The sequence below is a fragment of the Lacisediminihabitans sp. FW035 genome (assembly GCF_054880895.1).
Genome location: NZ_CM142187.1, coordinates 790267 through 901786, shown reverse-complemented (window position 1 = coordinate 901786; position 111520 = coordinate 790267). Strand labels below are relative to the sequence as shown.

113 protein-coding genes and 1 tRNA gene (1 of these 114 cut by a window edge) are annotated in these 111520 nt (G+C 62.9%); 61 read left to right on the top strand and 53 right to left on the bottom strand.

Annotated elements, in window-relative coordinates:
• The 4 genes in view from ACVXZ4_RS04405 to ACVXZ4_RS04390 are tightly spaced (at most 39 nt apart) and all read left to right on the top strand, a layout consistent with a single transcriptional unit that may run on beyond the window.
• A protein-coding gene (locus ACVXZ4_RS04405) for a hypothetical protein (protein ID WP_461797020.1) crosses the window boundary here: on the top strand, positions 1 to 428 show its 3' portion. It extends 343 nt beyond the left edge of the window; 428 of the gene's 771 nt are visible here — the last part of the coding sequence; the start codon falls outside the window, past its left edge; its stop codon occupies positions 426 to 428.
• A gap of 39 nt (positions 429 to 467) precedes the next feature.
• On the top strand, positions 468 to 1061 hold the full coding sequence (locus tag ACVXZ4_RS04400) for a sulfite oxidase-like oxidoreductase (protein ID WP_461797019.1): 594 nt from the start codon (positions 468 to 470) through the stop codon (positions 1059 to 1061).
• Positions 1062 to 1068: 7 nt separating this feature from the next.
• Positions 1069 to 1824: a ferredoxin reductase gene (locus ACVXZ4_RS04395; RefSeq protein WP_461797018.1), complete on the top strand. Its 756-nt coding sequence runs from the start codon at positions 1069 to 1071 to the stop codon at positions 1822 to 1824.
• Positions 1824 to 2081: a DUF6510 family protein gene (locus tag ACVXZ4_RS04390; RefSeq protein ID WP_461797017.1), complete on the top strand. Its 258-nt coding sequence runs from the start codon at positions 1824 to 1826 to the stop codon at positions 2079 to 2081. Before ACVXZ4_RS04395 ends, ACVXZ4_RS04390 begins: the two co-directional genes overlap by 1 nt.
• Positions 2082 to 2781: 700 nt before the next feature.
• Here ACVXZ4_RS04390 and ACVXZ4_RS04385 read toward each other — a convergent pair.
• From ACVXZ4_RS04385 to ACVXZ4_RS04355, 7 genes are all read right to left on the bottom strand, one after another.
• On the bottom strand, positions 2782 to 3420 hold the full coding sequence (locus tag ACVXZ4_RS04385; protein ID WP_461797016.1) for a DUF998 domain-containing protein: 639 nt from the start codon (positions 3418 to 3420) through the stop codon (positions 2782 to 2784).
• A 134-nt stretch (positions 3421 to 3554) separates the two neighbouring features.
• Positions 3555 to 4580 carry a ketol-acid reductoisomerase gene (gene ilvC / locus ACVXZ4_RS04380; RefSeq protein ID WP_461797015.1) on the bottom strand — a complete coding sequence of 342 codons (1026 nt, stop codon included), beginning with the start codon at positions 4578 to 4580 and terminating at the stop codon, positions 3555 to 3557.
• A gap of 56 nt (positions 4581 to 4636) precedes the next feature.
• Positions 4637 to 5143 (bottom strand): acetolactate synthase small subunit, encoded by a 507-nt coding sequence (gene ilvN, locus ACVXZ4_RS04375; RefSeq protein WP_461797014.1) that lies wholly within the window; start codon positions 5141 to 5143, stop codon positions 4637 to 4639.
• 4 nt (positions 5144 to 5147) lie between these two features.
• The gene (locus tag ACVXZ4_RS04370; protein WP_461797013.1) at positions 5148 to 6947 is read right to left on the bottom strand and encodes an acetolactate synthase large subunit; all 1800 of its coding nucleotides are present in this window, start codon (positions 6945 to 6947) and stop codon (positions 5148 to 5150) included.
• A gap of 60 nt (positions 6948 to 7007) precedes the next feature.
• Positions 7008 to 8705 carry a dihydroxy-acid dehydratase gene (ilvD, locus tag ACVXZ4_RS04365; RefSeq protein WP_461797012.1) on the bottom strand — a complete coding sequence of 566 codons (1698 nt, stop codon included), beginning with the start codon at positions 8703 to 8705 and terminating at the stop codon, positions 7008 to 7010.
• A 174-nt stretch (positions 8706 to 8879) separates the two neighbouring features.
• Complete coding sequence (gene otsB / locus ACVXZ4_RS04360; protein ID WP_461797011.1) at positions 8880 to 9695, bottom strand: trehalose-phosphatase; 816 nt, start codon at positions 9693 to 9695, stop codon at positions 8880 to 8882.
• A complete protein-coding gene (locus tag ACVXZ4_RS04355; RefSeq protein ID WP_461797921.1) occupies positions 9695 to 11182 on the bottom strand; it encodes an alpha,alpha-trehalose-phosphate synthase (UDP-forming) in 1488 nt (495 codons plus the stop codon). Before ACVXZ4_RS04355 ends, otsB begins: the two co-directional genes overlap by 1 nt.
• Before the next feature lie 47 nt (positions 11183 to 11229).
• Here ACVXZ4_RS04355 and ACVXZ4_RS04350 point away from each other — a divergent pair, with 47 nt between their 5' ends.
• Positions 11230 to 12198 carry a magnesium transporter CorA family protein gene (locus tag ACVXZ4_RS04350; protein WP_461797010.1) on the top strand — a complete coding sequence of 323 codons (969 nt, stop codon included), beginning with the start codon at positions 11230 to 11232 and terminating at the stop codon, positions 12196 to 12198.
• A gap of 30 nt (positions 12199 to 12228) precedes the next feature.
• Here the strand turns inward: ACVXZ4_RS04350 and ACVXZ4_RS04345 are convergent, their stop codons facing one another.
• On the bottom strand, positions 12229 to 13386 hold the full coding sequence (locus ACVXZ4_RS04345; RefSeq protein WP_461797009.1) for an SLC13 family permease: 1158 nt from the start codon (positions 13384 to 13386) through the stop codon (positions 12229 to 12231).
• Between the two features lie 104 nt (positions 13387 to 13490).
• Between ACVXZ4_RS04345 and ACVXZ4_RS04340 the strand changes: the two genes are divergently transcribed.
• Positions 13491 to 13685 carry a hypothetical protein gene (locus ACVXZ4_RS04340; RefSeq protein WP_461797008.1) on the top strand — a complete coding sequence of 65 codons (195 nt, stop codon included), beginning with the start codon at positions 13491 to 13493 and terminating at the stop codon, positions 13683 to 13685.
• A gap of 2 nt (positions 13686 to 13687) precedes the next feature.
• On the top strand, positions 13688 to 14341 hold the full coding sequence (locus ACVXZ4_RS04335) for a hypothetical protein (protein WP_461797007.1): 654 nt from the start codon (positions 13688 to 13690) through the stop codon (positions 14339 to 14341).
• Positions 14342 to 14514: 173 nt separating this feature from the next.
• Here the strand turns inward: ACVXZ4_RS04335 and ACVXZ4_RS04330 are convergent, their stop codons facing one another.
• From ACVXZ4_RS04330 to ACVXZ4_RS04310, 5 genes are all read right to left on the bottom strand, one after another.
• Positions 14515 to 15273: a FadR/GntR family transcriptional regulator gene (locus ACVXZ4_RS04330; RefSeq protein ID WP_461797006.1), complete on the bottom strand. Its 759-nt coding sequence runs from the start codon at positions 15271 to 15273 to the stop codon at positions 14515 to 14517.
• 2 nt (positions 15274 to 15275) lie between these two features.
• A complete protein-coding gene (locus ACVXZ4_RS04325) occupies positions 15276 to 16064 on the bottom strand; it encodes a 3-oxoacyl-ACP reductase (RefSeq protein ID WP_461797005.1) in 789 nt (262 codons plus the stop codon).
• Positions 16065 to 16176: 112 nt separating this feature from the next.
• A complete protein-coding gene (locus ACVXZ4_RS04320) occupies positions 16177 to 17538 on the bottom strand; it encodes an aldehyde dehydrogenase family protein (protein ID WP_461797004.1) in 1362 nt (453 codons plus the stop codon).
• The gene (locus ACVXZ4_RS04315) at positions 17535 to 18257 is read right to left on the bottom strand and encodes a gamma-glutamyl-gamma-aminobutyrate hydrolase family protein (RefSeq protein ID WP_461797920.1); all 723 of its coding nucleotides are present in this window, start codon (positions 18255 to 18257) and stop codon (positions 17535 to 17537) included. Before ACVXZ4_RS04315 ends, ACVXZ4_RS04320 begins: the two co-directional genes overlap by 4 nt.
• Before the next feature lie 169 nt (positions 18258 to 18426).
• A complete protein-coding gene (locus ACVXZ4_RS04310) occupies positions 18427 to 19794 on the bottom strand; it encodes a glutamine synthetase family protein (protein WP_461797003.1) in 1368 nt (455 codons plus the stop codon).
• A 192-nt stretch (positions 19795 to 19986) separates the two neighbouring features.
• Between ACVXZ4_RS04310 and ACVXZ4_RS04305 the strand changes: the two genes are divergently transcribed.
• Both ACVXZ4_RS04305 and ACVXZ4_RS04300 read left to right on the top strand, forming a co-directional pair.
• Positions 19987 to 21513 carry an amino acid permease gene (locus ACVXZ4_RS04305; protein WP_461797002.1) on the top strand — a complete coding sequence of 509 codons (1527 nt, stop codon included), beginning with the start codon at positions 19987 to 19989 and terminating at the stop codon, positions 21511 to 21513.
• A 132-nt stretch (positions 21514 to 21645) separates the two neighbouring features.
• Positions 21646 to 22074 (top strand): hypothetical protein, encoded by a 429-nt coding sequence (locus ACVXZ4_RS04300; RefSeq protein WP_461797001.1) that lies wholly within the window; start codon positions 21646 to 21648, stop codon positions 22072 to 22074.
• A 466-nt stretch (positions 22075 to 22540) separates the two neighbouring features.
• Here the strand turns inward: ACVXZ4_RS04300 and ACVXZ4_RS04295 are convergent, their stop codons facing one another.
• Positions 22541 to 22741 carry a hypothetical protein gene (locus tag ACVXZ4_RS04295; protein ID WP_461797000.1) on the bottom strand — a complete coding sequence of 67 codons (201 nt, stop codon included), beginning with the start codon at positions 22739 to 22741 and terminating at the stop codon, positions 22541 to 22543.
• A 194-nt stretch (positions 22742 to 22935) separates the two neighbouring features.
• On the opposite strand from ACVXZ4_RS04295, the gene ACVXZ4_RS04290 reads away from it, so the two are divergent.
• Together ACVXZ4_RS04290 and ACVXZ4_RS04285 are read left to right on the top strand one after the other, a co-directional pair.
• On the top strand, positions 22936 to 23214 hold the full coding sequence (locus tag ACVXZ4_RS04290) for a hypothetical protein (RefSeq protein ID WP_461796999.1): 279 nt from the start codon (positions 22936 to 22938) through the stop codon (positions 23212 to 23214).
• Positions 23215 to 23283: 69 nt separating this feature from the next.
• Positions 23284 to 24780 (top strand): SPFH domain-containing protein, encoded by a 1497-nt coding sequence (locus ACVXZ4_RS04285; protein ID WP_461796998.1) that lies wholly within the window; start codon positions 23284 to 23286, stop codon positions 24778 to 24780.
• Positions 24781 to 24807: 27 nt separating this feature from the next.
• On the opposite strand, the gene ACVXZ4_RS04280 is transcribed toward ACVXZ4_RS04285, so the two are convergent.
• The 3 genes from ACVXZ4_RS04280 to ACVXZ4_RS04270 form a co-directional block, all read right to left on the bottom strand.
• The gene (locus ACVXZ4_RS04280; RefSeq protein ID WP_461796997.1) at positions 24808 to 25659 is read right to left on the bottom strand and encodes a sulfurtransferase; all 852 of its coding nucleotides are present in this window, start codon (positions 25657 to 25659) and stop codon (positions 24808 to 24810) included.
• A 200-nt stretch (positions 25660 to 25859) separates the two neighbouring features.
• Positions 25860 to 26459, bottom strand: coding sequence for a hypothetical protein (locus tag ACVXZ4_RS04275; protein WP_461796996.1), 600 nt, complete (start codon positions 26457 to 26459; stop codon positions 25860 to 25862).
• 163 nt (positions 26460 to 26622) lie between these two features.
• Positions 26623 to 27105: a hypothetical protein gene (locus ACVXZ4_RS04270; RefSeq protein WP_461796995.1), complete on the bottom strand. Its 483-nt coding sequence runs from the start codon at positions 27103 to 27105 to the stop codon at positions 26623 to 26625.
• A 371-nt stretch (positions 27106 to 27476) separates the two neighbouring features.
• Here ACVXZ4_RS04270 and ACVXZ4_RS04265 point away from each other — a divergent pair, with 371 nt between their 5' ends.
• The 7 genes from ACVXZ4_RS04265 to ACVXZ4_RS04235 all read left to right on the top strand — a co-directional run bounded on the left by ACVXZ4_RS04265 (position 27477) and on the right by ACVXZ4_RS04235 (position 32916).
• A complete protein-coding gene (locus ACVXZ4_RS04265) occupies positions 27477 to 28202 on the top strand; it encodes a DUF2637 domain-containing protein (protein ID WP_461796994.1) in 726 nt (241 codons plus the stop codon).
• 318 nt (positions 28203 to 28520) lie between these two features.
• Positions 28521 to 29186, top strand: coding sequence for a hypothetical protein (locus ACVXZ4_RS04260; RefSeq protein ID WP_461796993.1), 666 nt, complete (start codon positions 28521 to 28523; stop codon positions 29184 to 29186).
• A 225-nt stretch (positions 29187 to 29411) separates the two neighbouring features.
• The gene (locus ACVXZ4_RS04255; protein WP_461796992.1) at positions 29412 to 29843 is read left to right on the top strand and encodes a hypothetical protein; all 432 of its coding nucleotides are present in this window, start codon (positions 29412 to 29414) and stop codon (positions 29841 to 29843) included.
• 41 nt (positions 29844 to 29884) lie between these two features.
• The gene (locus tag ACVXZ4_RS04250) at positions 29885 to 30184 is read left to right on the top strand and encodes a hypothetical protein (protein WP_461796991.1); all 300 of its coding nucleotides are present in this window, start codon (positions 29885 to 29887) and stop codon (positions 30182 to 30184) included.
• Positions 30181 to 30519, top strand: coding sequence for a hypothetical protein (locus ACVXZ4_RS04245; protein ID WP_461796990.1), 339 nt, complete (start codon positions 30181 to 30183; stop codon positions 30517 to 30519). Before ACVXZ4_RS04250 ends, ACVXZ4_RS04245 begins: the two co-directional genes overlap by 4 nt.
• A gap of 107 nt (positions 30520 to 30626) precedes the next feature.
• Positions 30627 to 31466, top strand: a complete 840-nt coding sequence (locus ACVXZ4_RS04240; protein ID WP_461796989.1) for a DNA adenine methylase — start codon at positions 30627 to 30629, stop codon at positions 31464 to 31466.
• A 145-nt stretch (positions 31467 to 31611) separates the two neighbouring features.
• On the top strand, positions 31612 to 32916 hold the full coding sequence (locus ACVXZ4_RS04235; RefSeq protein ID WP_461796988.1) for a hypothetical protein: 1305 nt from the start codon (positions 31612 to 31614) through the stop codon (positions 32914 to 32916).
• Between the two features lie 442 nt (positions 32917 to 33358).
• Here the strand turns inward: ACVXZ4_RS04235 and ACVXZ4_RS04230 are convergent, their stop codons facing one another.
• Both ACVXZ4_RS04230 and ACVXZ4_RS04225 read right to left on the bottom strand, forming a co-directional pair.
• Positions 33359 to 33838 carry a hypothetical protein gene (locus ACVXZ4_RS04230; RefSeq protein ID WP_461796987.1) on the bottom strand — a complete coding sequence of 160 codons (480 nt, stop codon included), beginning with the start codon at positions 33836 to 33838 and terminating at the stop codon, positions 33359 to 33361.
• Between the two features lie 20 nt (positions 33839 to 33858).
• Positions 33859 to 34260, bottom strand: coding sequence for a DUF2958 domain-containing protein (locus ACVXZ4_RS04225; RefSeq protein ID WP_461796986.1), 402 nt, complete (start codon positions 34258 to 34260; stop codon positions 33859 to 33861).
• 121 nt (positions 34261 to 34381) lie between these two features.
• Between ACVXZ4_RS04225 and ACVXZ4_RS04220 the strand changes: the two genes are divergently transcribed.
• The 4 genes from ACVXZ4_RS04220 to ACVXZ4_RS04205 all read left to right on the top strand — a co-directional run bounded on the left by ACVXZ4_RS04220 (position 34382) and on the right by ACVXZ4_RS04205 (position 41541).
• Positions 34382 to 35995: a hypothetical protein gene (locus ACVXZ4_RS04220; protein ID WP_461796985.1), complete on the top strand. Its 1614-nt coding sequence runs from the start codon at positions 34382 to 34384 to the stop codon at positions 35993 to 35995.
• A gap of 312 nt (positions 35996 to 36307) precedes the next feature.
• Positions 36308 to 37075: an SOS response-associated peptidase gene (locus ACVXZ4_RS04215; protein ID WP_461796984.1), complete on the top strand. Its 768-nt coding sequence runs from the start codon at positions 36308 to 36310 to the stop codon at positions 37073 to 37075.
• A 168-nt stretch (positions 37076 to 37243) separates the two neighbouring features.
• On the top strand, positions 37244 to 39196 hold the full coding sequence (locus ACVXZ4_RS04210) for a site-specific DNA-methyltransferase (protein WP_461796983.1): 1953 nt from the start codon (positions 37244 to 37246) through the stop codon (positions 39194 to 39196).
• Entirely contained in the window at positions 39193 to 41541 is a 2349-nt protein-coding gene (locus ACVXZ4_RS04205) for a DEAD/DEAH box helicase (RefSeq protein WP_461796982.1), read from the top strand. Before ACVXZ4_RS04210 ends, ACVXZ4_RS04205 begins: the two co-directional genes overlap by 4 nt.
• Here the strand turns inward: ACVXZ4_RS04205 and ACVXZ4_RS04200 are convergent.
• The gene (locus ACVXZ4_RS04200) at positions 41538 to 42668 is read right to left on the bottom strand and encodes a hypothetical protein (protein WP_461796981.1); all 1131 of its coding nucleotides are present in this window, start codon (positions 42666 to 42668) and stop codon (positions 41538 to 41540) included. The two genes, ACVXZ4_RS04205 and ACVXZ4_RS04200, sit on opposite strands and share 4 nt — an antisense overlap.
• A gap of 876 nt (positions 42669 to 43544) precedes the next feature.
• Here ACVXZ4_RS04200 and ACVXZ4_RS04195 point away from each other — a divergent pair.
• The 6 genes from ACVXZ4_RS04195 (at position 43545) to ACVXZ4_RS04170 (ending at position 47577) form a co-directional block, all read left to right on the top strand.
• Complete coding sequence (locus ACVXZ4_RS04195; RefSeq protein WP_461796980.1) at positions 43545 to 45023, top strand: hypothetical protein; 1479 nt, start codon at positions 43545 to 43547, stop codon at positions 45021 to 45023.
• A gap of 264 nt (positions 45024 to 45287) precedes the next feature.
• On the top strand, positions 45288 to 45770 hold the full coding sequence (locus tag ACVXZ4_RS04190) for a hypothetical protein (RefSeq protein WP_461796979.1): 483 nt from the start codon (positions 45288 to 45290) through the stop codon (positions 45768 to 45770).
• Positions 45771 to 45973: 203 nt separating this feature from the next.
• Positions 45974 to 46639, top strand: a complete 666-nt coding sequence (locus ACVXZ4_RS04185) for a hypothetical protein (RefSeq protein ID WP_461796978.1) — start codon at positions 45974 to 45976, stop codon at positions 46637 to 46639.
• A 12-nt stretch (positions 46640 to 46651) separates the two neighbouring features.
• Positions 46652 to 46936 (top strand): hypothetical protein, encoded by a 285-nt coding sequence (locus tag ACVXZ4_RS04180; RefSeq protein WP_461796977.1) that lies wholly within the window; start codon positions 46652 to 46654, stop codon positions 46934 to 46936.
• 156 nt (positions 46937 to 47092) lie between these two features.
• Complete coding sequence (locus ACVXZ4_RS04175) at positions 47093 to 47353, top strand: hypothetical protein (RefSeq protein ID WP_461796976.1); 261 nt, start codon at positions 47093 to 47095, stop codon at positions 47351 to 47353.
• Complete coding sequence (locus ACVXZ4_RS04170) at positions 47350 to 47577, top strand: hypothetical protein (RefSeq protein ID WP_461796975.1); 228 nt, start codon at positions 47350 to 47352, stop codon at positions 47575 to 47577. The genes ACVXZ4_RS04175 and ACVXZ4_RS04170 overlap by 4 nt, the downstream gene beginning before the upstream one ends.
• A gap of 297 nt (positions 47578 to 47874) precedes the next feature.
• On the opposite strand, the gene ACVXZ4_RS04165 is transcribed toward ACVXZ4_RS04170, so the two are convergent.
• Together ACVXZ4_RS04165 and ACVXZ4_RS04160 are read right to left on the bottom strand one after the other, a co-directional pair.
• Positions 47875 to 48210, bottom strand: coding sequence for a hypothetical protein (locus tag ACVXZ4_RS04165; RefSeq protein ID WP_461796974.1), 336 nt, complete (start codon positions 48208 to 48210; stop codon positions 47875 to 47877).
• An 85-nt stretch (positions 48211 to 48295) separates the two neighbouring features.
• Complete coding sequence (locus tag ACVXZ4_RS04160) at positions 48296 to 49027, bottom strand: HNH endonuclease (protein ID WP_461796973.1); 732 nt, start codon at positions 49025 to 49027, stop codon at positions 48296 to 48298.
• Positions 49028 to 49143: 116 nt separating this feature from the next.
• Between ACVXZ4_RS04160 and ACVXZ4_RS04155 the strand changes: the two genes are divergently transcribed.
• Positions 49144 to 49653 carry a hypothetical protein gene (locus ACVXZ4_RS04155; RefSeq protein WP_461796972.1) on the top strand — a complete coding sequence of 170 codons (510 nt, stop codon included), beginning with the start codon at positions 49144 to 49146 and terminating at the stop codon, positions 49651 to 49653.
• A 53-nt stretch (positions 49654 to 49706) separates the two neighbouring features.
• Entirely contained in the window at positions 49707 to 50090 is a 384-nt protein-coding gene (locus tag ACVXZ4_RS04150) for a hypothetical protein (RefSeq protein ID WP_461796971.1), read from the top strand.
• 55 nt (positions 50091 to 50145) lie between these two features.
• Here the strand turns inward: ACVXZ4_RS04150 and ACVXZ4_RS04145 are convergent, their stop codons facing one another.
• Positions 50146 to 50877 carry a hypothetical protein gene (locus ACVXZ4_RS04145; RefSeq protein WP_461796970.1) on the bottom strand — a complete coding sequence of 244 codons (732 nt, stop codon included), beginning with the start codon at positions 50875 to 50877 and terminating at the stop codon, positions 50146 to 50148.
• A 299-nt stretch (positions 50878 to 51176) separates the two neighbouring features.
• On the opposite strand from ACVXZ4_RS04145, the gene ACVXZ4_RS04140 reads away from it, so the two are divergent.
• The 14 genes from ACVXZ4_RS04140 to ACVXZ4_RS04075 all read left to right on the top strand — a co-directional run bounded on the left by ACVXZ4_RS04140 (position 51177) and on the right by ACVXZ4_RS04075 (position 64790).
• Positions 51177 to 51824: a hypothetical protein gene (locus ACVXZ4_RS04140; RefSeq protein WP_461796969.1), complete on the top strand. Its 648-nt coding sequence runs from the start codon at positions 51177 to 51179 to the stop codon at positions 51822 to 51824.
• 856 nt (positions 51825 to 52680) lie between these two features.
• The gene (locus ACVXZ4_RS04135; RefSeq protein WP_461796968.1) at positions 52681 to 54234 is read left to right on the top strand and encodes a replication initiation protein; all 1554 of its coding nucleotides are present in this window, start codon (positions 52681 to 52683) and stop codon (positions 54232 to 54234) included.
• Between the two features lie 368 nt (positions 54235 to 54602).
• Entirely contained in the window at positions 54603 to 54767 is a 165-nt protein-coding gene (locus ACVXZ4_RS04130; protein WP_461796967.1) for a hypothetical protein, read from the top strand.
• On the top strand, positions 54767 to 55009 hold the full coding sequence (locus ACVXZ4_RS04125; protein ID WP_461796966.1) for a hypothetical protein: 243 nt from the start codon (positions 54767 to 54769) through the stop codon (positions 55007 to 55009). The genes ACVXZ4_RS04130 and ACVXZ4_RS04125 overlap by 1 nt, the downstream gene beginning before the upstream one ends.
• Complete coding sequence (locus ACVXZ4_RS04120; RefSeq protein WP_461796965.1) at positions 55009 to 55341, top strand: hypothetical protein; 333 nt, start codon at positions 55009 to 55011, stop codon at positions 55339 to 55341. Before ACVXZ4_RS04125 ends, ACVXZ4_RS04120 begins: the two co-directional genes overlap by 1 nt.
• Complete coding sequence (locus ACVXZ4_RS04115; protein ID WP_461796964.1) at positions 55338 to 55700, top strand: hypothetical protein; 363 nt, start codon at positions 55338 to 55340, stop codon at positions 55698 to 55700. The genes ACVXZ4_RS04120 and ACVXZ4_RS04115 overlap by 4 nt, the downstream gene beginning before the upstream one ends.
• On the top strand, positions 55697 to 55822 hold the full coding sequence (locus tag ACVXZ4_RS04110; RefSeq protein WP_461796963.1) for a hypothetical protein: 126 nt from the start codon (positions 55697 to 55699) through the stop codon (positions 55820 to 55822). The genes ACVXZ4_RS04115 and ACVXZ4_RS04110 overlap by 4 nt, the downstream gene beginning before the upstream one ends.
• Positions 55819 to 56607 carry a hypothetical protein gene (locus tag ACVXZ4_RS04105; protein WP_461796962.1) on the top strand — a complete coding sequence of 263 codons (789 nt, stop codon included), beginning with the start codon at positions 55819 to 55821 and terminating at the stop codon, positions 56605 to 56607. The genes ACVXZ4_RS04110 and ACVXZ4_RS04105 overlap by 4 nt, the downstream gene beginning before the upstream one ends.
• The gene (locus ACVXZ4_RS04100) at positions 56607 to 58652 is read left to right on the top strand and encodes an FtsK/SpoIIIE domain-containing protein (RefSeq protein WP_461796961.1); all 2046 of its coding nucleotides are present in this window, start codon (positions 56607 to 56609) and stop codon (positions 58650 to 58652) included. The genes ACVXZ4_RS04105 and ACVXZ4_RS04100 overlap by 1 nt, the downstream gene beginning before the upstream one ends.
• The gene (locus ACVXZ4_RS04095; protein WP_461796960.1) at positions 58649 to 59269 is read left to right on the top strand and encodes a hypothetical protein; all 621 of its coding nucleotides are present in this window, start codon (positions 58649 to 58651) and stop codon (positions 59267 to 59269) included. The genes ACVXZ4_RS04100 and ACVXZ4_RS04095 overlap by 4 nt, the downstream gene beginning before the upstream one ends.
• The gene (locus ACVXZ4_RS04090; protein WP_461796959.1) at positions 59269 to 60201 is read left to right on the top strand and encodes a hypothetical protein; all 933 of its coding nucleotides are present in this window, start codon (positions 59269 to 59271) and stop codon (positions 60199 to 60201) included. The genes ACVXZ4_RS04095 and ACVXZ4_RS04090 overlap by 1 nt, the downstream gene beginning before the upstream one ends.
• A gap of 128 nt (positions 60202 to 60329) precedes the next feature.
• Entirely contained in the window at positions 60330 to 61448 is a 1119-nt protein-coding gene (locus ACVXZ4_RS04085) for a hypothetical protein (protein ID WP_461796958.1), read from the top strand.
• A gap of 11 nt (positions 61449 to 61459) precedes the next feature.
• Complete coding sequence (locus ACVXZ4_RS04080; RefSeq protein WP_461796957.1) at positions 61460 to 62194, top strand: hypothetical protein; 735 nt, start codon at positions 61460 to 61462, stop codon at positions 62192 to 62194.
• A 55-nt stretch (positions 62195 to 62249) separates the two neighbouring features.
• Positions 62250 to 64790, top strand: coding sequence for a hypothetical protein (locus ACVXZ4_RS04075; protein WP_461796956.1), 2541 nt, complete (start codon positions 62250 to 62252; stop codon positions 64788 to 64790).
• Between the two features lie 60 nt (positions 64791 to 64850).
• Here ACVXZ4_RS04075 and ACVXZ4_RS04070 read toward each other — a convergent pair whose 3' ends face one another.
• Both ACVXZ4_RS04070 and ACVXZ4_RS04065 read right to left on the bottom strand, forming a co-directional pair.
• A complete protein-coding gene (locus ACVXZ4_RS04070) occupies positions 64851 to 65498 on the bottom strand; it encodes a hypothetical protein (RefSeq protein ID WP_461796955.1) in 648 nt (215 codons plus the stop codon).
• Positions 65499 to 65560: 62 nt separating this feature from the next.
• Positions 65561 to 66235, bottom strand: coding sequence for a recombinase family protein (locus ACVXZ4_RS04065; protein ID WP_461796954.1), 675 nt, complete (start codon positions 66233 to 66235; stop codon positions 65561 to 65563).
• A gap of 154 nt (positions 66236 to 66389) precedes the next feature.
• Between ACVXZ4_RS04065 and ACVXZ4_RS04060 the strand changes: the two genes are divergently transcribed.
• Positions 66390 to 67016: a hypothetical protein gene (locus tag ACVXZ4_RS04060; RefSeq protein ID WP_461796953.1), complete on the top strand. Its 627-nt coding sequence runs from the start codon at positions 66390 to 66392 to the stop codon at positions 67014 to 67016.
• Here the strand turns inward: ACVXZ4_RS04060 and ACVXZ4_RS04055 are convergent.
• From ACVXZ4_RS04055 to ACVXZ4_RS04045, 3 genes are all read right to left on the bottom strand, one after another.
• Positions 67013 to 67582 carry a hypothetical protein gene (locus tag ACVXZ4_RS04055; RefSeq protein ID WP_461796952.1) on the bottom strand — a complete coding sequence of 190 codons (570 nt, stop codon included), beginning with the start codon at positions 67580 to 67582 and terminating at the stop codon, positions 67013 to 67015. The genes ACVXZ4_RS04060 and ACVXZ4_RS04055 overlap by 4 nt on opposite strands.
• A gap of 93 nt (positions 67583 to 67675) precedes the next feature.
• Positions 67676 to 68218, bottom strand: a complete 543-nt coding sequence (locus ACVXZ4_RS04050; protein WP_461796951.1) for a hypothetical protein — start codon at positions 68216 to 68218, stop codon at positions 67676 to 67678.
• Positions 68215 to 68625 carry a hypothetical protein gene (locus tag ACVXZ4_RS04045; RefSeq protein WP_461796950.1) on the bottom strand — a complete coding sequence of 137 codons (411 nt, stop codon included), beginning with the start codon at positions 68623 to 68625 and terminating at the stop codon, positions 68215 to 68217. Before ACVXZ4_RS04045 ends, ACVXZ4_RS04050 begins: the two co-directional genes overlap by 4 nt.
• A gap of 178 nt (positions 68626 to 68803) precedes the next feature.
• Between ACVXZ4_RS04045 and ACVXZ4_RS04040 the strand changes: the two genes are divergently transcribed.
• Complete coding sequence (locus ACVXZ4_RS04040; protein ID WP_461796949.1) at positions 68804 to 70153, top strand: hypothetical protein; 1350 nt, start codon at positions 68804 to 68806, stop codon at positions 70151 to 70153.
• A gap of 66 nt (positions 70154 to 70219) precedes the next feature.
• On the opposite strand, the gene ACVXZ4_RS04035 is transcribed toward ACVXZ4_RS04040, so the two are convergent.
• Positions 70220 to 70738, bottom strand: a complete 519-nt coding sequence (locus ACVXZ4_RS04035; RefSeq protein WP_461796948.1) for a helix-turn-helix domain-containing protein — start codon at positions 70736 to 70738, stop codon at positions 70220 to 70222.
• Between the two features lie 176 nt (positions 70739 to 70914).
• Here ACVXZ4_RS04035 and ACVXZ4_RS04030 point away from each other — a divergent pair, with 176 nt between their 5' ends.
• Positions 70915 to 71154 carry a helix-turn-helix transcriptional regulator gene (locus tag ACVXZ4_RS04030; RefSeq protein ID WP_461796947.1) on the top strand — a complete coding sequence of 80 codons (240 nt, stop codon included), beginning with the start codon at positions 70915 to 70917 and terminating at the stop codon, positions 71152 to 71154.
• Positions 71155 to 71278: 124 nt separating this feature from the next.
• On the top strand, positions 71279 to 72550 hold the full coding sequence (locus tag ACVXZ4_RS04025) for a tyrosine-type recombinase/integrase (RefSeq protein ID WP_461796946.1): 1272 nt from the start codon (positions 71279 to 71281) through the stop codon (positions 72548 to 72550).
• An 89-nt stretch (positions 72551 to 72639) separates the two neighbouring features.
• Here the strand turns inward: ACVXZ4_RS04025 and ACVXZ4_RS04020 are convergent.
• Positions 72640 to 72712 (bottom strand) — tRNA-Lys (locus tag ACVXZ4_RS04020).
• Between the two features lie 134 nt (positions 72713 to 72846).
• Between ACVXZ4_RS04020 and bcp the strand changes: the two genes are divergently transcribed.
• Positions 72847 to 73326 (top strand): thioredoxin-dependent thiol peroxidase, encoded by a 480-nt coding sequence (gene bcp / locus ACVXZ4_RS04015; protein ID WP_461796945.1) that lies wholly within the window; start codon positions 72847 to 72849, stop codon positions 73324 to 73326.
• 20 nt (positions 73327 to 73346) lie between these two features.
• Here the strand turns inward: bcp and ACVXZ4_RS04010 are convergent, their stop codons facing one another.
• Positions 73347 to 73763 carry a hypothetical protein gene (locus tag ACVXZ4_RS04010; protein ID WP_461796944.1) on the bottom strand — a complete coding sequence of 139 codons (417 nt, stop codon included), beginning with the start codon at positions 73761 to 73763 and terminating at the stop codon, positions 73347 to 73349.
• A 185-nt stretch (positions 73764 to 73948) separates the two neighbouring features.
• On the opposite strand from ACVXZ4_RS04010, the gene ACVXZ4_RS04005 reads away from it, so the two are divergent.
• The gene (locus tag ACVXZ4_RS04005; RefSeq protein ID WP_147784762.1) at positions 73949 to 74197 is read left to right on the top strand and encodes a WhiB family transcriptional regulator; all 249 of its coding nucleotides are present in this window, start codon (positions 73949 to 73951) and stop codon (positions 74195 to 74197) included.
• Positions 74198 to 74341: 144 nt separating this feature from the next.
• On the opposite strand, the gene ACVXZ4_RS04000 is transcribed toward ACVXZ4_RS04005, so the two are convergent.
• Both ACVXZ4_RS04000 and ACVXZ4_RS03995 read right to left on the bottom strand, forming a co-directional pair.
• Positions 74342 to 75832: a sensor histidine kinase gene (locus ACVXZ4_RS04000; protein WP_461796943.1), complete on the bottom strand. Its 1491-nt coding sequence runs from the start codon at positions 75830 to 75832 to the stop codon at positions 74342 to 74344.
• 37 nt (positions 75833 to 75869) lie between these two features.
• Positions 75870 to 76802: a hypothetical protein gene (locus ACVXZ4_RS03995; RefSeq protein ID WP_461796942.1), complete on the bottom strand. Its 933-nt coding sequence runs from the start codon at positions 76800 to 76802 to the stop codon at positions 75870 to 75872.
• 119 nt (positions 76803 to 76921) lie between these two features.
• On the opposite strand from ACVXZ4_RS03995, the gene ACVXZ4_RS03990 reads away from it, so the two are divergent.
• A complete protein-coding gene (locus ACVXZ4_RS03990) occupies positions 76922 to 77401 on the top strand; it encodes a hypothetical protein (protein WP_461796941.1) in 480 nt (159 codons plus the stop codon).
• Between the two features lie 61 nt (positions 77402 to 77462).
• Here ACVXZ4_RS03990 and ACVXZ4_RS03985 read toward each other — a convergent pair whose 3' ends face one another.
• The gene (locus ACVXZ4_RS03985) at positions 77463 to 78689 is read right to left on the bottom strand and encodes an AAA family ATPase (RefSeq protein WP_461796940.1); all 1227 of its coding nucleotides are present in this window, start codon (positions 78687 to 78689) and stop codon (positions 77463 to 77465) included.
• A gap of 3 nt (positions 78690 to 78692) precedes the next feature.
• Positions 78693 to 79397 (bottom strand): hypothetical protein, encoded by a 705-nt coding sequence (locus ACVXZ4_RS03980; RefSeq protein ID WP_461796939.1) that lies wholly within the window; start codon positions 79395 to 79397, stop codon positions 78693 to 78695.
• A 123-nt stretch (positions 79398 to 79520) separates the two neighbouring features.
• Between ACVXZ4_RS03980 and ACVXZ4_RS03975 the strand changes: the two genes are divergently transcribed.
• Positions 79521 to 79829 carry a helix-turn-helix domain-containing protein gene (locus ACVXZ4_RS03975; RefSeq protein WP_461796938.1) on the top strand — a complete coding sequence of 103 codons (309 nt, stop codon included), beginning with the start codon at positions 79521 to 79523 and terminating at the stop codon, positions 79827 to 79829.
• Between the two features lie 214 nt (positions 79830 to 80043).
• On the opposite strand, the gene ACVXZ4_RS03970 is transcribed toward ACVXZ4_RS03975, so the two are convergent.
• A complete protein-coding gene (locus tag ACVXZ4_RS03970) occupies positions 80044 to 80637 on the bottom strand; it encodes a hypothetical protein (protein WP_461796937.1) in 594 nt (197 codons plus the stop codon).
• Between the two features lie 154 nt (positions 80638 to 80791).
• Here ACVXZ4_RS03970 and ACVXZ4_RS03965 point away from each other — a divergent pair, with 154 nt between their 5' ends.
• Positions 80792 to 81259, top strand: coding sequence for an Rv3235 family protein (locus tag ACVXZ4_RS03965; RefSeq protein WP_461796936.1), 468 nt, complete (start codon positions 80792 to 80794; stop codon positions 81257 to 81259).
• Here the strand turns inward: ACVXZ4_RS03965 and ACVXZ4_RS03960 are convergent, their stop codons facing one another.
• From ACVXZ4_RS03960 to mtrA, 7 genes are all read right to left on the bottom strand, one after another.
• On the bottom strand, positions 81260 to 81883 hold the full coding sequence (locus ACVXZ4_RS03960) for a protoporphyrinogen oxidase (protein ID WP_461796935.1): 624 nt from the start codon (positions 81881 to 81883) through the stop codon (positions 81260 to 81262). It abuts the gene before it with no gap.
• 76 nt (positions 81884 to 81959) lie between these two features.
• Entirely contained in the window at positions 81960 to 84776 is a 2817-nt protein-coding gene (gene secA / locus ACVXZ4_RS03955) for a preprotein translocase subunit SecA (RefSeq protein WP_461796934.1), read from the bottom strand.
• 197 nt (positions 84777 to 84973) lie between these two features.
• On the bottom strand, positions 84974 to 85669 hold the full coding sequence (gene hpf, locus ACVXZ4_RS03950; RefSeq protein WP_461796933.1) for a ribosome hibernation-promoting factor, HPF/YfiA family: 696 nt from the start codon (positions 85667 to 85669) through the stop codon (positions 84974 to 84976).
• 123 nt (positions 85670 to 85792) lie between these two features.
• Entirely contained in the window at positions 85793 to 86509 is a 717-nt protein-coding gene (locus tag ACVXZ4_RS03945; RefSeq protein WP_461796932.1) for a ComF family protein, read from the bottom strand.
• Positions 86510 to 86733: 224 nt separating this feature from the next.
• Complete coding sequence (locus tag ACVXZ4_RS03940; RefSeq protein WP_461796931.1) at positions 86734 to 88419, bottom strand: LpqB family beta-propeller domain-containing protein; 1686 nt, start codon at positions 88417 to 88419, stop codon at positions 86734 to 86736.
• Complete coding sequence (gene mtrB / locus ACVXZ4_RS03935) at positions 88412 to 90019, bottom strand: MtrAB system histidine kinase MtrB (protein ID WP_461796930.1); 1608 nt, start codon at positions 90017 to 90019, stop codon at positions 88412 to 88414. The genes ACVXZ4_RS03940 and mtrB overlap by 8 nt, the downstream gene beginning before the upstream one ends.
• A gap of 31 nt (positions 90020 to 90050) precedes the next feature.
• Positions 90051 to 90731, bottom strand: a complete 681-nt coding sequence (gene mtrA, locus ACVXZ4_RS03930; protein WP_461796929.1) for an MtrAB system response regulator MtrA — start codon at positions 90729 to 90731, stop codon at positions 90051 to 90053.
• Between the two features lie 167 nt (positions 90732 to 90898).
• Here mtrA and ACVXZ4_RS03925 point away from each other — a divergent pair, with 167 nt between their 5' ends.
• From ACVXZ4_RS03925 to ACVXZ4_RS03905, 5 genes are read left to right on the top strand one after another with little or no spacing between them, the layout of a single operon-like run.
• A complete protein-coding gene (locus tag ACVXZ4_RS03925; RefSeq protein ID WP_461796928.1) occupies positions 90899 to 92134 on the top strand; it encodes a hypothetical protein in 1236 nt (411 codons plus the stop codon).
• A complete protein-coding gene (locus tag ACVXZ4_RS03920) occupies positions 92125 to 92796 on the top strand; it encodes a DUF4129 domain-containing protein (RefSeq protein WP_461796927.1) in 672 nt (223 codons plus the stop codon). The genes ACVXZ4_RS03925 and ACVXZ4_RS03920 overlap by 10 nt, the downstream gene beginning before the upstream one ends.
• Positions 92793 to 93968 carry a DUF4350 domain-containing protein gene (locus ACVXZ4_RS03915; protein ID WP_461796926.1) on the top strand — a complete coding sequence of 392 codons (1176 nt, stop codon included), beginning with the start codon at positions 92793 to 92795 and terminating at the stop codon, positions 93966 to 93968. The genes ACVXZ4_RS03920 and ACVXZ4_RS03915 overlap by 4 nt, the downstream gene beginning before the upstream one ends.
• Positions 93969 to 93998: 30 nt before the next feature.
• Entirely contained in the window at positions 93999 to 95009 is a 1011-nt protein-coding gene (locus tag ACVXZ4_RS03910; protein ID WP_461796925.1) for an AAA family ATPase, read from the top strand.
• A 17-nt stretch (positions 95010 to 95026) separates the two neighbouring features.
• The gene (locus ACVXZ4_RS03905) at positions 95027 to 96319 is read left to right on the top strand and encodes a DUF58 domain-containing protein (RefSeq protein WP_461796924.1); all 1293 of its coding nucleotides are present in this window, start codon (positions 95027 to 95029) and stop codon (positions 96317 to 96319) included.
• Positions 96320 to 96544: 225 nt separating this feature from the next.
• On the opposite strand, the gene ACVXZ4_RS03900 is transcribed toward ACVXZ4_RS03905, so the two are convergent.
• From ACVXZ4_RS03900 to ACVXZ4_RS03890, 3 genes are all read right to left on the bottom strand, one after another.
• Positions 96545 to 98032: a catalase gene (locus ACVXZ4_RS03900; RefSeq protein ID WP_461796923.1), complete on the bottom strand. Its 1488-nt coding sequence runs from the start codon at positions 98030 to 98032 to the stop codon at positions 96545 to 96547.
• 54 nt (positions 98033 to 98086) lie between these two features.
• Complete coding sequence (locus ACVXZ4_RS03895; protein WP_461796922.1) at positions 98087 to 98500, bottom strand: Fur family transcriptional regulator; 414 nt, start codon at positions 98498 to 98500, stop codon at positions 98087 to 98089.
• 68 nt (positions 98501 to 98568) lie between these two features.
• Positions 98569 to 99564, bottom strand: coding sequence for a stage II sporulation protein M (locus ACVXZ4_RS03890; RefSeq protein ID WP_461796921.1), 996 nt, complete (start codon positions 99562 to 99564; stop codon positions 98569 to 98571).
• Positions 99565 to 99581: 17 nt separating this feature from the next.
• Here ACVXZ4_RS03890 and ACVXZ4_RS03885 point away from each other — a divergent pair, with 17 nt between their 5' ends.
• Entirely contained in the window at positions 99582 to 100439 is an 858-nt protein-coding gene (locus ACVXZ4_RS03885; RefSeq protein WP_461796920.1) for an RDD family protein, read from the top strand.
• Between the two features lie 19 nt (positions 100440 to 100458).
• Here the strand turns inward: ACVXZ4_RS03885 and ahcY are convergent, their stop codons facing one another.
• The 3 genes from ahcY to ACVXZ4_RS03870 all read right to left on the bottom strand — a co-directional run bounded on the left by ahcY (position 100459) and on the right by ACVXZ4_RS03870 (position 103697).
• Complete coding sequence (gene ahcY / locus ACVXZ4_RS03880; protein ID WP_461796919.1) at positions 100459 to 101952, bottom strand: adenosylhomocysteinase; 1494 nt, start codon at positions 101950 to 101952, stop codon at positions 100459 to 100461.
• A 115-nt stretch (positions 101953 to 102067) separates the two neighbouring features.
• On the bottom strand, positions 102068 to 103486 hold the full coding sequence (locus tag ACVXZ4_RS03875; protein ID WP_461796918.1) for a phosphomannomutase/phosphoglucomutase: 1419 nt from the start codon (positions 103484 to 103486) through the stop codon (positions 102068 to 102070).
• A 22-nt stretch (positions 103487 to 103508) separates the two neighbouring features.
• Entirely contained in the window at positions 103509 to 103697 is a 189-nt protein-coding gene (locus tag ACVXZ4_RS03870) for a DUF3499 family protein (protein WP_461796917.1), read from the bottom strand.
• A gap of 99 nt (positions 103698 to 103796) precedes the next feature.
• On the opposite strand from ACVXZ4_RS03870, the gene ACVXZ4_RS03865 reads away from it, so the two are divergent.
• Positions 103797 to 104234 (top strand): metallopeptidase family protein, encoded by a 438-nt coding sequence (locus tag ACVXZ4_RS03865; RefSeq protein ID WP_461796916.1) that lies wholly within the window; start codon positions 103797 to 103799, stop codon positions 104232 to 104234.
• Positions 104235 to 104238: 4 nt separating this feature from the next.
• Here the strand turns inward: ACVXZ4_RS03865 and ACVXZ4_RS03860 are convergent, their stop codons facing one another.
• The 4 genes from ACVXZ4_RS03860 to galE form a co-directional block, all read right to left on the bottom strand.
• A complete protein-coding gene (locus ACVXZ4_RS03860; protein ID WP_461796915.1) occupies positions 104239 to 105753 on the bottom strand; it encodes a DUF5719 family protein in 1515 nt (504 codons plus the stop codon).
• Positions 105746 to 108571, bottom strand: a complete 2826-nt coding sequence (locus ACVXZ4_RS03855; RefSeq protein ID WP_461796914.1) for a glycosyltransferase family 2 protein — start codon at positions 108569 to 108571, stop codon at positions 105746 to 105748. The genes ACVXZ4_RS03860 and ACVXZ4_RS03855 overlap by 8 nt, the downstream gene beginning before the upstream one ends.
• A gap of 184 nt (positions 108572 to 108755) precedes the next feature.
• A complete protein-coding gene (locus ACVXZ4_RS03850; protein WP_461796913.1) occupies positions 108756 to 109097 on the bottom strand; it encodes a WhiB family transcriptional regulator in 342 nt (113 codons plus the stop codon).
• 182 nt (positions 109098 to 109279) lie between these two features.
• Positions 109280 to 110269, bottom strand: coding sequence for a UDP-glucose 4-epimerase GalE (gene galE, locus ACVXZ4_RS03845; protein ID WP_461796912.1), 990 nt, complete (start codon positions 110267 to 110269; stop codon positions 109280 to 109282).
• Positions 110270 to 110485: 216 nt separating this feature from the next.
• On the opposite strand from galE, the gene ACVXZ4_RS03840 reads away from it, so the two are divergent.
• Positions 110486 to 111454: a GlxA family transcriptional regulator gene (locus ACVXZ4_RS03840; RefSeq protein WP_461796911.1), complete on the top strand. Its 969-nt coding sequence runs from the start codon at positions 110486 to 110488 to the stop codon at positions 111452 to 111454.
• Positions 111455 to 111520: the final 66 nt, after the last annotated feature.

Genomic DNA, 111520 nt, shown 5'->3' with positions numbered 1-111520 from the left:
ACATCGAGGAGGCCGCCGCGTGGCACGAGGAGGGATACCCCCTCTACGTCTGCGAGACGGAGCCCGCCCAACTCGACCTGATCGAGGTGGAGATCGAGGGGGAGATCCTCACATTGCCCTGGCTCGGGTCCGGCACTGTCAGCCAGGACCATGTCGATGGCGAGAACCATCCGATCGCCCTTCTCTGGAATCCGGTGGACGGCGCGGCCCCCGATCGCACGATCGCCCGCGCCTGGCTCGATCCGGTGTCCGGCGAGCCGGTGACCTCCGCCGAGCAGGGCGTGGACTGGTCGGCCGTGGGGCTCGAACGCGAGGAGGTTCTGTCCTGGCTCGAGGGCATCTACCTCAACCACCACATCACCCCCGATGCCGAGATCGAGCTGGTGCACGCGGTACTCGAACGCATGGGGGGACTCGACCGGGAGTAGTGACGATCGGTAGTGTTGGCTCAACCGAAGGAGCATCTCATGGCTGTCATCTCTCGCGGTTTCACCGGCCGCAGTCGCGAACACAATCCCGAGCTTCCTCCCGGCCAGTACCTCACCGCGGACTTCCCGGTGCTGTCGGCCGGTCCAACTCCAGACATCGATACGGCGGACTGGGAATTCAGTATCCGCACCGATGATGCGACGCTCCATCGGTGGAGCTGGGACGAGCTTCACGCCCTCCCGATCGAAGACATCGACACCGACATCCACTGCGTCACCCGCTGGTCGAAGTTCGGCACCAGCTGGCGTGGCGTCTCCCTCGACACCCTGTTCGCCGGGGTCGAGACGAGCGACGAGTACGTGATGGCCCACTCCTATGGCGGGTACACCACCAACGTGCCACTCGAGGATCTGCTCGACGGCAAAGCCTGGATCGCGTTCGAGTTCGACGGCGAGCCCCTCGATCCCGAACACGGCGGCCCCGCACGACTGCTCATCCCCCACCTGTACTTCTGGAAGAGCGCCAAGTGGATCCGCTCGCTGGAGATGATGCCCTCCGACGAGCCGGGTTTCTGGGAGCAGAACGGCTACCACCTGTATGGCGACCCGTGGCTCGAGCAGCGCTATTGGTGACAGGTCGTTGACAACGGAACGTGAGACCCGGGATGCACCGCCCCACCGGGTCGGCCTCTGGCATGTCGGCGTGGTCGTGTCGACCAATACCGAAACGCCCACGGGACGCAGCATCGTGCTCGATGTGCCGGGCTGGGGCGGAAACCTCGCCGGGCAGCACGCGGACGTGCGCCTCACCGCCCCCGACGGATACCAGGCCGTGCGCTCCTACTCCGTCGCGTCCGCCGACGACGGTGACCGGGTCGAGTTCGCCGTCGACCGGTTCCCCACCGGAGAGGTCTCTCCCTATCTCGTCGACGACCTCCAGCCCGGGGACGAGCTCGAGCTGCGCGGTCCCCTCGGCGGCTGGTTCGTCTGGAGGCCGGCACAGACCGAACCGGTGCAGCTCATCGGTGGGGGGTCCGGAATCGTGCCGCTGATGGCGATGGTGCGGTCCCACACCGCCTCCGGCAGCACGGCGCCGTTCCGACTGCTCTACTCGGTACGCACCCCGGATGACGCGTTCTTCCGTTCGGAGCTCGAGGCGCCGACTCCCCACCTCGACGTCACGTGGCTGTACACCCGGCGAACACCGGACGGCTGGGCCCGCCCGGCCGGACGCATCGCGCGGGCCGATCTCGAGGCATCCGCCTTCGCTTCGTCCCTCGCTCCCGCCGTGTTCGTCTGCGGCCCCACCGGGTTCGTCGAGACCGTCGCGAACGACCTCGTCGCTCTCGGCCATGATCCGCACCGTGTGAAGACCGAACGTTTCGGAGGTGCCTGATGCCCGAACCCGTTGACGGCAATGCGCTTGCAGGGCCGCTCTCGGAGCTGTTCTCCGCGGATCTCACCATGGCGACCGCCCGCTGCCTCGGCTGCGGTGACATCTCCGAGCTCGCGCGGGCGAGGGTGTATGCCGATCCCACCGGCTACGTGGTGCGTTGCGGCCAGTGCGACGACGTGCTCATGGTGATCGTCGAGGAGCCCGACGGCGTCTGCCTCGAGCTGCGCGGCATGTCCTGGCTGAAGGTGCCCCGCTAGCTTCCGCTCTGGCGGCGGGGGTAACCCGCTACGGTGAGCCCGCGGCGGGGGTAACGCCGCCTCGCGGCGCGGGTAACGCGCTACCGTGAGCCCGCGGCGGGGGTTACGCGCTACCGTGAGCCCGCGGCGGGGGTAACACCAACTCGCGGCGGTTCCGATGCATCCCGGCGGGGGTTGTGCCCCCCGCCGCGAGGGCATATTCCCGCCCTGACGGGAAGCCTCCCGGCCGACGCAGCCTTCGCGTCGCGACTCCATGCGCGTTTCTCGGTGGTCACGCCCGGCGGCGGCGTTCCAGACGAGATGCGGATCCGTGTTTTTCGCCCTCGGAGCATCACGGAACCAGGCTGTGGTGACCGGGCTGCAGGACCTCCCGCCGATCATGGAAGATCGAGTCGCGACGGTGTTCGCGGCGGGGGTTACGACCCCGCACGGCGCTGAAGTGGCTTCGCGGCGGGGGTTACGCCTCCCGCCGCGACGCCGTATCCCCGCCACGGTATGCCGCGACGCCGTATCCCCGCCACGGTATACCGCCGACGGCGTATCCCCCACCACAGCCTGCCGGGCTGCGCCATCCTCACCCCGGTACCCGCACGCGAACGTGCGATGGGCGACGGTGCGTAACTCCTGCAACGCAAGCGAGTGGTGTTGAATCCCTGAGTGGGAAAGCGTCTTGCAGTCGACCCCACAACAACTGCTGGAGTCAAGCGGCTAAGGGCAATCGCAACCGGAGGCACAGTACGAACGCCCAGCCGAGGATGCCTATGAGGCAGATCCTCTCGGTGAGGCCGACCACCTGCGGCAGCACGGCGAGGCTCAGTCCGAGAAGCACCAGCCCGGCGAGCGCCACGAAGAAGAACATGGTAACCGCGCGGGGACGACCGATCCAGGCGGTCAGCAGCCCCATCGCCACAAGCACGGCGAGAAATCCGGATGTCGCGAACACCACGTGCACGAGACCGACGGTCGTGCGCGGGGTCATGCCGAACTCGCCCGCGCGGTTGACGTCGGTCGGAAAGAAGACCAGAGCCGCCGAGCAGAGTCCCGCCAGCGCGAGCAGCACCGAGCCGGCGGTGCGCCGTCGCGCGGCCGGAGCGGTGAGGGAGACCGCCACCACGATGCATCCGCTCATCGCGGCCCTCGCCAGGAAGTTGAGGCCCATCGCCCAGCCGAATGGCCCGACAGCGAGATCGCTCTCTGCGTCACTCACCACCGAGTAGTGCGGCGGCAGGCACTGCAGCACCACATCGATCGACACGTAGAGCAGAACGAGGAGCATCGCCGCGACGGCGAACGCCCGGCGAACGCGGTTGGCCGTCGACGGCGTCGGCGGTGAGCTCATCACCCAAGACTCTCGCATCGAGGCACACCTTTGCTCCAAGAAGGGCGAGTACGGACACACCGGGCTGGCACGCCGGCCCGGAACCGCCGAAGAGGCCCCGGTTCGATGAAAACCGGGGCCCCTTCGAGAGATGACTAGCGGGCGGCGGAGCCGTCGGTGTAGTCCTCGTCGACCTGCTTCCAGGCGAACAGAGCGCGCAGCTCCTTGCCGGTGGCCTCGATCGGGTGAGCGGCACCCTTGGCGCGGAGCTCGAGGAACTCCGGTGCTCCGGCATCCTGGTCGGCGATGAAACGCTCGGCGAAGGCACCCGACTGGATGTCGGCGAGAACGGCCTGCATGTTCTCCTTCACGTGGGGGTCGATGACGCGCGGGCCGGAGACGTAGTCGCCGTACTCAGCGGTGTCGGAGACGCTCCAGCGCTGCTTGGCGATGCCGCCCTCCCACATCAGGTCGACGATGAGCTTCAGCTCGTGCAGCACCTCGAAGTACGCGATCTGCGGCTGGTAGCCGGCCTCGGTCAGGGTCTCGAAGCCATACTGAACGAGCTGCGAGACACCGCCGCAGAGAACTGCCTGCTCGCCGAACAGGTCGGTCTCGGTCTCCTCGGTGAAGGTGGTCTTGATGCCGCCGGCGCGCAGGCCGCCGATCGCCTTGGCATACGACCAGGCGAGCTGCCAGGCCTGGCCTGAGGCATCCTGCTCGACGGCGACGATGACGGGAACGCCACGACCGGCCTCGAACTCGCGGCGCACGGTGTGGCCCGGTCCCTTTGGCGCGACCATGATCACATCGACGCCCTCCGGCGCGGTGATGTAGCCGAAGCGGATGTTGAAGCCGTGGCCGAAAAGGATCGCGTTACCCGCGACGAGGTGCGGCTGGATGTCGGCGGCGTACAGTCCGCGCTGGTGCTGGTCGGGCGCGAGGATGACGATCACGTCGGCCCACTCGGCCGCCTCGGCAGACGACAGCACGGTGAAGCCGGCCTCCTGTGCCTTGACGACGGACTTGGAATCCGGCTTCAGGCCGACGACGACCTCGACGCCAGAGTCGCGGAGGTTCAGCGCGTGCGCGTGGCCCTGCGATCCGTATCCGATGACGGCGACCTTCTTGCCCTGGATGAGGGCGAGGTCGGCGTCTTTGTCATAGAAGATTTCGGTCACTTTATTTCCTTTTCGGTTTCTGCTGGTTGAGTGGGCCGGGCGCGCTACGCGTGCTCCTAGTTCTTGAAGACTCGCTCGGTGATGCTCTTAGAACCGCGGCCGATCGCGAGGAGGCCCGACTGCGCGATCTCCTTGATCCCGTAAGGCTCGAGCACCTTGAGCAGCGCCTGCACCTTGGCGGTGTCGCCGGTGACCTCGATGACGAGAGCGTCGGTCGCGACATCCACGATGCGGGCACGGAAGAGGGTGGCCGCTTCGAGGATCTGGCTTCGCGTGGTGTTGTCGACCCGCACCTTGATGAGCATGTGCTCGCGCTCGACGGTCTGCAACGGATCGAGCTCGACGATCTTGATCACGTTGATGAGCTTGTTCAGCTGCTTGGTCACCTGTTCGAGAGGCAGCTCCTCCACATCCACCACCACGGTGATGCGGGAAAGCCCGGGGATCTCGCTCGCTCCGACCGCGAGGCTCTCGATGTTGAACCCGCGGCGGGCGAACAGGCCGGCGACCCTGGTGAGGAGTCCGGGTTTGTCCTCGACGAGGAGGGAGAGAACGTGGGTCATCGGCCTACTCCTCGTCCCACGACGGGGCGTGGTCTTTCGCGTATTGCACATTGGAGTTGCCGACGCCCTGTGGCACCATCGGCCAGACCATCGAGTGCGGGCTCACGATGAAGTCGATCACCACCGGGCGGTCGTTCGTCTCGTTGGCGAGCTTGATCGCGGCATCCACGTCTTCCTTGTTGCGCACCCGGATGCCGAGCGCGCCATACGCGTCCGCCATCTTCACGAAGTCCGGGATCATCACCGTGTCATGGCCCGTGTTGAGGTCGGTGAACGAATGGCGGCCGTCGTAGAACAGCGTCTGCCACTGGCGCACCATGCCGAGCGAGGAGTTGTTGATGATCGCGACCTTGATCGGGATCTTGTTGATCGTGCAGGTTGCGAGTTCCTGATTGGTCATCTGGAAGCAACCATCACCATCGATCGCCCACACCGTGCGCTCGGGCTCGGCGACTTTGGCGCCCATCGCTGCGGGGACCCCGTAGCCCATGGTGCCCGCGCCGCCGGAGTTGAGCCAGGAGTTCGGGCGCTCGTACTTGATGAACTGCGCCGCCCACATCTGGTGCTGGCCGACGCCGGACGCGTAGATCGCCTCCGGGCCGGTGAGCTGGCCGATGCGCTCGATCACGTATTGCGGAGACAGCAGGCCGTCTTCGGGCTCGTCGTAACCCAACGGGAAGCGAGCGCGAAGCAGGTCGAGGCGCTCCCACCAGGCCGTGAGGTCGGAGGGTGTGGTCACGGTCGCCTCTCTGAAGGCGATAGTGAGGTCGGCGATGACGTCCTTGGCATCACCGACGATCGGAACATCGGCGAGACGGATCTTGGAGATCTCGGCCGGGTCGATGTCGACATGCACGACCTTCGCGTCCGGGGCGAATTCGCTGGGCTTACCGGTGACCCGGTCGTCGAAGCGCGCCCCGAGCGAGATGAGCAGGTCGGATTCCTGGATGGCGAGCACCGCCGGCACCGTGCCGTGCATCCCGGGCATGCCGAGGTTCAGCGGGTTGGAGTCGGGGAACGCGCCACGGGCCATGAGAGTCGTCACAACCGGTGCGCCCACGAGTTCGGCGAGTTCGAGCAGTTCTGCGGATGCCTTGGCGCGGATCACTCCACCGCCTACGTAGAAGACCGGGCGCTTCGCCTCGGCGAGCAGCTGTGCCGCCGCCTGGATCTGCTTGCCGTGGGCCTTCAACACCGGCCGGTACCCGGGAAGATCCTGCTTCGGCGGCCAGATGAACGGCGCGCTGTTCTGCTGGCAGTCCTTGGTGACATCCACCAGCACCGGCCCCGGGCGTCCGGTGGTCGCGATGTGGTAGGCCGCGGCGATCGTCGCCGGGATGTCTTCCGGTCGGGTCACCAGGAAGGAGTGCTTGGTGATCGGCATCGTGATCCCCACGATGTCGACCTCCTGGAAGGCGTCGCTTCCCATCAGCGTCGAGAACACCTGGCCGGTGATGGCGAGCAGAGGCACGGAGTCCATGTAGGCATCCGCGATCGCGGTCACCAGGTTCGTGGCACCGGGTCCGGAAGTCGCGATGCAGACCCCGAGCCGACCGGTGGATGACGCGTAACCCTCCGCGGCGTGACCGGCACCCTGCTCGTGGCGAACCAGGATGTGGCGGATGCCTGTCGATGACATCAACTCGTCGTAGAACGGCATGATCGCGCCGCCGGGGAGGCCGAAGACATCGGTGACGCCGAGGTTCTCGAGCGAGCGCAGGATCGCGCCCGATCCGGTGAGGATCTCAGGCTCGGCTGGTCTCTTCGTCGGTGATGCTGGCACGGGAGCTGTTTCCGTGGACATTGAATATTCCTTGCGAGACATAGAGTGCGAATGGTGAGGGGCGGGTCGACCCGCCTCGGGTCAACCCGTGATCGCGCCCTCCGCAGCGGAGTGCACGAGCTTCGAGTACTTTGCAAGAACGCCACGGGTATAGCGCGGGGGAAGCGGAGCCCAGCCAGAGCGGCGAGCGGCTAGCTCGGTCTCGTCGACAAGTAGATCGAGGGAACGAGCGGCGATATCGACCCGTATTAGATCACCATCGCGCACGAAGGCGATAGGACCTGCGTCCACCGCTTCGGGTGCTATGTGGCCGATGCACAGTCCGGTTGTGCCGCCTGAGAATCGTCCGTCAGTCAAGAGTAGTACATCCTTGCCGAGCCCGGCTCCCTTGATGGCGGCCGTGATGGCGAGCATCTCGCGCATCCCGGGGCCGCCCTTCGGGCCTTCGTAGCGGATGACGACGATGTCGCCCTTGCCGATCTTGCCCTCGGTGAGCGCGTCCATTGCGGCGCGTTCGCGTTCGAAGACGCGGGCCGGGCCCTCGAATACCTTGGCGTCGAAGCCTGCGGTCTTGACGACGGCACCCTCCGGAGCGAACGAGCCGTGCAGGATCGTGAGCCCGCCGGTCGCATGGATCGGGTTGTCGAGCGTGCGGAGGACCTTCCCGTCGAGAGGAGGGATGTTCAGCTCGGCGAGGTTCTCGGCGAGCGTCTTGCCGGTGACCGTAAGCGCGTCGCCGTGCAGGAGCCCGGCATCCAGCAGCGCCTTCATGAGCACCGGGATGCCGCCGCGGCGATCGAGGTCGTTCATCACGAACTGGCCGAATGGCTTCATGTCGGCGAGGTGCGGGATCGTGTCACCGATTCGATTGAAGTCGTCGAGGGTGAGGTCGACATCCGCTTCCCAGGCGATGGCGAGCAGGTGGAGCACGACGTTGGTCGATCCCCCGAGGGCCATGGCGACGGCGATCGCATTCTCGAACGCATCCTTGGTGAGGATGTCGCGGGTGGTGATCCCGAGGCGCAGCAGGTTCACGACAGCCTCGCCACTCTTGTGTGCGAAGTAGTCGCGGCGGCGGTCGGCCGCGGCGGGACTGGTGGAGCCAGGAAGGGCCATCCCCAGCGCCTCGGCGACGCTCGCCATGGTGTTGGCCGTGTACATGCCGCCGCAGGCACCTTCGCCGGGGGCGATCGCGCACTCGATGGCGTAGGCATCCTCGTCGCTCATGGTGCCGGCCTTGACGCCACCGACCGCCTCGAAGGAATCGATGATCGTGACCTCCTTCTCGGTGCCGTCACTGAGGCGCACCCAGCCGGGGGCGATCGAGCCGGCGTAGAGGAACACCGAGGAGAGGTCGAGACGAGCGGCGGCCATCAGCATGCCCGGAAGGGACTTGTCGCAGCCGGCGAGCAGCACTGACCCGTCGAGTCGCTCGGCCTGCATGACTACCTCGACGGAGTCGGCGATCACTTCGCGGCTCACCAGGGAGAAGTGCATGCCTTCGTGGCCCATGCTGATGCCGTCGCTGACGGAGATGGTGCCGAACTGCAGTGGGTAGCCGCCGCCGGAGTGCACACCCTCTTTCGCGGCCTGGGCGAGGCGGTCGAGGCTGAGGTTGCAGGGGGTGATCTCGTTCCACGAGCTGGCGATGCCGACCTGCGGCTTCTCCCAGTCGCTGTCGCCCATTCCGACGGCGCGCAGCATGCCGCGGGACGTCATGGCTTCGATCCCGTCGGTCACGGTGCGCGAGCGGGGCTTCCAGTCAACTGTTTCGGGCATGTAACAGAGTCTAGAACGCCGTCACCGCCGGACTGTCTCTGCCCACCCCGACCCAAAACGCAGGAGATCCGCCACCAACGGTGCCGTTCCGCCGCGAAAGGTGCCCTTTCGTGGCGGATCTCCTGCGTTTTGGGAAAGGACGAAGAAACTGAGGGGCGGCCGGATGCGACTGCGCTACTGCTCGTGGACGTCGCCCTCGCGGAGGTCGGCGAGCAGGTTGATCGCCCGGGCCACGTCGATGGGCCCTCCGACCCGGAAATTCGCGAGCGTGGTGCCGTGCCCGCTCTTGAGGCCGACGTCATCCGCGCCGAGGGCGGCGAAGGCATCCTCGTCGGTCACGTCGTCGCCCGCATAGAAGACGGCGGTCGCGTTCGTGTAGGTGCGCAGGTGCTCGACCGCCTCGCCCTTCGTGGTGGATCGCACGGAGAATTCCAGCACATTCTTGCCACTGCGGATGGTGAGGTCGTCGAGTTCCGCCGCGGTCTCGCTGCGCGCCACCAGGTGCGCGATGCGACTGTTGTGCTCCGACGCGAGCCGGGTGTGCAGCGCGAATCCGGCGGGCTTCTCTTCGAGCCAGACCTCGTCGAACGAGTTGGCGACCTCGCCGAGCACCTCGCCGAGCACATCGATCCGCTTGAACTCGGTGGTGTTGAGCGTCACGCTGTCGCCGGGGTTGTCGAGCCGCAGTTCGATGCCGTGCGACCCGACGAGCAGCACGCTGTCCGGCAGGTCGGAGACGGCGATCAGGCTGTCCAGGGCGCGACCGGAGACGAGGGCCACCCGCGTGTTGGGCATGTCGTTGAGGCGCAGCACGGCGGCGCGCGCCTCGGGGAGCGCGCGGGCGTGTTCCGGGGCATCCACCTCCGGCGCGAGGGTGCCGTCGAAGTCGAGGGCCACCAGAAGGCGCCGCGTGCGGGCGAGCTCGCGCAGGGCACCGATGAACGGCTCTGGCAGTCGGGAGAAGTTGGGAGGGGTGTCGACGTCGACCATCAGGCGCGCTCGTGCCCTTCGGATCCGTGGTGCGCGAGACTTTCCAGCACCTCGAGGAAGTCCCGCGACCAGCGCGAGACATCGTGCTCGAGGACGCGCTTGCGCAGCGAACGCATACGCGCCGTCCGTTCGCTCTTCGGCATCGAGATGGCCTTCAGGATCGCCTCCTTCACCCCGTCAATATCGTGCGGGTTGATGAGGAGAGCACGCTTCAATTCGTCGGATGCCCCGGCGAACTCGCTCAGGATCAGCACTCCCCCGTCGTCGAACCGACAGGCGACGTATTCCTTGGCCACGAGGTTCATGCCGTCGCGCAGTGCCGTGACGAGCATCACGTCGGCGGCGAGATAGAGGGCCACCATCTCGTCGCGAGGGAACCCATGGTGCTGGTAGCTGATCGGCACGTGCGCGATCGTGCCGTAGTCGCCGTTGATGCGGCCGACCGTGAGCTCGATGTCGTCACGAAGCGCCATGTAGGCCTGCACGCGCTCACGGCTCGGATTGGCGACCTGCACGAGCGTGACATCCTCCGAACTCAGCCGGCCCTCGGCGAGCAGCTCGCCGTAGGCCTTGAGTCGATGGGTGATGCCCTTGGTGTAATCGAGTCGGTCGACCCCGAGCATGACCGTGCGCGGGTTGCCGAGTTCGATGCGGATCTGCTTCGCCCGCTCCTGCACCTGCGGGGTTCGCGCGAGCTGTTCGAAACTCGCGCTGTCGATCGAGATCGGGAAGGCGCGGGCGACGACGGTGCGGAACGAGCCGTGGCGCTTGATCTCGCCGAACACTCGCACGCCGGGAGATCCGTCAACGAGAGGCACCTCGACCTGGTATCCCTTGGTGGCGTAGCCCTTCAGACGGCGCACCGCGCGCTGGAAGTTGCTCGCGTCGGCCACCCGCTGGAAGCCGATGACGTCGGCTCCGAGGAGTCCCTCGATGATCTGGGTGCGCCACGGGAGCTGCGAGTAGATGCCGTAGGGCGGGAACGGGATGTGGTTGAAGAATCCGATGGTGAGGTCCGGGCGGATCTCGCGCAGCAGTTTCGGGACGAGCTGCAGCTGATAGTCCTGCACCCAGACCACCGCTCCGGTGGCGCTCGCCTCCGCCGCAGCGTCCGCGAACCGCTGGTTCACCTCGACGTAGCTCTCCCACCACTCCCGGTGGTAGCTCGGCGGCGCGATCACGTCGTGATAGAGCGGCCAGAGCGTGTCGTTGGAGAATCCCTCGTAGTAGCGCTCGATCTCAAGCACACTGAGCGCCACCGGGATGATGTGGATGCCGTCGGCATCGAAGGGATCGAGCTCGAGATCCGGCTGCCCGCCCCACCCGACCCAGGCGCCCTCGTTCTGCCGCATCACCGGCTCGAGTGCAGTGACCAGTCCTCCGGGCGAACGGCTCCAGGTGGCGGTGCCGTCGGCCTCGATCACTCGATCGACGGGGAGGCGGTTGGACACGACGACGAAGTCGTAGGTGCCGCTTGTCGAAGAAATCACTGTGCCGTCAAGGTTACTGCACCGCGCCCAACTAGCATTGCCCGATGGCTACTACCCGGCTCTACAGTCACGGAAAACTGAAGACCGAGGGATTCGCGGTCGAGAATATCTCCGACCACATCCAGCTGAAGGAATGCACGGTTTGGGCCGACTTCGTCTCCCCCGACGCCGACGACCTCGCCACGATCAGCGAGGAGCTTGGACTCCACCCCCTCGCGGTCGAGGACGCCGTGCACTCCTCGCAACGGCCGAAGCTCGACCGCTACGACACCCATCTCTTCCTCGCCGCCTACGGCGTCACGCTCGACACCGTGACCGGTGAGCTCGAGACCCACGAGATCAAGGCGTTCATCACGCCCCGGGCGCTCGTGACGGTCCACGGCCCGGACTTCGACATCTCCAAGGTCGTCGAACGTTGGGACAGCGACAAGGACCTCGCCAAGTATGGCGTCGCCTACCTTCTCTGGGGTCTGCTCGACGAGGTCGTGGACGGCCACTTCGCTACTGTGCAGGAGCTCGATACCGCCTCGGATGAGCTCGAGGAGGCCCTGTTCGACGACCGGCCCCGAGACAAAGAGGTGCAGCGGCGCTCGTTCGAATTCCGTAAGTCGCTCGTGCTGCTGCGGCGGGTCGTGCTGCCGATGCGTGAAGTGGTGAACACGGTGCTCCGCCGCGATCTCGAGACCTTCGCTCCGGAGATGATGCCCTACTTCCAGGACGTCTACGACCATGTGCTCCGGGCGACCGAATGGACGGAGTCCCTTCGCGACCTGATCTCGACGATCCTCGACACGAACCTCAGCATCCAGAGCAACCGCATGAACCTGATCATGAAGAAGGTGACGAGCTGGGCGGCCATCATCGCGGTGCCCACCGCGATCACCGGCTTCTTCGGCCAGAACCTCACCTTCATCGGGTTCGGCACGGTCTGGGGAGCGTGGTTGTCGCTCGGGCTCATCGTCGCGGCATCCGCGGTGCTCTATGTCGGCTTCAAGCGGCGGGACTGGATCTAGACTCCCCGACCGCAGGCGGTCAGGTCTGCGTCAGCCCTGCGCCAGAGCGAGTCCGAGGGTGGCGAGCGTGACGGTGATCGGTGCAGCGATCAATCCGAGCAGCGCATACCTGCCCCAGGAGATCTCGACATCGAGGGCTTTGAGCCGCTCGTGCCACAGCAGGGTTGCGAGCGAAGCCCAGGGGGTGATCAGCGATCCCACGTTCACGCCGATCAGGAGTGCGATGAGTCTCACGGGATCGCCCGCAACGGGTTCGAGCGCGAGATAGGCCGGCAGGTTGTCGATCGCGTTGGCTCCGAGGGTCGCGACGCCCGCCAGTCGCAAGAGGCTGAGCGGATCGTGCCCGGTGCCCGACACCGTGGCGAGCAGCATCCCGAGTCCGAGCGAATGCGCGGCCTCCACCACCAGGAAGAGTCCGGATGCCAACAGCACGAGCTGCCACGGGAGCAGGCCGAATCGCAGCACCGATCGGCGTCGCACGAGGAAGAATCCGCCGAGGACGAGCGCGGCGATAACCGTGGGGATCCAGACGTCGAGCCCGGAGACGAGCGAGGGGATGAGCAGCACCACGACGACGCCGCTCGCGATCAGCAGCACGCGGTCGTCTGCGACATCGCCCGGCTCGGTGCGATAGCGCACCAGGAGGTCACGTCGGAAGACCAGGAACAGGATGGTCGCCGGCACCACCACCGAGATCAGCGCGGGCACCGCCGTGAGGGCGGCGAACTGCAACGGCCCGACGCCATCCAGCTCATGCTCCGCGAGGAGGTTCGTGAGGTTCGAGACGGGCAGTAGCAGGGAGGCGGTGTTCGCCATCCACACCGTCGTCAGGGCGAAGGGCAGCGGCGAGAGGCCGGCATGCCTGGCGAGGATCACCACCACCGGCGTCAGCAGAACCGCTGTCGTGTCGAGCGAGAGGAAGATCGTGCCCACCACGGCGAGGGCGAGCACGAGGAGCCAGAGGAGCCAGGCGCGGCCACGCCCCCAGCGAGCGGTACGCTCGGCCACCAGCCTGAAGAGTCCGGCCTCCGCAGCGAGCTCGGTGACCACGGTGATCGCGACCACGAACAGGAGGATCGGCCACACCCGCTCGCCGATGGCGAGGGCATCCGCCCCGGGAAGGATGCCGGTGGCGATCGCGATGAAGCCGACCAGGAGGAGGACGGCTCCGAGAATCGCAGTTCGCACGGGGTCCCTTCCGTCACTCGACGCCGTTCCGGCGGTCAACTGTATACCGGGGTGTGCCCCCTTCCCGTGGCGGAGTACCGTGGAAATATCGACCGGAAAGGCACATGTTGCGCAAATTCATCTTCAGCGGCACCCTGATCAGCGCCGTCATCGGCGGCTGGGGTACCCTCCAGACGACCCGAAAAGGTCCGCGCGACTGGCGGCTGGCTCTCATGTGGATCAGCTGGGCCATCACGGTAGTCATTGCGGTGGACTCCGTATTGGAGCAGTCGCGCGCAGTCGACGAGTTGAAGGAGTAACCATGCACAACCCACTCATTCCGGGAATGTACGACATGGGCGCGGGTGCCCTCGGGTTCCTCGGACTGGTGGTCTGGGGCTTCTTCTCCTTGCTCGCCCTCGCTGTGGTGATCGGTCTCGTCTTCCTTCTCGTGCGCTTCCTCCTGGTCGCCACACGCGCGGCCCAGCTCTATGTCGCCAAGAACGAGCCGCCCAAGCCGCCGGCTGCGCCGCGCCCGACACCGGCCACACCGAGTGCGCCGGCCGCTGCCGCTCCGTCCTCCGTGTCGACCCCGCCGGTCGCCGGTTCGCCCGCCACCACCGCCCCCGCCACAACTCCGTCCGCGCCGACCACGACGCCGTCGAGCGCGACCTCGGCGGGAGCCTCGGCCCCGACCTCTTCGGCAGCGCCCTCCGCTCCGTTGTCCCCCACTGCGACGACGAAGGTCGCGCCGGTGCTGCCGAAGTCTGCGGCCGTGCTGCCGAAGGCCGCGGCGCCGACACCAACGCGCACCATCCCCACGGCCACGCCGCCGGCCGCATCGACTCCTTCGACGACGCCCGCGCCGACGGTGACGCCCGCGCCGAAGGCCGCGGCGCGCACGGTGCCGCCGACGACTCCGGTCTCCAAGGCGCCGACCAAGCCCCGCACCCCCAAGGCGCCGCCGACCGTCTAACAACCGCACCGGCCGAGGTCGGAGTGTTGCAGCCCTTCTCTCGTTCTCGCGGCGAGGGATAAAACCACTCGCGGCGCCACAGGCGTGTCGCGGCGGGAGTCACAACTCCCGCCGCGAGGACTTTGCCCCTCCGCGGGCCGCATCACGGACATCCGACCGCGCCCAGCCGGCCGTCAGGCGAGGAACCCGCGCAACAGCGCGGCCGACCCGTCGAGGTGCTCCTGCATCGCGGATGCCGCGCGATCGGCATCCCCCGTGAGGATGGCGATCACGATGCGCTCGTGCTGTTGGTTCGAGTGTTCGATGTTCGGTTGCAGCAGCGGGATGTCGTCGAGCAAGCCGTTCACGCGCATGCGATTCTCCGCGATGAGCGGCACGAGGGACGGCGCGCCCACGAGCTCGCCGATGGTGAGATGCAGCCGGGAATCGAGCCGCCGGTAGTCGGCGACGGTCGCGGCCACCGTCTCCCCCAGCCGGGTCCAGAGCAGTTCGCGGTCACCCGCAGTGAGGCTGCGACCCGCTGCGATCCGCGCCGCTCCCACTTCCAGGATGTCGCGAAGGGCGAGCACATCCTCGATCTCCTCCGCCGTAGGAGGGACGGATGCTGCGAGCCCGTCGATCCCGCTGCCGGCGACACGCGGCGGCGGGGCATCCACCACGAATGTGCCTCCGTACCGCCCGCGTCGCGAGACGAGGAATCCCGCATCGGACAGCGACCGGATGGCGTCGCGCACCGTGTCGCGACTCACCGAGAACCGCGTGGCGAGGTCGCGCTCGGCTGGCAGCGCTTCCCCCGGCGGCACGATCCCGAGGCGGATTGCCTGCAACAGCCGGCTCACGGTCTCCTCGAACGCGTTGCCGGCGCGCACCGGTCGGAAGAGGGCGTCGCCGGCGACATCCGCCCGCAGCAGCCCACCCCCCTCCCCGCTCATGGCTACAGCGGCGTCACGTAAGCGGCACTGATGCCGCCGTCGACGAGGAAGGTCGAGCCCGTGATGAATGAGGAGTCATCGCTCGCGAGGAAGGCGACAGCGGCGGCGAGCTCCTCCGGTTCGGCGAAACGGCCCTTGGGGATATGCACGAGCCGGCGCTGGGCACGCTCCTCGTCTTTCGCGAACAGCTCCTGCAGAAGGGGCGTGTTCACCGGTCCGGGGCAGAGCGCATTCACCCGGATGCCCTGGCGGGCGAATTGCACGCCGAGTTCTCGGCTCATCGCGAGCACACCGCCCTTTGACGCCGTGTACGAGATCTGGCTGGTCGCCGAGCCGAGCACCGCAACGAAGGAGGCCGTATTGATGATCGATCCGGACTGCTGCGCCACCATGTAGCGAAGCGCCGCCCGGCAGCACAGGTAGACCGACTTGAGGTTGACATCCTGCACGTTCTGCCAGGCGGGCAGCTCGGTCGTCTCGATCGAGTCGTCGTCCGGCGGGGAGATCCCCGCGTTGTTGAACGCGATGTCCACGGACCCGTAGGTCTCGTTCGCGGTGGCGAAGAGCGCGTCGACCTGGGCTTCATCGGTCACGTCCACCTGCACGAACAGTCCCTCGACCTCGGCGGCCGCTGCCGCACCCGACACCGGGTTGAAATCGGCGATCACCACGGTTGCCCCTTCCGCGGCGAAGCGACGCGCAGTCGCGAGACCGATTCCGCTCGCTCCCCCGGTGACGACGGCCACCTTTCCAGCGAGGCGCTGGGTGAGGTCGATCTTCGATACTGCCATGTGTTGCTCCTTGTGTCACTGGTGGTCGAGTAGGGCGCTCAGCGCCCGTGTCGAGACCCGGGGTCTCGACGCGGTCGCTGGCGCTCCCTGCTCGACCAGCGGGATTGGGTTGTCAGTCGGTGCTGATGAACACGTTCTTGGTCTCGGTGAACGCCGTGGCGGCATCCGGTCCGAGTTCGCGCCCGAGACCGCTCTGCTTGAACCCACCGAAGGGGGTCGAATACCGAACGGACGAGTGCGAGTTCACCGAGAGATTGCCGCTGTCTATGGCCCGCGAGACTCGGATGGCCCGGCCGACGTCCCTCGTCCAGATCGAGCCGCTCAGCCCGTAGACGCTGTCGTTGGCGAGGGCGATACCGTCCGCCTCGTCCTCGAATGGCAACACGCTGACAACGGGGCCGAAGATCTCGTCTACCACGACGCGATCGGTACGCGAGCCGGGCAGGAGAACCGTCGGAGCGAACCAATAGCCCGCGCCATCCGGAGCGGTGCCGCGGAAAGCAACCTGGGAGTCGTCCGGCACGTACGACTGCACCTTGGCCAGATGGGCAGCGGAGACAAGCGGTCCCATCTCGGTGTCGTCCGAGAGGGGGGAACCGACGCGCACGCCCTTCACCGCGGGCTCGAGCAGCTCGAGGAATCGGTCGTAGACGCTGCGCTGTACCAGGATGCGGCTGCGGGCACAGCAGTCCTGGCCCGCATTCTCGAACACCGCGTACGGGGCCGTGGCCGCGGCCTTCTCCAGGTCGGAGTCCGCGAAAACGACGTTGGCCGACTTGCCCCCGAGTTCGAGTGTCACCGCTTTGACCTGGTCCGCACATCCGGCCATCACCCGTTTGCCGACGGCGGTCGAGCCGGTGAAAACCACCTTGCGCACCTCGGGGTGGGTCACGAACCGCTCGCCGATCACCGAGCCCTTTCCGGGCAGCACCTGGAAGAGGCCCGGGGGCAGGCCGGCCTCGATCGCCAGCTCTCCGAGGCGGATCGCGGTGAGCGGTGTCCACTCGGCGGGCTTCAGCAGCACGGCGTTGCCGGCGGCGAGCGCCGGTGCGAAGCCCCAAGCCGCGATAGTCATCGGGAAGTTCCATGGCACGATCACGCCGACGACCCCGAGCGGCTCGAGGAAGGTCACGTCGATGCCCCCTGCTACCGGGATCGTCTTGCCGATCATCCGTTCCGGCGCGGCGGAGTAGTAGTCGAGCACATCGCGGACGTGCCCGGCCTCCCAGCGCGCCTGCGAGATCGGATGCCCGGAGTTCGCCACCTCGAGACCCGCGAGATTCTCGATGTCGCCGCCGACAGCGGACGCGAAGCGGCGGAGCGCCGCGGCGCGCTCGGCCGGCGGGAGGGCCGCCCAGGCGCGCTGGGCGCTCATCGCGTCGGCGACGGCGTCATCCACCTGCTCGAGGGTGGTGTGGTCGACCGTCTGCAGCGCCGCCTCCGTTGCGGGGTTGATCAGGGTGATGCCGGTCATCGCTGCACCGCTTCGCTGCGATAGTCCCGGGCGGCCTCGACGAGACCGGCGAAGAGTCGCAGGTCGTCGCCGGTCTGCTCCGGATGCCACTGCACCGCGACTCCGAATGGCACGGTGGTCAGTTCGACGGCCTGGATCACGCCGTCATCGGTTCGGGCGGTCACGCGCAGGCCCTCACCCACCCGGTCGATGGCCTGGTGGTGGTAGACCGCGACCTCCAGCGGATCCGTTCCCACGAGTCGGCCCACCGCGCTGTCCGCATCCGCCGCGACGTCGACCTGGCTGAAGGTGCCTCCACCGAGCTGGTACTTCTCGGTGCCGATGATCTCGGGAAGATGCTGGTGAAGGGTGCCACCGCGGGCGATGTTGAGCACCTGCGCGCCGCGGCAGATGCCGAGGAACGGCAGTTCGCGGGCGATGGCCGCGGTGAGGAGTGCGTCCTCCCAGGCATCGCGGTCGGTGCGCGGTGTGTCGGTCGTCGGGTGCGGTTCCTGGCCGTAGCGGGCCGGATCCACGTCCTTTCCGCCCGTGATCAGCAGGCCGTCGAGGCCGTCGAGCACCCGGTTCGCGATCTCCGCCGACACGGGTTGCGGGGGAAGGAGCACGGCGATGCCGCCCACCCGGGTGATCGCCTCGAAGTAGACCTTCGGGAGGAAGGCCGCCTGCACGTCCCACACCCCGGTCTGGGCCTGCTCGAGGTAGGTGGTGAGGCCGATGATCGGTCCCGCCGCCGGGGCCTGGGTCTCGACACGCTCGCTGGCGCTCGCTACTCGACCAGCAGAAGATTCTGCTGGTCGAGTAGGGCGCTCGGCGCCCGTGTCGAGACCAGCAGAAGATTCTGCTGGTCGAGTAGGGCGCTCGGCGCCCGTGTCGAGACCCGCAGTGTTCTCAGAAGCGCTCAAAGCCGCGCACCCGCTCCCAGTCCGTGACCGCCGCGTCATAGGCCGCGACCTCGATGCGGGCGTTGTTCAGGTAGTGCTCGACCACATCCGCTCCGAACGCCTCGCGGGCGATATCCGACTGGCCGAACAGCTCGGCTGCCTCCCGAAGCGTCGTAGGCACTCGCGGAGCGTCGCTGCCGTAGGCATTTCCCTCGAACATCGGCTCGAGCTCCAGCTCGTGCTCGATGCCGTAGAGCCCGCCGGCGATAAGCGCCGCGGTGGCAAGGTACTGGTTCACATCCCCGCCGGGCACGCGGTTCTCCACGCGCATCCCGAGCCCGTGGCCGACGACCCGCAGCGAGCAGGTGCGGTTGTCGAGCCCCCAGGCGACCGCGGTCGGGGCGAAGCTGCCGTCGACATAGCGCTTGTAGGAGTTGATGTTGGGGGCGAAGAAGAGGGTGAGTTCGCGCATCGTCTTCAGCTGCCCGGCCAGGAAATGGCGGAACATCGCCGACATGCCGAGGGTGTCGGTGTCGTCAGCGAAGACCGCTGCCCCATCGGTGCCGCGGAACGAGATGTGGATGTGGCAGGAATTGCCCTCCTTCTCGTTGAACTTGGCCATGAAGGTGAGCGCTTTGCCATGCTTGTCGGCGATCTCTTTTGCGCCGTTCTTGTAGATCGAGTGGTTGTCGCAGGTGGTGAGCGCGTCCTCGTAGCGGAACGCGATCTCCTGCTGGCCGAGGTTGCACTCCCCCTTCACCCCCTCGCAGTAGAGCCCGGCGCCCTCCATCGACACCCGGATGTCGCGCAGCAGGGGCTCCATGCGGGTCGACGCGAGAAGCGCGTAGTCGATGTTGTAGTCGCTGGCCGGGGTGAGGCCCACGTAGCCCTTGCTCCAGGCATCCCGATAGCTGTTGTCGAAGACGATGAACTCGAGCTCTGTGCCGACATAGGGCACGAGTCCCTTCTCCGTGAGCCGGGCGATCTGCTTCTTGAGGATCTCCCTCGGCGCCGGATCGACCGGCCGCTCATCCAGCCAGGTGAGGTCGGCCATCACGAGCGCGGTTCCCGGGATCCACGGCACCAACCGCAGCGTCGACAGGTCGGGGATCATCGCCATGTCGCCGTAGCCCTTCTCCCACGAGGAGATGCGGTAGCCGTCGACGGTGTTCATCTCCACGTCCACCGCAAGGAGGTAGTTGCAGCACTCGGCACCATGGCTGCTGATCTCCTCCTTGAACAGCCGGGCGGATGCCCGTTTGCCGACCAGGCGGCCCTGCATGTCGGTGAACGCCACGATCACGGTGTCGATCTTCCCGTCATCGATGAGCTCGTTCAACTGGTCGGTGGTGAGCATTCCCGTGCGTGCAGCCATGGGGGTTCCTCGTCTTCTCGAGCGTCTGCCGACCATTGCATCACGGTGGCACGACCCCGATCCTAGGGCGTGTAACGCACTGTTTACATCTAAAGGTAGACACGAAGTACCAATAAACGCCAAGCTCTCCGATAAGCGTGACGCGGTGGCTCATCGCGCCCGGCTCCCGACGATCCCCTCCTGGAGGAATGCATGTCAAAGAACACGGTCTCCGGCGTCACTTATACGAAAGCCGAAGACGGCTACTTCGAGAAGCGAAGTCTCAAACGCACTGCCGGATTCTGGGGACTCTGGGGGATCGGCATCGCCGCCGTGATCTCCGGCGACTTCTCCGGGTGGAATCCGGGCCTCGGCCAGGCGGGCTGGGGCGGTCTTCTCATCGCCACCCTCGTCGTGATCGTCATGTATTTCACGATGCTCTTCTCCATCGGTGAGATGTCGGCCGCGATGCCTCACACCGGGGGGGCCTATTCCTTCGCCCGCGCCGCGATGGGGCCCTGGGGCGGTTTCGTCACCGGCCTCGCCGAGACGATCGAGTACGTCGTGACGACCGCGGTCGTCGTGCTGTTCTCCGGGTACTACGCGGATGCCATCACCTCCGACCTGCTCGGATTCAGCCTCCCGGCCTGGGTCTGGTGGGTCATCCTCTACGTGATCTTCGTCGGCCTCAATTCGCTGGGAGCGCAGGCGAGCTTCCGCTTCGCGCTGATCGTCGCGATCATCTCCATCGCGGTCCTCGTGATTTTCGCGGTGATGGCCTTCGCATTCGGCGCCGTCGACTTCGGCAACCTGCTGAACATCAAGCCCACGGCCGGGAACAGCGAATTCCTGCCATTCGGCTGGACCGGGGTGCTCTTCGCGCTCCCCTTCGCGACCTGGTTCTTCCTCGGCATCGAGGAGTTGCCGCTGGCGGCCGAAGAAGCGCACAACCCGAGCCGGGACATCCCCCGTGCCGGAATCTGGGGCATCGTGACCCTCGCGTTCTTCGGGCTCCTCGTGCTGTTCCTCAACCCGGCGGTCACCGGCTCGAAGGAGATCGCGGCCTCGGGTGAGCCCCTCCTCGACGGATTCCGCGCGTTCCTGCCCGACAGCGTTGCGGCGGTGCTCGCTCTGTTCGCCCTCATCGGACTCCTCGCCTCGCTGCAGGGCATCATGTTCGCCGCCGGGCGCAACATGTACTCCCTCTCGCGCGCCGGCTACTACCCGAAGTTCCTCTCGCTCACCGGTCGCAAGCACCAGACACCCTGGGTAGCCCTCATCGTGGGAGCAGTCATCGGGTTCATCGTGCTGCTGGTCGTGCAGTGGATCTCCGCCTCGAGCGCGGCGGCGTCGACAGCGGCGAACGGCATCATCCTCTTCATCGCCGTCTTCGGTGCGGTGATCTCGTACGTGATGCAGATGGTCTCGTTCGTAATTCTGCGCCGCAAGTTCCCCACCGCCAAGCGTCCCTACAAGAGCCCGGTCGGTATCCCCGGTGCGATCGTCGCGGGCGTGATCGCCGCACTCACCTTCCTCGGCATCGTCTTCGTCGTCGACTTCCGCCCGGCGATCGTCACCGGTGTGGTGATCTTCGTGGTCGGCTTGGTCATCTTCGCCCTCGTCGGGCGCAACCGCCTCGTGCTCTCGCCGGAGGAGGAATACGCCCTCAGCGGCGGCCTCCACGGCGACCCGCAGTCCGAGGGCTACGACGCGATGGAAGACGAGGTCTTCACCAAGTAACACGCACCGTCCGAAAATGGCTCCGGATGACGCATCCGGAGCCGTTTTCGTGTCGGCGTGTCTCCAGCCCTGTTCGAGGGGTCGGGCGCATACTGGGCAAACTATCAACCTGAACTTGAAGGGTGAGTCGTGATGGAATCACGCACGCACAGTCGTACGATCTCGCCCGAAGAGTCGGCGGAGCTCGAAGAGCTCGTCTACGACCTGGTGCGCGAGCGATTGCTCAAGGCCGTCGGGGCCGGTGGCATGTGGACACTGCAGTTCCGTGCAAGCACCGACACCGACTCGCTGTTCGGCGAGACGATCTCCGAATACATCGCCCGCGACATCGCGAACCAGCTCGCAGCGCCCGTTGCAGCGATCGACGGCGCGGATGCTCCGATCGAACTCGTCGAAGCGGACGAAGAGATCGCCACGGAGAACACCGAATGGATCGACACTCTGGTGCCCACCGAAGCGACGGCAGTCATAGAGACCCCTGTCGAGGAAGTGACTGTCGAGTTCGTCGAGGATGACGAGCACGACGAACACCGCATGTTCAAGCCGCGTAAGGCAGCCTGAGCTCTCTGCACAGATGCCCGTAGCGTCCGATGCCTGTCGCGCGCGCCTTGCGGCATGCGCCGAATGGGCCCGTCTGCTCCCCCACGCAGTTCCCGGATCAGGAGTAGCGGGCGGATGCCGCGTGTCGCAGGGCTGAAACGCGGCGTGTCACGCGTCACTCCTGATCCGCGAACATCTACGCCGCCCGGATAGCTGCTCACGCGGGCACCAGGACCTCGCCCGCCGGAAACTGCTCGTTAAAGACTGATCGCCGCCCCTCCGAAGAGTTGCGGCGATCGAGACTTAGTCCCGATTCCCGAACCGAAACAAACCCGAATTCATCGTGCCAATAAGCGCCCCCGCGCTCGACACACGATCACCAGGAGACCAGAGTATGTGTTTCCCCCTGCATCTGGCTTTACGGTACCAGTGTGATAGCGAGCTTGTCTCTAGTGCTCACTACCCCAATACGGGTGGTTAACGGCGCTTAGCTGAACTGCTTGCGCGCCGCCTTAGCGGCCTTGTTCCGCGCCTTCTTCGCCTTGGCGCGGGCCTTCTTCACCTTCGGGTCGTTCCAGTAGCGGGTCGCCGCGCGCGTGATCTCCTTGTACCGGTCTTCGCCCGCCTTGGCACCGAGCACGTAAGCGGCGAAGGCGACGAGCGCGATGATGACGTACTTGAATTTCATTGGTTTCTCCCTTGGTTTCTGCTGTCACGGTGGCCCGCTCGGCCCGCCGGGTCAATCCCCTCGCAGCAGATCCTCGGCAAAGGCATTCCTCGAATCGACGTCCTGTCAATGGCTCCCCCGCAGATTCGGGCCGAGTTGGGCTCGATTAACCCTAGGGTGCGACGGAGCACGGGGAGAGTCGAGCAGGACCTCAGATGACCATCCATTCGGCCACCACGCGTGGCACCGGCAGTTCCGATTCGGGCGGACGCACCTTCGACAAGATCGTGAGACACGGCGGTCGGAGTTTCCTCGCCACGACCACGATGGCCACGATCTTCGCGGCGCGGGCGGAGGATGTCATCGCCCGGCTCGATACGGAGCTCGTGCCCCTCCTTCACCGTGACGGGGTCGAACTGCTGCTCATCGGCCCCCACACCGTATTCGCCGTGGCGGATGCGTCAGTCGGGCTCCGGGGTTCGTCCCGCCCCTGAACGACGGGCTCGAGTCGTGCAGCTTGTCGAGGGATGCTAGCGTTCGGGCACCGAACAAAGGACGTCGTCGTGCCCTTCAACCTCAATCCCCTCGTGGCGATCATCGCCGCTGTGATCGTGGTCTTCCTCATCGTGCTCATCTACGCGAAGTCGATCTACAAGAATGCGGGGCCGGATGAGGCGATCCTGATCACCGGCAAGCGGTCGAAAGTGAAGACAGTCGACGGCGTCGCGACCGAGGAGTCGGGCATCCGCATCGTCGTGGGGTCAGGGGTGTTCATCACGCCCTTCTTCCAGAAGGCATTCAAAATCAGCTTGCGGTCGCGCGCGATCGAACTCGCGGCAGTGGCACAGGATGCCCGCGGCATCACCCTCACCGTCGAGGCGGTCGCCATCGTGAAGGTGGGAGACACACACTCCGCGATCCTCGCCGCCGGCCAGCGCTTCATCGGCAACGACAAGAACATCGACGGGTTCGCCCTCGAGGTGCTTTCTGGTTCGCTGCGCTCCTCCATCGGTGGAACTGATGTTCAGACCATCATCCAGAAGCGTGACGAGCTTGGCGCAGCAGTGCTGTCCACCGCTCGCGAGTCGCTGCTCAGCCAGGGTCTCGACGTGGACTCCTTCGAGATCAAGGGCATCTCCGACGACAACGACTACATCCACAACATGGGCCGTGCCGAGCAGGCATCCGTGTTGAAAGCGGCAGAGGTGGCAGAGGCCCAGGCGGGCCAGGCTTCGCAGGAGGCCTCCATCGCGGCGGAGCAGGCCGTGGCGATCGCGCAGAACACGCTCGCGCTCAAGCGGGCCGCGCTGCAGCTCGACACCGATAAGGCCACCGCGGAGGCGGCCGGTGCGAAGCCTCTCGCCGAGGCCAAGACCCAGCAGAACATCGTGCACGAGCAGGAGGTGACCGCGCAGGCCGCCGCCAAGCTGCGCACTGCTCAACTGGCATCCGAGGTCAATGCGGTCGCGGATGCCGACGCCTACCGCGTGAAGATCGCAGCGAACGCCGCGGCCGAAGCCCGGGTCATCGCCGCTACCGCCGAGCGCGACAGTCGAGTGGCCAATGCGGAGGCGATCCGCGCAGAGGGTCAGGCCACAGCCGACGCGATCCTCGCCAAGGGCCAGGCGGAGGCCGAGGCCACCAAGCTCGCGGCCGAGGCGGTGGCCCAGAAGTCGGAGGCGCTCATCCAGCTGCGGCTCGTCGAGATGCTGCCGCAGATCGCCCACGAGCTTGCGGCTCCGATGGGCAACATCGACCAGCTCACGGTCGTGTCGACGGATGGCGCGAGCCAGCTGACCAAGAACGTCGCGGGCGGGTTCACCGAGATCGACGCCGTGCTCAAGTCCACCACCGGCATCGACCTGCGCGGCCTTCTCGGCAGCTTCGCCGGCGGAGCCGTCGCGGGCGCCGCAGCGGGGGCTTCGCGATCGGCCGCCTCAGCCGATGCGCCCATCACGGAGAGGGCCGTCGCGGTCGAGCGAATCGCGGCCCAACGCGTGCCCGTCGACCTTGCCACCGGGGAACCGGTCCGCACGGAACCCGCCGCGGACGAAGACTGACTCGACGCTCGCTGTCGGAGCGGAGGATCAGGGCCCGACCGCTATCGGCCGCGACGGGTCCTGAGACCACTGCGACCATGAGCCAGGGTAGAGCGTCGCCGTAAGACCGGCCGACTCCAACGCGAGCAGTTGGTGTGAGGCGGTTATCCCCGAACCGCAGTATGCAGCGACAGGCGTGCCGTCGACGATTCCCAGGTCTTCGAACCGGCGCCGGAGAAGGTGCGGGGCAAGAAACGACCCGTCCGCTGCGAGATTGGCGGTGGTCGGTGCGGATACGGCGCCGGGGATGTGTCCGGCGCGCGGATCGAGCGGCTCGACCTCGCCTCGAAATCGCTCAGGGGCTCGTGCATCCAGAAGTACACCGCGCCCCGGGAAGCTTCCGGCCTCGTCGACGGTCACTGTCGGGAGCACATCCCACTCGATGTCGATCGCCGTCGGAACGACCGGAGAGCTCTCACCGACGGCGACCTCGAATCCCGCGGCGACCCAGGCAGCGTAGCCACCGTCCAGCACGCGCGCGGTCAGGCCCGCGTTGCGCACCAGCCACCACATCCGCGCCGCACCGAAACTGTGTGACCCGTCGTAGATCACTATCGTCGACCCCCGCGAGACCCCGTTGTCGCGCAGCGTCCGCTGGAACGCTTCTCGGCTCGGCAGCGGGTGACGGCCGCCCTCTGGAGACGGTTCGGAGGCCAGCTCCCGGTCCAGGTCGACGTACCGGGCGCCGGGCAGGTGGCCCTCGGCGAATCGGGCCGCACCGTCCGTCCTGCCGAGGACCCACCGCACGTCGAAGACCACTGGGCCCGGGTCATCCTGCAGCAGCGCCGCGAGCTCGGCAACTCCGATGAGTGGTGGTGCGGTGTGAGAGTGGACGGTCACCGGAGCTCCATTCCGGCACCTCGATGACGCCGCGACCGCCTATTCTTGCGCGGAGAGCTGTGCGAGGGAAGGACTTTGCTCCCCGTTTCGGATTGCGAACCGCGCGGCGTCGCTCCGCTCAACACCGAACTCGTTCCCCTGTCACAGCGTCGTCGACGCCATCCCGGTGACGCCCGTCTCTGGCCCGTCTCCGAAGGTGCCTACCGGAACTGGGCGAGGGCTTCGCTGTAGCGATGCGGATCTGCACGGGTCTCCTCCGTCACCATCAGGGCGTGGCGACCGATGATGCGCGTGAAGGTGCCCGTGCACGGGATCGTCACGATCTTGCCTAATCCCGCCCGCCACGCCGGAACGAGGGCTGCCAGCGCAATGCGCTCGGGCTGTTCATCGAGCGATCGGGGCTGTCGTCGAGTCACGGCTTCGAATCGCGCCATTTGCCAGTTGTCGTAGTCGTCGGTGAAAGCCTCGCCGCCATACTCTCCTCGCCAGGACGGCCCGAGAAACGAGTTGAGAAGTTCGGCTCGCTCCGGCGACCCGAACGGTGCGCCCTCGAGCCGAGCGAACACCTCGGACCCATCGCGGAGCTCGCCGGCGTGTCGCACACAGGCATGCCACAGGGCCGGCCAGTTTTCACTCCAGCGGGAGATCAGGTCTGACGGTTCGGCTCGGGCATAGGCGGAGACAGATCCGTCGGACAGCTGCGGCGGGAGGTCGACTCCGATGGGCCGGAGCGCCCAGGCCTCGCGGATCCAGAGCAGCTCGAGGAGCGTGTTCGAGTCGTCCTCGATGGAGATGACCATGTCGTGTGGCCAGGGGTCGCCTGGTATCGGCCCGGACGAGCGCATCGGATCCTCCTCGATCAGATCGCAGTGGGAAGCAGCTCGGCCAGCAGGACCTGAACGCGAGCCTTGATGTCGACAATTGAAAAGGTTCGCGGGTCCGACCCCGGCTCGGATACATTCATCAACCGAACCGCAGAACCCGGAGACCCGACGCATCCAGCGCGGCGAGGCCGAGCTCCTGTCGGATCGACCGTCGCTTCCTGCGAGGCACCAGATCCGGCACGGCCATGGCGACCTGGAAAAGCACCTCCGAAGCCAGGACGCGGCGAAGCCGGAGGGGCGCCATCCGCGAACGACCGCTCTGGATCACCACGACCCGGACGGCGTCCGGCGTGAGAACCACATCGATCTCCCTCAGCAGGACGAACGCCCTCGAGAACGACGATCTGCGGCCGTGGCCATCGACACCGAGGATGACGATCGCCGCCTTCCGGCCGCTCGCGATGAGCGTGGTGCGATCGGTGACGGTGATGTCGGACTGCTCGCAGCCCGAGCGGATGATCGCGAGCAGTTCATCGGCGTCGCCGTCGATGAGGATCGGGCTCGCCGAGAGCTGGTCGGCCGCAGCACGAAGGGCTTCGGCGCGACTTCTCGAGGAGGGCATGAGTACATCATCCGGGATCGGAGAGTACGAGTGTTGGGGTGCACCCCCCCGGACTTGAACCGGGAACCCACTGAAATCGAATCGTTCGCGAATTCTTATCGGGTGAGAACATAATAAATGCTGGTCAGAGACTACTAAACGCAAACTTGCGAAGTGTTGGTTAGTTGGTATGTTTACCCTATTTTTCACGGCGTTTCTCGACTGATAATTAGTCATTCTTGGGTCGCTAGGGTAAAACCTCTGGCACCGCAGTGCTTCCGAATCACACTCCCACTCGACCACATTCGCGCACCCTCGCAAACTAATGACAGTGGTCTCCAGCACTCTACTGATCCCGGAAATTGATCTTCCGGTTGAGAGGACCACGACCTATGACCACAGCACTCCTGAGCCCGACCAGCGAATTGTCAGCGCCCACCGTTGCCCAGTCCATCCGTACCTCCTCAGCTCGCATTCGCCCTGACTCCAGATGGGTCGTTTACGTCGTGGCGGGATTCGTCGGGGTCATCCTCATCGCGGCGTTCAGCGTCAGTTTCGAGGGGCAGATGACGGTAGCCGCATGGGCTGGTCTTCGGGATGCGGCGAGGCTCGCTGTTCCGGCTGCGATTGACAGCAGCATCGTGGTGTTCACAGTCGCCGCCGTTGTTCTCCGTGCAAGGGGCGAGAGCACGGGTTTTCCTTGGGCTGTCGTGGGCGCATTCACCGTGGTGAGCATGGCGTTCAATGTGCTCCACGTGCTTATCCCAGCGCTCGCCCGTGGCATCGAATCTCAGGACGTGGTTGGCTCGACAGTCTCTGGGCTAATGCCGCTTCTCATTCTGCTCAGCACGCACATGAGTACTCGATTGCTCGTTGCTCCCCCAGTGGGAACCCCCATTGAACTGCGCGCTCGACAGACCGCTACTGACCTCGGCGAGAAGAAGATCTTCGAGAGTAAATTGGCTCGCCGAAAAGGCACTCCTGAGAGGGAGCGTGCACTCATCCTTCTCGCCGCTGTTCTCTCAACCGGGCGATCCGTATCGGAGATCGCGCGCATCGAATCAGTTGACCGCAGTGTCATCTATGCAGCGAAGAAAGAGATCGAGGGCAACCGATGACCCCACGACTTGAAGGCATCATCACCGCACGGCAACAGCTTGCAGCTATAAGGCACGAGCGTGAACTGTTTCTAGCCCAGTCAGCCGAGGCGGAAATTGAAGCCGTGCATAGGATGCTCGCGAGCGGTACGTCTTGGGCTGAGCTGAGCCGGATTTTACAGATTACCGATAGGCAGGCTCGGAACCGTTACGGGAGCAAAAGGCAGAGGACGGGCGCGGTGTGAAGACGCATCCACCGTTCTCGCTGTCCAGCGGAACGCCACAGAAAAGCACGAGTCGTTGCTTTAGGTAGACAAGGCGGTCCATTAGCGTCAGATCATGGAGCCAATCATTATGTCCACGTCCCGTATTCAGCACACATTCCACATCCAGTTCTTCAAGCTTTTCAACGAGCCGAGGAATAACGGAGATGAGTGGAAGCCCAAGGACATTTGGGGGAAGATGCACTCGCGCGGCTTCACCAGTTGGAGCACCGACAAGTTCAGCAAGTTCGCGAAGCCCGAGACCGGCACCTCTATGAACCTGTCGATAGACGAAATCTCGGCGCTCGCTCAAATAATCGGAATTCCTCTTACCGAACTCGTCCTCGGCGACCGAAGCGCCTATGATCTTTTGCGCCAATCTGATGCCGCGTGGGTCCGGTTCAAGGACTCGCTTGAACGCGTGAATTTCGCACTCCTCGATTGTCTGGGCGCGTGCGAGACCTACCTACGACTTCTCATTCAACTCAGGCGGCTGGGTGAGGAAATCTATGCGAAAGATGATTTCGCGGAGTGGTGGAAGGAATTCGAATTACTCACAGAGCAGAAACCAACAGGCAGGAAGTCCGCGGACGGCAAAGAGGAGCTGGAATCGCTTCTGTACCTATTTACCAACAGTCATGCCGCCATCGGGACAGAAAAGGTCACCGAGCTGCACAAGAAACGGATACTCCAAAACCAGCAAATCAATCTCATCCTCGATGAAGAGCGGTGGTCATACTAGCTATTTGCACCATCTGATCGAGAGTTTGTCGATCAAGCCGAAGTCCTGAATTCTCAAGGGACTTCGGCTTTTTCTTTGCGCAAACCTACACTTCACCGAAGAATTGTCGATCCATCGAATCTTGTGTTTTCTCTATCTTTCTAAATGCGCCGCATCCTACAAAGTCAGGAATTGCCTTCACAAGACGGTAATCAAATAACACGGTGAAATGAAAAGAGAAATGTAATGAGCAAGCAGAGCCGCCGTCCTAACAGGGCAAACCGTGACAAGAGGAACTCCGCAAAGACCCCCTCTCGCGTTCAGCTAGCCCTCCTAGAAAAGTGGGATGCCATCGCGGAGTCGAAGGGTATCGACATCTCGATTGCACACGGATTCATCGAATCAGCGCGATTCAGCACTATGTCGCTGCAAGCTCGCGGATGGGCTGTGGGATTCGCTACCGAAGTCCCGCTTTCGTTCCTGAAAGAAGGGGGTGATGACTTCGTCTCGATTCACGAGCTAACCGTGAACGACGAAAAGTTCGTGCTAGTTCCAAACCCCGACATCGACGCGAGGGAAAGTACTTGGCGCATCTATCTCCAGTGGTGTGTCATCCGAATTAGCGATGGAAAGTACCTCTCAGCGCGCGACCTCGATGAGTATCGCGAGGTGGCGTGATGTACTTCCCAGTTCTCACCCCAAACTACTCAGCGCTCCCGATGCTCGATGTTTTCAAAGACGCGGTCGACCAATACAACCGTTCGATGTCGCTTGAGACCGGTATCACCGCCAGCTTGACCTCTCCGCCTGATTTCCTCATTCGCAACTCCGTGAACTATCTCCGCCATGCGTGGACTGACTACGACCGAATGGTGGACGGTTACGGTCCGGGAAGTCCTGTCCACGATGACCTGTGGAAGCAATTCATCATTTTGATTGCGAGAAATTACCCCCGGTTGCGCCCAGAAGCCGTGCGGCAATTCAATTTTCGACTGGCAACCACGAGGCGGGCAGCATGACGACCCCCACCTTCCTCACCATGCGCCAGGAAATCCTCACCCGGCTCAGCGGCGTCCATAGAGGTATCGGAATGGATGCCCATGATGCCTCCCGGTGGGAAATCACCGAGGCGGGTGCTATCCGCATCTACTGGGGCGATTACAACACGCAACTACGCCGGTCCGGCTCGTGGGTCGCGGAGAACATCCACCCTCTGGTTCAGCCTTTCGTCGATGAGGAAAAGGGGATGCCGTTTAGACGAGCGCTCGAACTGATGGTCGAGGGGCTCAATCCTCTCCTCATCGCGCAGAACGGTATCGATGACGAAATTCTGGAGGCTCTCATGACCGGGTAATCAATAGCAGGCAGCACCGCATCACCAGCTCCACCCCATTTATCCGTAGGCAATCCCTCAACAAGGAGGTGCTCACACAAATCAATTACTAGAGAAAGAAGTATCTAATGACCGCAAAATCAATTTCAACCACCCCGTTCCTCCCCGCATACGTTGGCTCAAAACGCCGCTGGCTGGAGGAACTCGAACCGCTCGCCCGAGGCAAGAACATCGTGGAACTGTTCGCTGGTTCCGCCATAATCAGCGCCACGTTCGCCAGCAAAGCACTCATCGTGGATACGGACCCCAATCTCTGTCGCGTCCTGAGCCGATACGACGAGCTGGATGTGCCCGACACATTCTCCGCCGAGGATTACGACGCAGCCCGCACGGTGGGTGACTGGTGGCGTTCGGGCTACTACCTCGCTGCGATGTGCCGGGGAGGTATCTGGCGCTGGAGCAAAAAGGGCGGGTTCAATGTGCAGGCTCGGAACGCTAAGACCTACAGCCGTCGTGAGGGTTACCTCGCTGCACTCAGACGTTGGCGTGAGCTAAAGCCGGTCGTGCGCAACACCAGCTACCTCGACATCACCAACGAGGACATCAGGGAGTTTGCGAACGAGAACGTGCTCGTCATCTGCGACCCACCCTATGAAGGAACGTCACCGCAGTACGTGGATGGGTTCGATTTCAGCGCGTATTGGAAGAGGGTCGGCGAGCTGGCGCTGAGCTTCGATGTCGTCGTCTTCGACCTCCGCGAAAACCTCGTGCGAGCAGGGTTCCCAATTGATGCCGTGAAGACTCTCAGCGGGCTGGGGGAAGCCAAACGCAATTGCGAGGCAATGACCTTCTTGCCTGCCGGAACTCGACTCGCTCTTGCGGCTGGCAAGCACCTCATTGCCCGCAAATCCAGCCGCCAACCCATGGCACCGACAGCGCCGAAATCACGCTCGAAAGACAAGGTATAAATCGCGGTTTGTGGCGGCTCTCGAACTCAGACCAATAGTTCAGTTCTGAGTTCCGGAGCCGCCCCATCTGGGAAAATGTAATCAGCAATAACCACCAATTCAGGAGGTCAATTCCGCCAAATCACACAATCGAAGGAGCTACACAATGGCAAATCAAAATCACCTACAACGCACTCACATCACCGACAAAAACGGCGTCGCTACCAGCCGCAACAAAAAGACCGGAAGCACCACCCCGGTCCCGAACTTCCAATTCGGCAAAAGCAGAATGATTAACCCCGCACCGCTTCGTCCGAGTCAACAGCAGGCAGCCATCGAAGAGTGGAGCGAGGCGACGTACAGCAAGGAAGGCACGCTCACCTATCGCAACGCCGATGGACTCCCCCACCGAATCGGCGAGCCCGCCGTCGTCTATTCCAATGGGACTACAGAGCGCTGGGAGAACGGCGTTATGGTCTCCCGTGCAATGCCGGGTCTCATCGATGGTGCCGGTCAAATGGTCTATCGCGACAACCGTGGACGACTCAATAGTTTCGATGGACCCTCAATCGAGAAAGCTCCCTCCGGCTCTGACCGAGGGCGCGCTGACTACTACCTCCTCGGCGAGGCTCGTACGAAAGCGCAATGGGAGGTCGAGCGCCACCTCTCTATCGGCGACATCGAGGCGCGCCATGCTGCTGAGAAGACCGCCAAAACGAATGCCGATGCGCCCGCTGGTCTGGTCGCCACCCAGCTCGTTGATGTCAACGGAAATCTCGTAACAAGGTATGTAAATCCGAATAGCATCGAGAGCATACCCACCACTATTCATTCGAAGGTCGAATCCGCCCGCTCCGCCGAAAATCGCCTCGATTTCAAGCCCGAGCCCGTCGTGGAATGGGATGAGCGCGGCATGAACGTCAAAACTGGGAAGCCGTTCGACGAGAACGGAAAAACCGCTACCGGCGTCGAAGTTTCAGATGTGGCAATGAACTCGTGGGAAGACGACGACGAGCTGGTCGATGGCGTAGATTCGCTGGGATTCGACTGGACGACAGGAAGGCACGAACTTACCGAGCGGGAAAAGCTCGCGGCTTTGATGGGACCGGAGGCGCTTACCCTTTCGCAAAATGGTGTGAAGCCCAGCAAAATTACTAGCCCCGACGAGCTATACGAGGCATTGGAAGCCGTTAGCCATTCCGGCATCAGCTCGGAGGAATCGAGAATTCAGCGCGGTGTCATAGCCGCCGAGGCGAACCGAAATGCGGCGACTAACGCACGAGGAAAACTCGTCGAACTACGTGAGCAAGCCGAGGACGTGATTGCGATTGGCGCGGCGGATAACCCACGCGGTAGAGAACTTCTCAGGCATGTGGATGCGGAAATCGCGAAGGTTGATAGACAAATCGAGAAGCACACTTCCGAGATTGACGGGCTTCATACGGAGCGCGAACGGCGACTAGAGGGATAGGTCTACAAAACCCCCCTCACCACCGATCCTCGTCGTCTCCCCCATCCATAGGCATTCGGCACAACCGAGGTACCAGCCTGCTTCGCAGTTGTAAACCGAGAGGATCTCGTTGCAGCCGTTGGGGCATTGCCAGGCGGTGTCGGTCATCTCGCGAGGGTAGAGGACGGGAGAGATGGGGCGGAGGAGTTATCCACAGAGACGGATCGCGGGACGGTATCTTTTACAGCATGGAAATGACCGATGGGGCTAAGCGGTTTCTCGATCAGCCCCACATCCCGAAAGCAATCCGGAGGTACCTCCGAGGCATACCCACAAACGAGCAAGACGACGCTGTAGCTAAATTCAGTACAGTTGCGGAACGTGGCAGCTTCGATAAATTGAACGATGTTCCCGAAAGCTGGATCATCTCAATGTTCGAGCTACAGAAGCCCTTTAAAGACCGCTAGCCCCACCGCTCCACGAATGCCTCGATAGCGCCGATTTCCTCGGCGTTCACACCCGTCCATTGATTGCACCGAATCAACAGCACATCCGCGCTTTGCGCCATTTCACGCCACCACGGCAAGCGCAGCAGCTCATCGCTGATAGCCCAGTCATCAACGAAAACCCACGCGCAAGGGAAGTCCTCCTGCATCGAACGGATAGCCGAGGACTTTCCGAATTGACCGGCATCCCGTTCATCATCCGCATCCCATTCGAGTACCCCGGAGGACTCGATGCCCCACAGAGGATCGAGGTGGCGTTCGGCGTCATAGAGCCATGCTGTCGCCCAGAACCATTCGACCTCGGGAAGCTTCGAGAGAGCGGCTAGGCGGGCGATGTAGTCGGCTCGCCACTGGACGAGGAGGGGATGATTGTTGATGCTGAGGGTCTGTCGAGTGTTCCCGGCGAGTGGGACATTTAAAGTCGAGTCCACGTCCATGAAAAGTCTGACCGGCATCGCTACTTTTCCCACCACGAACGGTAGAACCTCACCGGGAGACCGCCGTCGCCGATGCTCCTCGGCACCCAACCGAGGTCGCGTTCGACAAATTGCTCGAATCGTAGCGTCTGTTCACCGACGTGGATCGGGATCTTCACCGCGAGGCTCTCCAGCTCAAAGAGCGAGAAGTTGCCGAATTCCGCATTCCCATCATCTCCGGCGAGACAGGCGAAGCCGAAGCAGACGAACTGCTCGGGGTCGAGTTCGATGAGCCACCATTCGGAATTCCCGAGGTAATAGTGCGCCCAGATGATTTTGTCGAGCATCGGGATGTTCTCGCCCGCATAGAGCGCCGGGATGTCGGCGATGTAGTCGGGTAGGAAATCTTGTCCACGAAGCTCGCGATTGACCTCGATGAACATGGTGCCTCCCCCTGATTGCGGATCATGACCGTACCGTCGACCTCTGTCTAGAGCCGCCGTACCTAACGCCCGCAACGCGGCAATAAGATTCCCTCACCAGACCGAGCGTTAGGGGACTTTCTTGGCTGAGGCGACCGACCCGTACTTCAAAGCGATGGAGAGCTTCAATGAAGCGATGACAGCAAAGCAGTACGCGCGAGCCTTGGTTTTCTGCAAAGTAGGTCTTGCGGCGACGATTCCTGCGCTCAAGCAAATGGCGCGGGAGTTCGGGGAGCCTCCATCGGTACCCTTCGTGGAGAGTCGGGCGGGTGCGATAGCAGCGCTGTTCGACGACTCCGAGTGCTTCGCGCTCATGGATGCGGTCGAGACGTACTTCGGAACTCGGAGGGATGACATCGACGTTGACCGTTATCGCGCCGATGCAAAGCTAATGACGCTCGTTCGTGAACGACTCGCGCAAGGAGAGACGACGCTCGCGGAGCTGAAGGCGAGAGTTTCCAAGCCAGACTCTGCTCGTCTATCTCGTCTCGTCGATTGGATGCAGAAGAACGGCGAAGTCACACTCCAGAAGCGGTCAAACTCTGTCATCCTCACCGCTGGTGCGCAGGTGGCAATTCGCGGTGTCGCGGTGTCTCCCACTCTGCGCGCCGGTCGCGATCTTGCCAACCCAACCGTGCGTTCGCTGAAGCCGGTTCAACGCGTGCGGAAGGTCTGGACGGAAGACGATGAGATCCAAGTCCGACAGGATGTCTTTGGTGACGCCACGGAGCACCCTCTCGCTTCTGAACTGCGCCATTCCGGGGTCATGGATACGGTCTTGATGCGCGATGGCGTCTGGTTGCTTGGGTTCTCTCGTCAGAAGGCAGACACGAGCTTTAAAACCTCAGTCGTGGTGAAATCCCACAACGGCGAGACTCTGAAATCATTCGACATCGATCACAAAGTCATACAGTCTTTCGCGGGGTTTGAACGCAGCCAAATCGTGGTCCTCGACTCGATTCTTGGGGTCCACGTGTACGACTTCCTCGGCAATCACCGAACGGGGTTTTCATTGGCGAGAAACCCCGAATTTTTGTCCGTGTACGACGCCCTCGACGACAGTTCTAAGGCGACCGCCATCGTGCGGTGTGTAGACGTTTCGCCTAAGACCGGCGAGATTTTGTTCACCGTACTGGATCGTTTTTGGCGATTCACCGCAGAGGGCGAACCGATTTGCTCGCTTTATTTGACGACCCACGATCCCGACGACTCGAGCGATGCGCTGGCACCGCTCGCGGGTAAGGAAATGGTTCTGCCCGAGAAAAGCAGAATAAGGGGCGAGACCGATTGGCTGTATTTTGCCCGATTCGCAGACTTCGATGACTCCGTGTTTTTGTCGCGCTACTCGGGACAACTTCTTAAAGTCGCGCGCGATGGAGAGATCACTGACCTGTGGGACATCGAGAGCGGTGCAACAGACATGGTTGAGGATGTCGATTGGCTGCTCGTGCAGACATTTCGCGGACTGAAGATCATTCCGGAGGACGGTGCGGTGGAATCGTTCGAAGAGGCGGGAGGTTCATTTGTCAAACCAAACGTTGTCGTTGGGCGGGCGCAGCGTGAGGTGTCCATCTTCAACGTCGCGACTTGCACGACCGTCTTCTACGAAATGAAGCACGATGTTCGCGCTGTGTATCCGAAGGACGGGCGCATTCGGGTGGACATGACGACCACGTACGCCGACCTCGACATTTGATCACGGTCGCCGAGAGCCACTCGCGCCGGGATTATCGCGACACCACTCCTTCCAGACAATCTCCGCGATGAGATCTAGCATCGGCGGGGTGTAGCAAATCAGCCGTCGCTTGGTTGGGTCCGGGTGATAGGTCACCGCACGAAGAAGCTTGATGCGCTGCCTACCGAGAACCACCGGGCGTATCAGGGCGATGACTGTGTGACGGTCGAACATCTCCCACTGCTGTTCACCTTGCGGGAGAAACGGCACCAAGCGGAGCTGGCTCATCGGCGACCAGTGGTGTGCCAGCCCGCTCACCCCTCATTCGAATCTATGTTCGATACTCTAAGCACGGACCCCGACAGCCTGCAAAACGTCGCTGACCGGGAGCAGACTGGAGGCATGTGCGGACGCTTTGCGATGGATAAGAGGACGGATCAGCTCATCGTGGACTTCATCGCCGAGACCGGGCGGGGTGCCGAGGAGTGGACGCCGAGCTGGAACGTCGCACCAACTCAGTCGGTCCCGGTGGTTAGGGAGCACGAGGGCAAACGAACTGTTGAGCTGGTCCGCTGGGGCATCGTCTCGCCGTCCTCGCCGGTCTTCGGCGGAGGGAAGCCGATCATCAATGCGCGGATCGAGACTGTCGCGAGTAATGGGCTTTTCAAGGGGGCGTTCACTTCACATCGCTGTTTGGTTCCCGCCAAGGGGTACTACGAATGGAAATTGCAGGAGACGGGCAAACAGCCGTATTTCATTCACTCCGGCGATACCGACCTTGCAATGGCGGGCATCATTCGCGCGTGGAAAGACAAAACCAAAGACGATGGCGACCGGGACCAGTGGCGGCTCTCTATGGCAATCATCACGCGTGATGCCCACGCGGTTCCCGGCGAGGTTCACGACCGGATGCCCAACCTACTCACCCCCGCGATGTACGACGATTGGCTGGGCGATCATCTCGGGACGGACGAGCTATTGAAGGTGCTCGAAGCATCGTCGCGCGAAGTCGCTGACAACCTTGACTTCTATCCGGTATCGAAAGCGGTTAGTAGCCCGAAGAACGACCGACCTGAGCTGCTCGAACCGATCTCGTTCTAGCGGCAAGGGTGTCGCCCAACCGCGCTCTCCGATGTCGGCGGCTCACGATCTAATCAGAATCACCGCAGCCGAAAACCCGTTGATTCTGTCCGTTACTCTTTCACTGGAGCGACGCTGGTCGTGCGTTGAATGGCGCAGTCAGACAGCCCGTAATAGAAGGACTCGCCAATGGATGACCAGATAGACCTCGAATCTCTACCCGTCGAACAACTGATCGAGATGATCCGCGAGAAGACCGGAGCTGGCGTCAACCTATCCTTCCCCGGCAAGGTCGTTGCTCAGCAAATCGGACGACGAGTTCGTCCGCGCGTGCAGCGCACAAACAAGACGCTGAGCGAGGGCGACGAGGCGAGCAGATCCCGAAACCTCATCATCGAAGGCGACAATCTTCAGGCTTTAGCTTCTCTCTATCGTGAGCGCGGTCAGATCGATTTCATCCTCACCGACCCGCCGTACAACACAGGCGGCGACTTCCGCTACAACGACAAATGGGACAAAGACCCCAACGATCCAGACATGGGCGACCTCGTTGACAAGGATGACCTCGCGCGCCACACCAAGTGGATGAAGTTCATGTTCCCGAGACTCATGATGATGAAGTTAATGCTAAAGCCCTCGGGTGTTCTCGCCATCTGCATCGACCATCGGGAGTTGTTCCACCTCGGACAGATGCTCGACGAGGTATTCGGCGACGATAACCGCCTCGCGATCATCAACTGGCAGAAGAGCTATTCGCCTCGGTCGGATAACCGACACGTCTCGACCGCGACCGAGTACGTCCTCGTCTATGCGAAGGACGAGCGAACGGCTCGCACCGGTTTGCAGCCGCGAACAGCCACGATGGATGCTCGCTATAGAAACCCTGATGGTGACGAGCGGGTGTGGAAGGGCGAGAACTTTTCCGGACCTAAAGCCTTCACTCATCAGGGCATGGTGTACGGAATCCAATCTCCCTTCACGGGCGAGGTTCACTATCCACCCTCGGGCAAGTGCTGGCGCTCTCCTCAGTCCGACGTGGTGAAGTGGCTCGCGGACTGGGACGTTGAGTACGAACTTCGCGCCGTTGATGACGCTCAGACTCGGGCAGCCATAGTTGGCGTGGACGCCGATGATGTGCGCGCCGTAAAAGCCGTGATGCTAAAGACCCCGTTGAACGACGCGAAAGCGGCGGCAGAGGCACAACTCGAAAAAGGTCACTGGTCCAAGATCGTCTTCGGCTTGGATGGAAACGGTCGCCCGCAGCAGAAGAAGTATCTGGAGGACGTGAAGCAGGGTCGCGTGCCAATGACGTACTGGGCGGACGACGCAATTGAAGATCCCGACGTGCTTGGCGCTGTCTCGTGGGATCACGAGGAATCCGGTCATAGCCAGACAGGGGTTAACGAGCTGACCTCGATAGTCGGAAAAGGGCATGGGTTCGAAACAGTAAAGCCCATGAGCCTCATTACTAAGCTCATCCAGATTTGGTGCCCGCCGACCGGCACGGTACTTGACCCGTTCGCCGGGTCTGGGACAACCGGGCACGCGGTTCTGAAGCTCAATTACGATCAGGACGCTGAACGTCGGTTCATCCTTATTGAGCAGGGTCGCCCGGAGAACGGCGACTCCTATGCGAAGACGCTCACTGTTGATCGATTGAAAAGGGTCATCAGCGGAGACTGGGCAAACAAGAAAAAGCACCCCGCGCTCGGTGGTGGCTTCACCTTTAAAACGCTTGAAAAGAAAGTGGATGCCGTAACGCTGCTTCTCATGGAGCGCGACGAGATGATCGATACGGTTATCGCTTCGCACACGAACTCCGGCAGTCGGCGCTCAGCAGTTCTCGTCCCCCTCGGCGGCGAGGAGCCATACAAGTTCCTCGTTGCTAAGAACGCGAACGAAGAAGGCATCTACCTTGTGTGGTCGGGTGCAGGGTCTAACACTGACCTAACGGAAGAGGTCTACGAGGACATCGCCGAAGAAGCCGAGGCGGAAGGACTTGCTCCGCTCTACCATGTCTACAGCCGCCTAAACCTGCTCGTCACAGACGACATCATCTGGTATCAAATCCCCGACCGTATTCTTGCTGACTTCGGGCTAGATGTCCGGACCGAGTCCTTTACGGAAGAACCGACAGCATGACGCTTGAGTTGTTCCAGTTTCAGCAAATCGCAGCGTCGCAGATCGCTGACCGGTATGAGGACTACGCAGCCGACCCAGTGAGCTTCGGCAGGAAGGCGAACAGCCGCCTCGTCCCGTTCTATCAAGCACTCTCTTCTATTACCGGCTCCGGCAAAACAGCTATTCTTGCGCAAGCCGTTAGCGAGATAGTCGCGCTTTCAGACGTACCGCCTGTCATTCTTTGGCTCTCTAAAGGCAAGGTGGTTGTCCAGCAAACCTTTGCCAACCTAACTGACGGGGGCAAGTACAACCACTTGCTCACGGGCGCGACCGTTCGGCTACTCAGCGATTACAAGCCACAGGATGTCGCAAATTCAACGGAGGCACTCCTCTATTTTGCGACGGTCGGAACGTTCAACCAGCGCGACCGCGCGAAGAGCAACCTCAAGATCTTCGCTCAGGACACCGACATCACCGAGACAACGCTTTGGGAAGCGCTGAAGGTACGTGAGACCGCTGAGGGAGTTCGCCGACCCCTCATCGTTGTGTATGACGAGGCACAAAATTTGAGCGACCAGCAGACAGATCTACTCCTCGAACAACAGCCGAACGCGTTCCTCCTCGCAAGCGCCACCCTCCGGTTTCCCGACCGGTTCAATACCGAAGTCATCGAGCCGCTGCGTACCCAGGGCGAATTCTCCGACGAAGAGCTGATCACCTCAATACCGTCCGCCGTGGTGGTCGCATCTGGTCTCGTCAAGGGCATCATCTCGCTCGACGGGTTGCTCGCGCCCATGCAGGAGACAATCTCCGAAATGCTCTCGGATCTTAAAGATGCCGAGCAGGATGCAATCAACGAGGGGCTGAGCTTTCTTCCGAAGGCTATCTATGTCTGCAATACCAACATGGTCGCGGATGATGCCGGAAGGTCTGACGACCCCAAGCAGGTTTTCACGGAGAGACAAGCTCCGCCCATCGTCATCTGGCGGTATCTCACAGAGTCCTGCGGCATCTCGCCTGATGACATCGCGGTGTACGCCGACCTCAAGACGCAAAAGGACTTTCCGCTTCCACCGACCTTCAATCTTTTCAATGGAGGCGAGGGTGACTACGACGCGTTCATAGCTGGCGATTTCCGGCACATCATTTTCAACCAGAGCCTTCAAGAGGGCTGGGACGACCCCGCCACCTATTTCGCCTATGTGGACAAGTCGATGGACTCTTCCATCCAAATAACGCAGATCGTCGGTCGCGTTCTCCGACAGCCGGGAGCCACCCACTACGAAGCAGACCGTCTAAACACGGCGCACTTTTATGTCCGAGTAGACCGCAATGACGCGTTCGCTGATGTCGTCGAAGATGTACGAAAAGGTCTGGGTGGTGATGCCCCCGAGATCCGTATTCTTACTACTGCTCCGGGTGGAGAGCGCCCCGTGAGCCTTCCGGCGAAAGAGCAGAGGTCAGTCCCGAAGACCGCCATCGACAACCTTCCCGCCAAGGCAGCGGTCGAGACTGTGATCAATGGGATGCACGACTACACGAGTGACACGGTGAACACGAAAGGTGTTGGTCGTCGTCGAACCGTTCAACAGACCATCGGCGAGAAAGAGACCGTGGACTCCGAGTGGGTTGAGTTCGAGCAGTCGAATAAAGTCAACGCGCGATGGGTTTTTCGACGCGAAGTATCTCGTCGCTACCGACCAGCTCTGATGGTCATGAATACCGAGACTTCCAAGTTCGACGCAAAGGTCGGTGTCGGTAGTGTTGCCTACACGAGCACCACGGACGACGCAGCCAAGGCAGTAGATGAATACCTGCGTAACGCCGTTGTGAAACAGGTCAAGCCGAACCCCTATGAAGTGGGAAGCACCCTCGTCCGCCCCAGCGCCGTCGAGACGTACACAAACGCTCTCCACGATGGCTACGACGGACTCAACGACTTCGAAAAGAAGTTTGCGCGGGCGCTTGATGACACTGGACTTCTCTGGAGCCGCAATCGCTCGCAGACCGGCTACAAGATCCCCCTAATCTCGCTGGGTCAAACCGTATGGTTCTTTCCCGACTTCCTCGTCTGGGTCGACGACAAGGTCATCTGCATCGACACCAAGGGCGAGCAACTCGTCGAGACTGACTCTCGCCGCAAGCTGCTTTCCATTGCGCCACACCCGAAAGTATCCACTCGGGTCGAGGTCAAGTTCGTCACCTCAGGGACATGGAAGACCGACGGCACACCTGACAGCAAAGACGGGTACTCGATTTGGGGACTGGGCAGCGGACAAGCACTCAGGACTCTGCCGTTCGACGACCTTCCTTCTCTCGTGACGAGCTTCATCCCGGTAGAGATCGAAGCCGACGAAGAAGACTAAATCGACGCCACGATGTGCTCGATGAGATCTCGCATGTCCTGCCAGTCCGCACCGTTTGCAATGCCTGATTTCTGAGCAGCTTTGAGCTTCGCGCGAAAGCGCTTTTGAACTTGTGTCTTCCGAATGATCGCGCCCTGATGAGCCGAGCGCTTCACGTTGTAACTGCCCCACTCAATCGGGGTGAGAGCACTGCCTGCGTCAGCGAGAACATCTCTGCCGGTGAATAACTCGATGGACACCGCTCTGCCATTAATGTCTTCAGGCACGATGCCTGCTGTCGATTTCGCAGGATAGCTCGTAGCTAATGCGAGGTGAGGGAGCAGCAGCGGCTTCATGCGATTAGGAAGCTTGGTGGCTTTGAGAACGTCAAAGCTATCTCGCCCAGCGAAGTCATTGTCCAACAACCCGATGACCTGATTTCCAACACCGCTGGCAGCGAAGGCACGCACACCCTTCACTACTGCGTCAGTCCCTCCGCTGGGCTTTAGAGAGAAATCCATGAAGGTGAGAAAGCCGACCAAATCCGGTCTGAGCAATTCCAACGAGCCACTGAGAAATTCCGCGTCCGTCGAGCCTTCAGTAATAACGATGGTTGGGAGGTTCCCGAGCGCTTCGTTGAGTTCGCGCTCTCGGGCGTCTGCGCAGAACGTCGGTGAGTTGACGATGCCGTGAAGTCCAATTACCTCGCTGATGTCGAAGTTAATCGGGATCTCGGCAGGTAGACGATCAACAAGGTATTTAAGCGACTGCCGGTCCTTGGTCCAGATGTAGCCCCACTGACCCTGAAGCCGCTGCGCCGAATCGTTAGCGAAGTCCCATCGCTCGGTGGGAGGGGTTCCGTAATTCTTGACGTAGTCGTCGACCAGCTCCTCCGGCAGAATCGGATCGGTATCGTCATGGCGACCAGTCCGCGCTGCCCATCCATCTTCGACGGTATTCGTAGCCACGTCGGTTCTGTAGCCGAGTAGCTCCAAGCGATCCCGCATGGTCCCGGCAGTCGTCTGCCACAACTCTCCGTCACCCTCTGAATCTTGAAAGAGCGCAGCGGTGTGAGACGAGTAGCCCTCGCGCCATCCGGCGATGCTGATACCCGGATTACCAATCGAGAGATCTCCATAACGTGACATCGCGGCATTGCTCCTGATAGGTCAGACGGGTGACCAAAGCTTACTGATCGGGTGCATCTTGGCGAACTGAGTTGGGCGGCGTCACGCAAAAAGCCCCGCTCAGACAGAGGTGAATGAGCGGGGCTTTTCGTGACTACAGACCGGAAAGGTTTGTAGCTCGATTCTACCATTTACAAAATTACATTTTCCGGTTTCTGTCCTCCACAATTATCGTTCCTGTAAAATACTAGTAATAGTAATAGTAAACTCACACATTTGCAGTTTCAACCAACCACTCGATGAATCAAAAGGAGTCAGAGGAGTAAAAGAAAAGGAGAAGAAAGTGTTAAGAGTAGAAGCCCAATCAGCATCCGGTATTCACCCCGTTGCTCCAGCAACCCCCTACTCCTTCAGCGCTCCCCGCACTCCAACCTCTTCCAACTCCCCCGCGTCTCACGAACAATCTCCTCCATCAACACCTCCCGTATCCCAACAACACCGTCTTCTCTCACCAGCAGCACCCCGTCTGCCACAACGTGATGCCAACAGAGAAACCGCAGCAGCCTCACCTGTTCCAACACCCAACAGCGACTATCAACACCTGCCGCAGTCAGCTCACTACGAGAATGCGCTCAGTCACCGAACTGTCTCGAACCGACAGCACCATGTAGCGGGAGTCGGACAGCAGCAGACCATCATCAGCACGTCTAATTGCGGGAACGATTACGCAATTCGCAGCGAAAGCGTCAGCGCCTCTGAGAGCCGTTTGAGCGCCGTTTGTAGCTGTTTGTTGCTCCCCTGTTCACAGCGTCGCTCTGGATTTCAGCGGCGACAACGCTCCTTCGTCGCTCGCGCCTTGAAATCCAGAGCTAGCTTCGCCCACGGAATCAGGACGCTATGAACGGCAACGGTCTCAGCGACGCAGCATTCGCCAAATTGAAATCGAGCCTCGCAAAGAGTGCGGGTGAGGAAGCTGCTGTACGAATCCGCAAAGTGTTGGCGAACGAGAACATCATTGATGAGCATTCGGTAGATGCCGTGCGGTCGGTGTTGAGCACGTGGGGTACGGACAGGAAACTGCGCGAATTTGTTGGCGACGATGTTGCATGGGATAGCGCTGTTGCAGCGGTGTTTGAGTATCGGGAGTTGTTGAAAAGCGAGGTTGGTCGGACGGGGATGTTGGTGAGGAAAGCGGCGGCGCTGATAGTGGGTGTAGCTGAAGCTGGGGAAGCGAAAGCTGTTGGGCTTGGCGGGCAGGCGCGGATAAGTGACGCACGAGCACGTATGGTTACCGCCGTCGTCGGGGTCGAAATAATGCGATCCATTTGGGAGCTGAGGATGGATACCGCCATCTCTCCCGCCGAACGGATCGCAGCGCAGATGCTCACGAAAAGAGATGATGTGGGGTTGGCTTTGCGATGGGCAACCGACTCCGGAATCTTCACCGTCAGAGGCACCCACGCCGGTAGTCCCAGACGTAGCATCCGGTCACTGACGGAGCCTGCATTCAGGTGCGCGGTGCTGCACTATGAGAGAGCCATCAACTCTCTCGTCGAAGCCATCACCGGCACCCCAACCGACGTAATTAGCATCCTCGAAACCGAGCGAGCCGAGAGGAGCGCGCGGCATCCGGTTGAGTCTGAAGAGCACGGTGAAATCGATGAGCGACAGGAGGCTCGGAAAGCTCGCGCGCGGATGCAGAGAGCTATCGCGGCATCCAACGCGACTACTCCGAGAGGGGTCATGAGAGGGCTGAATCGGGAGGTGGTTGGCGGGGTCGCGGCAGACCTAATCATTGGCGCGGATGCAATCGCATGGAGCGCTTCGGTGCCTCGAACGGAAGGGACACTCAATGCGGCGCTCTGGCAATCGATGCTGCGCAGCTCGCTGGGTATCAAGGCATCGAAGAACGTAACCAGCGCGAGGCTCGGGGTGTTCGGCGAGAAGGTTATTCAACGGCTCAATGAGGGTCAGCGGCTCGCCGAGATGCTCTCCCCCCTCGGTACATGGGACGGTTGGGCACGGCGCGAGGCACGGCTCGCTGCGTGGGAGGCAGGGAAAGCGGATCGAACAGCCGCGAACCGCGAGTGGAGCGGCATGAAAGACGCTGCCGAGCAGACCCTCAATAGCCTCGTCACGGTGACCGGTCGCCTCCCCCTCGGGACAGACAGCGAGGATGATCAGAATGACTGGCTCGTGCGCGCACAGGAGGTTGTCGCCGAGGCACTCCCATCAATGAGTACAGATCTCGCGACCATGACGAGGAAACGACTCGCGCGCCGGTTGGAGCTGAGGTCGTATGACCGCGAGGTGGCACAGCAGGCTGCGCATTACGTTTTCCCTATCCTCGAACGCGCCGTCGAGGTCGTAGTTTGATGTACATCCCGAGCCTCGAATACCTCTGTATCGCCCTCCAGCTAGAGCACCTGTCCCCCGCAGAAATAGCCATCCAAGCCGCGGAATTGTCGGATGTCGATGTCATGCTGCTACGCGCTCGAATCGAGACGGTTCGAAAACGGCAGTTAGGGGCACACCATCAGCGAGGCGGAATCAGCATCGACGACAATCCCGAAGAAGACTGTCCCTCGGCTACCGGTATTCATCCTCAAGGTCGCCGGAGCTGATGGATTCGGCGCTCAGGTGAATAAATTCGCACAGGCGAACACTCCCGGCTCGTACTCACTGATGGAATCAACCCTGTTCGCCCAGCCGTTCGAGACTCGTCTCCTGCGGGTGAGGCATGGGGAAACATGGGCGAGCTTCACTGTTACCCGAGAGCCAATCTCCTGCTATTGGCTAGTACTGCCATTTGGTGGGCGAGCTGTGGCGGGCACCGATGTCTGGGACATCCTCTACGCCTCCGACCAGCACGCATACGAGACTCAGCAGGAAGCGGTTGAGGGGACCCTCATCTCCTTCGGCTACCTCCATCCCGGCATCGGCTCGGTAGCGGGGGCATACAGAATTCGGGCACTGAGGGAACAGGCAGCGGCGCAGTGGATGTCGCTGTGGCTGGATGATCGGGATTTGGATACGACTGTGTGCTCGGGGTGCGATCAATGCGGCTGGGGTGAAGAGAGGGCATTCCATCGCGTCGAGCTGGCGGGGGAGATTGGCGGGTAGCTCGGGCTGGTGTGTGCGGTGCGGGACTGGAGGCGGGCAGAGATGCTCGCCTTTTGTATTTACAAAACAGATTTTGAGTTATTTTACAGAAATTGATCGATAAATCTAAAATACGCTAATCGGTCTGTGATAATTGTATTTATAGAGATTCTACAAAATGTCACACAGCAGATTGTGGAAGTACACTCTCAAGGAGAATTGAAATGGCACACGAAGACAGCGCCTCGACCGGATACAAAAATAATCGCCCAGCCCTCGGTGTCCGCGTCCCTGAGCGTGGCGAAATGATGGTCGCCGATTACAAAACTCGCGACTACCGCGACCAGGTGCGCTACAACGACGCCAAATGGGAAGTCGCTGAGAGGGTAATCGGCGAATTCCAATTCCAGCACTCATTCGATTTTGGCGTAGCCGAAATCGTCGACGATGTCCTCGCGAAACTCCCCGGCGCTATTGCTCGCGCAAAAATCGAATGGGACGAGGCTCAGGAGGGGAAGAAGCGTAGGACGCGATTCTCCAAGAGTTACGCATCGTTCAAAACACTTTTTGAGGAGCTACGGACTGCCGTTTCCCTCTCGCATGATTCGCGCCACAAGACGGTCATCAACGATTTCATCAAGCGCCTCTCCGCACTCTCACATAACGAGTATTCAGCAGCGGAGCTTGGATTTACCGAGCAGACCGTAGAGGAGAAAAAGTTCTACGTCGATGCGCTCAAAAGAGATAAGGACGAGATTCGGAGCGCAAAAAGCGACTTCGAAAATCGCCGCGAGAGCCAGCGATTAGAACGCAACATCCGAGCGACGAGACGACCCCCAATTAAACCCCGCACCATTCCCAGCACGACCCCGGCATCGACCGGCTACTGAAAGAAGAACAAAATGATGACATTGCAAGAGCACATCGAATCCGCCGAAAACACCGCACGCGAATTCAGGGAACTTTTCGATTACCTCGAATTGACATCGAAAGGTACGACTCCTCTAGCGTTCGCAGCTAAATCCACTCTGGCTGAAATGCATAATTTCGTGGAAAATCGAGCGGGCTATGTCACGACTGCTAGCGACATTTACGGAGCAGCTCAGGACCACATCGACGAAATGTTCGACATGGATGACTCGGATCACGAGGACTCATGGGCTGTGCTTTACGAATTGGCGAATTAATTCGCGGTTCAGCAGGAGCAGGGCGGAACTCCAACGGGGAGTCATAGGCGTTCGAATCGCCGCCGTCCACGAATCACTGAACCACCACTTTTCAACCCCCACAACGGCACCAGAAAGCGAGGCAATCCCGCCCCCACAGAACCCAAGGAGAATCAAATGCTCAATTCCATCAAGATCCAACTAGACCCCCAGAAAACAAAGCGCGCCGATTGGGGTCGGCTTTACACCGACGCGGATGCCCTTGCCGAGGCTCTCGAAATAGCCGCGAGGGGCAATTCGCAGGATGAGATTCACGATCTCTGGGGCATTCATCACACGCTAACCGACGCGTCGAATAAATTTGTCGATGTCGATCTTGTCCGCGAATACGCCGAGGAATTACTCGGTCGCCCGGTTGAAATCAGTGTGGCGGCATGACCGCCGCGACTGAAGTTTTCAGGAGCAATGCCCGCCACGGATTCGGGAATCACATCCCGCGTGCACGGCTGAAGGCGGGGACCGAGACGGTGCTCAGCTACATCATCCGAGTGCCACTCGATCAGACAGCTAGAGCCCGCGCGATTGGTGCTGTCGAGGACGACCACATCGTCTCCGGCTTCCGCTTCACCGAGGAGCAGTACGCAGCATGGAAGCACGGGTGAGGTCTAGTGATGAGCGATGACGAATTCGGGGACGTTTCACGTCGCCAAGCCGAGGTCTTTGTGGCTGCGGCACTTCGGCAGATTGAGGGCGGGTGGGGGCGGTGAGACCTGCGCGGATTGAGACGGAGACGTGGGTGATTCCGGATTCTGCTCGCAGCGCTCGGGCGATGCTGATGGCTCGTGGCGGGGTATGTGACGACGGCGGCGAGATGTGGGCGGTGCCGGTTGATTTGCTGTCGGAGCTACGGGAGCGGTTAGAGGGGCGGGTGAGCTGGTGAGGCTATTCGGAGGGTAGCGTCAAGCCGCCAGCGCGCCAGAGACATCCCCGAGTGAGCGAGTAAGCGTATCCGCATTCACCGCGTACCAGAGCAGCGCACCCCATGGGAGCACGATAAGCGCCAGACCCTTTGCGCCGTCCAAACCGCTCATGCGCGTCGCGTTGCGGCAATCAAAAGTCGAGCACAGCCAAAAGCACACGATTCCCCACACAGCAAACGCGATCAGCGAATCCGTGAGGTAGCCGAAATGAGCAACGAAGATCCAGACCACTGGTATCGCCGCCAGCCAAATCGGGAGCGCCGTGGCAACCAATGTGGGGTCTTTGTGATCGCCGTGCTCGGCGTCCGATGCCATGAGCGCCTTTCGGGTTGTGGACCCAGCATGGCGGCGGGGTGCACTTCTCGCAATCCCGTGTTTGGGGCACGGCGAGACTCGACGCTCAGCGCACTGCCGCATCATGCTTTGCTATGGCTCGGTCTTGGAGCCGGACGACGTTGGCGATGGCTTTCTCGACACGCTCTTTCTGCTCCGCGAGGGGAAATCCAGAAACGTCCCAACCCATGTCACGGGTTACCTCGAAGTTCGTCGTCACTATGCCGAGATTTTTGAGCGCGTATGCCGCCTCGTAACGCGCTCGCTCCAACGGGTTTCGCTCTGGCAACCCGTACTCTTCGAACCGGACGATGGCTGCACGGCAGAATCGCGCATACAACCAGGGCGGCGGCTCGGGTAAAGCGAGATTGCTCTTCTCGATGTTGCAGCCACGGTGCGCGAGCTGGAAATTGCCCCAAACCTCCTCGCCGCCTAGCGAGATAGGAGTGACGTGGTCCACGTTCCATCGACCCGGATGAATTCCCGTCAAGTTCATGTCGATCGGTTTCATACATAACTGGCAGATCTCGCCGAACCAGCGAGCGAGTTCCTTCGCTTTTCGAGCCGAGCTGGTCGGCGGGAGCGATGCCGCCCACACCGCATACGCAGCCACATCAGTCGGGTCAGGTCGCATGTATTCGACACGTCGAGATAAGGCACCTGAGCGAACGGCTTTCTTCAGCCGCGCCCGCTGCTCATCAGTGAGAGGGAGCGGCTCACGCGGCGCTATCCACTCCGGGTCGGTCTCGGGCTGGTCTGGGAACTTTCGCTGAAGCTCTTGCCGGTTTCTCTCACTCACTGGCGCGCACCGACCTTCACGCGAGAGCAACTCATGTGCCAATGCTCGCGGCTACTGGTGACGACGACAAGCCCTAGTGCAGGGGTGGTGTCTGCCGCGAGCAATAAGGTGTCGCCATGTCAGAAATCCTCGCAGCCGTCTTTGGAGCAATCGCGATCATCGGCATCCCTCTCGCAGCGTGGCTCAGTCGTCGCGCTACCAAAGAGGGGCGACTGACTCTGCGGGTGGAGCGACTCGGAACTGTTTATGCGTTGATGCCGGAATCGCCAGAAAAGGAGACGTTTAAGCAGCACGTCACTGTGGCTGTCGAGGCTCTCAACGTTTGGCTCAACCCGGACAACGCGCGTCGGCGACAGATCAGTCGTCGTGTCTCTACGATTCTTTGGCTCGTGTGCGTCGCGGCTGTATTCATCGCCGTCCCGTTCGTCGACACGACCAAAACACCGTGGGTCACGTCCGTTTTAGGAGTCGTCATCGGCTCAGTGATTGCACTGGTCACGTTCAGCACCTCCTACCTCCTCGAACGGTCGGCACGCATTAAGAACCATCACGATGCGGCGGAGCGAGAGAACGCGGCTGCTGCAATTCGCATGGAAGCCCTCCGGCGTGGAGAGGCACCGAGCTAATGGCACCCCGTTCCGAGTCCGACGAGTATTACGTTCTACACCTCTGTGACAAAGTGCTCGGCATCCCCGCCTCTCGCCAGCATCGTTTCGAATGGCTTCGTGGTGATTTCTCCGAGAAGAAGCAGAGCTATTCGTACCTGCCGGTGGACGGTTACTGGGAGAGCCTCGCGCTGGTCGTGGAGTACGCCGAGAGGCAGCACTCGGAACCGGTGAAGAAGTTCGATGCACGGGATACCGTGTCCGGCGTTACGCGAGGCATTCAACGCCGCATCTACGACCAGCGTCGAGTGGATTTGCTTCCGAGGAATGGGTTGAGACTTCTCGTGATTCCGGCGAGAGTGTTTGAGCTGAAGCGCGGGAAAATCGTGCGCGACTGGGACCGGGACATTGAGGCAGTCAGGGGCATCCTTGCGCGAGAGCGCATCACCGCCCGATAGACGAGCTGCCCGCCCCGCAGCAAGCGTTGAAGCGAGAAGGCAGAGATTGAGGGAGCTAGCCGCGCCTTCCATTGGTTCGCGCTTGCCCATCGATACCCGGTTCAATGATCTCAATTGAGAGTTCAAGAGTTTGGAGATCCCGCGCTCCCTCTATGAGCGCAGGTTCACCCTTTATGTAGTTCAAAGCGTCACGCAGTTCCCAGACCTTCACGGTGGGGTTCACCTCTGCCACTCTGCGTTGAGCTGCAATAATTTCCAACGCGAACAGCACCTCGTCACGGCGATTCTGAGCGTGCTTTGCCTCCATCTCTAGTTCTTGAAAGACCGCCTTCGCTGTCGCTTTGTCAACTGCGAACTCCAACGTCGCGTCTTGCAGCGCGGTCTTTATCTGACTTTGCTGGATTCGCTCTCGGCGTTCGGCTCGTTCCTGCCCGATAGTCAAAAAGAATTGCAGGAACCCAGCAACTCCGCTCGCACGAGGCTTGGAAAGAAGTGCAAGGAGCACTTGCTCCAGTGGGTTGGAGTACGAAATCGACTGAACACGAATACCCTCTCGAATCGTGCGCGCCCGGTGCGACCCGACCCCTCCCCAGTGGAGATAGTCGGGTCGCCTGCCGGTAATGTCCGAGTCATCGAGTGTGTCGAGTGCCGCGCAGCCAAGCACAAGAAGGTCGAGTATTGCGTGAACTCGCCCAACCACGATTTCCGCTGGCAGTCGAGGTTCAGTCTCCGCCGCAAATCGGAATGCAACCATCGAGATACCGGTCGTGCTCGCTAGCGTCGCCATAGAGCCATCATGCCGGTTGTGCGCTTCGGTTCACAGCGCCCGCACCTCGCGGACCTCGGGCAGGGGTGATTTGGGCAGAGCTGTGCCACCCGAAGGTGTGGTTGCGATTTTGTCTAGCTACCCTGCCGGTGCCTGACTGTCATTCGCGGAGCACGTCGAAGGTGACGACGGTTTTCTTTCACGAACTACCGGATGTGTATGCCCAGCGCAGTGTCTGGGATCAGCAGACTGGAGACATCGCTCGGAACGTTTCGAGCACCCGCGAGTTGCCTCGTGCCGCTTACCACTAGTGTTCAGGCATGGATTTCACGGCGCTCCTTCCCGCCAAAGACACGGGCAGTTTCGACTGGAGCACGTCACTAATCATTCTGGTTCCGACGCTGATTATCGCGTTCTTGTCCGTTCCGATTGTGACCGCTGGAATTACTGCGCTCTTTCGCTTCCTGAGTCCGTACGCAAGGCTTGCGGCGAAGTTGAAGTCAGATCTCGAAATTTTCAACGACTTGCCTGAGTCACCGCAAAAAGCAATCTTTGCTCGCAACATCGAGAACACGCTTGCCGCGTTGAATAACCGCGTCACACACGGAAGTCCAGAGCCGCCAGCGGATCAAAGAAAATCTCGCGATAGGCGAAAAAGAGGCACCAAATGGTTGCTCATTGTCGGGATTGTGGGCTTAGTTATCGCCGGTGCCGCCAGCGTTGTTGTGGTCTTCGTCCTTTTCCCCAAGTGGGGTCTGAATTTCGGACAAGTCGACCCAACTACTACCCTCGCGTCGGTTGCCGCCGTTTTGGGAGCATTGGTTACTGCCATTTCAGCGGCGGTTCGATCTCTCCTGACAAGACGAATGAAGGAGGAAAGCGACAGAGTAATCAACTCGTTCGTTAGCGGAAAGATGAAGGACGACGACGGGGGCGGGGACATCGACGGGGACGAGGCAACACGCTAGTCAAAGCTGACCACTATCCGTGGTGGTGGTCCCCACTCGCCCCCCGCGCAGCGCGCACTACCCGATACCCCATCTCCAGCGAGCTTTCCCTGCCGTTCGGTATCGCCAAGAGCACCAACAGCAGCTACCTCGATGCGCCGCCATCGATAAACGAGCCTCGCCAACCCGACGGGAATCAGATCCGACAGTTATCTCCATGTGAGCGAAGCCGTGTCAACTAAGTCAGCTCGTAGGCGAACGAACCCGCCATCCACTCGCAGCAATCAGGTCTCAAATCATTGAGGCATTCGCTGGGATTCTGGATAAATCGCTGCGTGAAAACTCGGGGACAGAATTCGAAAGTCTTGCTGCCAAAGCGGCTGGGAAGAGCGGCGGAGTGGCAACGAAAACTGTGGCATCGCGATTTGCAAGGTGTGCCTGCTGCGTAATTACGGGAACAGGGATAAGTAAGTACGGTGACCGAATGGGATTTGGTGTCGTATGACGGGTACGCGCCGGGGGTGAGGGCACACATCGGCTGACCCGGCGATTTGGGCTGGGTGTGAAGAACGCCCCGGCAACAGTTCTATGACGGGGCGTTCTTTGAATCACACAGAGAGCAACGGGGGTCAAGGAGTTAACTCCGGTTGCAATCATAAGAGTAACAAATTTCACTGACACTTTGATAGAAAGAACAATCTAATTAAAGAAAAGGCGGGGCTAGTTTATAACCCCGCCTTGATGGGTAATCAGCCCATAAATTTGAACCAGACGTTCATTCTACGTAATACTAATTGTATCAAAATGTAGGAATTACTCTCATTATTTGATAAACTATCTTTATCGAGCTAATCACTCGGTGAAAAGATCCAGACTGTTGGGAATTATCACTCCCCTCGACGACCTTCACGAGGTTGGGCAAAATAAGCGCACATCGCCCAAGCGACCTGAGGCTAGAGGGCAAGACGCACCACCCCGGAGAAACCTCTCCGAGACCTTTGCCGGAAAGCGCACACGGCAAGATGCTTCGGCAATTGACCTGGCAGAATCATCTTCTCCAGCCACATCCTTATTCGAAGCACTCGCGTCCTTCCTCACCCCGGCAGAGGCAACCGTTACGGCGTTCGCAGCCGCAACTCCCCGAGCTACCGACTTCGACCTCGCCGTTGCTCTGAGCTTGACCACTTCGGATGTCAGAGCCGCACGAGCCACCGCTGCCGCCACGCTCGCGCGGCTTACCCTCGATGACCTACAGCTCCTGCTCGATGCTGGCTTCGCTATGGAGCAACCGCTATTTGTGGACGACATTGTTCCAGCTGAGCCTTTACTACGTACGAAGCGCCAGCTTGACGACATCGCTCGCATCAGCACCCCAGCCGCTACTTCGACAGACCGTCTTACGCCTGAGCAATTCATCGAGTGGTGGATTCCCCGCCGACCGCTCGCGAGCAATGACTTCGAAAACCTCGGACTGAACAACATGACCCGCGAGAACGCGCTAACCCACATCCACATCGAGATTCAACCATCATCGCTCCGCAACCTCATCGTCATTGACCTCGACGATGAGCAACCGTTGTGGACCCTCAAAGCACTCGTCGAGGAGGATGAATCACTCCCTGAGCCGTCGTTCACCGTCGTCAATCGAGCATCCGGTCATGCACATGTCGGATGGTTTATCGAGTGCGCAGCGGGCACTGAGAAACCACTCGCATGGCTAAAGGACATCCGCGAGAAAATGACGATCCGACTCCGTGGAGACCGCGCCTATCACGGCACGACGATGCGCAATCCGATGCACCAGAATCACCTGACTTTCTGGGGCACCAATCACCGTTACAGCCTCGCTGAGCTGAATGCGTACGTCGATGAGATAGTGCCTGTCAGGTCCGTCAGGGTGCAGGAGAAGCTTGCTGAAACAGGCGGGCGCAATGATTTACTCCATGTTCTTGTGAGGGAGTGGGCGTATCGGAATCGCCGTCACTATCGGGATGACGACTTTGACCGGTGGTATGAAGCAGTGCTCGCGACCACTTTCGCATTCAATGACGAGCAGTTTCCCGGTGCTGGTCTCCCCGCCTCCGAATTAGCCGCCATCGCACGTTCAACCGCCAAATGGGTATGGGAGCGTGACGAATTCTCCGCATCGGGATTCGCCCGTCTACAAGCTGCCCGAGCCGCTCTCGCCCCTCACGTCATAGCCTCCCGGCTCAAGTACGTTCAGGCGCTATTGATGAGCGATGCGGGAATGACCGCGACGGAGATTGGCGAAGTCCTCGGCTACTCCACCATGAGGTCATCCGCCAGAGCGATTCGTGCAGCAAAAGCGTGGCGTACAACTATGCCCCTCGAATACCTCGCCATCATTTCCCAACCCCCACAGACCCAATCATCGAGAAAATCGCGCAATTTCGATGCCCTAATTTCCTAGCTTCTTTATCCCGCCATTTGGCTGCTATCTGGTTGCAGATGGGATTCCCTTAGGGAGCATGAAGAGCGCTGAGTGACTCCGCCCTGAGGGATACCCTGATTTGGGTAGGTACACCTCCTTCTAGATAGATGTGCTTCAGGGCTCCCTCTGCCCTCACGATGAGGAGAGGGTACGGGTAAATGTGAGGATTGGGGTTGCGCGATTTTGGCAAATCGAATGCGCGCTTGTTTCTGTAGATTTATCTCTAAACGTTAAATTGAATAATTTATAGCATTTCTACACTTTTTGATAGATCGTTCTTGTATTAATGCGATAATTATGCTATGAGCAAAACGCACATTGCACATCATGATTAGGAGATAACCAGAATGGAAAATCTATTCGAAACCAAGCTTGCAGCATTTCTAGCCGATGAGCCACACACCAGCTACAACCCGAAGTTCGATCGCGCTCGTCGCCGTGACCTCGCCGCTCAGCACAAGCGCCATGTGGGAGCAAACCGCTACATCGGCACACAGGCGGTGGCAGCATAATGACGACCACATCTCTCTCGCCAGCCGCTCAGCGTTACGTCGCGGTCAGCAAACCGATCAACCGCATTCTGCTCGCAATCGTCATTGCTATTTGGATCGCCGTCGCTATCGCAGCCGGTGTTTTCATCTCCAATCAAATCAACGCCGCGAATCAGCCCGCGTCGATTACCACCGAATTTTCTGGCACTTTCAACGGCACCCTCGTTGGTCCGAATGGCTCACCGATTGACGGTGGCAAATAATGATCAATCGAGCCGCCTCAGAAATCGAATCTCTGGTAAATCAGCTCTATGAGGTCAATCCAGCCGCCGCTGAGGCGTTTCTGATCGCCCACGGTTTTCACTTTGCTGATGATGCTGAGGACCGAGCCCTCGTCGAATCGAGTGCAAAATTTGTGGCTCTCCGCCTGCGCTTCATTGAAACTCTGACAAACAACGGACTCAACGCCGACGACTTCGAGATGAATTTGCTCACGCACGCATTCCGCACCGAATTCCCGAACGGGTGTGTCAGCAGCACCAGCGAATTCCTCTCGTTCGCCGAATCTTTCCGCATTGGCGGTGAGGCACGATGAGCGTCTTAGTCCTCCCCGTCACCCTCGGCACAGTCACGACTTCCGGCGTACGCACCGCCAACCGGCTCTCGCTCCTCACGGCAATCCGTGAGCCGCTAATCGCCGCTGGAATCTCGCCAGCCGCATGGCAAATCCTTTTTCAAGCCATCCCGAAGGCGGCGTTCATAGACATCTCGATTGCTGCTCGTCAAATCGGTAATTCCATCGGGCGCTCAGTGATCCTCGAAATCACCGCACCGGAGATCCGCCCCGCAGTCGAGTCAGCGGTTATCGTCAGCCCGTTTGAGGCTGAGCTAGCAGCTCGGCCCACCGAGCAGCTCCACGCCCTCTTCACCCTCTTCGATGAGGTGGCAGCATGATGCTCGCTGAATCCATCCCAGAAGCCCAGCTCCGTTCTCTCATTGAGCTGGAGGCGATTCTCGATGCGCAAGCCGATGCGGAGCGTCTCGGCGCCACTGTGCAGGCAGGTGGTGCACGGTGAGCTTCGATCCATTTAGTACAGACCCTGAGGCTCTCGCGCCAATCAAGGCGATTGCCGCAAAAGCAAAAGCCCACCCACTTGGGCAGAAAGCCTTCGCGATTGGAACCCTCGCACGCGCGATTGTTCTTTTTCTCGGAGCTGCATCGATTGCCTATTCGACGGTTCGTGCCGGGAATGTGGTGATGGCGTCGCTCGTCAACATCATCCTCATCCCGATTTTGATTTTTCTCGCGCCGTGGCTGGGCGTAGCTCGGCGACCGTGGGGATTGCGTGAGTTCCACCGCGAGCAAGTCGGCATTCTCAAATCGATTTGGATGCCAATAGTCGGAGTGGCTCTCGCCGCCGTCAGCACATGGATCGCCGGTAATTCATCGACCGGAATCGCGCTCGGCTCGCTCATAGTCGCGGGATACATTTTCGCCATCGAGGCGCTCCTTCTAAATCGGCGCGTTCTCGCCGGAGCAGATGACGCTTCGCTTGAGGCTCGCGAATTTGTGGTCTCGCAATTCGGTCTAATGGGAATCCCGACAACCTCGTGGGAGGGCACCGGCGTCGTCGGCTCGATGACCACCACGATTATTATTTCGCCTATCCCGGCTGTGCTCGCCGAGAAATTCAGCCGCGCCCGGCATCTGGTGGATGAGCTGCTGGAGCGCGTCGGTTGGTCGGTATTTTCCTATTCGGCGGGTGAAATGGTGCTCGGGCTGTATACGCCGAGCACCAGCCAGCCGCTCTCATCCACCGTCGATGATTACGATTCGTTCTTTGCGGATGGTGATAGCTGATGGGGTTGATTGACTTCGGTATTGGGATGGCAAAAAAGGCTGTCGGAAATTCCAGCGTCGGGCAGACGGTCGCGCTCGTTGGTAACGCGCTGCCGAGTTTCGATAAGACGCGCGATTACCGCCTCAGCGTGATCGCTCGCGCCATCGGCATAAAAAATAATGACTTTCGCCTGCTCCGTGGTCGCTACGCCACCACCACCAACGGCGGGTTCCAGCTATCGAAACCCGGTACCGGTGTATCGGGAGATGTAATCGGCAGAATCAGAAAAATTACCGACTCCGAGTTTGAGCCATTTTTCATCGAAAAAGCCGACCTCACCGTCGTGGTGTGGACCCCGAAAACCAGCAAAATGGCGCAGCAGGAATCCCTCCTCGACGCCTATGAGGGCTTTGTACTCGAAACAGCCCCGGTCGCCCCGAGCAAAAGCATGAACCTCCCCATCGATGCCCGAATGGTCGAGGACCGCGCAGCACTCGCAAAGTTTTTCAGTTCACATTTTCCCAGTAGAGAAATCGCAGTCTATGGTTTCGATGCGATTTCGAGCGGAGAAGTCGATGTCCGGTTTGGACCAGCCGCGCATCGTCCGCAATTTTTCGACGGAGAGCGATGGACGCTCAAGCGCGGAGCCGATGCTCTCAAAATTGACCAGCTCGCGCAGAAATCCGGTCGCCGTCTCCTCCGCCGCTCAGGAGAGCAAGCATTCGTCGGACGCCTCACCCTTTATGACGAGGGCATTCGGGACCGTTTCGCCGCGCTCCTCAAATGCCAGCCGTGGGATGTGGATGTCTACGCTGATTGGGTCTTCGATGGTCAGCTCGGAAAAGGGCGCATCTCCCATGTATTTGTGAACCGCCTGCCGAAAGAAGCAGCCGACCGCGAAAAGCGAGAGAAGACCCTACGCGACCTCTCCGCTGCGCTCGGCGGTTCATGGCAAATAGATGACGACATCGCGACAGGGCAGGCTCGCCTGACCGCGTTTGTAGACCGTATCGCGAGCGATAAATTCAGCATCGGTGATTTCCTCGCCCGCTATCCAAATCCCGCCTCCGTCGAGGAATCGTGGAAGAAGTTCGCTGTCGCCCTCTCCGAGGATGGGGAGCCAATCTGGTTTACCCTGTTTCACACGCTCATCATCGGGCAAACCGGGTCGGGAAAAGGCTCGGTTCTCTGGAGCGTTGTTGCACCTCTATTACCCGCGATGCAGGCGGGTTTGGTCGAGATTTATGCCATCGATCCGAAGAATTCAGAGACCAAGATCTCGCCGAATCTCTTCAAAGAAATCGCCGTCGATGCGGATGATTGGGCACCGCTCCTGGAGAGGTTAGTTGTTGATCTGAAGGCTCGTCAGGCGAACTCCGGTCGTTCGTTCCAGATTTCGACGGCGACGCCCCTCCGCATCATTTTCATCGATGAACTGTCCGCGCTGTCTGTGCTCGACCCGGACCCGAAGCGCGCGAAATCGACAATGGCAAATTTGAACGTCATCCTCAGTCAGGGACGCTCGGACGGAAACATCGTCATCGCCGCAGCTCAAGCGCCACAAAAAGAAATGATCGGACAGAGCCGAATGTTCTTCGGGATGCGCATAGCCCTCCGCACCGAGAGCGCTAGCGAAACCGACATTGTTTTAGGAACCAACGCCACCGCCGAGGGAGCAACCGCGCACCTCATCGAACCCGCGAATCCCGGAAACGATTACAAAACCGCTGGTATCGGATTTATGCGAGTCGAGGGTTACGCCAAACCGGTCCGGGTCCGTTTCCCGTTCACTTCTGATGACCAGCTGGAGGAGTGGGACAGGCAGTTCAGCGGAACGCCGACCTACGTCAAACCGCAGGCAAACGGTCGCATCGTGCTCCCCATGCCGAATCAGGCGGTTTACAACATTTGGGATAGCCGCTTCCAGAGCAGTCCGCAACCCGCTTCGCTCCCGAGCGGTCCCACCGTTGCTACTGCTGCCGCACCGGTTCCAGCCACCCCAGCCCCACACATTTTCACCAAACCATCCGGCACCCCGCCGACCACGAAAGGAACAGCACCATGAAACAAAAAATCACCCCACGCGATACCGAGCTGAGCGCCACGAGCGCTGAAACCGTAGAGATACCCCGCACCAACCGTCCGACTTTCCGCCGAGGCATCATCGCCGCAGTAATCGCGGTCGCTCTCGTAGCCGCTGGAGCCGGATCGGCATTCGGCGCTATTGCCGTCGTGAATGAAAAATCAGCAGTGGTTTACGACTTGTGTACCGACCCCAATTCCTCTGACGTGGTCGCGATCCACACCGAGGATGTCTCCATCGATAGTGCCGCAGCCGCCAATTTCCGTGTCGTGTACTCGCTCACGGGCTGTCAGGTATCGGTCAGTGTGGTCTCGTGGGATGCAGATGGAAATCCGATTTCCACGCCTATTTCGCGCGCGCTGGTCACAGATCTCTCCTCAGGCACGGTCGATGTATTCGCCGAGCAGGACTACAAATTTGACGCATCAAAACCCCGTGTCGGAGACCCTCATCGCGGCTGGATTTTTGGCGCTGATGCGGGACACATTTACTCCGTCGCATTCGAGATGACTGATGCTAACGGGCACGCGGTCACGGTGACAGAGCAGCTCACGGTTGACAATGATCCTCAGCGCGGCATCCAGATGTGGATCAATTAATGGCTACCCGCCGCTGCACCACAATTGCTGCCAGCATTGCCCTCGCGATGACCGTCACAGCCGGGGCTTTCGCCCTCCAACCGCAGCAAATAATCATCCCGATTCACGATGCTGCTGCCCCAACCGCGTCATCGCCAGCTCCCTCACCGGCTCCCTCGTCGAGCGCCCCTACTTACCCCAACATGCCGAGCACAACGGCGGCAGAGACGAGCGCCAGCCCCCTGATTTGGTACGACGCTGTCAATCCGCAGCTCCTCATCGCTGGTGTATCCGTTACCCCGGTCTCCACCTGGGAGACGGCGACCATCAGCCGCGATACCCCCGTGTACGGCGAAATCAATTCCGCAGCGATCCCCATCGGACATCTCGCAGCCTCCCCTCTGACCACACCGGCTGTAACGGATACAGCGCATGTGACGAAAGTCGCCGTCTTTGGGCATTTTGGGGGCTGGCTGCTGGTGGGCACACCCTCACGGACGAGTACGCCGAACGGGCGGGGGCATGAGGCACCGGCAACATCGTTTGGATACATCAGGGCAGCAGACGTGCTGGTGCAGAGCATCGCCAAGAAAATTGTGGTGGATACGAAGATGAGCGCGGTGTCCATCGTCGCGCGGGTCGGCAGCGTGATTGCAACCGATTCCGCAGTCATGGGCGTGCCGGGTGACATGCCGACTGCTAGCGGCGCGCTCGGTTACCTCGCCGTCAGTTACATCAATCCCGCAGCGACGGACACGATGGGGCAGCCGATCAATTTGACTAGCGCACACTCACCGACGCTCGCCACTTTCGACGGTTCGGCTGCTCTCACTGCTATTCATGCGTCGAACATCGTCTCGGCGGGTAGCCACGGATGCGTTCGGGTGAGCGCGAATTTCACGAACCTAATAGCTAGTTCAAACCTGATCGGTGCCGTCGTCGAATTCGTCTAATTTGCCGCAATTGTAAATACGCTATAAATCTCGATAATCGCTAAATTGTGTGAAAGTCGTGAGAAAATAGTATTAAGAATTCATCACCAATTTACAGGAGGTAATTCCCACACAATCCAAGGAGAAAAATGTACGAAAAAATACGCCGTCCGTTCGAGGTATTTGCCCGAATTGATACCGCCGAGAACTCAATCATGCAGACCATCACGATTGCGGTATCCGCGATCCTCATCGCAGCCGGATTGGTGACCGCGCCGGGACTAATTAATAACGCTCGCGACAACAATGCGACGGGAGACCTCGCCAACATTGCATACGCGCAGGAGGCTCAGCTTGCCTCCGCTGGTAAATACGCGACTACGGTCGCGGATCTTCAGACAAACCCGGATTCTCAAGTGAAATTTACCCTTGCTGGACAGGTGAGAGATCAGACGTTATTGACCTGTCCGAGCGGCGAGGCGTATCTCTCAAAGGCAACCTCGAAATCGACCAAAACTTTCTATCGATCCTCGCTCTCCGCCACCACCAGCTCCGACATAACGAAAATTCAAATCCCGACCTGCCTCGCTGCGTCGGATGTCGCGACCTTCACCGCTCCGGTTACTACTAGCATCCCCGGCGCCCTAGCAGCATGTCTCGCTAATGCACCGATTCCCGTGCCGGTTTCCAAAATCAACGGTTTTAGCACCTCACGCACGCTGACGGTTTGTGATAATTCCACTGGAACGGTTCTCTATTCGGTCGCGAATAAAATCAATCCAACGGTTGCACAATTTGATGTAACCGTACTTGCTGGAAATCAGCTATCGATTCTCGATCACGAAGCGTCGCTGAGCGTGATCGTCCGTCAAAATTCTTCAGTCGTTGTCGGCTCTACATTCCCCGAAAATTGGTCGGTTAATTCCATCAGCCTCTCTGATGGCATGGGCAGCATCGTTCCGCTTGACTGTGGCGGCACCTTGCCAACCGGTGTTAAAGGCATCGGCGATCGTTTCGATGCCGTGTGCACGGGAACTGTAAACGCAACCGCCAATCAGCAGACGAGCTATTCATCGGATTTCAACTACACCCGTATGGGCAACAACGGTCCAGATTCAACCGTAGAGGAAGCCACAGGAGCGGACAATTTCACCGTTGCGGTTCAGCTACCCGGTGGAAACGGTGGCGGGGCTAGTGATGGCAGTTCGACCCCGCCAGGGTGCGCAATCCAGCCCGTACAAACCTGCACGGTTACGGCGACGCAATAATGCCGATTTCAATGAAAACATTCTCCACCGGGGTAGCCGCAATTTTCGCGATGCCCGCCCTCGTGCTCGGGTTCGTCACCCTGGTCTCACCAAATCCCGCCCCTACCTATACGCAAAGCGCGGTTCCATCGACCTCGAACAGCTCACCCACCCCCTCCGCTTCCCCCGTCGCGACGTGCCCACAAACCGTCGCGGCGGGCGGCACAATTCCGATTCAGACCGGTTCAGCGCAGCCTGTTACTCGATCAATTGGGACCGGTAGGACGGGGCAGCAGGGGGTTTTCAACGATGCTATTTCGCTGCATGAGAGCGCGTATTTCAAGAGCCTGGGGTGCGCGAGCGGGGGCAAAGATTGGCTCGTCGTCGAATTCAAGGACAAATTCGATCTCAAGTTCGCGACCACGATTACCTATTCGTACACCGCTACCCCAGACCCCTCCTCGTCGAGCATTTCCATCACCGATTCAGCCGGGAAGGCTTACAACCCAGTCACCATCTCGACGGACCCAAAAAGTGGTTCTCGAACCGCCGTTTTTGCCGTTCCTGAGAACAAAACCGCCAGCTATCAGGTGGCTGGCTCACTCGCGTATACCGCTACCCGTGACACCACCAATGACACCAAATCGAGCGACAGCGCCATCAGTACGGTACCGAAAAACCTCGCATCGCAATTCGATGTGAATGCCTCGGCTGCTCTCACCTCGACGCAAACGGAATGCCAGCCATTCGAGACGGCGTGGTGTTGAGATGAATCAGCGAATTCAAGCAATTCTTCGACAAGATGAGGGCGAATCGTCCGTAATGGTGATCGTCAGCCAGCTCATTAGCGCGCTTCTTTTCACCGCCCTCGGCGGATTGATGTTCGTGCTCATCACCGGTGGCGTCAAAATCCAAGCCGAAAACAATGCGCAATCCGAACTTCGTATCGCCAACCGAGCATTTATTACGGAGCTGTCGTACGCCTCGGCAATTAGTCCTCAGGACGACACTTCAGTCACCATCGTGCAGCAGAAATTCCTCAAAGACGCGACCTTCACCGACTCCAACCCAGTCTATAAATGCCGGACATCTCATTGGTATCTCGCGCCCGCATCGAGCAAGATCCGCACCTCGCTCGGCGACTCCACACTTATGGCTCTGAAGCACGACGTGACCGTTTTCACAGACGATTCCACCGATCCTAAAACCGGAATTTGCACCGGGACCATCACCAGCACTCAGCAGCAAACAGCAGTCGCCGCCGTCTCAATCGCCTCCGTTTTCCGCTACACGAACATCGCCGGAGTTTCCCTCCAGTACAACAACGGCATCGTCACCACTTTCGCCAAAGTCGCCGCATCCGTCCCGAATTCAAATCAGGCAACCAGCCAAACTGACGGCATCGATCCGAATTCCACGGACCCCGCACAGGTTGCCGCAATGACCGAATTCCGGGCTGTTAGCGGACCTATAGATCCGAGTACTGGTGTTCCCACAGCAGTCAACACCTTCTATACCAATAGCGAGATGCTCCGTGAGACTCCCAAAATTGTCGAGGCGCATCTCACCGCGATCATGCCGATCAGCGGCAAAACTGCCGCCGTTTTCAAGGGCACGACAACAGATGCCGTGACCGAACTCATCGGCAATAACAGCAACGTTGTCGACCCCGGTGCCGCGCAGAATCGGTGGGTACCAAATCCGATCAAGACGGTCGCGATGATGCGCTCAAAAACGGATGGCGTTTATGTTGGTCACGTTCGCGAGGGCATCCGAATCCAGTGGACGCCGGTTGTCACTACTCCCCCGGTTGCGCCCGGAGATCCGCCCCTCGATTGTCCAGCGAGCCAGACGCCTACCTATCAATGGCTGCTCACAAACACCAAAACCGGTCATCAGACTTCCGGTGAAACGCTATTCAATTTCGCGGAAATTACGTCTTTCTCGGGTCCCGCCGAGGTTTGGAATGGGGATAATTACCGTGCCCAAATCTCGGCTCGCTGTAATGATACTGATGGTCAATCTGTTGACACATCGGCGAACTTCATACTCCCTCTACCTAATGTCACCGACCTCTCAATAGCCGCTGCCCCCGGCGATCAGTCCACCCAATCGCTCACATGGTCACCCGCAAGCTCCGACCCGAGCACTAGGTATTCAGTGAGCTATTCGCCCGCATCTCTCACCCACGCCGCCGAATACACCCTGCAACCCCTTGACCTAATTTCGGAGCCTGATGGCGCACGAGATGGTGCTCATTCGGCTCCTGCGTGGCTTTATCCGTCGATGGCTTTCACTGGGATTCCCGGATCTCCGACCTCGACGACGAACATCACTAAGTCGGGAAATAGCATCACACCGGGCTTGCCGGATACCTATCAAGTTTTCGCCTCGACAAGCAGTGGCAATTTTTCGCCGAACCCGACCCCTGCGAATTACACCTATTCGACGACCGCCATTCCCCCGACCATAACCGACATCAATGAGGCGAGTTTTTCATGGAGCGCTTCCGCGTGCGCAGCAGGTAGCACCGCAGAATTTCGAGCCGCAGCGAATACCGGCAGCGGTGATTCGACCGGCTCAGCAATAGGCTCCGCTACGGCGCAGACAGCTTTGAATTTCAGCTATCCGACTATCGGTGAAGGGGAGCAATCATTCGCCCGCGTCGATCAGCGATGCACAAATCGTTTCGTGGGCGCTCCCACCAATAGCCAAACCGAGCTCTCTCCGTGGTCCTCGGATTCCACCGGTCATTTCGTCAGACCGGTGAGCGCCCCGACCTCGATCACCGTAGCCAGCAGCGCAACCACCGCGTCCTCGGGCGCAACGGTCCACGTCTACGGGCTGTCGGTGAATGGCTGCAACGGCACTACCCCCGCATGGACGCGCGGCGGGCTCGATACCTATCAAAGCTTCGCCGGTCCGACTTCACGAACGTACTACGCCTACGGTCAGTGCATCGGAAACTACGCATCGTCTGGTGAGACGGGCGGTAGCCGGACCGTTTCGTGGCTCGCACCACCGCCACCAAAACCCGCCACCCCAAGCGCTGGCTGTGGCGATACTTTCCAAACCGCTCCCGGAAAGAAGAACATCGCGAACGCAAGCTGGAGTTGTAGTCCCGTCAGTTATGCAACTAGCTACTTTGGCAAAATGGTTGGACATTGGAATGATGGAACGGATACCACAAGTTCGGGGTCTAGCGGTTCTCCCTCTTTCAATAAGTCCTGTACATCAGGTAACCCCGGCTACGCATGGACAAGTATTACCTTCAGCATCAATGCCTCGAATGGTTCTGGAACCAGCGGGTCATGGACGACGACGGACTCTAGCTCCAACGGAACCAGTGCTAGCTGTGGATAATCGGAGAGATTAAACAACAAACTCCCTCGCCTACGCACGAGGGGGTTTGTTGTTTCCGAATTAGTGGTTGACCACTACGAGCCATGAATCGGGGTTCGGCTGACCAGCGATGTCGGCTCGGACCTTTGCCTCCACAGCCGCCTCTGAGGTTCCACGCGGTGCCGGGTTCTTGCCGTTGTAGAGCGAAGAGATACCGATCCAGCCGTTGTAGGTCTCACCCGTGTAGGTGGTGACGATACCGTACTGAATCACAGCGACGCTCTTACCGGTGGCGTACCCGATAGAACCCTGAAGCCCGTGAGCGGTCGTGACGTTAGGCTGCGAATCGGTCCCCGAAGTGACGTTCGGCGCAGCATCAGCCTTGGCAACCACGTCAGCAGCGACAGCAGCGGGAAGCGGCTCAGCGGTCTTCACGACCGCGTAGGAACCATTCGGGAGCTTGTAGGCGTGAATGGTTCGGTCATCGGAAGTGTTGATGTCCTTAGCTGTGCTGTTGTCCACAACGTCTCCCGCCTTGAGGTCAGCCGGGTTCACTCCGGGCTTGGGCGCAGCACTCGCGCTAGGCGATGCACTGGGCGCAGTCGAAGAGGTTGCGGAGGGCTTGGGGCTGGTGTTGGTCGCAGGCGCTCCGGTGCAACCCGCAAGCGCGAGAGACACCGCGAGAGCGATGCTGGCGGTTGCGGTGACGAGCTTGATGTTCTTGTTCATAAAATCCCCCTATTGACAAATTCTACCAGTCAGAGGGTCAAAATGTGTAGAAACACTACAAACTAAACTTTTACTGGCGAGGTCGTCTTTTGCAGGCTCCGCCATACCGTTGATTCGGACACACGAATGCTCTCCGAAATGGATTTCGCCGTCTGCCCGCTGTCATACATAGTACGGATCGCCGCGTGCTGCTTCGCGTCTTTGATGGCAGCGGGGCGACCGCCCTGCAATCCGCGAGGGCGACCAGTGGGGAATTTAGCTGCTAGTGCCTCCTTCGTCCGCATCCGAATGAGCGAGCGCTCCATCTCGGCGAATGCCGCCATGAGCGTGAGCATCATCTTCCCGACCGGGCTGTCGGATGAGGTGTCGATGCCGTCGCCGCTTTTGAGTGCGATTCCCCGCGCGCTCAATTCCTCCACTAGATCGAGGACACCTCGCGTATTTCGTGCGAGGCGATCCAATTTCGTGACCACGATGGTGTCCCCAGCTCGGGCGACCTCCGAAACCATTTTGGTGAATGCTGGTCGATTCGCGAATTTACCGCCCGAGAAACCCTGATCGATGAAAACCTGCTCGCACCCCAGCCGTCGCAGCTCTGCCTCTTGCGCAGTGATGGAGATTTCCTGAAGTGCTGTACTTGTCCTCGCATAACCGAGCAGCATTGGTGCCTCATTCCTGTCAAAAGTTCCAATCCCACCGATCAGTGAGGGATAGATAATGGCAGGGAGTTCTGACATTGCCATTCGACTAGGAAGCAGAGCGATGTGAAATCTGTCAGATCACGGTCGTGTTTTGACGGGGTGATCGTTTGCGAAATTGCTGCCTATAATGATCTATAACTCGATGGTGCGAAGCGAATTGCACTATTGACACGTCATTTACAATAGTTTTATGGCAAAGCTCGATACTTCTAGAATCCTCACCTACAAAGAGGCGAAAGAACTCACGAAATTCGCAGACGGCAAATTTAGCGATCCGAAAGTCGTCGAGCGCTTAATCGCTGCGGGTGCAAATTACGAAGTGCCGTTCCCGAAGCATCGCACTTACCCAATTTCTTCGCTCATCGCGGCTGGTCTTCTGACCGAAACCGGGGTGAGTACGAAACGGGGCTACACCACGTCATCGGGTGGTGAGTATGTCACTGCGAGAGTCTCGCGGCTTACCGTACCCGAGGCACAGCGTGAATCGTATGCCCTCACCCGCGAGCTGGACGGTCTCAGGTCCCGGATCACAGAGGTGGATGCAGCCGAGGCATCGGTAGCAGCCGAAATCGAGGCAGCGAAAGCCCAGGTCGCCGAGCTTCGTGAAAGCAATGCGCAAAATGCTCGTCTCGCGAAAAGCCTCCGCACTCTGCTGAGGAATCATGAGGCTCGAATTGCCGCGCTGAATGCCCATGTCACTGATCGGAAAGACGCCGAGATCGCGGAGGCGGAGGCGAAGATAGCCGATTTAGCGCGTCAAAGCGCTGAGGTGAAAGCACTGGTTAAAGTCCTGAGAGAACCGAAGCCGAAAGTTTAGGCTCCCGAAGCCCCCGTGCTGCCGAAAAAGAAATTGGAAACGGTCGAGAGAGTACCAAGCGCTTGGGCTTTGAGCGATTTCAAAATCAGCTCAGTCGTTTTCGCCCCGTCACCTGGAGTCGCGGGCGATGGCGCGTTTTCGGCGATGTAGCGATTGACCGCTGGTAATACGAGCGCGGAGTCAATGGGGAGCGTGCCGAGGTCGGCAGCGGTGACGGGCGCAGTCGGGGTAGCGAGAGTCGTTGTGGCATCAGCGGTGGAAATGAAAATGTTGCCGGAATTCGAGCGAGAGACCATTACGTAGGTAGCGCTTGTCGCGATGATCTGTGACTCGCTGCCTGCCGAGAGTTTGACGCTGAAGCCCGATGGTGTGGGTGCGCCGAGGTCCGTTACGTAGCCATGTCCCGATAGGAATTCTGCACTCTCGACGGTCCGTACGTTTGCGATGTCACCCCGAACATTACTATCCCAAGCTGCCGGTGCGCCGGTTTGCACGAGCTGCGGGATGGCGATGAATAGGCAGATGATGCCGATGATGGTGGATGTTGATCCGATTGTGCCTTTCAATTTCTTTCTCCCCGTATGTACAGCATTCTGTGGATACTGTACTTATAATTTTACGGCATTATTTCCGTAAAATAGAGAAAGTTGAAAAACTTATTATTTCTGCCCGTGGTTTGAAATCTCAGTTATTCGCCATTGCCGCCTGTGGGTGCCCAGTGGCTCATTTTGAGCGGTGAAAGCGACGCTCGCGCCATTGAATAAGCGCTCTACGCGGACCGATTTTTGACCGGTCACGGTTATTGCGTCGTTGATCCAATTATGAAGAGATGGGATCGTGGCTCCAAGAACCTCCGCAGCATCTTTCATACTCAAGCCAACCTCACCGTCACCGTGGGCTTTCGCGTGAGACAGACGAGCCTCGACCGAGCTGGGCGCGTTTCCCCACCTTTTTCGGGCGCTACTGATTGTCGTCCCTGTTACGAGTGCTATTTCATCCCACCGGGCACGTTGCGACCGAGCAAACGCGATGGTCTCCTCGTCGATCCGCCCCAGCTCCGCACGGAGGTCTCGGGAGCTGGTGAGGGTGGCGAGGGCATTCCTTAGTGGCTCCGTCATAGTCGCATCTTTTGGAAGATCGGCATCGTGCCGTGCCGCCAACGCATTCGCGACGAGCTTCTTCACTGACATTGCCGCGCTCATTTGGTGATCCTCACGAAACTCGCCGAATCCGAGCGCCTCAAAATCTCATCCGTGATTTCCCCATTGGTGATCCGATGATCAATAATCGAGCGCCCCACCCCCAGCTCACGAGCAAGAGCAGAGCGGGTGACGTAGCCACGAGGGACGCGATCCACAACTCGGGCGGTAGCTGAGTGGAAAAAGGGGTAGATCTGACTAGCTGCCGTATGACGGTCAACCCATTCGGCAAGCATAGCGAGTGTCACACCATGGTCTCGGGCTGCTCGTAGGGTATTGGATTTACGGATTAGTCGCTCGGGTTCATCGCTGATTTCAGCTAGCAGCTCATCGCGGAGGATACCGATCTCTAATTGCCTAATTTGATCGCGAGTCGTCGCGGGGTTGGTGGTGTCCTCTTTAACTGTCATTTTGTAAATCCTCTCGATTCGCTCCCTACGGTTTGTAGACGTTATCTAATTATTTTAGCCTAATGTGCAGTTTTGATTTATGAAATTGCAATTTACCGTAAAATGAATCTTAAGAAATGCTCCACGAAATCCCACGACAGAAAGAGGGCACCGAGGATACAAAACGAAAGGCGACATCATGATCATCAATAAAACCCACCGCCGCGTCATTGCGGCAATCACAGTGACAGCACTCAGCATCGGAGGGCTGATCGGGGGTAGCGCTGCGGCTAGCGCCGCCGAACCTCTGCCGCCGATCACCAGCACCGTCGCATGGCAGACAAGCTCCACCATCACGGATAACAGCGGAGTGATCGCTTCATACAGCGAGACGAGAAATCAAACTGGTCCCGATACCTATACCTACAACGGTCAAACAGTGTCTTACCAACCAGATCCCATCCGTTTCCACGTCGGTCAAACCATTACTCTCACCACAGACGTGAAGCTCAACAGCGATGTGGCTTGGTGGGTCTTCAACAACCCAGCAGCGACGCCGATCCAATCCATTTTCTTTAACCCGTATGCGAAGCTCGAATCAGCCAATTGGTCTGCTTTGAGCTGCAACCAGCCCGCGAGTTTCGCCGCGAATTCCGGAATCGTAGAGTTTTCCTGCTCGACCTCGATGAAGATTCCGACGACCGCACCGTTGAGCTACAACACCACGACGAATGTCCGCTCGACCTACGGCGTACCTACGATGACCGCTTCGAGCGGCACGTCCAACCTCTTCTACCAAACTTTCCGCCCGGCTTGGTTGTATGTCATCCCCGCCTCTGAACTGATTCCTGCGAAAAAGGAGTTTTCAATGAAAGTCGGCGACCAGCTCACTATCAGCCCCCAGATGCTCATTGCAGGTGTGACCGACGCGAGCGGTGCACCGGCTGATGCGGATGGCGTTTCAGTCAAGAGCACCCCTACAGGCGCGGTGGTTTCGCCAAACCAAACGATTACTTACACCGCTACTCAGACAGGGCGCTTCGCGTTTGCATTCACGCTGTCGAACAGCGAATCCAAGGTAACGAGTGCTGTGTCTCCCGGTGGCATCGTCGCTGGTGATCTCGCACCTCCAGCCGCCCCGGTCATCACCCCCGCCCCACAGAACTACCCCCACAGCATCGGCGATTCCATCACCCTAGATCTCCCGACCGTCAGTGCTGGCTGCACGATTTCAAACGGTGACATCTGCAAGCCTGATTCGGTTGTATTCAGTACGCTGCCACCCGGAGCGACCATTGACGGCGGCGGCGCATTTGTCTGGACTCCCACCTCGGCAGGTGTTTTCACGGTCGGGATGGTGCTCAGCCAGTCATCTGATGGTGCAAAGTCGGCACTCACGCCTGTGGTCATTACAGTGACCGCAGTACCGACAACGCCGGTAACCCCGCCCGTGGTTACCCCACCAGTCGTGACCCCGCCTGCCGCTGGTCCCACCACTCCTGCTACCCCAGCGTCACCTGTCGTACCGTTGCCGATGGTGACTGGCTAAAGAATTTCGCGTTGCCTGCCGCGAATGAATAGAGGAAGCCCGCTGCTTAGGTGGCGGGCTTCTTTGCTAACCAGCGGCAGAGTCGCTCATCGCCTTGGGCACTCGTGACAGAGCGCCGAGCATTTCGCCGTTGAAATAAGTGAACAATTCTTCGTAGGCACTTCGAAGCGGTGGGTCGAGCGCCTCAAGTTCATCTTTCGAGACCAGATCCTGAGCCGCTAGAAACTCGTCCGAGTACTGGATGGCATCATTCGCAGCCGTAACAGCCGCGAATAGCGCCTCGTTGAATGCCTCCCCAGCACGCATAGCACTCACAAATTCTGAGCTACCAGCGACGTTCGGCTGCGTTAGATCATCGAGTTTCACCGAAAGGATCTTGGCGAGCCTCACCATCTCATCGGCATTCAAGTGGCGGGTGTTTGCGCCATTGATAGTTTCGATCTTCGACACCGTCGTAGCCGTCCAACCGCCACTCATCGCCTCCGCGAGATCCGACTGCGACATACGGCGCTGTTCACGGAGCTGACGGATGTTCTCCGCGATTACGCGCTCAGTGTCGGTGAACGGGATGGAGGCGCGAGCCATGAATGCTCCTAGATAGTGAGTCGATAGTTCCAAACTAGTGCAGAAATCCACCTTGTCAAACTATAACCGACTATTGACAATGCGTTTTTAGTGAGCTACATTTGCGATCCGTTTGGCAATTGAGCCGAGATCGACCACAACACCGAATACATCGGAGGTCAGAAAGCAGAGAAAAAATGGCAGTAAAAGAACGACTGAGCAAATCGAGATTGCGACCAAGCGAGCGCCTCATGATGGAGCGCGAATACATCGATGTGAAACAGCTTTCGGCAATCACCGGTCTTGCAGTGGGCACCGTCTACAACATGGTTAGCGCCCGCACCTCCCCGCCTGTTTACAAATTCGCGGGCACCAGTGTGCGTTTCCTTGTGTCAGATGTCGAGGCATGGCTAGATAGGCAGCGCCGTGTCGCGTAGCGGGTTGCGAGAGTTTGAGACGAGCAACATTAGCTCTCGGCTTGAAACCCCCCGCACTCTCTGCCAACCACATCACCACCATAAGGACTGCGCTAATCCGGGGGCTGCCCAGAGTCCCGGCGTCGTGTCTAGGCTCGACGGGTGCGCGTCAAAAATCTATTGGCGTGCCCGGTGCTCAATCGGAACCGCTGACGGTACCCCGAGTGAACAAATAGATGCAGTTGGGATTACCAAAACTGCCGCTGAGGCTAATCTCCGAGCCAAAATCGTGCGCTATAAGGCTGACCGAGAAATTGCGCCACCGGTTGTTGTGTCGTCGGCGCGGCAAGTTTCAGGCATCACGCTCGCCGAGTACTGCGCTGAGTGGTTAGAAGTCCTTCAGACGCGAGGCTCGTCGCTTGGTAGCGGCTCTCTCGATGCGCCAGAGTTATCCACGGCGAGCGTTATCCAATACTCCCGCGTCGTTACGCTTATTGCCGAGGATGAAATCATCGGCGGATTGGATTTATCAATCGTCACTCCGCTGCACCTACGGACATTTCTCAATCAACGGGTAGCCGTCAAAAACGAGGATACCGGGGTCTGGAGCCGCACGAGCTACGTGAAAACAGCCCACATGATTCTGCGAATGATTTTCGATGACGTTGTGTCAACTATGGACATCCGCTCGACCTCGCCGATGACAAACGTCCCACTCCCCAAGCTCCCAAAAAATCGGGTCAAACAGGCAGCTCGCCCAATCACTATCGAGCAGTACGGACGGTTGCGGGATTCGGTGTTGAACCAGCCGCGTCATTCGGACTATCTGCTCCCGCTCCTCGACACTATCGCTGGACTCGGTATCCGCATTGGCGAGGCACTCGCGCTCACTCGTGGTGACCTCAACTGGATGTTCGGCGACGCACCTATCGTGCGCGTGTCAGGGCACATCGTTCCGGGTGAAACGAAGGCAGGTTGGTTAGAGATACGGGTGCCCGGTCTGAAAGAGGCGCAGGCGGCTGGTGAGTACCGTGAAATCGATACACCCGCTTTCGTCGTCGCTGCCCTATCTGAGCAACTCGCTCGGGTCTTGTCGAAATCTCCTGATGCTCTGGTTTTCTCGACGAGGACCGGCGCTGTTGTCGCTGCCTCGAACATTCGGCGAACGCTCCGAGTGCTTGCTAAGAGAGCAGACATTCCACAGGGCGTGTCACCGCACAGTTTCCGAAAACTTCTCGCAAACGAGGTTAATCACCACCGAAAGGATGGCGGTAAAAGTTCTGCTCAGGCAATGGGCAACACCATCGCAGTTGCAAATAGGCACTACATCACGCGCGAAGTCAGGCGCACGTCGCCCGAGATAGCGGCAATCGCTCAAGCCTCGTTCGCCGAAATCATGCCCGACCGAAGCAGCTAGGGCAATAACTTGGTGCGAAGGTCGGATGACCGCAAAACCAAGGCAAAAAATAACCCCGGAAAGTGTTGATTTTCCGGGGTTTTTTGCTGTGCACCCCCCCGGACTTGAACCGGGAACCCACTGATTAAGAGTCAGTTGCTCTGCCAATTGAGCTAGAGGTGCGTTCGGCGCTCGCGACGAACGGGAGAACCAAGGGACAACATTAGCATCGCCGGCGAGGTGTCGCGAACCGTCTTCGACGGGCGGCGGATCCGTAGGATTGTGCACAGAAACCAGTGCAGTCGAAGGAGCACAGAGTGACGACATCAACCAGGCTCGAGGCCGGCCAGACCGCCCCCGCATTCACCCTCACCGACCAGGATGGATCGGCCGTCTCACTCAAGGATTATGCCGGCGACAAAGTCATTGTGTACTTCTACCCCGCAGCATCCACTCCCGGATGCACGACCGAAGCCTGCGACTTCCGCGACAACATCAACTCGCTCAAGTCGGCCGGCTATACGGTGCTGGGTGTATCGAAGGATGCCGCACCGGCCCTCAAGAAATTCCAGACGGAGCAGGGTCTCAATTTCCCGCTGCTGAGCGACCCGGACCTTGCCGTGCACAACGCCTACGGCGCCTACGGCGAGAAGTCGCTGTACGGCAAAACCGTCACCGGCACGATCCGCTCCACCTTCGCCGTAGACGAGAATGGCCTCATCACGCTGCCGCTCTACAACGTCAAGGCCACCGGTCACGTCGCGTCGCTTCGCAAGAAGCTGGGCATCGACGCTTAGTACCGCGGCTTGTACCGCGGCTACTCCCCCGGTGCCTCGTCACGGCGACGGGTCGCGGCGATCACCGGCGGCGTGAAGAGCAGGATGATCACCCCGGCGGCCGGCAGGATGAGCAGCCAACCGATGTCCGGGCGGGAGAACGGGGCCTGGAAGCTACCGATCCCCACGGCGATCTGAAGCACCTGCCAGGTGATCGCGCCGCTGCGAATCCAGGAGCGACCGCGCAGGGCGTGCACCGCCATCGTGCCCAACCAGACCGCCGCGATGACGTCGAGAAGTAGCAGGGCGATCGCCGTCGCGACGGAGTCGGGACGTGCCACGAGGAGCTCCACGACGAGGTAGCAGGCGACCGCCACGAGTGCCGCGCATTCGAGTGCCAGCAGGAACACCAATAGGAGCAGGAGCGCCGGTCGGCGCGAGACTCTCGGTTCACTCATAGCTGTGGAACCCCGTCCGACTATTGATTTGCTACAACCAGTATGAGATTCTATGTGAGGTTGATTTGCACTCACAGGGCCGTGAGCATCCACCAAAACCCCCGGAAACCTTTCCCCAAGCTTGGGTCTACGACCCTGCTCAGGGCTCTATGGCCCTGCGTTCGCAACAAAAGGAGCACCCCCAGATGGACTGGCGCGACAAAGCCGCATGCCTCACGGCCGACCCCGAACTCTTCTTCCCCGTCGGGAACACCGGTCCGGCTGTCGACCAGATCGACAAGGCGAAGGCCGTTTGCGCCCGCTGCAGCGTCACCGAGATGTGCCTCCAGTACGCGCTCGAGACCAGCCAGGATTCCGGCGTCTGGGGCGGACTCAGCGAAGACGAGCGTCGCGCCCTCAAGCGCCGCGCTGCTCGCGCTCGCCGCGCCTCCTAGCGCTTCCCCCCAAACGGGTCTCGACACGGGCGCTTGGCGCCCTACTCGACCGGCAGGTTTCTCGAACGGGTCTCGACACGGGCGCTTGGCGCCCTACTCGACCGGCAGGTTTCTCGAACGGGTCTCGACCGGCGGCGGTGACGGCTACTTCGTGAGCCAGGCCAGCGGAATCTCGATGGTCACCTCTGTGCCGCTGCCCACCATCGTGTGCCAGTCGATCGTGCCACCGAGCTCACCCTGAATCAGGGTGCGCACGATCTGGGTGCCGAGCCCGGAGCCGACCTTGCCCTCTGGCAGGCCGCCGCCGTTGTCGCGCACCTGCACCGTAAGCGTCTCCTCGCTGCGGTCGGCAATGATCTCCACGTTGCCCTCGCGACCGGCGAGCCCGTGCTCGACCGCATTCGTCACGAGTTCGGTGAGCGCGAGTGAGAGCGGCGTAGCGTATTCGCTCGGCAGCGCACCGAAGCTTCCGGTGAAGGTGGGATGCGCCTTCGTGTTGTGCGTCGACGCCACCTCCGCGATGAGCTTGAGCACCCGGTCGAAGACCACGTCGAAATCGACATTCTGGTTGAGGCCTTCGCTCAGCGTGTCATGGACGACCGCGATGGCGGCGACCCGGCGCATCGCCTGGTTGAGCGAATCGCGCGCCTCGTCCGAGTGGGACCTCCTGGCTTGGATCCGAAGCAGGGAAGCCACGGTCTGCAGATTGTTCTTCACCCGATGGTGGATCTCGCGGATGGTCGCATCCTTCGTGATCAGCTCGCGCTCCTGGTGACGCAGCTCCGTGACATCCCGGCACAGCACGATCGCACCGACGCGCTCACCGCGATCACGGATCGGGATGGCGCGCAGCGATACCGTCACGCCTTTGGCTTCGATATCCGTGCGCCAGGGCGCGCGACCTGTGACGACAAGGGGCAGCGACTCATCGACCACGAGCTTGCCGCTGAGCAGGGTGGTGGTGACCTCTGCGAGCGACTCGGCCTCGAGTTCGCCGGCGAAGCCCATGCGGTTGAAGGCCGAAAGTCCGTTAGGGCTCGCGAAAGTGACGATGCCGTCGACATCCAGTCGCAGCAGGCCGTCGTTTGCCCGCGGAGCGCCCCGACGCGGACCGGTCGGTGCGCCGAGATCGGGGAAATCCCCCGCGCAGATCATGGCGAAGAGGTCGTTCGCGCACTCGTTGAAGGTGAGCTCCTGGCGGCTGGGCGTGCGCGCTTCGCTCAGGTTGGTGTGGCGGGTGATCACGGCGATCGGATGCTCCGTGGTCTGCGATCCCGTCACCGACAGTCGTCGGAGCACCGGCACCGCCCGAACGCGGGTGGGGGTCTCCTCGTACCAGTCGGGAGCGGCGGAGTCCACGATCTGCGCGGAACGGAACGCCTGCGTCACCTGCCCCTTCCACTCGGGCTTGATCGCCTGGCCGACGAAGTCGCGGTAGAAGAGCGTTGCCGAACTCGAGGGGCGCGCGTGGGCCACCGCCACGAAGTCGTCGTCGTGGGTGGGAACCCACAACACGATGTCGGCGAAAGCGAGGTCGGCGAGCAACTGCCAGTCACCGACGAGGAGGTGGAGCCACTCCACATCGGCGTCGTCGGAACGACCCTGGGCGAGAACGAGGTCTGAGAGCGTCGACACGAGCCCCAGTTTAGGCGCGCTCGTGGGACGGCCGGTTTCAGCCGACCACCCGTACGGTGAGGTCGGAGTCCGGTCCCCAGCGGAATGCCAGGCGGGATGCGGCGGTCACCCCGGCGGCGGCATCCGCCCCCGAGTAGTCCACCTGGTAGTTCACCGGGGCGATGGACAGCCCCGTGCGGGCGAAGGCTCGCACGGTGGCACACACCGTGACATCGTGCCCGGTCGGGGCGGTGCTGAGCAGGCAGACCTGGTCTGCCGAGTCGCGGTAGGCGAAGACCTGTACGCCGTAGAAAGCCCCGAGGAAGCGAGTGGTGTCGCGCACCTCCTGGGTTGCCCCTGGTTGCCCGCCCGTGAACACCTGCGGGGCGATGTCGGTGATGCCCTGGGGTCGGTTGAACACCTTCAGCAGGCCGGCCGACGGGGTGAGGGAGGGCGCGAGGCTCGCTGCTGTCGCCGGTACCACCAGCCCGACGAGCAACGCCGCCGCGGTGCCGAAGACGACGGCGGGATGCCGTCGAAGCACCCGGGCGAACAGGCCGAGGTCCGCGGGAGGGTAGGTCTCGTCGTCGAGTTGGTCAGCCCTCACCCCGATCGTGCGATGGGCCTCCTCAATGGCGGCATCGAGCAAGCCCGCCTCGAGTTCGAGCCACTGCTCGAGAAGCAGCAGGCGCGCCTCGGTCTCGCCGAGCCTCACGGTGAGGCCCGAGGCATCCGTCACCTCGACGACGGGTTCGCCGACCACCGCGCGCGAGTAGACCCGTGCCCGCAACTCGACAAGCGAGGCGGCGGGATCCGGTCGCCCGGAGGGAGCGGTGGTCGAGGGATGCAGCCGCCAGTGCACGGCATCCTCGATCGGTCCCTCGCCGCGCCAGTGGGTCGCGAGCGCGGCCAGGAATCCCGGCTCGGACACGAGCTCGGACAGTTCGGCAGCCGATACGGCGGCCATGCGGATCGGATGATCCCCGCTCATGAGATTCAGGCTAGCCACTCGAGGGCCGCACGGAAAGAGACACTGCGTACTCGGACCGGAATGCGAGACAATGATGCGGACGCGCGGGAAACGCACCGTGCCCGGCCCGAGGAGCAGGCGTGGCAAAGAAAGACTCGAAGAAGAAGACCCTGAAGAAGGTCGCCTCCAAGAAGAAGCCGGTGGCCAAGAAGGTCTCCAGCAGCCGCAAGGCAACGAAGTCGGACTTGAAGAAGCTCGTCGCGACCGCCGAGAAGCGTGTCGCGAAGGCCGCTAAGACCGCCTCGAAAGACGCCAAGGCACTCAAGAAGTCGGCGGCCAAAAAGACGACAAGCGCGAAGAAAGATGCCGTCACCACGGTGAAGACCGTGAGGAAGGATGCGGCCGTCGCCGTGAAAGCGGTGAAGAAGGATGCCGCGGCCGCCGTCGACGCGGTGAAGAAGGCGGCGTCGACCAGGAGGCCGGCACCCGTCGCGAAGCCCGTGACGCCCACCGAGGCCCTCACCGTCGTTGCACTGCGTGCGCGCGCCCGGGCGGCCGGCATCGTCGGATACTCCCGCATGAAGAAAGACGACCTGCTCGCCCGACTGGCCGCACGCTAGGCCGTCGCCCCGCGCGCGGTATCCGACCGAAGGACCCCGCGCGAGGATCAGGGCCGGCGATTCAGGCCGGTAGCACGGCCCGGCGCCGAAACCGGGAACGGTGCACGACGGGTGCGGCCTCGGGCAGAAGCGCGTCGTGCACGAAGGCGGCGACCGCGGCGCGAGCCGCGGACTTCGGCGCGGCATCCACAATGGTTCGGCCGGTGAGGATCGCCGCGTCGAACGCCGCCTGGTCGTGCGGCACCAGGATCGGGCTTGTGATCCCGCCGAAGCGCTGAAGTGTCTGACGCACCTGGCCGGCCGCCCCGGGCCCGATCGCACTGGCCCGCACCTTGTTCATCACCACGGTGATGCGGTCGGTGTCGATCGTCTCGAGCAGGTCGACGTGGGCGCGGAGGAACCGCGACAGGCCCACCGGATCCGCCGATCCGACCGCCACCACCTCATCCGCGGCCCGCAGTGCCGCGATCGTCGCACCATTGCGGCGCGGCGCGAACAGGTCGCTGCTGATCTCTTCGTCGTTCTCGAGACTCGCGCCGGTATCGAGGATGGTGAAGTCGACCCAGTCCCGGCAGGCGGTGACCGCAGCCGTCACCCGCTCGCCGGAGAGCTCGGGCCAGCGACTCGGACGACCGATTCCCGTGAGAACCCAGAATCCGCCGCGGGCCGTGAGGTAGCGCTGGCCGATCCGTTCGAGTTCCGACTGCGTGAGAGCTTCGGCGCCGGCAAGTCGGCAGGCGGCGGCGAAGCCCGGCGCTTCATCGAGCAGACCGAGGGCTGGGGCTATGGACCCGCTGTGGGTGTCCACGTCGGCAAGGGCGACCGTCGCCCCGGCGGCAGCGAGTTCCGCGGCGAGGCAGATCGCCATCGAGGTGCGACCGGGGGCGCCGGCCGGCCCCCAGACCGCCACGACCCTGCCATTGCGCGGGGACGAGGCGACCTCCCCGACCCCCGGCTGTCCGAGCAGCAGGGCCTCGATCTCGCTCCACTCCGAGTCGGCGGCGACCACCTCGAGCAGGCCGAGGCCCGCGGCGTAGCGTCGATCGGCATCGGCAGCGACCAGTGCGACGATACGCACGCCCGCGGCATCCGCTTCGACCATGAGGCGGTCGTTGAGGTATCGCGGGGATGCCGCCACGATCGCGAAGTCCGGAGTCGTCTGCCCGAGCTGGGAGGCGAGCTCGTCGGCGCTCGAGCAGCGCACCGAGAGCTCGAATCCGTGGCGTACGAGGTGCAGGGAGACGACGTCCTCGAGCTCGAGCGGGAGGGAAAGAGCGATGATCGCCACCGGTCAGCCTTTCGCCGGGATGCTCGACGGCACGAGTGAGAGCGCCGCCGCGTTGGCGATCGCCTCGAGCACTGCCGCGGTCTTCGTCCGCGGTACGAGGAGTTCCACGGACTGCCGCGTTCGGTCGGCGATCACCCCGTCGGCCGCGACAACCCGCACGACGGTGGCCGACGAGACCAGCACCGACGGAGGCCCGAACAGGCCGTCCTCGGCTTCGTTCGCCGACCACAGGTCGACGACGCTGCCCTCGGCGACGGACCGCGCCAGCTCACCGCCCACCGTGACGACAATCGACGCGAGCGCCGCACCGGCGACGTTGCCGACGGCGGACGCCGGCACCAACTCCCCGGCGGACACGGCGCGGGTGACCACGAACCCGGAGCGTGGGATGTCGCCGTCGACGAGGTATTTGCCGTCGAGTGACCCGAGACGAACGCTGCGGGAGTCGAGGTCGGAGCTCGTGACGCGATCTCCCGGGCTGAGAGACGATCGTGCCGAGTAGACGAGCACGCTACTGTCGGCTGCGGTGACGACGCCCACGACTCCGAGCACGGAGACCACGACTCCGAGCACGGAGACCACGACGAGTGCGATGCCGATGGCGAAGCGCGGATCGAACCAGAACGCGCGTGGCGCCCGTTCGGTGCTCGCCGCGCCCCCACGGGTGCGCTCCAGCGCCGGGCGCCTCGAACTCTGAATCGTGCCCACCACATGCCTCCGACCTCCGGCGGCAACCTCGCCGCAGGACTCCATGCTGGTCACCGCGGCGGCAGCGCGGGAAAGTTATCCACAGGCCCGTCGCGCGGATTGCCCGGCCTCCATAATCAAGGCATGACGCACTCGGACTCCCTCGGCCAGGATGCCGGCCTCGGTCGCTTCCTGACGCTCGCCGACACCGCGGACGTACTCAACATCTCGGCGAGCCAGGCCTATGCTCTCGTGCGGTCCGGCGAACTCCCCGCCATCAAAGTGGGTGGGCACGGCCACTGGCGCGTCGAGCGTTCGGTGTTGGAGTCGTACATCGATGCGAAGTACGAGGAGTCGCGGCGCATGAGCCTGTGGCAGCAGTCCGACTACGCGAGCATCTCGGAGTATTCGTTCGGCTTGCGCGGCACCTCGGGCGACGCCCCCGTCGACTAGGCGCGGTTCGGAGCGGCTCAGTTCAGTTGCACTCGCATACGGCAGTCGGCATCCGTGTCCGGGGGATCAGCCGATGGCGCACTCGACAGCAGAGTGTGGGCGGAATGCACGTTCGACAGCCGATTCTCGGCGGCCTGGCGCGACCGCTGATGTCGAGACGCTCACACCGCACGGGTGGCAAGCCAGTGCCAGTGACGCCCCCGTCGCTCAGACGCTAGAGCCTCACGAGAAGCAGCCGGGCGAAAGGGACGATCCGATACTGCGAGACCTGGCTCTCGCGCCGCGCAGAGCCCGCCTCGTGCGCGGCGAGGTCGAGGTGATCGCGCCCCACCCGGTCGATCGTGCCGCCGATCACCTCGCCCGGAAGGACCAGCTCGACGAACTGGCGTCGTCGACACAGGTCGCGGAGCACGAAGGCGAGACCGAGGCGTCGAGACAGTCCACGCTCGCTCTCGGTGGAAGACGCGTCCTCGAGGCTGTCGCTCACCTGGGCGCGAGTGAGGAGCAGCCCGGCGATCGAGTACAGCGGCAGGATGAACTGGCCCCGGCGCGCGGAGTGGTCGACGATGTCCCCCGAGATCCAGTCGCGGCCGAAGGTGCGCGCTCCAAGCTCGAGCACCGACCCGTCGATCAGCTCGACCCGCACCGGACCGGACCCTTCGGCATTGTTCAGCGCGAGAAGCCGGTCGCGCAGAGTGAGCCTTCCGAGGCGGAGCCTTTCCTCTTCGGCGCGCAGGTCGGTCTCCTCGGCACCGAGTTCCTGCTCGAGCTGGCCCTCGAGATCGTCGAAGAGGTTGTCCCAGCGCATGAAGGGACGCTACCGGGGTGGACGCGCAGGACGCGCAGGTTATCCACACCCCCGCGTTGGGGCATGGACAGCATGGCCCGGGTACTGGTTTAGTGTGGTCACCCCCACAACGGGGGTAGAACCGCCCTTCACCGCACTCCGTGGGGACACGCACATGAGCGATGCACTGCCAGCGCAGAATCCAGCACGCGAGCTGCCGTTCGGCGGCCTGCCGAGCAAGGTCATCCGCTCGCCATTCCAGTCCGACGAGTTCTTCGGCACCCAGCCCGCGGCCCGCTCGGCACTGCCCAACCCCCAACCTCTGCTGGAGAACCTCACCCGCTGTGTCATCGAGATCCTGGCCGGCGCCCGCGATCTCGAGCAGATCTCGCGCTGGGTCACAGACGACGTCTACCGACACCTTCTCAAGCGGGTCGTACTGTCCTCCCGGGCACGGCAGGCCACTGGCCAGGTCGTTCGCCGCCCCACTTTCGCCATCGGATCCACATCAATCTGCGAGCCCCGAGACGGCGTGGTTGAAGCCGTCGTGATCGTGCGCGGCCGGGCGCGCACCCGAGCGGTTGCCCTGCGGCTGGAGGGTCTCGACAATCGGTGGCGAGCCACCGCGATCAACGTGCTCTGATCAGCTCCGGTCTGCGCCCTGGTGGTCCGGATGCTCGTCGTCGTCGTCCAACTCGGCAAGGGCGTCGTCGCGTGATTCGCTCGCCTTGACGACGACGCGGTCGCGGGCTTCCTCGCCGCGCTCGCGCAGTTCGGAAGCCGTGGTCGAGACCCGCTCACGCAGCTCCTCGGCAGTCTCAGTCGTGCGATCCGCCACATCCTTCGCCATACCGGTCGTGCGATCCGCGACATCCTTTGCCATACCGGTCGTGCGGTCGGCGACATCGCGCGACATCGTCGAGGTCTTACCCGCGACATCCTTCGCCACGGTGGTGACGCGGTCGGCGATATCGGTGGCGACCGTCGCCGTGCGATCGGCGACCGCGCGGGCGGCATCCGCGGTCGCGCGGGCGCTGTCGGCCACGACGGTGGGCGCGGCTTTGGCGAAGGATTCGGCCTTGGCTCGCACGACCGGTGCCTGCTGGCGGGCGTAGTCCTCGACCTCGGCGCGGGTCTTGCGCACGCGCGGGCTCTCCCACAGTCGCCGGGTCGCACGCGCGATCTGTTCGTAGCGCTCACGCCCCGCGCGAGCTCCGAGGACGTAACCGACGGCGAGCCCGACAACGAGCAGGAACTTTGATCTCATGGGTCCAGCCTAGGCACTGTGGCTGGGAGCGGGAGTGGGTTGACCCTCGACGGATCTCCCCCCTGCGTCCGACCGGTCAGCTCTTGCGCTTGTCCTGTGCACGACGCTCGGCACGGTTCGCGGGGGCGGGGGTGCCCCCGTTCTGGCCGAAGGCGCCGCGCTGGCCCTCGGCGGTCGCGGCCTTTCCGAAGGAGGATCCGCCGCCCGAGGCATCCTGCGCCTCCTGGGCCTTCGCGGTCGATGCCCGGTCGAGCTGGCCGCGCGCGTTACGCACCTCCACCTCGCCCTGGTTGTCGGCGTTCGGCGCGGAGTAGCTGAGACGATCCACCGGAGCGGCGTTGCCCGAGAGTCCCTTCGCGGCAACGGTGGGAACGGCCGCGGTGGCCTCTCCCCCGGTCACTTCGACCTCGAGGTTGAACAGGAATCCGACGGACTCCTCGCGGATCTGCCCCATCATGCTCTGGTAGAGCGCGAAACCCTCGCGCTGGTACTCGACGAGCGGATCGCGCTGGGCCATTGCGCGCAGTCCGATGCCGTCCTTGAGGTAGTCCATCTCGTAGAGGTGGTCTCTCCAGCGGCGGTCGATCACCGAGAGCACGACACGACGCTCGAGCTCGCGCATGGCGGGCTCCCCGAGCGCCGTGGTGCGGGCGGCGTACTGCACGCGGGCATCCGAGAGGATCTCCTCGGTGAGGAATCCGGTGGTCACCTTGTTGCGCGACCCGGCCTCGCTGAGCAGTTCGTCGATCGTGATCGACACGGGGTAGAGCGTGCCGAGCTCGGTCCAGAGCGCTTCGAAGTCCCAGTCGTCGGCGTGCCCGTCAGAGGTGTGTACGTCCACGACCTCGGTGATCACGTCTTCGAGGAACTTGGAGGTGCGGTCCTGAAGGTCGTCGCCCTCGAGGATGTGCCGGCGATCACCGTAGATCGCTTCGCGCTGGCGGTTGAGCACATCGTCGTACTTGAGCACGTTCTTGCGGATCTCGGCGTTACGGGCCTCGACCTGGCTCTGGGCACTGCGGATGGCGCGGCTCACGACCTTCGACTCGATCGCCAGGTCGTCCGGCACACTGCCTCGGCCCATCAGGGATTCCGCGGCGGCCGAGTTGAACAGACGCATGAGGTCGTCGGTGAGGGACAGGTAGAACCGGCTCTCTCCCGGGTCTCCCTGGCGTCCGGATCGACCGCGCAGCTGGTTGTCGATGCGACGGGACTCATGACGTTCGGTACCGAGCACGTAGAGGCCGCCAGCCGAGACGACCTTGTCGGCCTCCTCCTGCACGACGCTCTTGACACGGTCGAATACGGTGTCCCACTCCTTCTCGTACTCCTCGGGAGTGTCGACCGGGCTGAGACCGCGCTGGTTCATCTCCGCGACGGCGAGGAATTCGGCGTTTCCTCCGAGCATGACGTCGGTGCCGCGGCCGGCCATGTTGGTGGCGACGGTGACGGATCCGAGGCGCCCGGCCTGGGCGACGATGGCCGCTTCCCGAGCGTGGTTCTTGGCGTTCAACACTTCGTGCTTCACGCCGCGCTTGGCGAGGAGCTTCGACAGGTATTCGCTCTTCTCGACGCTCGTCGTGCCCACGAGAACGGGCTGGCCCTTCTCGTGGCGCTTGACGATGTCCTCGACCACCTGGCCGAACTTCGCCTCCTCGTTCTTGTAGACGAGGTCGGACTGGTCGATGCGCTGCATCGGCTTGTTGGTGGGGATGGAGACCACACCGAGCTTGTAGGTGCTCATGAACTCGGCGGCTTCGGTCTCGGCCGTTCCCGTCATCCCCGAGAGCTTCTTATAGAGGCGGAAGTAGTTCTGCAGCGTCACCGTCGCGAGGGTCTGGTTCTCCGCCTTGACCTCGACACCCTCTTTCGCCTCGATCGCCTGGTGGATGCCCTCGTTGTACCGACGCCCCATCAGGATGCGGCCGGTGTGCTCGTCGACGATGAGCACCTCGCCGTTCATCACGACGTAGTCCTTGTCTTTCTTGAACAGGGCGGATGCCTTGATCGAGTTGTTGAGGAACGAGATGAGCGGGGTGTTCGCCGACTCGTACAGGTTGTCGATGCCGAGGTAGTCCTCGACCTTTTCGATGCCGGGCTCGAGCACACCGACGGTGCGCTTCTTCTCGTCGACCTCGTAGTCGACCTCCGGCACGAGCTTCGTCGCGAGGTTCGCGAACTCGGCGAACCAGCGGTTGGCCTCACCGGATGCCGGACCCGAGATGATCAGCGGGGTGCGCGCCTCGTCGATGAGGATCGAGTCCACCTCGTCGACGATCGCGTAGTTGTGGCCGCGCTGCACCATGTCGCTGGCCTGCCAGGCCATATTGTCGCGCAGGTAGTCGAAGCCGAATTCGTTGTTCGTGCCGTAGGTGATGTCGGCTTCGTACTGCTCACGACGCTCCGCCGGGGTCTGGCCCGAGAGGATCACGCCGGTGGACATTCCGAGAGCCCGGAAGATGCGCCCCATCAGCTCTGACTGGTAGCTCGCGAGGTAGTCGTTGACCGTGATCACGTGCACACCGCGCGACGGGATCGCGTTGAGGTAGGCCGCGAGGGTGGCCACGAGGGTCTTGCCCTCTCCGGTCTTCATCTCGGCGATGTTGCCGAGATGAAGGGCCGCTCCACCCATGAGCTGCACGTCGAAGTGACGCATGCCGAGGGTGCGCTTGGCGGCCTCGCGAACGGCAGCGAAGGCCTCCGGCAGCAGGTCTTCGAGGGACTCGCCGTTGGAGTAACGCTCGCGGAACTCCACGGTCTCGTTCTTCAGGTCCTCGTCGCTGAGTTCGCTGAAGTCTTCTTCCAGGTGATTGACCGCTTGCGCGTATCGCTCCAACCGTCGAAGGACTCGACCCTCGCCGACACGGAGGACCTTTTCGAGAACGTTGGCCACTGCTAACTCCAGATGAATGTGGGATGCGCCACGACAGCACCGCGGATCGGCGCCTGTGACCAGTTCGTAATAGTAACAAGACTAGCCCGTGGCCTACCTGACGGTCTGGCCCGTCGGCGCCGTGAAATCCCTGCACGGCCGACCCAGAAGTGGGGCCACCGCGACAGCGATGGCCCCACAGTCCTGCGTGCGCGGCGTCAGCCGCGCGTCTTGCGTGACCCCGAAGCGGCCCCCTGAAGTTCGTTCGAGGAGTCATCGAGACCGATGACCCCGTAGTCCCAGCCTTTGCGACGGTAGACGACGCTCGGGCGATCGGTTTCGGCATCCATGAAGAGGTAGAAGTCGTGACCGACCAGCTCCATGCGATAGAGCGCGTCATCCACGGTCATAGGCTCTTGCACGAACACCTTCTTTCGGATGACGACCGGGCTCCAGGCCGCTTCCTCCGCTTCCGAGGGCGCGTCTTCGATCACGGCGATCGATCCCGTGCGCACTTTCTCCATCACGGCGGCATCCGCCGGTCGCACGTCGGTGCCGCTGAAACCGCCGGCGGTGGCCTCACGCAGCGACGTCGGCCGGTGTTGTCCGCGATGCACTTTGTGGCGGTCTTTCGCCCGGCGCAGGCGCTCGACGAGTTTGTCGAGGGCCAGGTCGAGGGCGACGTACTTGTCCGACCCATTGGACTCCGCCCGCACGAGCGGTCCCGGTCCGATCAGGGTGAGCTCCACCCGATCGTCTCCGCTGGATCCGTTCTTCTCGTTGTGGCGACTCACCTTGACTTCGAAAGCGAGGGCCTTATCTGCGAGATGGGAGATCTTCTCGGCCTTTTCGGTTGCGTATGACCGAAATCGATCCGTGATCCCCACGTTGCGACCGTTGATGGAAATTTCCATGGCGCTCCCCAGTTCCTATTGACTTGACGGCACGACGCCCAGTGGAACCAGGCGATAATTCCGCGCCTCTTTTGCCCACCGTAGTCCTCGTCATGCATCGCTGTCACGGCTTATCTGAAGCTCTCACGACAAACCCAGTGAATGCCGAGGTGTCGCCGCGAGAACCGCCGCACCCACCACCACAGCACCGCCCTCACGGAGGGATCGGATCATCTCCACCAGCGTCGCCCCGGTCGTCACGACGTCGTCGAGCACGAGGAATCGTCGGCCAACCAGGGATCTGGTGGGCACCATCGTGCCCACCAGATTCACCGCGCGTTGGCTGCGGTCGAGAGTCTTCTGGCTCGCCCGCTCGTGGGTGTCGGCGAGCGCCGCGGCCGGTCGCGGCAGGCCGGCGGCCCTGGCAAGCAGTCGTACGGGGTCGTAGCCGCGCCGCCGGAACGATCCGCGCCTCACCGGCGGCGGCACGAGCTCAACACCCCCGCGCACATTCTCGCGAGCGTGCTGCGCGGCGGCGGCGACCGCACTGGCGAACGGCACCGCGAGGGCAGCAACGACATCCGTCCGCCCCTGCTCCTTCAGCTCCAGGATGGCCCGGCGTACAACCCCGTCGTAGGTGAGTGCGGCCCAGACCGGGGTGCCGTCGTCGAGCTCGCGCACGAACGGACGCGGCTGCAGCTGCCCGCGGCATCCGTCACAGAGGCTGCGGTCGTCGGCGCCGCAACCCGCGCAGGTGACAGGCAGCACGACCGCGAGCGCGTCGAGGACGGCATCTCTCAGTGGGACAGGGATTCTCAGGGGAACGAGGACTCTCAGGGGGACGGGGATCGGCAGGGGCATCCTCCGATCGTGCGCGTCGAGCCGCTCGAGTGGGACCGTCGGCCGGGCTCGGGGGAACTCCGGGGGGATCTCGGTCGGGGGAGGACAGGTCGCGCCGAGTCGGACAATCACATTCGACAGCAGAATCTCGCGGACCGGGGTGCTCGACAGCAGATATTCGGCCGATCCTTGGGGCAGCTAATGTCGAGGCCCGCCCGCTGGCGGATGTCGCCCCCGGCGGACGCCTACCGTTGCGTCGCGATGAAGTCGACAGTGACCTTGGAGGACTGCCAGCTGCTGCCACCCCAGCTGTAGAGCGCCGAGTCATCACGACCGACGACGCGCAACCCGTCCCTCCCCTTGTTGCCGCCCACGAGCTGCCGTGAAGGGATGAGTGAGGCAAGCGAGGTCTTCTGCCCACCGATCGAATAGAGCTCCACCCGCGACTGGCCGTCTGCAGTGAGGAGGGTGCCGACGGTCCACTGGTCGACCCAGGTGGCGTCCACGGCCACCCCGTTGCCGAGTGACACATCCACGATCGCCGGGCCGATTCCGGTGGGCTCGAGCTTCTCGTTACGGAGGATGGCCGCGACCATCAGCCTCGGCCCGGTGGGCGTCGCCAGCAGCATGAGGAGCCGCGCGCCCTCGCGTGAGACCTCGAGGGAGACCATCTGCGAACCGTCCTGCAGTTTGGGCGAGACCGAGTGCGGCGTGCCGCTCGGGTCGAAGACGGTGATCGCGTTGGGCGAGCTCGACGGCACCGACCAGACGTAGCCGTCCTCGTCGAGGGAGGGCGCAATGAGGTCTGGCCGGGGGTCGAGGAGGGTCACCGCGCCGCTCTTGCGCACCAGGGAGACGCCAGCGCTGCCGAGCACGGCGACCTCCTGCTGGTCGGAGGAGATCGTGGCATCCCGCGGCTGGAGCGCGATCACCCGGGAGCTGATGCCCGCGAGATCGGCCACCCGGCTGTTGGCGTAGAACCCGAACTCCTTGTTGCGCAGCACAAGCGCCTGGCTGTCGACGGTCATGTCGACCTGGGGCGAGCTCGTGCCGAGATCGTCGATCTGCACCGGGGTGCCCTGGATCGAGAGGCTCACCTGCGAGATACTGGCGACGGATCTCAGGCTCTCCGTCAACTGCAGGTACATGTACTGCCGATCCCTCGTGCTGGCCGCGAGGGCCTCCTTCGACAGGTCGACTTCGGCCACTCCCTCGGCAAGGGTCACCACGCTGCCGGCATCCGAGAGTTTGGTGCCATCCGGGAAGCGCGAGAATGCCGCGCCCTTCAACCAATCCGGTGGGCCGACGAGAAGGGCGGACACGATGCGCGTGGCTGCCGTGCCGCTGGCGAACCAGCGCACATCCGGCACGAGGTACTGGTTGTCCGGAGCGAAGAAGTAGACCGGATACTGGCGGAAGATGCGCTCGAAAGTCTGGTCAGCGAGCACGATGCCGTCCGGTGCAGCGCTGATGCGCCACTGGCCCGCCTCCCGTACGAAGCTGAAGGGCAGAGTGAACGACTGGCTGTTCTGCGAATACGCACCGGTGCTGTCGACGGTGGCGAGGGAGTCGAACGAATAGCTCAGGGTCGTGGGATCGATCGTCGTGATCTGCGGTGCGCCGGAGCGCACCTGAACACTCTGACGCGGATCCCACTTCGTGGCGAACCCCCCGGAGAGAAACTGCTTCGCCACCGCATAGCCGCCGGTCGCCGAGGTGAACGACGCGATGAAGCCCTTGAGGATGCCCTGCTGGGTCGCTCCTCGCTCCGGGCCTTCCGGGTTGAAGGCGATGTTCGAACCGCTGCTGTCTTCACTGAGCGAGAGCCCCGCGTTCACCGGACCGGAGTCGGGAATGCCCACGCAGGCCGTCAGGGCCAGCAGGGTCGACGCGATCATTACCGCCAGCAGGCCGCGTCGGCGCTCACGCATCCTGCACCTCCTCGAGGTGCACGGCATCGTCCGGTGGCAGTTCGAGCGGCGAGGCGATGATCGCCCGTCCGCGCTCGCGAGGAAGGGTCAGCCGAAAACAGGTGCCGACACCGAGCTCCGACCAGACCTCCAGTCGACCGTCGTGCAGCGTGGCATCCTCGAGCGAGATGGCGAGGCCGAGTCCGGTGCCCCCGATGGTGCGCTGGCGCGACGGATCGGCCCGCCAGAACCTGTCGAAGACGCGGGAGACATCCGCCGGCTTCATGCCGATGCCGTAGTCGCGAACGGTGAGGGCGATCGCGGTGGCGTTGCTGTCGACCATCACGACTATGGGTTTGCCCTCACCGTGTTCGACAGCATTGCCGAGCAGGTTGCGCAGCACGCGACGGATGCGTCGGGCGTCGATCTCCGCTTCGAAGTAGCCTCCAGGCGCCACCAGCCGCAGTGACGAACCGCGCTGCTCGGCAAGGGGCTGCATCCCCTCGACGGCGTCCTCGACGAGACGCACCAGGTTGGTGGGCTCGAGTTCGAGCTCTACGGCGCCGGCGTCGTAGCGGCTCACCTCGAGCAGGTCGGCGAGGAGCACCTCGAAACGCTGCACCTGGGTGTGGAGCAGCTCGGCGGTACGCGCCGTCGCGGGGGCGAAATCCTCCCGGTGGTCGTACAGCACGTCGCCGGCCAAGCGGATCGTGGTGAGCGGTGTGCGCAGTTCGTGCGAGACATCCGACACGAATCGCTGTTGCAGGCGCGAGAGCTCGGCGAGTTTGGTGATCTGCTGCTGGAGGCTGTCGGCCATGCCGTTGAAGGAGCGTGCGAGGGTGGCGATCACGTCTTCCCCCTTCTCCGGGATGCGCTGCTCCAATTGCCCGGCAGCCAGCTTCTCACTCGTTTCTGCGGCGAGCCTGATCGGTCCGACGACGAGACGAACGACCGTGTAGGTGACCGCGCCGATCAGCAGCACGAGGGCGAGCCCGCCGAGCGCGAGGGTCTGCTGCACGTAGCCGAGGGTGGTCTGCACCGAGGAGAGGTCGTAAACGAGGTAGAGCTCGTAGCTGCCGGCCGTCGGCACGCGGATCTGCGATCCGACCACGAGGGCAGGCGAGCCGTTCGGCAGCGTCGCCGACTGGTACTGCACGTGTGTCACGTCCTTGATCACCCTCGCGCGCAGCGAATCGGTGACGACCCCGTCGGGGAAATTGGTCGACGACAGGGGCTGCATGTTCTGCGGGGTCTCGGCCTGGTCTGGCGTGCGCTTGATGGCGAACTTGGTGCTGCCCGGTGCCGTGGTCGAGGGCAGGATGCGGTCGGTGACCGAGTTCGCGACGATGTCCAATTCCACGGTCGGCGCCTGGTCGTCGGCAGGCTGGGCCGCGTCGAACGTGCTCTGGGCCTGGTTGTGGATGGTGCGCGCCTCCTCCTGCACCTGCACGCTGCGCGACGCGAACAAGTTGTTGGAGATGCTCACCGAGATGAACGCGCCGATGATGATGACGGCGAAGCCCGACAGCAGTACCGTGATCGCCACCGTGCGGAACTGCAAGGAGACCCGCCAGAACCGCAGGAGGCGGTCGAGGTACGCGCGCCAGTCGAAGCTGTTCACTTGCCGAGGGTCTTCATGGGCACCGGCTGCGTCAGTTGCTGGAACCCGCGCGATAGCCGACGCCACGCACGGTCATGACGATGCGCGGGTTGTCGGGGTCTTCCTCGACTTTGGCGCGGAGGCGCTGCACATGCACGTTCACGAGCCGGGTGTCGGCCTTGTAGTGGTAGCCCCAGACCTGCTCGAGCAGCATCTCGCGCGTGAACACCTGCTGCGGCTTCAGCGCGAGCGCGAGCAGCAGCTCGAACTCGAGGGGCGTGAGGTTGATCTTCGCCGCGCCGCGCTTCACCTCGTGGCCCGCGACATCCAGCTGCAGGTCGCCTACCTGCAGCACGTTGGTTGACGCGGTCGGCGTCGGGCGCAGGCGGGTACGGATGCGCGCGACCAGCTCCTTGGGATTGAAGGGCTTGACGACGTAGTCGTCGGCTCCGCTCTCGAGGCCGCGCACGACATCTGTCGAGTCGGACTTCGCGGTCAGCATGATGATCGGTACGCCGGATTCGGTGCGGATCTCCGCGCAGACCTCGATGCCGTCTTTGCCGGGGAGCATCAGGTCGAGAAGCACCAGGTCGGGTTTCGTCTCCCGGAAGGCGGCCAGCGCGAGGCTGCCGTCTCCGCAGAAGGAGGGTTCGAAGCCCTCGGAGCGCAACACGATGCCGATCATTTCCGCGAGGGCTGTGTCGTCATCGACTACGAGAATGCGTGCGGTCATCATCCGGTCTTCGAAAGGTGGCGTCAGGAGGTGATTCGGGTCTGAGACTGGCTCAGATGCTTTCGCATAAGAGTAGTCGAGTGTGAAAGCATAATCCCATGGGCTGCCGGGTCCGCCGGATACCCGACGCCGGACACTGAATGCCAGGCGCGACGAGGGGATCACGAGTGACCGACGAACAGAAGTGGACCAGCCTGGGGGGCGCGGTCTCTCCCCCCACACCCGTCCCACCGATCACACCCCCCTACGCCCCACCGGTCGCACCCCCGGTCGCTCCCGGTTTCGTCGGCCAGAACCCCGGGGCGGGTGCCGGGTACGGCTACGGCGGCGCGCAGCCGGGCTGGACCCCTCCGCCGAAGCCGGGTCTCATCCCCCTGCGCCCACTGGACCTCGGCACGATCCTCGGCGCCTCCTTCCGGGTGCTCCGCCGCAACCCGAAGCCCACCTTCGGAGCGGCTCTGCTCATCCAGGGAAGCGTCTACCTCCTGCTGATCCTTGTTGTCGCCGGCGTCACCTTCGGCGCCCTCGCCCGCGTGGATTCGAGCACCACCCAGAATGCGGACCAGATCACCGCCGGCGCGACCGGGCTCATCATCGTGGCATCGATCATCCCTGGACTGCTCGCGGTCATCGCCGCTGCAGTGCTTCAGGGCATCATCGTGCTCGAAGTTTCGCGCGGCGCCGTCGGTGAGAAACTGTCCCTCGGCGGGCTGTGGGCCAAGGCCCGCGGCCGCATCGGTGCGCTCATCGGCTGGGCGGCACTCCTCGTGCTCGCCGCGACCATCGTGCTCGCCGTGATCGTGGTGATCATCGTGTTGCTCGTGGTCAGCCTCGGAACCGGAGGGATCATCGCCGCCGTGCTGATCGGAATCCTCGCCTTCCTCGCCCTTGCGGTCGCCTACGCGTGGCTGAGCACCAAACTCGCCCTCGTGCCGAGCGTGCTGATGGTCGAGCGCCTGAGTATCCGCGAGTCCGTCGCCCGATCCTGGTCGCTCACCGAGGGCTACTTCTGGCGCACTTTCGGCATCACGGTCCTCGTCGCGGTGATCATCGGGTTTGTGAGCCAGGTCGCCTCTATCCCGCTTTCCTTCGTGGCCCCGATGGTAACGGCTCTCTTCGATCCACAGGGGCAGAACGGCGCGGGAGTCGCCGTGGTGATCGTGGTGGTCGGCGTGTTCGGGGTGGTGATCGCGGTGGTGGTGCAGTCGATCACCTCGGTGGTGCAATCCGCCACGACCGGCCTCATCTACCTCGACCTGCGCATGCGCAAAGAAGGGCTCGATCTCGAGCTGGTGCGTTACGTCGAGGCGAAGCAGTCGGGTGACCCGAGCGTCGTCGATCCGCTGCTGCACGGCCCCGCGGTCACAGAGCAGACCGTCGCCGACGAGTCTCCGTGGGCGTGATCGCGACGACGCTCGCCCTGGTGCGACTGGATGTTCCGGTCGATCCGGATTCCGCCGAAGCACAGCGGTGGATCATCCAGGAGCTGGCGAAACCCGAGTACCGCGCGGCCCAGCCCACCTGGTTCGACCGGGCCTCGAAGGCGTTCTGGGACTGGCTGCAGTCGCTGAAGATCGACAGCGGTCCCGGCGTCCAGGGCCCGATCCTGATCATCGCCCTCCTCGTCGTCGTCGCGGCTCTCGTCGCGGCCTTCTTCATCTTCGGTACCCCGAGACTCAATCGCCGCAGCTCGGGCGGTGGTGCCCTGTTCGGCGACGAAGATACCCGGGATGCCGCAGCGATGAGGCGCTCGGCCGAGGACGCGGCCGCCCGGTCGGACTGGGTTCTCGCAATCGAGGAGATCTTCCGCTCCATCGCCCGCGGACTCGCGGAGCGCACTCTGGTCACGGTCTCCCCCGGCACCACCGCGCGCGACTTCGCGGTGCGCGCGGGGACGGTGCTCCCCGCCTTCTCCGAGCGGCTCTCGGCCGCGGCATCCGTCTTCGACGACGTGCGCTACCTCGGCCGCGAGGGTACCGAGGAGGCCTATCGCTCGGCGAGCTCGCTCGAGAGTGACCTGCGGGCGGCGCGCCCGGCACTGGCCTCGGCGGTGACAGCGCCATGACATCCGCCACCACCCTCACCCCCACGATCCGGGTCGCGAGCCGCAGGGCACTGTACTGGATCGTGGCCGGCGTCTTCCTCGTTCTGATCGCCGTCATCGGGCTGGCCACCACCGGCGCCTCGACCGGCGGTGTGCCGTTCTCGGCGACCAATCCCGCGCCGGCCGGGAGCAAGGCGATCGCAGAGGTACTCCGCAGCCGCGGAGTGGATGTCTCGGTGCCCGAGACCCTGTCCGGAGCACAGGCCGCCCTGCGCGACTCCCCCGGCTCCACGCTGTTCCTCGTCGACCCGGAGTCCCACCTCGACAGGACGCAACTGCGATCCCTGGCCACCCTCGCCGAGCATGTTGTAGTGCTCTCCCCCACCTTCGGCCAGGCACGGGCGCTGGCTCCCGAGGTCGGTCTCGCCGGCGTCGTCGGCCGCACCTCGCTCACCGCGGGATGCGACCTGCCCGCCGCGAGTGCCGCCGGTCGGGTGAGTGGCGCCGGATCCGGGTTCCGGATCATCGACAAGGCCGCAGACGCGACCGGATGCTTCGGCAGCGGTTCGAACACGTTCTCGGTCGTCGACATCACCAGGGCGGCGCAGCAGGTGACTGTCGTCGGCACGACCGATGCCTTCTCCAACGAACACGTCGCAGAGCGGGGCAACGCCGCGCTCGCTCTCACTCTCCTCGGGGACAACGATCGGCTGGTCTGGTACCTACCGACCATCGACGACTCGTCGATAAGTGGACCGACTCTCGCCGACCTCACACCTCCGTGGGTCGGCTCCGTCGCCACGCTGCTGATCATCGTCGCCATCGTCGCCGCGTTCTGGCGGGGGCGCCGCCTCGGGCCTCTGGTAGTCGAGAACCTCCCGGTGGTCGTTCGCGCGAGCGAGACGATGGAGGGGCGGGCCCGCCTCTACCAGAAGGGCGCGGCGCGGCTGCGGGCGCTCGACTCGCTGCGCATCGGGGCCGTCTCCCGGCTGGCCACGCTGTGCGGCCTCCCTCGACTCGCGACGGTGGATGACGTGATCGCAGCCGTCGCGAGCGTCACCGCGCGCGATCCCGCGGGCATCCGTTCCCTGCTGCTCACCGAGGAACCCCGCACCGACCGCGATCTCGTACGCCTTTCCGATGAGCTGCTCGATCTCGAGCGACTCGTCGCCCGTGACATCCGCCCGTCCTGAACCGCGCTAGCCACCATGGAGAATGAACGAATGACCGACACTGACCTGGCCGCGTCCTCCCCCGACTCCGTCGTCGACGCGCCGAGCGGCTCGCCAGCGCTCCGTGAGCAGTTCGCCCGGGTGCGCGTGGAGGTGGGCAAGGCCGTCGTCGGGCAGGACGGCGCCGTCACCGGGTTGATCATCGCGCTGCTGGCCGGCGGGCATGTGCTGCTCGAGGGCGTGCCCGGTGTCGCGAAGACCCTTCTGGTGCGCACGCTGAGCCGCGCGCTGCAACTCGAGACGAAACGAGTGCAGTTCACGCCAGACCTGATGCCCGGGGATGTCACGGGATCGCTCGTCTACGACGCCCGCAGCGGCGAATTCGACTTCCGTGCCGGGCCCGTGTTCACGAACATCCTGCTCGCCGACGAGATCAACCGCACGCCCCCGAAGACGCAGTCCGCCCTGCTCGAGGCGATGGAGGAACGCCAGGTGAGCGTGGACGGGGAGACCCGACCGCTGCCCGTGCCCTTCATCGTCGCTGCGACCCAGAATCCGATCGAATACGAGGGCACCTACACGCTGCCCGAGGCCCAGCTCGACCGTTTCCTGCTCAAGCTCGTGCTCGAGATCCCCGAGCGCGCCGACGAGGTGGAGGTGCTGACGCGCAGCGCCGCCGGCTTCAACCCGCGCAACCTCGAGGCCGCCGGCGTCACCCCGGTGCTGGATGCCGCGCAGCTGGCCGCCGCGCAGGTGGAGGTCGGCCGGGTGCGGGCATCCCCCGACCTGCTCGCCTACATCGTCGACCTCGCGCGTGGCACCCGGCAGAGCCCTTCAGTCAAGTTGGGCGTGAGCCCCCGCGGCACGACCGCCCTGCTCTCCGCCGCGAAGGCCTGGGCCTGGCTCAACGGGTTCGACTCGATCACACCCGACCATGTGCAGGCGATGGTGCTGCCGGTGTGGCGGCACCGCATCCAGTTGCGCCCGGAGGCGGAGCTCGAGGGTGTCGCGCCCGACTCGATCCTGCGGTCGATCCTCAGCCAGGTGCAGGTGCCGATCTAGATGAGCGGCGGCTCCTGATGGCGTGGTCCGGGCGGTTCGTGCTGCTCGTCGCGCTCGGAATCGTGCCGATCGTGGTGTTCGACCAGCCCGACTGGCTCGGGCTCTGGCTCGTCGTCGTGACGGTGATCGGCGTGGTGGACCTGCTGCTGGCGGGCTCCCCGCGCAGTCTGCGGCTCGAGCGCGAGTTGCCCGACCGGGTGCGGCTCGGTGAGACCGTCGCATCCGCTCTCCTGCTCACCAACACGGGCCGGCGCACCGTGCGCGGCATCGTACGGGATGGCTGGCAGCCGTCCGCGGGCGCGTCACCGACCCGGGCGCGGCTGGCGTTGCCTGCCGGCGAACGGCGGCGCATCGACACCTCCCTCACGCCCTTCCGCCGCGGCGAGCGGCGCGCAGCCCAGGTGACGGTGCGGTCGTTCGGACCGCTCGGGCTGCTGGCACGCCAGGCGACGATCGACCTGCCCGGCGCGATCACGGTGCTCCCGCCGTTCAACTCCCGCAAGCACCTGCCGTCCCGGCTCGCCCGCCTTCGCGAGCTCGACGGGCGCACCAGCGTGATGATCCGCGGGCAGGGAACCGAGTTCGACAGCCTGCGGGAGTACGTGCGCGGTGACGACGTGCGCTCGATCGACTGGCGTGCCACCGCGCGGCGCAGCGACCTGGTCGTGCGCACCTGGCGCCCCGAGCGCGATCGCCGGGTCGTGATCGTGATCGACAGCGGGCGCACCTCCGCGGCGCGCATCGCCAACGAGCCGCGCATCGACACGGCGTTCGAGGCGTCGCTGCTGCTTGCGGCCCTTGCAACGCGGGCCGGCGACCGGGTCGACGTGGTGGTCTTCGATCGCCGCGTGCGTGGACGCATCCAGGGGGCGAGCGGCCCGGAGCTGCTCTCGCGCATGGTCACGGTGATGGCGCCGATCGACCCGGAGCTGATCGAGATGGACTGGTCGACGGTGCCCTCCCTCGTGCGCTCCGTGACCAGCCAGCACGCGCTCGTCGTACTGATGACCTCGATCGATGCTGCCGGCGGATCCCGTGGACTGCTCGGGATGCTCCCTCAACTCACGCGCAAACACACCGTGGTGGTCTCGTCGGTGACCGACCCGACCGTGCTCTCGGCATCCCTCGACCGTGGCGACCGGGACGACGTCTACCGCGCAGCGGCAGCCGAGCGCGCGATGCTCGACACCACCCGCGTCTCGGCCGCCATCCGACAGCTGGGGGCGGATGTCGTCACCGGCGCCCCCGCGGATCTCCCGCCCGCCCTCGCGGACCGTTACATCGCGTTGAAGGCTGCCGGGCGGCTGTAGCTGCTGCCCTCGCTGGTCGAGTAGCGTCCTCCCGGGTGCGTATCGAGACCCACCCCGCTTCCGAAAACGCAGGACATTCGCCACGAAAAGCCCGCGATCGCGGCGAAAGTGCCGATTGAGCGGCGAATGTCCTGCGTTTCAGGCAGTGCAGGTCGCGGCAGACGACGAAACGCCCGGTCGCGAGGACCGGGCGTTTCGTCGGGTGAGGCGGCTGTGGTGCCAGCGCTAGACCCCGACAGTCACCGGCTGGTGCGAGGAATCAGGCGCGCCGGTTCCGAGTTCGGATCGAAGCGTGGCGCCGAGGCCGGCATCGACGCTCGTCCAGTACCAGAGGAAACGCTCCTTGATGCGGTCAACGGTCAATGAGTTGTACTGTCCGACCAGGGTGCCGAGGAGTCGCTCCTTCGATGCGTCGTCGAACACCTGGCGGTACAGCGTGCCCGCCTGGCCGAAGTCGTCGTCCTCCGAGTGCAGGGTCTGCGCCGCACGGATTAGCTCTCCGTCGGTGTCCCAGCCCCCGACTCCGGCCTTGGCCGGATCAGCGACTGGTCCCCCGTAGGAGTTCGGCACGTAGGTGCGCGCCGTCGCATCGCTGAACTCGTAACGCATGTGCCCCTCGTGCTCGTAGTTGTGCACTTCGGCGGCATGCGGCTGGTTCACGGGGAGCTGGTTGTAGTTGGTGCCGACACGGGCGCGTTGGGCGTCCGGGTAGGAGAACACGCGCGCCATGAGCATCTTGTCCGGGCTGATGTCGATGCCGGGCACGAGGTTCGATGGCGAGAACGCGGCCTGCTCGATCTGGGCGAAGAAGTTCTCCGGGTTTCGGTTCAGCGTGTAGTGGCCGACCGGGATCAGCGGGTAGTCGGAGTGCGGCCAGACCTTCGTGATGTCGAAGGGGTTGAAACGGTAGGTCTTCGCCTCCTCGTAGGGCATGACCTGCACGAAGACATCCCAGGTCGGGAAGTCTCCGCGCTCGATCGCCTCGTGCAGGTCGCGGCGGTAGTAATCCGCGTCGGCGCCCGCGATCTTCTCGGCCTCTTCCGCGGTGATGTTGTGCACACCCTGGCGAGACTTGAAGTGGTATTGCACCCAGAAACGCTCACCCGCGGCGTTGATCCACTGGTAGGTGTGCGACCCGTAGCCGTTGAGCTCACGCCACGAACGGGAGAGTCCGCGGTCGCCCATCAAGTAGGTGACCTGGTGGGCCGACTCCGGCGACAGCGTCCAGAAATCCCACTGCATGTCCGCATCGCGCAGCCCGGAACCGCCGAGGCGCTTCTGGGAGTGGATGAAGTCGGGAAACTTCATCGCGTCGCGAATGAAGAACACCGGCGTGTTGTTGCCGACGATGTCGTAGTTGCCCTCGGTCGTGTAGAAGCGGAGAGCGTAGCCGCGCACATCGCGCCAGGTGTCGGGGGATCCCTGCTCTCCGGCGACTGAGGAGTTGCGCTGCAGCACCTCGCTCTTGGTGCCCGGCTGGAATACTGCCGCGCGGGTGTACATCGACACATCTTCGGTGACCTCGAACTCGCCGAAAGCGCCACCGCCCTTCGCGTGGGGGTTGCGCTCCGGCACGCGCTCCCGGTTGAACGATGCCAGCTTCTCGACCAGGTAGCGGTCGTGCAGAGCGGTGACCCCGTCGGGCCCGGTGGTGAGCGAATACTCGTCGCTCTCGACCGGCGTTCCGGACTGGGTGGTAGTCGGTTCTGTCACGGGTCTATCTCCTTGATCGTTGGCAGCTGAGAAGTCTTGGGAGCGCTGGTAGCGCTAGGGCACTGATCCTTGGCAGAGGGGGCAGAGCCCCCAGAAAGTGATTTCGGCGGTATCGATGGCATACCCGGCCGTGTTTCCGGGCGTGAGGCACGGCGCGTCACCGTGCACGCAATCGACGTCGGCGACGACACCGCAGCCGGAGCACACCACGTGATGGTGGTTGTCACCGATGCGGCGCTCGTACAGGGCGGCGGATCCGTCGGGCTCGATGCGGCGGATCATCCGTGCCGCCGTCAGGTCGGCGAGCACATTGTGCACGGACTGGATCGAGAGGCCGGCGGCGGATGCCACCCGCAACGTCTCGGCGGTGGAGTGCGGGTGCTCCCCGAGAGCCGAGAGCACGGCGATACGACCCGGCGTGACGCGCAGGCCTGCGGCTCGAAGCACGGTCCCCAGCTCGGCATCCATCCCCGCCAGTCTGTCACTAATCGTGAACGACTCAAAACTGGGAGCCCCGGGTGGACTGAGTTCGGCGCTCAGGCCGCGACGATCCTCCGCGCACCGGACTCGAACTCGTCGAGGTCGCCGGTCTCGCCGGCGCGGGCCGCCCGGCGGCCGATCACCCACTGGTAGAACAGGAACGACCCGAGCGCCACTGTGCCGATTCCGATCTTGATCACCCACGGCCAGTCCTGCCGGGTCACGAATCCTTCGATGATGCCCGAGACGAGGAGGGAGAGGGTCAGCCCGATCGCGACGGTGAACAGCGCACGGCCCTCCTCCGCGAGCGCCTGGCCGCGAGTACGGGCGCCGGGAGCGATCCACGACCAGAAGATGGTCATCCCGGCCGCTCCCGCGACGAAGATCGAATAGAGCTCGAGCTGGCCGTGCGGGGCGATGTAGAGGAAGAACACGTCGAGCCGGTCGTGGGCTCCCATCAGCGCACCGGTCAACCCGAGGTTCTGGGCATTCTGGAACAGCAGGTACGGCGAGTACACGCCGACGATCCCGAACGCGATGCACTGGGCGGCCAGCCAGGCGTTGTTGGTCCAGACCTGTCCGGCGAAGGAGGTCGTCGAGTACTTCGAGTAGTAACCGACGAAGTCCTGCTCCACCAACTGCTTGCGGAACTCCTCGGTGCCGAAGTGCGAGAGCACGCCGGGCGTGTTGAGAGCCCAGTAGCCGTAGAGCAGGGCCACGAGCGCCGTGGCGAGGGCGACGACGAGGGTGGTCCAGCGGATGCGGTACAGGGCGGCCGGAAGCTGCGCCCCGAAGAACGCGGGCAATTGGCTCAGCACATTGTTGCCAGCACCGGTGAAACGCAAGCGCGCGCGGGACAGGGAGAGCGACAGCCGATCGCCCTGCACGGACTGCCCCGCGGTGGTCTTGATCGCGGAGAGTTGGCTCGCGCCGGACTGGTAACGCTCGATCAGCCGGTCGGATTCGCTGCCCGTGAACCGCCGCTTCGTACCGAGCCGGGCAAGCTCCTCCCACTCATCGCGGTGCGCGGCGGAGTAGGCATCGAGATCCATCTGTTTAGATACTAGACATGGCGACGGCAGCTCAGGGTGGTGCGGGCATTCCCGAGGTCTCTGATGAGCTCGAGCTGATGACGGGAGAGGCCGTCGGACTCGACCTCCGACCGACGAGTTTCATCCTGCGCGCGGCCGGCGCGATGATCGATTTCATCGCCTACTTCGGACTCTGGCTGCTCATCCTTCTTGCGGTCAGCTCCCCGTGGCTGAGTCGATTCTTCGACCAGGCCAGCGCGACGGCGATCACCCTTGCCGCCCTCGTCTTCTGCCTCGTCGTCGCGCCGACCGCAGTCGAGACTCTCAGCCAAGGCAAGTCGCTCGGCAAGCTCGCGGTCGGCGCACGGATCGTGCGGGACGACGGCGGATCGATCGGATTCCGCCATGCATTCATCCGCTCCCTCACCGGGGTTCTCGAAGTGTTCTCGACGCTCGGGGGTATCGCCGCGGTCACCGCGCTGCTCAACGGGCGCACCAAACGGGTCGGCGACCTGCTCGCCGGCACCTACAGCCAGAACGAACGGGTGTCGAAGGTCACGCCGCCGGTCTACGGCGTCCCGGTCGAACTGGTGGGCTGGGCCGCGACCGCCGATGTGGCCCGGATGCCGGACGGCCTGTCCCGTCGCATCGCCCAGTTCCTTCGCCAGGCCACGCGGTTGACCCCGGATGCACGAGACCGGATGTCGCGCTCGCTCGCGAGCGAGGCATCCGCCTTCGTGTCGCCGCTGCCGTCGGCGAACGCCGAACTCTTCCTCGCCGCAGTCTCCGCCCTGCGCCGCGACCGGGAGTACACCGCCCTTGCGCTCGAAGGCGCGCGTCTCGAACACCTGCGACCGGCACTCGACGGCCTTCCGCACGGGTTTCCCGAGCGCTGAGCCGCAGCGCCGCTACGAGTCAGTAGCGGTAGTGATCCACTTTGTACGGGCCGTCGACGGGAACGCCGATGTACGCGGCCTGCTCGTCGGAGAGCACCGTGAGCTTCACACCGAGGGCATCGAGGTGCAAGCGCGCGACCTTCTCGTCGAGGTGCTTCGGCAGCACATAGACACCGAGCGGGTAGTTGTCGCCGTGCACGTACAGCTCGATCTGTGCCAGCACCTGGTTGGTGAACGAGTTGCTCATCACGAAAGAGGGATGCCCGGTCGCGTTGCCGAGGTTCATCAGGCGGCCCTCGGAGAGCACCAGGATGCTGCGACCGGTCGGGAGGCGCCACTCGTCGACCTGGGGCTTGATCTCCACCTTCGTCGTGCCGGCGAGGGTCTCGAGGCCGGCCATGTCGATCTCGTTGTCGAAGTGCCCGACGTTGGCGACGATGGCGAGGTGCTTCATGCCGAGCATGTGGTCGACCGTGAGTACGTTCTCGTTGCCGGTGCCGGTGACGAAGATGTCGACCTCACCCACGACGTCCTCGATCGTGGTGACCTGGAATCCGTCCATGGCGGCCTGCAGGGCGTTGATCGGGTCGATCTCGCTGACGATGACGCGCGCGCCCTGGCCCTTGAGCGCTTCGGCAGCACCCTTGCCGACGTCGCCGTAGCCGGCGACGAACACGACCTTGCCGCCGATCAGCACGTCGGTGGCGCGGTTCAGCCCGTCGGGCAGGGAGTGGCGGATGCCGTACTTGTTGTCGAATTTGCTCTTGGTCACCGAGTCGTTGACATTGATCGCGGCGAACTGGAGGTCGCCGGTGCGGGCGAGTTCGTACAGTCGGTGCACTCCCGTGGTTGTCTCCTCGGTGACGCCCATAATGCCGGCGGCGATGTTCGTCCAGCGGTCGGAGGACTCGGCGAGGGAGACGCGCAGGGTGTCGAGGATCACGCGCCATTCGTGGCTGTCGGACTCCGCGGCATCCGGAACTGCGCCCGCGAGCTCGTATTCGCGGCCCTTGTGCACGAGGATCGTGGCGTCGCCACCGTCATCGAGGATCATGTTCGGCCCGGCCCAGGTCTCACCCGCGGCGGCAGCTTCGGCGCTCCAGTCGAAGATCTGCGTGGTGCACCACCAGTACTCCTCGAGCGTCTCGCCCTTCCAGGCGAACACCGGAACACCCGCAGGCGACTCGACAGTGCCGGTCGGTCCGACGGCGATTGCCGCTGCCGCCTCGTCCTGGGTGGAGAAGATGTTGCAGCTGGCCCAGCGCACCTGCGCGCCGAGGGCGACGAGGGTCTCGATGAGGACACCGGTCTGCACGGTCATGTGCAGCGACCCGGCGATACGCGCGCCGGCCAGCGGCTTCGACGTGCCGAATTCCTCGCGAAGGGCCATGAGGCCGGGCATCTCGTTTTCGGCGAGACGGAACTGGTGGCGGCCCGCTTCGGCGAGGGAGAGGTCGGCGACCCTGAACTGGAGGGCGGTGCTCGGAGTTGTGCTGGGCGCGGTGATCGTCATGGCCCTAGATTACGCGACTGCAGCTGCGCGTCCGCGGAGACTGGTCCCGCTCGTCGGGACTGTTCAGTGTCGAATCGCACCTCACCCGACGGCGGGGAACAATCGCGTCCGGGCGCTAGTCGCGGATGAGGGCGAGCACGGCGTCGCGCACGTGCTCCATGACCGCCGGGGTCCCGGCCTCCACGTTGAGGCGCAGCAGCGGCTCCGTATTGGACGGACGCACGTTGAACCACCAGAACGGCTCGTCCTGGCCCACCATGCCGGTCACAGTGAGGCCGTCGAGCTCGTCGAAGTCGCCCACTCCCGTGTAGGCCTCGACGATCCGGTTGTAGGCGGCCGGGATGTCGGTGATGGTCGAGTTGATCTCACCGCTCATCGCGTAGGGCGTGTACTTCTTCGAGATCGTAGAGACAGGATCCGCCTGCGATCCGAACTCGGCGATGAAGTGCATCGCGGCCAGCATGCCGTTGTCGGCACCCCAGAAATCGCGGAAGTAGTAGTGCGCGGAATGCTCTCCGCCGAAGATCGCCCCGGTGATCCGCATCTGGTCCTTGATCAGCGAATGCCCGACCTTCGTGCGCACCGGGATGGCGCCGGCCGCCTCGATGGTCTCCGGCACGATGTGCGACGTGATGAGGTTGTGGATCACGAAGATGTCGCCGTCCGGCTGGAGCGCCCGCACCCTGGTGATCTCGCGCAGCGCCACAACGGCGGCGACGGCGGAGGGCGTGACGGCGGCGCCCTTCTCGTCCACGACGAAGCAGCGGTCCGCGTCGCCGTCGAAGGCGAGCCCGAGGTCGGCGCCGTGTTCGATGACGGCCTTCTGCAGGTCGACGATATTGGCCGGCTCGAGCGGGTTGGCCTCGTGGTTGGGGAAGGTGCCGTCGAGGTCGAAGTAGAGCGGGATGATCTCGATCGGCAGCGCCGGCAGGCCGGCGGCGGTGCCGAGCACCGCGGGAACGGTCAGTCCTCCCATGCCGTTGCCGGCATCCACGACGACCCGGATGGGGCGGATGCCGGAAAGGTCCACGAGCGACCTCAGGTAGGACGCGTAGTCGGCGATGACGTCGACGGAGCGGAAGCTCCCCGGCTGGGCGACCGGCTCGATCGAACCGCCGAGGTACGCCTGGGCGCGATCCCGGATTGCCCTCAGGCCGGTATCGAAGCTGATCCCCTGCGCCTTGGCGCGGCTGAGCTTGATGCCGTTATAGGTCGCGGGGTTGTGGCTGGCGGTGAACATCGCGGCCGGGGCGTCGAAGTGGCCGGATGCGAAGTAGGTCTCGTCGGTGGAACACAAGCCGATGGAGAGCACGTTACCGCCCCGGGCCTGGACACCTTCGGCGAAGGCTGCCGCGAACCCCGGAGACGAGTCACGCATGTCGTGGCCGACCACGACATCCTGTCCCGCTGCATCGATCTCATCGACGAAGGCGGCGCCGATGGCGGTGACGACCTCCGGGGTGAGCTGCGACCCGACGAGGCCTCGCACGTCGTAGGCCTTGATGAACGGTGTGAGATCGATGGGGGCAGTCATGCTGCCAATTTACAGGGCGCTTCTATCCGGAACGCTGCTGGGGGTCTCCCGCGGAACCCAGCGACACGTGCCGGATCACCTGCCAGCCCTGCGGCACCGACAGCCGGTCGGAGTGCTTCGCGCACAGGTCGTAGCTGTGCGGCTCTGCCGTGCGACTGAGCGGCCCGAGGACGGCCATCGAGTCGGCGTAGACGTAGGTGAGGGTAGACACGGCGTCGTTCGCGCACGCGACTTTGCTACACGGCCGACCGTCCATTTGTTTCAACCCTAGCGCCGCGGCCAGCCGGATCCCGCCGCGTAGAATCGAGGGATGGCTCGCTCCCGGATAGTCCGCCCGTCAGCGCGGCCTGGGTCGCGTGACCGGCACGGCCGTGGCATCCGCTCCGCCGTCACCGGGCCCCAGCTGCCACTGCTTCACACCCGCTCCGACCTGTTCGATCTCACGGTGTCGGCGACCGCGGAATATCTCAAGGACCTGTGGCCGGATGAGCTCGCTGGCGTCTCGTTCGAGGTGGCCGGCCTGCCGAGCAAGATCGCGCCGACAGGAGGAATCGACCGCTGGTGCGTGATCGTGCCGGAGAAGCGGGTGATCCTGTACCGCCTGCCCATCGAGCGGCTCGCGCGCCTTCAACGAACCGACGACCTGCACCGCCGCATGCTCATCGAGAGCTGTGTGTTCCGCGCCGTCGCCGAACTGCTGGGCAAAGACCCGTGGGATCTCGCCCCGGAGCGCTTCCGCCACCTCTGAGTGCTTAGGGGTAGATCACGATCGGGCGCGAGGCCGGCGCCGACGGGCTCAGGCTGAACCCTGCGAGCTGGCCGTCGCCGAGGTAGCTCACCGAGACCGCGATCTCGGCGTAGCCGGTGAGGGTGTAACTCGACCCGCCGGTGACCGGCTGGGAAACGGTGCGGCCGGCCGGAACGGAGAGGGGGATGTCGGCCTCGCCCGCCTGCGCGAGGGTGACCGTTGCATCCTTCGTCGTCGGATTGGCGATGTGCAGGAGCGGCGTCGGGCCGGGCGCGATGGTCACCAGCGCACGACGGGACACGCTCGTCGTCGACGTCGACCACGCGAAGTCGGACTGACCGGTTGTGCCGACCGTCGAGGTGCGCGCGCCCGCGACGATCGGTTTGTCGGTGGCGATGGTCACCGTGTAGCTGCCGTCGGGGTAAGAATCGAGCGGCACCTCGGTCACGATTCCGGGCTGCACCACGACCCGCACGGGTGTCGCTGCCTCCGAGCCGTCCTCCGGCGCGATGGTGATCTCCGCGCGGGCCGAGTCGACGCCCGGAACATAGAGCCGGATGATCGACCTCAGGTCGCCGAATCCACTCTCGGCCTGGCGCGCCGCCACCGCTGTGCCGTTCGAGAGCACGACTCCCGGGATCACGGTGAGGGTCGCGGGGTCGGCGGAAGCCCCGATCACGTCGACTCCCCCGGGTTCGAGGGTGCGTACGATCGACTGCTGCAGGTCGGCGACGACCTGGCCGCCACGACTCTGCACCCGCACCACCGGGGACACGATGTTCGGGGCGAATCCGGCGAGGGACAGCACGCGCTGGCCGCCCGGGGGCACGACGATGCCGTCCGTTCCCGCGGCGACGACGGGACCCGTCTCGGAGAAGATGCTGAGGTTCACCGTCGCCACGACGTTGCTCGGGTTACCGAGGGTGATGAGGGTGGTGCGTCCGGTGTCGGTGGCGCCGCCGACGAGCCAGCTGTCGCTGCTGGGCTCCGCGCATTCGGCGGCGGCGAGCCCGACGAGGTCACCGGACGACACCGTCTGGGACTGGCTGCCGGAGAGCAGCGGCAGTCGGGTTGAGGAGTCGGACCGCGGCGGAAGCGTGAGCAGGTCGGGGGCGACACCGGTGGTGCTGTCGGTGGAAGCGAGCGGAGCGAGAGTCGCCCTGCCCACCGACTGGCTGTAGCGAACCGCGGGCTTGCCGACGGAGGAGACCGCGGTGGCCGCCTGTCCCGCATCATCGCCGAGCCGCAGAAGGGGACCCGCGCACACGCGTTGCTGGGCGGATGCCACGGGCGTGATGACCCGAGAGGCCGGAGTCACCTGGTGGCTCGGCAGGGGCACGAGAACGGCCGCCCCGATCGCGACGGCGGCGACGCCGACACCGACCAGGCCGGTGACGATGCGGGCTCCGACGAGCACGACCCCGCGGGCGGTGCGCGGCGCCTTGGTCACCGGCTCGGCGACGTCCTCGACCTCGGTGACGTAGGCGCGAGTCTCGACCGGTTCCGTCGGATCAGTCATTCTCACCATCCCCATCGAAGGTATCGGCGGGCGCACCCGGATTCGATCCGCTCACGGCAAGGCGACGACGGCGACGCGCAGTCGGGATGCCGAGCAGCAGGGTCATGCCGAAGATCACGCCCTGGCCCACCAGGATGAGGTTGCCGAGTGCGGTGTCGGTGTTGCCGGGGGGCACGATCGTCTTCTCGTCCGACAGCCCCGAGAATCGCCACAGGAGCCCGTTGTCCGTCGCGCCGACCGGGGCGAACAGCGCGTTGCTGTCCAATGCCTCCGAGGTGCGCTTGTGGACTGCGGTGGCGTCGGGCGTGAGCAGCACGAATCCGATCGAGAGTTTTGTGAGCTCGGGACCGGCATCGAATCCGCTTCGCGAGGCGAGGTTGCCCGCGACGGTCGCGACGCGACGCGAGGTGGCATCCGGTGTGGTGGAGGTCGCGGCGAGGGTCGACTGGTCGTCGAGGGTGGATCCTGACCCCCGCTGCACCGTCGCGGCGAGGCCGCCGTCGGGCTGGGGTGTGAGCACCAGGGTGCCGACCCGGGGATGTTCGTCGGCCTCCGCCGTGACGACGGCAGGCAGGATGCGAGCGCCCGCTTCGACCGGGGTCGTCTTGAGGAGCACACTGCCGAGCATCGGAAGCACGAGAAGGGTAGTGGTCACCGCGGTGAGGATTCCCACCGGGATGGCGAATCGACCGATCGCATCGAGGGCGATGAGCACGCTGGCGACCAGGCCGAGCCAGAAGAGGCTGAGGCCGGATCCGGTCCAGATCCCAACGGCGGCAGATCCGAGGTGCGACACCTGCAGGTGGGAGGCGGCGACGGCGGTCGCGAACCCGAGCAGCGCAATGATCATGGACGGGATCGCCCGACGGGAACCCGGCACGAACAGGGCGAGCAACGCGAGAACACCCACCGGCAGGAGCAGGGCGGCCACGATCACGAATGCCGAGACGCCCGGAAGCCCGGACGACGACGCGACGGCGGCCCAGCCGTCGAGGCCCGCGGACGGTGACAGCAGCGCGAGATGGAGGGGGGTTCCAGAGGCCGTCGGTGCCGGCACCCCGGGGTCGGCGAACAGGCCGAGCAGGTTGCCGCGCAGCGCCTGTTGCACGATGAGCGGGGCGAACAGCGCGACCGCCGGGATCGGGATACCGAGCAGCCGGTGGATGCTTCGCGGGCGGGCGACGATCCAGGCCAGCAGCGCGATCACGAGTGCAGGCACGAGGCTTGGGGCGGATGCCGCGATGGCCGCGAAGAGCAGAGCGGCTCCCGCGGACGCCGCCCACGACCGCGGAGCGTTCAGCGCCGCGAGCACGAGCCAGGGCAGGAGCAGGTGAGCGAAGACCGCTCCGAGGTGTCCTCCGCCGAGCGCGCCCGTGAGAGGAGGAGCGATCGCCCAGAGGAAGGCGGCGAGGGCCGGCAGTGAGGCGCGCGTGCCCAACTGTCGCGCGGCGAACCAGGCCCCGAGAGCGGCGAGCGGGAGGGCCAGAAGATAGAGGAGCACGAGGCTGAAGGACGGCGACCAGAAAGTTATCGACCCGAGCACTGCAAGCACATAGCTGAAGGGGTCGGCGGCGCCGGCGAACCCGACCCCGATCTCCCGCCAGCCGTACCCGACGTGCGACCACAGCTGGTGCACCGTCTCGCTCAGCGGCGCCATCGCCCCTCCAGTGAGGGAGGGAGCTCCGATGAGGGACCCCCACGAGATCAGGCCGATGATGCCGGCGAGCAGCACTACCCATAATCCGCCGTTGGTGACGAATCCGGCTCGGGCCTCGGTGACGACGACCGCCGACTGCGTTCGCCCGGCGTCGCGCGCCTGTGCCCGGCGCTCGCGCACCGCAGCGGGTGGCATCCGCAACGGCGCTATGGACGCCCACCCCACCCGTTTCGTGCGCTTGAGGCTGCGTCGTGCCGGCCCGATGCGACTGCCCCCGAAGGCTGCGGAGAGGGCGGAGGAGAGTTCTCCCCCCACGGCTCCGGGACGCTTCGCCAGCAGCTGGCCGAAGGCACGGATGATCGCGAGTGGCAGGAGCGACAGCCAGTGGAAGGGCAGGGCCGCTGCGGGTGCGTAGACGAGTCGGCGGTGCAACTGCGCCGCTCGGCGGGTGCTCGCACGGCGACGGTCGGAGACGGTCGCACGCCCGAACATCTCGGGACCGCCGTCGCTGGCGACCTTCGCTCCGGGCACGACGACGACGCGGAATCCGGCCAGGCGCGCACGCACCGAGAAGTCCAGGGCGGCATCCACGCTCGGCAGGGCCGGGTCGAAGCCGCCGAGAGCGGTCCAGAGGGTGCGCCTCACCAGCATCCCGCCGGCGGCGACTCCGAGCACGTCGGAGCGCACATCGTGCTGGGCCTGGTCGAGCTCGCCCTCGACCAGCGGGATGGATGCGCCGTAGTAGGTCATGGTCTCGCCGTATTCGGCGATGACATCGGGTTCGTCCCAGCGCATCAGCTTGGGACCAGCGACAGCGACCGAAGGCGCGATCTCCACGGCCCCGAGAAGTGCTTCGAGGGCGGCGGGCTGCGGGGCGTTGTCGTGGGCAAGCAGCCAGAGCCAGTCGTTGACCGACTCTGCGGGCGCGGCCACCGTCAACGCCCGGTCGACTGCGCCACCGAAATCGACCTTGCCGGTCGTCGTCACGAGCTGGGTGGGACCGGATGCCGCGAGCAGTTCCGCGGTGCGATCGCTGGATCCGGCATCCACTGCGACGATCGCATCCGGTCGCCGGGTCTGGCGGGCGAGGCCCGCGAGGGTTCGTTCGAGGTGCGCCGCCCCCGACCGGGCAACGAGTATCGCGGTGACTCTCGTTTGCATCCTGTCGAGACTAGGCGCGCTCGGCGGTCAGCGCGAGGTGACACGCACGGGAGCGCGCGTTTCGCTGGCCCAGCGGTGACCCGAGACCCGGTGATCGTGATCCACCGTCCGTTTTTCTCGCCACCTCCCTGTGTGCACGTGAGGGTGGTCGTAAAAACGGTAGGTGCACGAGAGAGCGTCTGAGCTAAGCGCGCTTGCGCAGCTTCCGGCGCTCGCGCTCCGACAGCCCGCCCCAGATGCCGAATCGCTCGTCGTTGGCCAATGCGTACTCGAGGCACTGGTTGCGTACCTCGCAGGAGGTGCAGATCTTCTTCGCGTCTCGCGTGGATCCGCCCTTCTCCGGGAAGAAGGCCTCCGGGTCGGTCTGTGCGCAGAGCGAGTCGCTCTGCCACGCCAACTGGTTCTCATCACCGGCCGATGCATCGACCTGCCGCACACCGGGTACACCCAGTCGCACCGGGTCCACGAACCAGTTGTCTGGGACGACGCCCCCTGGTACAGCGCGGCGATACTCTTCTGGCGCCATAACACAGTCTCCCCTCCGCGATCACGTACGACTTGCGTGAACGCGTTAGGGATAATTACACCGGTGTAGTTAGCCCACGTCAAGTCGCAAATCGTAAACGCTCAATCCCGCCTCGAGGGTTCGCGACGCGCCGGGCCCCTCAAATGGGGGGCAGCATATATTGCGCCATCGGCGAAACCCTGTCAGAGGGCTGAGTCCCCGTCGACGCCCGCGGGCGCGGCCTGCCGTGCAACCCAGGCGCTGGAGACCATATCGGCGAGACTGTGCCGCATCGTCCAGTCGAGGTCGCGGGCGGCGAGGTCACCCGCGGCGACGATGCGAGCAGGGTCTCCGGGGCGGCGTGGGCCGATCTCCGGCGTGAACGGGATGCCCGTGACATCCGCGACCGTCGTCATGATCTGGCCGACGGAGACGCCGTCTCCGCTGCCGAGGTTGTACGCCGGCTCGAGCGGCTCCCCGGCGTCGAGGCGGCGAGCGGCGGCCACGTGCGAGACGGCGAGGTCGGAGACGTGGATGTAGTCCCGCACGTTTGTGCCATCGGGGGTCGGGTAGTCGTCGCCGTTGATGCGTGGCACGCGCCCTTCGGCGAGCGCGTCGAAGACGAGGGGAAAAAGGTTGTGCGGGCTGGTGTCCCGCAGTGACGGATCGCCAGAGCCCACCACGTTGAAATACCGCAATGACGTGTGGCGGAGCCCGGTGGCAACGCCCTGGTCACGAAGCAGCCATTCGCCGATGAGCTTCGACTCCCCATACGGCGACTGTGGATTCTTCGGGGTGTCCTCGGTGACGAGGTCGACATCCGGAGTGCCGAAGACCGCAGCGCTCGAGGAGAAGACGATGCGGTCGACCCCGCGGTCCTGCATCGCGGCGAGCAGCACCGCGGTGCCGGTGACATTCTGCTCGTAGGTGTGGAGGGGACGCTGGACGCTCACTCCGGCGTACTTGAAGCCTGCCACGTGGATGACCCCGGTCACCCCGTGCCGGCCCAGGGTGTCGAGCACCAGGTCGCCGTCGAGGATCGTGCCATGCACGAAGGCGACACCATGAGGAACGAACTCCGCATGTCCGCTCGAGAGATCGTCGAGCACGACGGGAGTGAGCCCGGCATCCTGAAGCGCTCGAACCACGTGGGCACCGATATAGCCGGCGCCGCCGGTCACTAACCAGGTCATGCCTACAGGCTAGTGGGGTCGTTCGGGCTGCCGGCCGTACCCGTCTCGCCGACCGACGACTATCGAGCCGACGACGGCCCACACGGTGAGTGTTCCTATGACGAGTGCGAAAGCGATCATGGCAGAAAATCTATGACTTGTGAGTTGCTGCCACGAGTGGCAGGCTTGCCACTGTTCGGTTCGTTTCTGCCACCCCCGCGGCCCAGTGGAGTTCTCATGCTGAAGAAGATCGTGCTCCTGGCCCTTCCCGGAGTCACGCCCTTCGAATTCGGAGTGATCTGCGAGGTCTTCGGAATCGACCGTTCCGACATGGGCGGCCCCTCGTTCGACTTCACCATCGCGACCGCCATCCCGGGTCCCGTGAGCACCAGCCTCGGTTTCGACATGATCATCGAATCCGACCTGGATGTCGCGGCGGATGCCGACCTCATCGCGGTGCCGGCGCACTCGGTGGATCCGGCTTCCTTCGGCCCGATCGACGAGCGCTATCTCGAGGTGATCCGGGCCGCGGAAGCACGCGGCGCCTGGGTGCTGAGTGTCTGCAGCGGTGCGTTCGCGCTCGCCCAGGCCGGCATCCTCGACGGTCGCCGCGCCACGACCCACTGGATGCACGCCGAACAGCTGGCCGAGCAGTATCCGCGAACCACAGTCGACCCGGATGTGCTGTACGTGGAGGACCGCAGGGTCGTCACGAGCGCCGGAACCGCGGCCGGCATCGATGCCGCCCTGCACATCGTGCGCAAGGAACTCGGAGCGGCAGTGACCAACGTCGTCGCCCGGCGCATGGTGGTGCCGCCCCAGCGCGACGGCGGCCAGGCCCAGTACATCCAGGCTCCACTCAGTGACGACTGCGCTGACTCCTTCGCCGAGGTCGCCGAATGGATGCTGCAGAACCTGGGCGAAGACCTCCCGATCGAGCAGCTCGCGCGCCGGGCCCTCATGTCCCCGCGCACCTTCGCCCGCCGGTTCCGGGCCGACATGGGCACGACGCCCGCGGCGTGGCTCAATCGGCAGCGCATCATCCGCGCCCAGCAGCTGCTCGAGCAGACCGAACTGAGCCTCGAGACGGTCGCCGCCGACACCGGATTCGGTGCCGCAGCGGTGATGCGTCACCACTTCGTGAAGGTGCTGCAGACCACCCCGACGGCCTACCGGCGCGCGTTCTGCGAGCGGGTGCCGGCGTAGGCATCCGGCGCCGCTGCGGAGCGCCTCCCCGCCTCCCCAAAACGCAGGAGATTCGCCACCGGAACG

Bases quoted from the DNA above. Each gene is read 5' to 3' on its own strand.
- ACVXZ4_RS04155 (WP_461796972.1), top strand. From the start codon at position 49,144: ATGTCAGAAATCCTCGCAGCCGTCTTTGGAGCAATCGCGATCATCGGC.
- ACVXZ4_RS03945 (WP_461796932.1), bottom strand. From the start codon at position 86,509: ATGCCCCTGCCGATCCCCGTCCCCCTGAGAGTCCTCGTTCCCCTGAGA.
- ahcY (WP_461796919.1), bottom strand. From the start codon at position 101,952: ATGACGATCACCGCGCCCAGCACAACTCCGAGCACCGCCCTCCAGTTC.
- ilvN (WP_461797014.1), bottom strand. From the start codon at position 5,143: ATGACCCACGTTCTCTCCCTCCTCGTCGAGGACAAACCCGGACTCCTC.
- ACVXZ4_RS04090 (WP_461796959.1), top strand. From the start codon at position 59,269: ATGGCTACCCGCCGCTGCACCACAATTGCTGCCAGCATTGCCCTCGCG.
- ACVXZ4_RS04115 (WP_461796964.1), top strand. From the start codon at position 55,338: ATGAGCGTCTTAGTCCTCCCCGTCACCCTCGGCACAGTCACGACTTCC.
- ACVXZ4_RS04030 (WP_461796947.1), top strand. From the start codon at position 70,915: ATGGCAGTAAAAGAACGACTGAGCAAATCGAGATTGCGACCAAGCGAG.
- ACVXZ4_RS04250 (WP_461796991.1), top strand. From the start codon at position 29,885: ATGCTCGATGTTTTCAAAGACGCGGTCGACCAATACAACCGTTCGATG.
- ACVXZ4_RS04330 (WP_461797006.1), bottom strand. From the start codon at position 15,273: ATGAGCGGGGAGGGGGGTGGGCTGCTGCGGGCGGATGTCGCCGGCGAC.
- ACVXZ4_RS04035 (WP_461796948.1), bottom strand. From the start codon at position 70,738: ATGGCTCGCGCCTCCATCCCGTTCACCGACACTGAGCGCGTAATCGCG.
- ACVXZ4_RS03910 (WP_461796925.1), top strand. From the start codon at position 93,999: ATGACCGACACTGACCTGGCCGCGTCCTCCCCCGACTCCGTCGTCGAC.
- ACVXZ4_RS04210 (WP_461796983.1), top strand. From the start codon at position 37,244: ATGGATGACCAGATAGACCTCGAATCTCTACCCGTCGAACAACTGATC.
- ACVXZ4_RS04165 (WP_461796974.1), bottom strand. From the start codon at position 48,210: ATGGCATCGGACGCCGAGCACGGCGATCACAAAGACCCCACATTGGTT.
- ACVXZ4_RS04290 (WP_461796999.1), top strand. From the start codon at position 22,936: ATGACCATCCATTCGGCCACCACGCGTGGCACCGGCAGTTCCGATTCG.
- ACVXZ4_RS03855 (WP_461796914.1), bottom strand. From the start codon at position 108,571: ATGCAAACGAGAGTCACCGCGATACTCGTTGCCCGGTCGGGGGCGGCG.
- ACVXZ4_RS04230 (WP_461796987.1), bottom strand. From the start codon at position 33,838: ATGGACGTGGACTCGACTTTAAATGTCCCACTCGCCGGGAACACTCGA.
- ACVXZ4_RS04100 (WP_461796961.1), top strand. From the start codon at position 56,607: ATGGGGTTGATTGACTTCGGTATTGGGATGGCAAAAAAGGCTGTCGGA.
- ACVXZ4_RS04070 (WP_461796955.1), bottom strand. From the start codon at position 65,498: ATGAACAAGAACATCAAGCTCGTCACCGCAACCGCCAGCATCGCTCTC.
- ACVXZ4_RS04140 (WP_461796969.1), top strand. From the start codon at position 51,177: ATGGATTTCACGGCGCTCCTTCCCGCCAAAGACACGGGCAGTTTCGAC.
- ACVXZ4_RS04370 (WP_461797013.1), bottom strand. From the start codon at position 6,947: ATGTCCACGGAAACAGCTCCCGTGCCAGCATCACCGACGAAGAGACCA.
- ACVXZ4_RS04185 (WP_461796978.1), top strand. From the start codon at position 45,974: ATGGCACACGAAGACAGCGCCTCGACCGGATACAAAAATAATCGCCCA.
- ACVXZ4_RS04335 (WP_461797007.1), top strand. From the start codon at position 13,688: ATGCACAACCCACTCATTCCGGGAATGTACGACATGGGCGCGGGTGCC.
- ACVXZ4_RS03885 (WP_461796920.1), top strand. From the start codon at position 99,582: ATGGCGACGGCAGCTCAGGGTGGTGCGGGCATTCCCGAGGTCTCTGAT.
- ACVXZ4_RS04180 (WP_461796977.1), top strand. From the start codon at position 46,652: ATGATGACATTGCAAGAGCACATCGAATCCGCCGAAAACACCGCACGC.
- ACVXZ4_RS04195 (WP_461796980.1), top strand. From the start codon at position 43,545: ATGAACGGCAACGGTCTCAGCGACGCAGCATTCGCCAAATTGAAATCG.
- ACVXZ4_RS04310 (WP_461797003.1), bottom strand. From the start codon at position 19,794: ATGGCTGCACGCACGGGAATGCTCACCACCGACCAGTTGAACGAGCTC.
- ACVXZ4_RS04265 (WP_461796994.1), top strand. From the start codon at position 27,477: ATGACCACAGCACTCCTGAGCCCGACCAGCGAATTGTCAGCGCCCACC.
- ACVXZ4_RS04245 (WP_461796990.1), top strand. From the start codon at position 30,181: ATGACGACCCCCACCTTCCTCACCATGCGCCAGGAAATCCTCACCCGG.
- ACVXZ4_RS03940 (WP_461796931.1), bottom strand. From the start codon at position 88,419: ATGCGTGAGCGCCGACGCGGCCTGCTGGCGGTAATGATCGCGTCGACC.
- ACVXZ4_RS03890 (WP_461796921.1), bottom strand. From the start codon at position 99,564: ATGGATCTCGATGCCTACTCCGCCGCGCACCGCGATGAGTGGGAGGAG.
- ACVXZ4_RS03960 (WP_461796935.1), bottom strand. From the start codon at position 81,883: ATGAGATCAAAGTTCCTGCTCGTTGTCGGGCTCGCCGTCGGTTACGTC.
- ACVXZ4_RS04325 (WP_461797005.1), bottom strand. From the start codon at position 16,064: ATGGCAGTATCGAAGATCGACCTCACCCAGCGCCTCGCTGGAAAGGTG.
- ACVXZ4_RS04400 (WP_461797019.1), top strand. From the start codon at position 468: ATGGCTGTCATCTCTCGCGGTTTCACCGGCCGCAGTCGCGAACACAAT.
- ACVXZ4_RS03970 (WP_461796937.1), bottom strand. From the start codon at position 80,637: ATGCGCTGGGACAACCTCTTCGACGATCTCGAGGGCCAGCTCGAGCAG.
- ACVXZ4_RS03850 (WP_461796913.1), bottom strand. From the start codon at position 109,097: ATGGCGCCAGAAGAGTATCGCCGCGCTGTACCAGGGGGCGTCGTCCCA.
- ACVXZ4_RS04060 (WP_461796953.1), top strand. From the start codon at position 66,390: ATGGCAAAGCTCGATACTTCTAGAATCCTCACCTACAAAGAGGCGAAA.
- ACVXZ4_RS04145 (WP_461796970.1), bottom strand. From the start codon at position 50,877: ATGGCGACGCTAGCGAGCACGACCGGTATCTCGATGGTTGCATTCCGA.
- ACVXZ4_RS04270 (WP_461796995.1), bottom strand. From the start codon at position 27,105: ATGCCCTCCTCGAGAAGTCGCGCCGAAGCCCTTCGTGCTGCGGCCGAC.
- ACVXZ4_RS04010 (WP_461796944.1), bottom strand. From the start codon at position 73,763: ATGAGTGAACCGAGAGTCTCGCGCCGACCGGCGCTCCTGCTCCTATTG.
- ACVXZ4_RS04005 (WP_147784762.1), top strand. From the start codon at position 73,949: ATGGACTGGCGCGACAAAGCCGCATGCCTCACGGCCGACCCCGAACTC.
- ACVXZ4_RS04175 (WP_461796976.1), top strand. From the start codon at position 47,093: ATGCTCAATTCCATCAAGATCCAACTAGACCCCCAGAAAACAAAGCGC.
- ACVXZ4_RS04260 (WP_461796993.1), top strand. From the start codon at position 28,521: ATGGAGCCAATCATTATGTCCACGTCCCGTATTCAGCACACATTCCAC.
- ACVXZ4_RS04130 (WP_461796967.1), top strand. From the start codon at position 54,603: ATGGAAAATCTATTCGAAACCAAGCTTGCAGCATTTCTAGCCGATGAG.
- ACVXZ4_RS04305 (WP_461797002.1), top strand. From the start codon at position 19,987: ATGTCAAAGAACACGGTCTCCGGCGTCACTTATACGAAAGCCGAAGAC.
- ACVXZ4_RS04040 (WP_461796949.1), top strand. From the start codon at position 68,804: ATGATCATCAATAAAACCCACCGCCGCGTCATTGCGGCAATCACAGTG.
- ACVXZ4_RS04080 (WP_461796957.1), top strand. From the start codon at position 61,460: ATGAAAACATTCTCCACCGGGGTAGCCGCAATTTTCGCGATGCCCGCC.
- ACVXZ4_RS04170 (WP_461796975.1), top strand. From the start codon at position 47,350: ATGACCGCCGCGACTGAAGTTTTCAGGAGCAATGCCCGCCACGGATTC.
- ACVXZ4_RS04385 (WP_461797016.1), bottom strand. From the start codon at position 3,420: ATGAGCTCACCGCCGACGCCGTCGACGGCCAACCGCGTTCGCCGGGCG.
- ACVXZ4_RS04300 (WP_461797001.1), top strand. From the start codon at position 21,646: ATGGAATCACGCACGCACAGTCGTACGATCTCGCCCGAAGAGTCGGCG.
- ACVXZ4_RS04240 (WP_461796989.1), top strand. From the start codon at position 30,627: ATGACCGCAAAATCAATTTCAACCACCCCGTTCCTCCCCGCATACGTT.
- ACVXZ4_RS04320 (WP_461797004.1), bottom strand. From the start codon at position 17,538: ATGACCGGCATCACCCTGATCAACCCCGCAACGGAGGCGGCGCTGCAG.
- ACVXZ4_RS03860 (WP_461796915.1), bottom strand. From the start codon at position 105,753: ATGACTGATCCGACGGAACCGGTCGAGACTCGCGCCTACGTCACCGAG.
- otsB (WP_461797011.1), bottom strand. From the start codon at position 9,695: ATGGTCGACGTCGACACCCCTCCCAACTTCTCCCGACTGCCAGAGCCG.
- ACVXZ4_RS03995 (WP_461796942.1), bottom strand. From the start codon at position 76,802: ATGAGCGGGGATCATCCGATCCGCATGGCCGCCGTATCGGCTGCCGAA.
- ACVXZ4_RS04295 (WP_461797000.1), bottom strand. From the start codon at position 22,741: ATGAAATTCAAGTACGTCATCATCGCGCTCGTCGCCTTCGCCGCTTAC.
- ACVXZ4_RS04275 (WP_461796996.1), bottom strand. From the start codon at position 26,459: ATGGTCATCTCCATCGAGGACGACTCGAACACGCTCCTCGAGCTGCTC.
- ACVXZ4_RS03875 (WP_461796918.1), bottom strand. From the start codon at position 103,486: ATGACTGCCCCCATCGATCTCACACCGTTCATCAAGGCCTACGACGTG.
- ACVXZ4_RS03975 (WP_461796938.1), top strand. From the start codon at position 79,521: ATGACGCACTCGGACTCCCTCGGCCAGGATGCCGGCCTCGGTCGCTTC.
- ACVXZ4_RS03915 (WP_461796926.1), top strand. From the start codon at position 92,793: ATGACATCCGCCACCACCCTCACCCCCACGATCCGGGTCGCGAGCCGC.
- ACVXZ4_RS04340 (WP_461797008.1), top strand. From the start codon at position 13,491: ATGTTGCGCAAATTCATCTTCAGCGGCACCCTGATCAGCGCCGTCATC.
- ACVXZ4_RS04095 (WP_461796960.1), top strand. From the start codon at position 58,649: ATGAAACAAAAAATCACCCCACGCGATACCGAGCTGAGCGCCACGAGC.
- ACVXZ4_RS04225 (WP_461796986.1), bottom strand. From the start codon at position 34,260: ATGTTCATCGAGGTCAATCGCGAGCTTCGTGGACAAGATTTCCTACCC.
- ACVXZ4_RS04200 (WP_461796981.1), bottom strand. From the start codon at position 42,668: ATGTCACGTTATGGAGATCTCTCGATTGGTAATCCGGGTATCAGCATC.
- mtrA (WP_461796929.1), bottom strand. From the start codon at position 90,731: ATGACCGCACGCATTCTCGTAGTCGATGACGACACAGCCCTCGCGGAA.
- ACVXZ4_RS04125 (WP_461796966.1), top strand. From the start codon at position 54,767: ATGACGACCACATCTCTCTCGCCAGCCGCTCAGCGTTACGTCGCGGTC.
- galE (WP_461796912.1), bottom strand. From the start codon at position 110,269: ATGACCTGGTTAGTGACCGGCGGCGCCGGCTATATCGGTGCCCACGTG.
- ACVXZ4_RS04085 (WP_461796958.1), top strand. From the start codon at position 60,330: ATGTACGAAAAAATACGCCGTCCGTTCGAGGTATTTGCCCGAATTGAT.
- ACVXZ4_RS03895 (WP_461796922.1), bottom strand. From the start codon at position 98,500: ATGGATGCCGAGCTGGGGACCGTGCTTCGAGCCGCAGGCCTGCGCGTC.
- ACVXZ4_RS03840 (WP_461796911.1), top strand. From the start codon at position 110,486: ATGCTGAAGAAGATCGTGCTCCTGGCCCTTCCCGGAGTCACGCCCTTC.
- ACVXZ4_RS04050 (WP_461796951.1), bottom strand. From the start codon at position 68,218: ATGAGCGCGGCAATGTCAGTGAAGAAGCTCGTCGCGAATGCGTTGGCG.
- ACVXZ4_RS04075 (WP_461796956.1), top strand. From the start codon at position 62,250: ATGGTGATCGTCAGCCAGCTCATTAGCGCGCTTCTTTTCACCGCCCTC.
- ACVXZ4_RS04120 (WP_461796965.1), top strand. From the start codon at position 55,009: ATGATCAATCGAGCCGCCTCAGAAATCGAATCTCTGGTAAATCAGCTC.
- ACVXZ4_RS04045 (WP_461796950.1), bottom strand. From the start codon at position 68,625: ATGACAGTTAAAGAGGACACCACCAACCCCGCGACGACTCGCGATCAA.
- ACVXZ4_RS03965 (WP_461796936.1), top strand. From the start codon at position 80,792: ATGAGCGATGCACTGCCAGCGCAGAATCCAGCACGCGAGCTGCCGTTC.
- ACVXZ4_RS04390 (WP_461797017.1), top strand. From the start codon at position 1,824: ATGCCCGAACCCGTTGACGGCAATGCGCTTGCAGGGCCGCTCTCGGAG.
- hpf (WP_461796933.1), bottom strand. From the start codon at position 85,669: ATGGAAATTTCCATCAACGGTCGCAACGTGGGGATCACGGATCGATTT.
- ACVXZ4_RS04255 (WP_461796992.1), top strand. From the start codon at position 29,412: ATGAGCAAGCAGAGCCGCCGTCCTAACAGGGCAAACCGTGACAAGAGG.
- ACVXZ4_RS03865 (WP_461796916.1), top strand. From the start codon at position 103,797: ATGGCTCGCTCCCGGATAGTCCGCCCGTCAGCGCGGCCTGGGTCGCGT.
- ACVXZ4_RS04065 (WP_461796954.1), bottom strand. From the start codon at position 66,235: ATGTCAGAACTCCCTGCCATTATCTATCCCTCACTGATCGGTGGGATT.
- ACVXZ4_RS03905 (WP_461796924.1), top strand. From the start codon at position 95,027: ATGGCGTGGTCCGGGCGGTTCGTGCTGCTCGTCGCGCTCGGAATCGTG.
- ACVXZ4_RS04215 (WP_461796984.1), top strand. From the start codon at position 36,308: ATGTTCGATACTCTAAGCACGGACCCCGACAGCCTGCAAAACGTCGCT.
- ACVXZ4_RS04235 (WP_461796988.1), top strand. From the start codon at position 31,612: ATGGCAAATCAAAATCACCTACAACGCACTCACATCACCGACAAAAAC.
- ACVXZ4_RS04110 (WP_461796963.1), top strand. From the start codon at position 55,697: ATGATGCTCGCTGAATCCATCCCAGAAGCCCAGCTCCGTTCTCTCATT.
- ACVXZ4_RS04205 (WP_461796982.1), top strand. From the start codon at position 39,193: ATGACGCTTGAGTTGTTCCAGTTTCAGCAAATCGCAGCGTCGCAGATC.
- ilvD (WP_461797012.1), bottom strand. From the start codon at position 8,705: ATGCCCGAAACAGTTGACTGGAAGCCCCGCTCGCGCACCGTGACCGAC.
- ACVXZ4_RS04350 (WP_461797010.1), top strand. From the start codon at position 11,230: ATGGCTACTACCCGGCTCTACAGTCACGGAAAACTGAAGACCGAGGGA.